Genomic DNA, 115,343 nt, shown 5'->3' on the forward strand with positions numbered 1-115,343 from the left:
TCTAGATCAAGTAAACCATCGTCAGTTTTCACTTTACCGTTACGACCTGCAAGCGCTTTAGCTGAAGTTTTGTATAGAGTTGTCATGTCATCTTCCTTTTATTTGGGTTGTGTGCAATTTAATTGCTTGCAATATTAGATCGAAAATTATCTGGAATGCAACTATATTGTGCGCAATTTAAATGTTTTTATTTGATAGGTGTCAAATGAGTAAGTGTCAGAATGTAGAAAACATGACGGATGAAGAGAAGCTATTGCTGGATAATCAGCTTTGTTTCCCACTTTACAGTGCGGCTAATGCGGTAATTCGTGCTTACCGACCTATGCTTGAACAGCTGGATCTTACCTACTCTCAATATTTGGTGATGATGTTGCTTTGGGAAAAAGATGGCGCCAGCGTAAAAGATTTGGGAACAAGGCTCCATCTTGATTCAGGCACATTGACCCCATTGCTGAAAAGGCTGGAAGTGAAAGGGTTTGTTGCCAGAGGCAGAAGCCAAGAGGATGAGCGTGTAAGAGTACTTAACCTGACCAATGCTGGTCAGGCGCTCAAGGATTCGGCGAAATCAGTGCCTAACGCGATGCGATGCAAAATTGATCTTGAGGTCGATGAACTGATTATGCTTAAACAACTATGCGAGAAGGTTCTGTCGAACCTAGTATGACTGTAACAGGAACGGTAGTTTTCAGGATTACTATAACCCTAACTACGTTCTAACTCTTTTAGCTATTTAGGGACTTGCATCGACGACTTGGGAGCGGCGAATTGCTGCTCATAACGATGCCGACTTGCTCTAGAAGTTCGGCTATTCCTTGCAGGTTGATCTCTAAGTTATAGATTTCGGAAAACACTTTTACTTTGGCGAACATGACGCAATTTGCTGACATTTTCTTAAAAAAATCTTCGTCTTTACGCAGGTAAATGAACGAGCCCAAATTGAGATACTTTCCTTTAGACAGGTTATAGCTTTGCTCATCACTGTCGAAAGTAATCGTTACATCACCTAGCTCAGTAATGTCTGTATATTTATTTTCACCCATGCCGATATGGGTGAGTTTGACGACATTAGAATTGGTCTCAAAGGTAAATAAAAGCGAACGTTTTTCCACTTGTTCCCAGTAGATATTGGCTGCTAAAGCTTTGGATGTTAGTGGGTCTTTGATGATCTCAAGATTAGGCGTTTCCAAAGTTGAAAAGTAGTGTAGCTCCGCTGCTTGAGATAGATGACTTACAACAAACAGCGTTATTATTAACATTGAAACTTTCACTAACACCACCACGAAGAACTTATTGATTACAACTTGTGAAGGTTAAGCTAATGATAGTTAAGTGCTCAATTGAGAAAATTCCTACGTACTAGCTATCGTTATGATTCGTCTCAGTATTTAAATTTTTGCAATCATAGATGTGCACTGCGGCGATGATTAAACTCGATTATCCCCTGAACTAAAGGCAATCGTCTGGCTGATGTGAGTCAGGCTGCGCCCACTTTGTTGCTGCCATTCTGCGAACGCCTTATTGGCAGCATCCAGAGAGCGTTTAGTGTCTCTGCCACCCTCAATTATTTTGCAGTTTCTTAGGTAGGCTTCGACGTCTCCAGACATAATGAAAGTGTCGACACCCATTTGGCGAAGGCTATATGGGCCGGTGTTGCCTCCCAGTCGATTGCCTTTCTTCTTTAGGAAACTCCATAATTCGGTAATGGTTTCGCTTGGCCATTCGGCGATCATTTTACCGAAAGAGCCATGTTCCAGAGACGCTTCATGAATCATCTGTGCGTTAGCATGTATGGACTTCACTTTAGCGTGATGGCGGATAATGCGTTTATCCGCGGCTTTGTTATCCCATTGCTCATCAGACAACATCAATAGTGGTTCGATCTTAAAACCGAAGAAGACCTCTTCAAAGTTAGGCCACTTGTTTCGAACCACACTCCATGAAATGCCACTTTGAAATACCTTCATACTGAATGCAGATAGCCAGCGATCGTTGGGAATGGTCGCGATTTCTTCTTTGCTCAGTGGGGTAGAAAGCAAGGCTTCCAGCTGGTCTTCGCCACCTTTACGCTCTGCTGCTCGTTGATAGATATGTTCAAACTTTTCAACTGTCATGTGTTGTGTCCTTTTATTTTTCACTATCATAACAGCCTGTTATGCCTTATCTCAATTGACCTTGTCGGCAATTGTTAAGGATGAAATCGGCAAAGGTCCTATTTTTCAAAGAGAGTCGCTTGCTCTTGTACAGCAAGTGGATAGGCTTGGGAGCAGGCACGTCTTGTTTGAGAATTTCCACTAGCTGACCATTGGCGAGATCATCTTCAACCAAAATGGTGGGCTGCAACATTACTCCAGCTCCTGATAAAGCTGCACTACGCAACACTTCACCATTGTTTGAGGCCAGCCGGGTTTGGCCACGCAGAAAAGCACTACTGGCCAGTTGTGTGGTTAAGCTCGCACTGCCTTCACTGTAACTAAAGCCGAGACATTGATGCTGAGTAAGATCAGACACTGACTGAATGGGGGCATTTTCCGTAAGGTAAGCCGGAGAAGCGCAAAAAATAAGTGTGTAGTTGCCAAGATAACGTGCGACCAGCGCTGAGTCTTCAAGGTTACCGATACGAATCATCATATCAGCATCGGTTAGGTGTGGGTCGATCAGTTCGTTACTGAGCTCCATCTCGACATTGATGTTTGGGTGTTGCGCGAGAAAGTCTGCAATGAGTGGAGCGAGTACTTTATTGCCGTAAGTGACCGGACAATTGATTTTCACCACTCCTTTTGGGCTGTTTTCTAAGGTTTGAATCAGATTCTCTGCATTGGCAAGATCTTCGAGAATTCGTTGGCACTCTTTGTAATAAAGCTGGCCTGACTCGGTCAAGGTTTGTTTGCGTGTAGTCCGATGGATCAGTTGAGTCGCCAGATGATTTTCCAAATGGCTAATGTGCTTGCTGATCATGGTCGGGGAAAGAGCAAAGTGGCTGGCGGCACTGCGAAAACTGCCATGTTCGACCACGTAAGCGAAGACCTTCATACTGGTGAATTTGTCCATTGAACACTCATGGTTTACAAATAATCAACTAAAGCTAAGTTTATCAATTGAACGGAGATAATTACATTATGAAGTCTGAATAATGAATAGAATGCCGATATGATTGAGATGATTTACGTGACCGCTGAGCTGAAAATAAAGCCTGAAGTGGAAATACAACATGCGCAAGATGCCATTGAGCAATTTTGTCGCGACATGGAAAGTGAAGCGGGCTGCTTACAAGCAAAAGCAACGTACGATCTTAAGGAGCCTAGCCGTGTCATTCTATGGGAAAGGTATCGGGATAGAGCGGCGATTGAAGCGCACTTTACCATGCCTCATACCCAAGCATTCATTGCCTTGGGTATAGCGGATTTAGTGCAAGTATTTGAATCGCAAAGTGGAGAGCTAGCAGGATGAAATGGGGTGTACTCGGAACCAGTTTTATATCAGGCGTGATGGCGGAAGCGATCAATAATGATGAAGGCAGCGAGCTGTACGCAGTAGCAGGGCGCTCTCAACAGCCTCTAGATGATTTTTTGGCGAACTATCGCCCAGAGAAAGCGTATTCGAACTACGATGAACTTTTGAATGATGACGCAATTGATATCGTCTACATTGCACTGCCTAACCATGTTCACCATGAGTACGTTGTCAAAGCGGCGCAAAAAGGCAAAGCGATACTGTGTGAGAAATCCCTGTCGGTGGATATGGAAAAGACGCAACAGGCATTAGATGCTGTTAAACAGAGTGGTGTCTTCTTTGCGGAAGGTTTGATGTACCTAAACCATCCGCTGGTCAACGCTATTCTTGAAGAGCTGAAAAAAGGCACTATCGGCGAAATTCGCTCTATTCAGGCCTCGTATATTGCGGCGATCTCACAGTTTACCAATCCGGGCAGTAAAGGTGCGTTGTACAACCTTGGCTGTTACCCAATGTCTCTGGTGCATTTGATTCTTCAATCGCAGTTTGGTGATCAAATATTCGATAACTACTCGATGCAGGCGTTAGGTCGCCTTGGTCAGGATGGGAATATTTGTGAATCTTCTGCGTTAATTCGCTTTAGTGATTTTCTCACAGTTCAAATTCACACAGCGGAAGATCACGGCCTTAAACATGGTTTCACGATTTTGGGAAGCAAAGGGGCGATCACGCTCGAATCAAACCCTTGGTTGGCAACCCAAAACAACCAATTCTGTGTGGAAGTGTATGAAACGTCACAGCGACAAGTAGAGGTAGAGGCGCAAGGGGACGGATTCTTCTATCAAGTGGCTAACATACGTAAAGCCATTGAAAATGGTAAGAAGAGCTTGAGCAGACCAAGTGCTACCCTTGAAGATTCATACCAGATAATGAAGTTGCTAACCGACTGGGAACAAGCGGCTTCAGTATAAAAAAAGCCAGAGCAATAGCTCTAATGTCGATCAGTTAAGAACTTAATCAGCAGATAAGTTGAATGATCCTACCAACATGTAACAATCCGATAGACCCTGTTTATCGGATTTTCTTATGCACGTTTCTCAAGCCCTCGACATCATCAATAACTACAAACCCAATCAAGTTGAAACACTCGCAGATCTCCTGCCAATTAATCTCATTAATGATGCTTACGAGCTTACTGATACTGTCACCCTTCGAAAACGAAAGCTGACGTTAGAGTCAATGGCTTGGCTATTAGTTGGAATGGCTATTTATAACGACAAATCCATGGCTGATATCGTCAATATGATCGACATCGTTGACCGAACAGGTAAGCCATTTGTGGCTCCAAGTGCATTAACACAGCGAAGAAAAAACCTCGGTGAACCAGCCGCCAAAGCTCTTTTTGAGTGTACGCAGAAACATTGGTTTCAGCATGCCAACTTACCGAATTGGAATGGACTGACATTGCTGGGCGTTGATGGTGTCCTATGGCGAACAGAAGACTCTAAGGATAACGCTGAGGCGTTTGCTAAGCCCACTAATCGGGATGGCAAAGAAACGCAGTACCCACAGGTACGCATGGTATGTCAGATGGAACTGAGCAGCCATTTAATCACCGGCAGCGCCTTTGACTGTTATAGCGTCAATGAAATGAAGTTAGCAGAGCAGCTTATAGAGACGACTCCCGATAACAGCTTAACGCTTTTCGACAAAGGCTTTTACTCTCTTGGTTTACTTCAAGCATGGAGCTCACAAGGCATCGACCGACATTGGCTTATCCCAATGAAAAAAGGGCTAACTTATGAAGTCGTTCAGTCTCTTGGTCGACAAGATAAACTGATAAAACTGAAGAGTAATGCGCAAGCACGTAAGAAATGGCCAGAGCTAGAACAAGAGGTTGTTGTACGTTTAATCACAAGAGTCAAAGACGGTAAACAATACGATGTTCTCACCTCAATGGTTGACCCAATGCTTTACCCAAAATCAGATATAGTCGGTTTATATGGATACCGTTGGGAGATTGAACTGGGTTACCGAGAGCAAAAGCAATACATGCTTGGTAACCGACTCACGCTTCGAAGTCGACTCCCTGAATTAGTGAAACAAGAGCTTTGGGGGATCCTTCTGACATATAACCTAGTCAGATATCAGATGGTGCAGATGTGTCATACATTGAATGGAGAGTACCTGCCATACCAACTTAGCTTCAACGGAGCATTAGCCCACATTATGCGCCTAATCGTAGGATTACCATGCTCATCACCAGGGGCTGTACCAAGACAACTTCAAAACTTTTATGCAATGAGTGAGAGTCTAATTCTGGAACCGCGGCGTGAAAGATCCTTCCCTAGAGTCGTGAAGAAAAAGCCCAGTCGATACCCTAGAAAAAACAATGCCGCTCACCTTAAGTGAACGGCATTAGAGCAGTAGCTCTGGCCTTTCTTGTTACAGAGTCAACAGGTAGTTGACCAGCTCATTATATTCTTCATATGAGCGAATCTTGTCGGCTTTAACAATGTATTTATCATTAACCAACACACCCGGTACACCTGTCAGCGTACTTTGCTTAAATTGCTTGTCGAAGTTCTTTTGCATCGAATTCACCACAAAGCTGTTATAAGCCGAGTCAAATTTCTTAGCATCAACACCATTATCGATAAAAATTTGGCGAAGTGCCTTTTCATCTTTAGGTGCACTACGGCGTTCGTGAATCTGCTTAAACATAGCCGGAACCAAACTCTTTTCTACATCCAGTGCTACCATGGTCGCGTAGGATTTGGCCATTGGAATCGCCATGTCGCTACCCATAAAGGCAACGTGCACTTTCTCGAATTGTGCGCCTTCTGGAAGCGATGTTTTAAGGCGATTGATCACAGGTTCAAAGTTATAACAATGTGGGCAGTAGAAAGAGAAGAACTCGGTGACCTTCGGAGTTTTCGACTTGTCCGTTTCGAGCACTTTGTAGTGGGTTCCTTCTTCGAACTTAGCGGCATTAGCGGCTAGTGCAAATACTAATGTGGCAAATAGGGCGAATAGTTTTTTCATTGAATAAATTCCTAATAGATACAGTTAGTTGCCGGAATATAACCGGAGTTGAACGTGAAAATTAAGAATTACGCAATCGGAGGGCGGAACAGAGTCTGAATTCGAGCCACTGCTTTTTCGGCCTTATCTTGATTGATAAGTGCCAGTGAAGTAGGGATGGCATCTGCTAATGTGAGTCCGGAGATATAAGGTACTTTCAGTAGGCAAACTGAGGCACAGCAGTGATGCGATGATTGAGTCTCACTGTGATTAGGCTTGGGGCATTCAATCGGGTGAACTTGAGAGAGGCGTTCTAGATTTAGAGTATTGTGGGTCAACTCAACTAATGCTTTTTCGCCAGCTTGTACGCCTACTGTTGCACTAGCAAAGAACAGTACGAAAGTGACAAGAAAAACAAGAGGTAATGAACGATTCTTTAGCAACACAATGAACCCAAAAGCGAATTGCGCCTAGCTTAACTGATTTGCCAGCGATGATAAATGTTCAGTTTTTCGTTTTGTTGGTCGAACTTTATTTATGCACTGGATGTCCTATCTAGCAAATTCTCCAACTCCATTCGTTTATGTTTAACTTCAAAGATGCTTTTCTCTTTTTGGCTTTGTTTGCGTCAACTGGGGTGTTCGCCGCACCGTCTCTGACGTATCAATTATCTGTTGATCCTGATGATTCTGATAAAGTCATCGTCACAGCAGACACGAGTGGTTTAGAGCAAGTAGAGATAATACCTGCTCGTGCTTTAGCCAGTGCGGTCCAGCCGTTGATATCGTGCCAATTGCCTTCGGGTAAGATCACGGCTTTAGATCAATCTAGTCCTCAGAAATGCCAGCAGATTCAATGGTCGTTGAAAATGGAACACACGTCTGAACAGGGTATGGATATCTCACAACAAATTGATAGCCGGAGTATTGATGAGGGGTGGTATTTCATTAGTGAGTGGAATTCGCTGCCGCGCGTGAAAGGGAGTAGCGAGATTCGCGTTTGTACCCCTGAGCGGAACTGCCAGACGATTCCTGAGTTATCAGAGCCACCATTGTTTGTTGTTTGGGGAATGGAAAGTACAGAACTAAACATTAATGATAAGAAAGTGACCGTTTTCAGCGATGCGCCTCAAGTGATGCTGCAAGTAGAGCAATGGAAACCGGTATTGGAAACATCGCTACGTTACTTGAACAGCGTATTCTCTAATACACAGCGGCAAGACTGGCAGATGGCGTTCTTCAAAAAGGACCGATCATCAGGGAGTTTAAGTGGAGCCGCAGGTCAGAACATGATTTTGATTAATGCCTGGCTAGAGCAAGGAAAACTCACACCAGTTTCACTGAAGATGCTTCTTAAGATTGCTGCGCATGAGTCGGTCCATGTTTTAGATTCTGCCAGCAGGCCGACTTGGGCTGCGGAAAGTCTTGCAGAGTATTACGCGATAAAATCATTGCAAACAACGCCTTATGCTGCGGATGAGCCAACTCGTTTCTGGCTTAGCTTTGCTCAAAAGTTTCCTTTCTCAAAAATAGGCTTGGTTGAAGCAAACCGCCTCTACAATGAACAAGGGGCAGGTCAATATTACCCGTTGTTTTACTTTAAAGGCTCTGCGTTTTGGTATGAATTGGATTCCGCTTTGAATCACACCGGCTCAAGTCTAGACAGTTTGATGAGTCAATTGAACTTTGAAACTGATGGACGCTTATCTCCAGAGTTTGTTAACGCAGTAAGTGAGAAAATAGGTGATAGGGAATGGACAGAGATCAGTCGTCGTTATCTGTGATTCTGGTCGGTACACACGGCAAATGGGAGCAACGCTCCCATTTGCTTACGTCACACAAAGGTTATTTATTGAAGTAATCAGACATAATTTGATTGGCATCGATCTTTTTCAATCCTTGGTCAACGATCGATTTCCATTTCTTGCCAGTTTCGTCATTGCCAAATGCGATGAATAGTTGTTTTTCTTCCAATAGTTTGGCGTTCATCTGTAACTTGTCCTTCGCTCCTTTGAGGCTCTTATCACTGGCCAATAAATAGCTGAGAACATTACTATCTATTACAGCGAGAGGGATACGTTGGCCTGAGACTTTTTTCAGGTTTTGACTGTCGCTGGTTACTGCTTCAGATTGAAGAGCGCCACTGGCAATCATGCTGTCGAGTTCTTCGGTGTTGACATAACCGCGAACCACGCCAATTTTGGTTGATTTTAAGTCCTGCAAGTTGCTCCATGATATCGGATTAGCTTTGTTTTCAACGAAGCCAAGAGGGCCTGTTCCTATCGGTTCTGAGAAGATTAGATCGGATGCCTCAAAATAGTACTCAGGAAAGTAACCAGCGTACTTGGCTTGATTCTTGGCAAGGTGAACGGCTCGTTCCCAAGGGTAAAATTCTACGGTCAGCTCATGCCCCATTGCTTCAACAGCCGCTTTGACAACGGCTACGGAAGCTCCTTGAGAATCGAGACTTCTTCCAGCGTATGGAGGCCATTCCAGAGAAGTGAGAGTGAGGACATCTCCACGGACTGGTAACGCTAATAACATCAGGCTAAAGAACATCAGTTTCAGATTGTGCATGGACTCTTCCTTATCTCAGTTGCTGCTTTAACAGCATAGACAATATTTACCTGAAGGCTGAAATGAAAGGGTATACATAGAAAAAACCTCAGACTTGTGTCTGAGGTTCTCGGTTCGGTAGGGGAAGGGTTAAATTTTGAAGAAGCCAACTTCCTGTTTGAGTTGGTTGGCGAGCTGATTGAGCTTTCTGCCAGCGTTTTCGTTACTCTCCATGGAGTTAACGGAGTCATCCGACATACTCGAAATTTGCTCCATAGCCGCTGCTATGTCTCTGACACCTTCTACCTGTTCATTGGTTGCTTGCACGACGTCACGGATATGGCTAAGCGTGTCCTCGGCCTGATTTTCAATATCAACCAGTAGCTGGCTGGCTTGAGAGGTTTTCTCTTTGCCTTTTTCTACTTGAGGCTGAGTATTTTCCATCGCGATTACGCTGGCAGCGGTTTGAGTTTGAACTTCGTTGATCATGGACTCAATCTGCGAGGTTGCATCATTGGTTCGTTGAGCAAGACTTCGGACTTCATCGGCAACAACCGCAAACCCACGACCGGACTCTCCAGCACGCGCTGCTTCAATGGCGGCATTCAGCGCCAGTAGGTTGGTTTGCTCGGAGATTTCACTGATCACGTTAACGATGCCACCAATGTCTTTGGTGCGAGCTTCCAACTGCTTAACTTGCTCTACAGTCGCAAAAATCGTCGCGGAGATATTTTCCATTTCTGCTGCGACATCAAACACCAATTCGCGGCCACTGCGAGCGTTGTCTGTCGTCATGACAGAGTTGTTTTCTGTCTGTGTTGTTACTTGGGCAATCTGGTCAATGCTGTGACGCATGTTGTCCAATTTGTCTACTGTCTCTTGAGTCAGGCTGGCTTGCTGCTGCGCAGAGCGCAAAACACGGCTTGAGCCATCCGCTACTTCATCGACTTGCTCAACCAACTGACCTGAAGCAGATACGATATTGCTGACTATTTGAGTGAGCTTCGTCGACATACCAGAGAGAGAGTTAAGAATACTGCCACTGACGCGTTCGCCGTAATTGTTAGTCAAATCGCCATCTGCCATTAAGCGAATGGCACTTTGCGCTTCATAGGGCTCTCCGCCCAGAGATTTGCGGAAGCTACGTTCGATAGCAATACCGACAACGACAGAAATCGCTAGCGCAATAGCGGTCAGTAGAAGCATCAAATCTTGGAAACCGCCAGCTTCGCCACGAGCCTCAGGAGTCAGGGTTTGGTTTAGGTTCTCTTGGTAATCAATAAACTGGTTAATGGTGTTAAGCCATTCAATAAAAGCGGGTCTTGCCTGATCGAGAACAACTTCTGTCATCACTTGAGCGTTTTTCTTATCAGCGATGATCTGGCGAACAAGAGGGAGGGTTTTGGCTTGGATTTGATCAATGTGGGCGAGAATCTTGCGCTCTTCAGCGGTAAACATCACCCCTTTAGCTATCATAGCCTGCATGTTCTGCTCGGACTCACGATAAAAATCTTCCAGTTCTTTGATCTCTTGTTCTAATGCGGAAATTTCCTGAGGGTTACGTGCGATGGCGATATCTCGAATCGCGATGGCTCTGTCGTGAACACTGCCACGGTAGTTGATGGCATAGCGTTGTTTTACCGAGTTAATGTCGGTCATTTCCGAAAGCACCATATCGATGAAATTTACTTTCTGAATACCCAGAACGGTTAGCGTCACCATCAAACTGACTAAGATGCCGAAGCCGATCCCTAGTCGTGTTTTCACTTTCAGTGTTGAGAGGTAATCCATTGCACTTTCTCCTGCTTGGATTTGATTAGATATGTTGAACTTGACCTAAGCCCAGGCTGTTATCTTATTGATTTTTTTAAGGCTGCGAAGCCACTAAGATATCAGTTTAGAAGATTTGGACAATTCATTTCATGAATATGACCGGAGTTAGAGGCAACTCTATTCATCAGGCTTCTGTTTGTATGGAGCTGTGACTCATTGCAGATGTCGAAAATATTCAATATTTCGCTTGGTGCAACAGATAGTCTATCGGTATCAAACAAGGAGATACTCATATGACACCAAGACTTAATTACTTCAACGCCGCACCTGAAGGCATCCAAATTCTGATGGAGCAGGAAAATTACCTTCGTACCCAGTTTGAGAAACAAAACACGCTATCGATAACAACGTGGGAGCTAGTTAAGCTTCGCGTATCGCTGATTAACCAGTGTGCGTTTTGTATTGATATGCACAGCAAAGATGCACTGAAGCAAGGAGAGTCATACTCTCGTCTGATCGGGCTTAATGCTTGGCGAGATATGCCCGAATATAGCGATGAGGAAAAAGTTGCGCTACATTGGGCTGAATGTATCACAAAAGGTGGCGATGTCGACGAAAGTGCGTATCAGGCAACACTGAACATGTTTGGTGAACAGGGATTGGTTATCCTCACGCTGACTATAAATGCAATTAACAGCTGGAATCGCATTGCCAAAACGTTCAAACCTGAAATAGGCAGTCTGTCGGCAGAATAACGACAGGAGCATTGCTCAACAAATGGATTTTGAAATAGTCAATCCAGACGGCCTGCTAGCCGACCATGTTCAGGCAATATGGTCGGCTAAAGTGTCTTGTGGGCAAGCTGTCTCCAAACCTCTCTATTGTGATGGAGGTTCTGGGGTGATGTTTGTATTACAAGGGCAGGTGGGTTTAGAAGGCAGAACATATGGTGAAAGCGTGATGTATCAGCCGTACAGCAGAGTCACCAAGAACATCACGATTTCCTGTGAGGCCCAGCTTTGTGGCGTCCGTTTTCACCCAGGTATGCAGTTTTCATTCTTGGAAAAGCTCGTTGAAGCAAATAGAGAAAGCCATCAAGACGTGGTTTGTTTCGAACCTTCAGAGTCTTTGGTTAAGCAACTATCCGAGCACCAGAGTCATACCAAGCGAATAGCGTTTCTGATGGATTGGTGCTCAAAAGCCGTATCTCAAATAGCTATGGATGAAGAGAGAGCTAAACTGATTCATCTTGCGCAGGATGGCAAGATAGGCGAAAGCTTTGGAGAAAACCAAAGGCAGGTCGAACGTAAATTCAAACATTGGGTGGGTATGAGCCCAAAGCATTTCCAACGTCTTCGTCGAGTCCACGCCAGCATTCAAGAGCTGAGAGACAACCCAGAACTCTCATTAGCCGAACTGGCCGCCTATCAAGGTTTTTCCGATCAAGCGCATATGACGAGAGAGTTCAAAAATTTCGCCTTGACTACTCCGGGGCAATTTAGTCGCAGGTTAAAACAAAAATAACTCGAGCTCTTAGGTTATTCGCCATCATTTGACGTGTTGAATAGCATCCGATGGTGTTTTATTTGTATACAAAACACCATCGCATTAACGGTGGCCAATTTCTAAATATTACAAGCTAGTTTATGCCAAACCTTCCTAAGCAAGTGAAGAAGTCAGCGATACCTGCAACTCCCTTTGAAGTCGCAAACATATCCAGTAAATCACATGAACTGTCTTCTTCTTTTACTGCTGAATCACCGCCTGTGGGAGCTACGGCTCCTGCGTAATCAAATGATGAAAGCGTGTCAAAAGGCTCATAATAAGTTATGGACCTAGCATTATTCACACTGCGGTTATTAGACATTTTTGTAAAGAACTCTTCTTCGAGCTCAAATAATTCTTTGTCGGAGTTAAAAACATACATCGAAAATTGGCCGATATCGTCTTTGCCTTCATAATCGAATCCTGGTGCCCCTACAAACAATACGCTGTTACCTGTTGATGGAGAACTCGCTATGGCCATCGCTGTCCCAAAGGCATCTCCAGCATTAACTGATTTGGGTTTAAGAATGTTCCAGCGAGTATCCCCTTCAATGTTTATGCTATAAACCGTTCCTGAGTTCATCATATTGTTGTCTTTGAGCATGTTTATCATTACATCTCCTCCCTGACTTATAAATGATGAAAGCGAGCATGAAACATTCTCTTCGCTGTACGAAAGACATGAATCTTCCCCAGGAGCGCTGATAATCAATTCCCCATTTTTATCTTTCGTAGCAACTACCGCTGAACCAAACATATCTCCGCTGTCTGGGGCTGGAGATTTAATATAGGCCCATGGAGTCAACCCATAAAAGGCATATACAGCACCAGAATCTTCCAAGGCATTATTGTTTGGTCCTAAATTCGCGTTAGTGCCGCAAACATTTTGACCTCCTAATCTGGTGTTGATATTGGATGTTTCACCCCCTACATCTGCCCCACAACCGTCTTCACCAGGAGCGCCGATAAAGATAAAGTCCTCATAATATGCAAAGGTAATAGACGAACCGAACTTGTCTCCGGCATCTGTATTTATTGCTTTTATGTAGCTCTCAAAATGCCACTTTCCGTTTCTTTTTCTATAAAGATATGCAGCACCTGAGTCTAGGGAATTGTTATCCCATAGCCCAAGTTGAGGCGAAGACCCGCAAACCGGATTGGCACCTAATCGTTGATTTGGGTTTGGATCTAATCCTCCAATACCTGTACCACAACCATCTTCACCTGGAGCACCAACAATTAACGTTTTACCATTTGCTGATAAAGTAAATGAAGAACCAAACAAATCTCCTGCATCAGTATTTGGTGATTTAATGTACGCATCTAGTTCCCATTTCCCGGAAGCTTTGGTGTATATATACATTGCACCTGAGTTTAGAGCTTCATTATTACTAAGCCCTTCAGTCACATTGCCATAACCGCATACGTGGTTACCACCTAATCGGCGATTATTATTTTTTCCTTTGCCATCCACACCTGTGCCGCAATTGTCTTCGAAGGGTGCGCTAATGGCCAATGTTAGACCATCCGAGCTCAGTCTCACTCCTGAACCAAACCCGTCATACATGTCAATGTTGGGTGATTTAATGTAAGTAGGAGTATTGGAAAGTAGGATACTTGAGCCTTGTATAACAGAGTCTTGAGAAGAAAATCGGCCATTACCCGAGTACACGTACACTGCTCCAGAGTCGTCAAATCCGTTGGTGAGCATCAAATTGCTTCGATCGAAACATGTAACGGTATTGGAATATTGAAGACCTTCTGAACCATCGACTCCTGCGTAGCATCCGTCTTCTTTTGGAGCGCCAACCGCAAGAGTTTTGTAATCAGATGAAAAGCTCGATGTCTTTCCAAAATTATCTTCTTCATCGGGGTTTGGTGCCTTGATAAAGACTCTGTTTTTTCGCTCACCGTACTTCCAGTCAACAATTAAGGCTCCTGAATTAGGTAGAGAGTTGTTTTCTGGACCCGGGTTAAAGCATGACGCAGGCAAATTCGAGCTTGGGTTGGGTGCTTCGCCGCCAATCCCAGAACCGCAACTATCTTCACTTGGTAAGCCAATGGCAATAGGTGTGAAATCTGGGTAAACCGCCTGCTCAGCGACATTAGCAACTGATGATGCAGATGTTGCTGCGAGTGAGCTGGTGCTGACAAACAATAGTGAACTTAAAAGCCACAGTTTTATTGTTTTCATAATTAGACTCCTTGGCAAAAAAATCTAGCTGGTTAAATATTAACCACGCCTGTGTCTTTAGTGCACGAGGAATTGGTGTGAGATTATTCCTACACTTCATTGATGGGAAGATCGATCAAAGGTCAGCTTGATACGAGTTGTGAATCGGGAAGCCGACAATTGTAGGCTCAGCAATGGCTCATTATTTTGTACGAAAAGAAGGCTGCATTATCGATAAACAGGCAGCGCTCAAGCGGTGTGTGATGTTAATGGAGCAGTCAAATCAATACCTACTTCTTAAATCTAAGCGGTGAAATAGCAAAAGGAAAGTGAGTCGAGAATAGCCGCTTTTGGGTTGTTTTCATGTAGATTTAAGAAGGTATCGTTGCAAAGGTTTGTTTTAAAGCTAAAGTCGCGTAGCTTATCATTATAATTGTTTTTACAAATGAGTTACGCCATGAATAGCGCCAAACAAATTTGGGAGATAGTGAAGCCATTCACTGAGAGGTTAGAAGTCAATAAGAAACGCACTCTTATTCATGAAGGAACCCTTTGTGAGACTGTCTATTTCATTGAAAGTGGGTGTGTTCGATCTTGGTTTAATCAAGATGGTAAAGACGTTTCTTTTCAGTTTTTCATGAGTGATACCATCATCACCGCATGTGACAGCTTTTTATTTGGTGAGCCAAGCTCTTTCACTTACGAAACTTTAACGCCTTCCATAGTCCACTCCATTCAAGCTTCTGAGCTCAAGGATATTATGGATAACAATGTTAGTTTAAAAGACATTGCCTTTACTCTCCTTAGCGAAAGGTTGAGACACTATCAACGCCTGTTTCTTTCTCGTATTAAAGATACTCCTCAACAAAGGTATGAGGAACTGGTCAAACAATCTCCGGAGTTAATCCGGGCAATTCCTCAACACTATATTGCATCTTATCTGGGTATTACCTCGGTATCTTTGAGCAGAATCAGGTGTAGAAATTATCCACATTGATAACAAATGTTATCGTTCGAAATTTGAATATGACCATATGATTGGCATTCCTATCGTTTTACTGGAATCCAATCATGCGTGTACTTGTCGTATTCAATCATCCATATGAGGGTAGCTACTGCAATGCTATCCTTAATTCAGTCACTCGTTCACTTAGTCAATCAGGTCACGATGTTGATTTAATTCACCTAGATAACGAAGAGTTTGATCCGGTAATAAGAGCTCAGGAACTCAAGGCTTTTGCGCTGGCGAGAAAAGCGCCCCAAGAAGCACAGCAGCTTTTGAGTGGCCAAGTCATGCAGTATAAAGAAAGGTTAGAAGAAGCCGAGCACATCGTATTTATTTTCCCTATCTGGTGGGAGCTCATGCCTGCCATGACAAAAGGTTTTATCGATAAGCTTATCTTTCCAAGCATTGCCTATAACTACAAAGGCGAGTCTTCTTCCATGTATTGCACGCTCTCTAAACTAACAGGTGTCACCATGATTACCACCATGAATACGCCATCACTCATATATCGTTTTCTATTTGGTAATGCGATTAAGAAAGCGATGCTTATGGGAACGTTCTGGAAAATAGGAGTGAAGAAAAGAAACTGGATTAACTTCGCCAGCGTGAAGTCAGTTTCGCAAGAAAAGCGTAAGTCCTGGCTGGATGATATAGAAAAAAATTTTGCTTCTAGGCTGTAACATGAGTAGCGAGACTATAGAGCCTCAACAGTTTGAGGACTGCCCTTTTTGTGGTAGTTCTCTTTTAACAACGGAGTGGATAGTGCCTCCTTGGGGAGCCGCCTCTCCTGAGCTACTGGTTGTTTGTAATGATTGTGCAGCGTCGGCACCTAGCTACGTATGGAACTCAAGGTTTTCTAACAACAAATTCGAGTCTAATTAGAATTAAGCGTCATCGCTTGGCGGAGAAAAAATGCGGAGAAATCGCTCTTTGTAGCTCAGTTGTTTGTTGTTCAGTATTTGGCCAACTTCACCCCATTCCTTAAATGTAACTACCAGAGGATTGAAGCTCTCTACGGGTTTTGTAACACCGTAGCGTACAGTTTCAACTTCATGCTCAAAGGTACCGAACATTTTGTCCCAGATAATCAGTACACCTGCGTAGTTTTTGTCGATGTACTGAGGGTTACGACCATGGTGCACTCGGTGATGAGAAGGGGTGTTAAACAGATATTCCAATGGTCCAAGAGTGTGAATCCATTGTGTGTGGACGAAGAACTGCAAACCTAAGTTTAATAATACGGCAAAAATGACCCATTTAGGTTCGAAGCCGATGATCACAAGAGGAACCCAGAAAAGCCACATTCCCGCAATGGGGTACATTAAGCTTTGGCGAAAAGCAGTGCTGAAGTTCATGCGTTCAGAGCTGTGGTGCGCAACGTGCGCAGCCCACATCCAGCGAGTGCGATGACTGGCGCGATGAAACCAGTAATAGAAGAAATCTTGCAGTATGAGCAGAACAATAAAGCTCACAACGCCCATTTCTATGTCCATCAGTCGCCAGCCAAATATCCACATATAGAGTTGAACGATCAGAAGCCCGGTTAGTAAATCCGCCAATTGGTGCATACCCGCGAGAGCAAAGTTACATAATACTTCAGGAAGAAAATAGGCAGAGTTTTCTGGAAGATGACCTCGCTTTTGCCCGATGAAGTACTCAGCCAACATCAAACCAATGAAAAGAGGTGCTAATAGCATCAGAAGCCATTCAGGGTTATCGATAAGAGTACTGAAATCCATATAAAGCTCCCAAAATATTACCAGCGAGCGAAGTGGTCTTCGGTTAAACCAAGTTGCTGTTCTAATGTGTGAAGTACGCCGTTTTCATCTTTGATAAAGCCAGAAAAGTAGCCGATAAACTGGCGGAAGTTGCTCTGCAAAACCCACAAGTTAAGTTTTTCACTTCTGTTGTTGAGTGGAGTAAAAGTCAATTCCACGCGACCATCATCAGAGAAAATACGCCATTTCTTTTGTGTTGCTTGGCGATCAAAGTGGAAGTGGACAGCCCCTAGTAAGTGCCGCTCTTCATTAACCCACAAAGCATTCTCATGACTGCCCGTTTCGTTAACTCCAGCGGCCAAGTTGAGACCAAGTTTGCCTTTGTCACTGCATCCATTGATGCTTGCCCATCGCCAACTCGTCTCGCGTTGCATATAGCCCGCTGAAAAGTCATAGCCACCCAACGCTAGAGAAGTATCGATCTGGTTTCCACCTACCGTAATATTTCCCTTAACGGCCAGCGCGTTGTGCTTTTTGGTATAGGTCCAGCCGTTATAGCCAGTAGGCGTGCACAGTGAGAGCGGCAAGCTGCTGCTTGGCGGTTGGAGGGAAACATCGAGTTGTAACAGCTCGGTGTTGGCTTTGACCTGCCAATTGGGGTAAGTAATCTCAAACGCTAGTTTTTTGGCCGCGATATGACTGTAGCCTTTGTGTGGAGATGGCGACATTTGCTTGTCGATATTCAGAGGCCTTAACCAGTTTTGCTCGACCAAAGTATCTGTCTGGACGTCGTAAACATAGCAAAACGCAGAGCCCACATAGCGAATATCTGCAATGGCCAGGCCAATTACATAGCGTGGTGTCATGATGCTGACAAATTGAAACTGCTTGTAGTGAAAGTACTTTTTCAGCTTACCGACTTTGCGATCCATGTTATTACGGTATTCGAAGCGGTGGATTCCCAATTGCTTTGGCACACCATCGAAATGACCAAAACACGGCTTTCCATTTGAATGGATAAGGTATTCAGGAGCAGTTTGGCTAAGTATCATGATAAGTTCACAATCCAATAACATTTCAATCAGTGTTACGTGTTTGAGTGTTATTAAACAGGTCATTTTCGGTCATAAAGTGAATCACTATCACGATTGGAGAGGGTAAACTCCGTTATCCTGAATGTTGGATTACACGAGGAATAGACATGGAAGTCATCGCAGAATATCTGCCCGTTGATCATCGATATCAGTTGGGGATCTTAGATATCTCTTTACTGCTTATTGCTGTGGAGGAGTATGGCCTAGATGCGGATAGCTTACTAAACCATGCTGGCTTAAGTGATATAGATTGGCATAGCCAAGAAAGCCATATCAGTTATTCGGATAAGCTTTTGCTATTCCACTATGTACAGAAGTATTTCCCCAATATTGGTCTAGGCTTGTTGCTTGGCGAGCGGGCGACATTGAGCCATTTTGGTATTCTCGGTTACGCGGTTTTGAGTAGTCGAACCGTCTTTGAGGCGATAAAAGCGGGGTTTAAATATCTGGATCTCAATGGCCCTATTTTTTCTGTAAGAGTATCCCGCGACGATGACACCGCATCAATCGAGATTGAAAATGACTTGGAGATTGGTGAGCTACTTCCTTTTTGTACAGAGTATTTTTTCAGTTCTATTACCTCTTTGTTTTTTGAACTGACTGGGCAGTGGTTGGTGTTACAGAAGCTGGAACTGCCATACCCCAAACCTGACTACGCAACGCACTACACAGACCGCTTCCGTTGTAATGTAATATTCGATCAACCTCGGTGCGTGCTAACTTTTGAAGCGAATGTTATGGATTTGCAACTGGCTTCCCATAATTCAGACTTGCTCAGTACCTATCTCCATTCTTGTGAATCTGTGATAGCGGTATTGCAATCACCTACACGATTAAGTAATCGGATCAAAGCCATTCTCTATCAGAGTGTTGGTATGTTCCCTTCTATTGATGACATTGCCGTCCAACATGGATGCTCGGTTAGGACTTTAAGAAGGTTGCTCACTGAGGAGCAAACCAGTTATCGAGAGCTTGTTGATGAAGTTCGCTTTGAGCTCTCTAAAGAATTTTTGGTAAGAACACATTTGACGATAGAAGAAATTGCTTTTCGGCTTGGATATAGTGACAGCGCCAATTTCAGGCGAAGTTTCAAGCGCTGGTCCGGAAAGGCACCGAGTTGCTTTAGAGCGCTGTGATCTAGGGGCTATTTAACTCAGAAGCCAGGAACCCCTTCAATCATTTAGATTGCAACTACACTTAATATTGTTTTATTGATAGTTGTGTTTTTATGAATTTTATCGGGCTTATCTCTCTACTCATTTCACTGTGTGTATTCTCAGCGTTTGCCAGTGATAAGACGGTTCGGTTTGCGGTGGGAGACTGGGAACCATACACCAGCTCTCTCTCTAACCCAGAATTGAAGATCTCAGAAACTTTGGTGCGAAGAGCGTTTGAAATTCGCGGATATGCTGTCGAGTTAGAGTACTACCCTTGGGTTCGGTCTTATCAATATGCGATTCGCGGTGAATTTGATGGCTCGTTCCCTTGGATGAAAAACGAAGACAGAATCAAGGATTTTATCTATTCAGAGCCGTTTTTCAGTCAACGCGTACAATTCTTTTATCACTCAGACATACTGTTTTCTTGGCAAGAAGCCAAAGATCTAAATAAGTATCAAATTGGCGCTACGCAAGGGTATCACGCGACCTATTTTATGGAGCAGCTTGGTATCGACGTAAACATTAACAACTCAGAAGAAACCAATTTTCAAAAAATTGCTAAGGGGCGATTAGACGCTTATCCAACAGGCGTTGAGAGGGGCTTGTATCTCATTAAACACTATGTACCTGAAGAGCTAAGGCCATACATAAAATTAGATTCCAAACCTCTACTTGAAGATGACATGTTTGTGATATTCAGTCGATTTGATAGTGAACGCAGTCAATTACTGGTTAGTGAATTCAATGCAGGTTTAAAGCAACTTATCGAAACGGGTGAGTACAAGGAAATCATGCAGTCAGAAGCCGAGTTTCTACAAACGATACAAAGCAGCGACTAATTCGTCTGTTGGACATAGGTTAGGGGACTCAAAATGTTTAATTTACTTACGGCCTATAACCTAGCATGGGCGTAGTTATGCATAAATACATCAAGACAATCCTAATCACTATGGCTGTTCCGACACATGCATTCGCCACCATTAATATGGCTGAAGTTAACGCTTATGCATATGAAGGGCTCGCGGAAATATGTGCTAACTCGAGACACATTCTCGGGCCAGAACTAAAAGAAATAAAGGTTCTTTATCTTAATAAGAAACGTTTGAGACAGGCGATGTTTCCGGCGGACCCGAATTTTTCCCATTACGCAGCAAAGCAGCTATGGGACATCGGAACAGGCGACAACCCCTCATTTGATGAATGCGTAACACTACTCAGTAAGTAGTTATTGCTAACTCATCAGTTTCGCTGCTTTTTTTGCCAGCTTATTTACCTTATCAATGGCATCGGTTATCGAACCAAGAACTTCTGTCGTATTATCCAGTGAGTCGGCTTTGTCATTGCAGCGTTGCGCAAGCCGACTAAGGCTCTGTAATGCCGCGTCAAACTCAGCAGAGGTACCACTTAGCTGGTTTTGAATGATGTGAGCCAATCTCAGGTGAAGCTCAGCACTGGCATTGTTTAGGTTGAGCGCAAGCTGATCATTCATTTCTAACTCATAGCGCTTATCGAGTTCGAGAATGGTCGACAAGATATCGGCCTTCAAGCGGCGATTGGTTTCAGGAAGTTCTGCCATATTCGGTTCCTTTCAAAATATCAGGGTTTGCAGGCCACAACTTGAGAGCGAGGGTCATCCCCTGTTAGCTCGTAGCCCTTCTCACAACTGGTGACAACGTCCCGGAAGTCATCGTATCGCTCCCACTGATTTTTCAGTTCGCCGACGATGGCGATAATGCCTTTGCTGTTAAACCTGTCCGCCTGAACTTCTTGGGTGATGCCATTGTGTGCTTTCTTGACGGCTTTGATAGCTTGTCGGGTTTGGTGCAGTGAGAGCTTGGTCTGGGACATGATGGTGTACAGCTCGTACAGTGCCTGAGTCTCGTTGTAGCTTTGTTCGAATGTCATCGGTTGTTTGGAAGATCGTTTACTATAGTCCCTAAGGGCGTGTTTTAGGTGGGTACTTCTGCTCGAAATTAACAGCTCTTCCATACCTGAATCCGCTAATTGAATGACTAACTCATCTGTAATGAGGTTCACTTTTTCATCAGCTTGAGTAATGACAGATTTCAAGGATTCCTGACGTTGTTTTTCAACGATGGAGGTTCCTAATGCAGCAACAGCGCTTGCCACAATCGACATATCTTTGGGTTGAAACAGATCGTCGTTGTTGGTGAGGAGAGTGTAGCTGGTATTCATCCCGTTCATTGCGCTGGCTAGCTCAGCGGCAGCAATATCGATATCAGCCTGATTAACTGCACCGCTTAATGCCTGTAGCCCTTTAGCGTAGCGATTCAAAGCGTGATTGGCACGATAGATAGCCATTTGTTTTTGGGCTGATTGATCAAAGAGTGGAGTGACTGACTGCAATGTCTCTCTAGTCAATGGTTCTCGACCACTACCATGTTGCGTGGCGATATCCATGAGTTGTTTGTTGATATGACTTTGGTTAATTTCGACGATGACCTCATCGACTTGCAAGGTAATTTCTTGTGTTGCTTGAGCAAAAGCCCCGATTTCGTTGTGTGGTGTAGACTGACAAGCTGAGAGCAAAAATGCTGAAGCAATGATCAACCAAATCCTTATCATTTCATTCTCCTAAGACCAAGCAAGGTGGAGATCCTGAGATAAGCCAGACAACACAACAAGGTTTATACGTCAGAACTGAACATACGGTAGCGAAACTGATGTATAAGTTAGCATTAGATTCATCAATGAATTGTGACTTAAATTCCATCAATTTTATAAATTGGTGTTGTTATTGAGAAAAATGAAAAGGAGCCTGTACGACTCCTTTGTTTTATTCCGAAACTCAGCCTTTATCTAGATATTCGGTCGTGTCGTTTCGTTACTTGATGGTGGCAGGTAGGGCAGCGTCACCTGTGGCTGTTCACCGGTGAGTGATTTCAGGAACTCAGTGATTTTTCCAGATTCGTCACTGGTGAGCTTTTGACCCAATTGAATGTCAGCCATGATTTCTACCGCCTGTTTTAAATCCCAAACGGAACCGTCGTGGAAGTACGGGTAAGTCAACTCGATGTTTCTCAGCGTTGGCACCTTGAATACGTACTTATCAAACTCTTTACCTGTAATGGCTTTGCGTCCGATGTCTGGATTGCTCGTTTCATAAGGTTTAACCAGCCCCATTTTTTGATACATCTGTCCACCAGCAAGCGGGCCACTATGGCAAGCGGTACAGCCTTTGGCTTTAAACAAGGCATAGCCTTCAATCTGTGCCGCTGAGAGAGCGGAATCATCGCCTTTCAGCCATAAATCAAATGGGGCGTTAGGTGTTCTTAGCGTTTTTTCAAATGTGGCAATAGCATCCGTCACTTCGGTGATGGTTATGGTGTCGGCGTTGTAGGCTTGTTTAAACCAATCGCGATATTGCGGTATGGATTGTAGAGTGTCTACCGCGAGCTGGTGGCTAAACGCCATTTCCAGAGGGTTTTCAATAGGCCCAGCAGCCTGCTCCTGAAGATCTTTTGCACGTCCATTCCAGAACTGAACAAAGTTCAAATCAGAGTTAAAAACCGTCGGTGAGTTTATCGGACCAATGGACCATTTATGGCCAATTGAGCTCGGCAAATTGTCTACGCCTCCTTTGGCTAAGTTGTGGCATGAGTTACATGAGATGGTATTAGAGGCGGATAAACGAGGCTCAAACCATAGGGCTTTTCCTAGCTCCACTTTTTGACTGTCTAACCCTGTTGCGGGCTCAATCACTTTGATTGGTTCGTTGTTCTGACGTTGAGCGTGTGCGTTGAAAGTTAAGACTGACAATATGCTCACTGCTAATAGTGTTTTCATTATGAATTCCTTTTGATGTGATGGTTTACTCTCACCAGATCGGCACGCTTCTGACGGGTCGTGCTCGGAACTCAACATAAAGAAATAGTAGCTATCGATGAAACGCAAAATATCGATAGATTTTATGGTAAAAATCGATGTTAAAATGAACAATAAGCTTAAGGGCGTTGATGCATAAGGCTTTGGCAGAGTGGCAGTAACTTTTTGTTTACAAATCAATAAATAAACTAAAGGCTCTATTGTTGATGTAGGTCAAAAAAGCGCCAATACCAAACTTAGGGGAAAGAGGAAGGAGTTTATTCATTAATCGCCTCCGAATGCTCTTATTTCAGAGGCGAAGATGGACATGCTAGGTTTACGAATTTGCTCTGTTTTCGGATAACTCAGAGAGGTAGCGAGCCGCTTCCGTTTCATCAGCAAACCAAGGGAACAGGTCTTTAGGATCGTCAAATGCATTGGTAATACGATCCGCCAGCGATTGATGTTGACTCGCTGAACCTAGAATATTGAGCACAAAAGGCGGTGGAGGTGACAGCATCATATTGGTCCACTGAGTGACCCATTGTGCCTGCTCCCAGTACTGCTCAAACGTTGCCGTCATCCACTCTTCATCAAACGGCTTATCTCCTTGCTCAATGATACTGTGCAGGTAGACTTGTGCCGCTTTTGCGGCGTTGTTCGAACCTTGCCCTGTGATAGGGTCATTAAGGCAAATAGCGTCAGCTAGACCTAATACCGCTGCCCCGGAAGGTAATGTAGCAACAGGGTTTCTGACTACGGGGGTAAAACGGCCAGTGAGTGCGGCTTTATCGTCGGTTAAGGTCACTTGGTCTATGCGTTCAAGTTCCCATGGAAGGTAGGTATGGAGTAGCTCTCTGGCTTTATTGAAGCGTTCTTGAGGGGAAGAATTAGGATCAAAGCAATCCATTGGCCCACCTGGAATCGCTTCAAATAGCATCGCTTCACAAGGGCCAGAGCTGCTGAGTACTGGCATCACAAAGTACTCACCAATGCCAGGAATCACGTTGAATTTAACTTTATCTAGCTGGCTTCCAGATTGCGGGTGAGAAATGTAGAACAGAGAAAGGTGTCTTTGTGGCTGTGTGAAGGCGGAGCGCTGTTCGTCTCGTGTGAACATCTCACCGATGTTGCCTTTTCCAGTAGCTGCGATGACCATATCACTGGTTGATGCGTAGTGTTCGAGATCTTGTTCTGAAAGCGTTTTGAATTCCAGAGTTCCACCTAACTCCTCAAATCGTGACATCCAAGCTGGAAATTTGATGCGCTGATCGACGGACTGGGCATGGTTGTCGAGTTGTCCTTGCCACTCGATAGCGATATGACCTGGGTTATCTGGCGCTGTGATGCACAAGTTAATTGCTTCGATTTTAGGGCAATCATCTTGCCAGAAATCCAGACCGAGTTTGCGTTCTGACTCCAGCGCAGTATGGAACATACACTGAGTCGACATTACGTAGCCATGCTCAATGTCTTGCGGTTGTCGGTCGGTGACAAGTCGGACTTGGTAGCCCTGTTGTTGTAGGCCAATCGCCAGCTGTAAGCCTGCCTGCCCAGCACCCAGAATAGTAATATTTCTCATGGCTATCCCTTGCTTAATAGTATTTGTCTTGATGATTTATTGTTCGATTTTTAAGGTCGAGAGCAGTATGTGATGAACATTCTGTATATGCAACTAGGCGGTTCAGAGGAGTGTGGGTTTTTCCGCATGAAATGCTAAAAGTGCTACAGAGAGCGAGTAAAGGGAGTAAGAGAGTAGGAAAACTGTGTCAGCGTTGCATTGATCGGCGTAATAAAAAAATCTGCCAGCAAATGGCTGGCAGATTGGTAATAACGTTTTAGTTATGAACGAGAGTGAGGCCGCTTGGCAGTGCATCACCAAAGACGCGCTTCGATTCGCTCTCAGATAGCTCTTTGACTTCTTCAACCAGCGAGACCCAAGATTCTGGAACCTTACTTTGGTTTAGCTTAGTTAGAACTTGTTCGCGGTAGTCATCAGAAATATCGAATAAACGGTCACCTGTCTTACGACAAATCATCACGGCGGCAAACGCAATCATCGGCTCCTTGAGCCAGTTTTGTTCGAGCAATTTAGGCAGCCACTGTTCAGCTTGTTCACGAGGAATCACACTATGCTGGCTACCGTACAAAGGTGTTCGTGACGCTAGGCGGCCCAACGCCCACCAATGAGCTTGTTCAAATTGATTGTAGTTGATGGCTTTGCTTAAGAACCAGCTGGCTAACAGCACCTTATCTTCCACTTCAAGATGCTCAAGTGATGCAGAAAGTCTAACCATCGACTCGTAACCCATATCTTGTGCCGCTTTGGCTGACTGAGGATTCTTCATCGCACCGGGGTGTAAGTATTTGGCAATATCAGCCAACAGTGTTTCTTGTTGCTCCTGACTTAACCCGCCCGCGATGCGACGCCAGAACACCCACCAGTCTGTCCAGCCTTGGTGGTTTTTGAACTGAATACCTTGTTGGTAAAGACCCCACACTTGTTCGATTCGCCAAGAGTCGGTGGCATCGCCAAAGCCAGGTCGCAGTGAGAACCCAGCCAAGCGAAGCCAGTTTTTTTCATGAGCTTCTGAGCGGCGACGGCGTTTACGGCCTTGTGCAAAAGCATCGAACAGGTGACGTAAGGTCGTGAAATCCCAGTCGTCTCGTTTACCTAGCTTTCTTTCTAAGTCTTTTGCGAGTGTCTTGATTTCTTTTGCGTCGGCGCTTTTCTTGTTGCCGCTGTAGAGGCGGGAGATGAGCTCTTTAGATTCTGTCAGGCGTGGGTGCAGTTGCTCTTGCTCTGTTTCGTCCGCTTTTTGATTGCGAACTTCGAATTCCAGCTCCCAGCGTTTGTTGTCATTTTCAACGCTGACACATTCCATTTTTAGCGTGCCAACTTCAGTTAGCTGGCAGGCCAGTTGTACTTCAACACGTTCTTTCTGGTTAGCTTGAAGATCAGTCCCTTCACTTTCCAGAGTTGAAATATAGGGAGGAAGAGGCGAGAAGATATCTGGGTCCACTTCGACCATCACACCGTTTTGAATTTCGGTGTTGTGAGTCAGAGTGTCGTGGGTTGACGTCAGCAGGTTAAAGCGAACTGGCTCACCCAGTGTTAAGGAGAATCGACGTCCACTTAAGCGAATCTCATGCCCTTCGTCCGTGCCTTTCGCCAGAAGGCAAAGTGCTTTGCCCATCTTATTTTTTTCCTGTAAATGCAGGAAGTAAGAACGTGCGGCACCGCCACCAATCTTGAGCTGAGCGCCACGGCGAGCCTTACCAAATGCGACGGCACCAAGAGCGACTGACCAATCAGGATGTGGGTTATCGAGTACTGTCACGGGAGCGCCGCGCCAGTTGCCAAGTAGGGTTGTGACTCGCTCGGTAACCAGCTCGCTATTAAATACACCACCGTTTAGTAGCAGGCCGACCGGAACGGCAGGCGTTGATGTGTCTTCCTGTCCCAGTGCGGAATAAGAGACTTGTTGATGCTGATTAAGAAACTCTGCTACGTGCTTACTGACCGCTGGATCTGCAACATACGGTAATCCAAACTCGACCATCGCGCTGCGGCGTTTGTCTGGCACTTCACTGAAATCAGAAAGTGGGAAAAAACCATCCAGAGCAATTTGATGTACTTCTTGCTTGCTGAGGCCAATACTCTTTGTCCCGCCAAGTAGCTTAGACCCACTGCCCAGCATGGTGATTTTTACTTCGTCAGGCGCGCTCACTGACAGCAAATCTTCTTTTGCTTTACGAGTTTGTTGAATCAGTTTAGTTAGGCTTGCTGCGGTGAGCTTCTTACTTTGATTGAAGCGGCTTTCCGCGAGGTGTGCTAATGCTAAGTCGAGGTTATCACCACCAAGCATTAGGTGTTCGCCAACACCAATTCGAGCCAATGCTAACTCATCGTTGTGATACTTTGCTTCTATCAAACTTAAGTCGGTGGTACCGCCACCGACATCGCAGACAAGAATTAGCGGCAACTCTTTGAGCTCGTCGGCAGCCGTTTGCTGGTGTCGTGCATACCAGTCGTAACACACCGCTTGTGGCTCTTCGAGTAGGACGATTTTCTTCAAACCCGCCAGTTCAGCGGCTTCCAGAGTGAGCTTACGCGCCGTCTCATCAAACGAAGCAGGAACAGTTACGACGACGTCTTGATCTTCTAGCTTGTTGCTTGGGTGACGATAGTTCCACGCCTGGCGAATGTGGTTGAGGTAACTTGCGCTGGCAATGACAGGCGAGACTTTGTCAACGTCTTGTGCTCCAGCCCAAGGAAGGATATCTGAGCTACGATCTACCGCTTGGTGCGATAGCCAGCTTTTGGCACTGGAAACTTGTCGGCCTTCTACCTTCGCGCCTAATTCACGCGCCCATTCACCGACGATGACATTACTAATATCGCCAGAAACGGGTTCGTTTTCCCAAGGAAGTGTCAGGTCAGAAGGAGAGATTTGACCAACGGCTGGGTGGTAGCGGAAAGAGGGCAGCAGTGGCTTACGAACCACTTCACCCGGACCAATCAATTGGTCGATATCAAACAGGGATACTTCGGATTGTTCAAGGTTGTCGGTGATTTCACAGTATGCGACCACAGTGTTTGTGGTGCCAAGGTCAATACCAACAAGAAAACGAGGAGATGCCATACAAACCTTCGTGTATTTAAAAACGGCACCCGATTGGATGCCGTTTGATTTTTATTTATTCTTCTTCGTTTGAGTCGTTTTTCGCGTCTTCGCGTACATCAAACTCAACATGCCATTTTTGACCGTTATCTGCAGCAATGGCTTCTAAGTAAAGTGTACCAAGCTCTGTCACGCGAGAGGCTAGGGTGACTGGCACTACTTCACCTTCACGGCGACCTTCAGAGACAGGTAGAGTAACTTGAATCTCTGGTAGCTCTTCCAGCTCATCAGGGCCCCAGTGGTCAAGGTGTGTACCTGCGTCGTCTTCACGACGAACTGTCGAACCAAAGAACTGGAAGTTTACTGGTTGGCCGATGACGAGACCGAATTCCTGACTTGGTACTTCAACCGCAGAGCCTTCTTCCATACCAAATGGTGCTACACATAGAGCTTCCATTGGTGGGGCCATGCCCGGAATCGCTGGCATAGCACTCTCGATGCCAACATAGTAGCTCGATGCAATTCCGCCGCGAATTCGCACGCCTTGGCCGCGACGTACGGAGCCATAGTAAGAAGCGCCACTTGCAACAGCCAGATCCAAATCCACGCCAGTTAAACGTTGAGCCATCTCAGCATCAGCGTCGATCAACCACTCATTGATGGTTTCTTCAAGGCGATTCGCCAGCAGGTCTGATTTTAAAACGCCACCATTGAACAAAATGGCTGTTGGCTTGATAAAGTCAGCTGAAGGTGCTTCAGCGCCGCCCATACCTGGCATTCCAGCAAATGGATTGAACTCGGTTGAAGCGCTTTCTCCACCTTGAGCATTAGCCTGCTTTGAAAGGAAAGCCGCGATGTGTCGTGTAATCCCTGCATCTTGCGCATACGGGAGACCCATTTGAGTCAGGGCGCCGCGATTACGCTGAACTGGATGCTCAGTAACGGCAACTTTCGGGAAGAAACCGTCCACTAGTGTTTGCTGAACTTCTTCTTGCGTCAGTTCCGTCTTCAAGGTTGCGCCAAGCAGTTTAGAGCCACGACTTGGTACTACGATAGGCACTGACTGAAGCTCGCTGTCGTTCAATAGTGCTTCTTTAGCGTCACGACAGGCGTGCGTCATCGCTTGAACTTGCCATGGTTGTAGCTCTTTACCATCTTGCGCTAGCTTCATCTTCAAGCGGTACGCAAGGGCAAGGTCCATGTTGTCACCGCCGAGTAGGATGTGTTCACCTACCGCGATACGGTTTAGCGTCAAGTTGCCTTCATCTTCGGTGACTTCAACCAGAGAAAGGTCAGTGGTACCACCACCGATATCGACAACCAGCACGATGTCGCCAACTTCGACTTCATCACGCCATTTGTCATTGCTGTTGTCGATCCAGTTGTATAGAGCCGCCTGAGGTTCTTCTAACAGTGTCAAGTGAGTTAAGCCAACATTGCGTGCTGCTTCAGCGGTTAAATCACGAGCCGCCGGATCAAATGATGCAGGCACGGTAATCGTCACATCTTGCTCTGCAAGCGGGTCGTTAGGATGAGTGTGGTTCCATGCATCTTTGAGATGCTCAAGGTACAGCTCCGTTGCGCGAAGCGGAGAGACTTTCTCTACTTCTTCCGGGCTGCCAGCAGGAAGGAACGCTTCACGTCGGTTGACACCAGCGTGACAAAGCCAAGATTTTGCACTTGCTACAAGGCGAATCGGCGTTTTTGAACCAAGGTTACGAGCGATTGCACCCACTAGGGCTTTAGGCTCAGATGACCAAGGCAATACACGAGCTGAAGGGTTCATCTCGTGCTCGTGTGGTTGATACAGGAACGAGCCTAGCTGGTTGCGAGTTTCTACGGTGCCCGGTGCGGTCAGCTGAGAAATCGACATGACTTCAACACGCGCGTCTTCGCTCGATGTATCCACATAAGACAGTACGCAGTGAGTAGTACCTAAGTCGATACCCACGCTAAACTTTGGCGTTTCAGCCTGCATGGTGTTCAGGTTTTCCATTACAGCTCAACCTCAGCAGGAGCAATAACAGAAGCATCGTAGTTTTCAGCCAGTTTTGGAAGGTTCATTTCGCGTGCTTTCCAGCCTTTATGAACCAGAGTGCCGCTGAATGGCGCACTGCCTGTCACGTTACCCGTTAAGCGAACCTGTTGTGGGTTAAAGCCTTCTTCAATAGTAACGCGCGTTTCTTCATCTTCATTACGGATGTGTTCAAGCGTCACGTAGTCGTTCAGTACTTTCTGGCCGCCAGAGTGAATAACACGCGCTGCAGCGCCGACATCTTCGTCTGAGAACGATGTCAGGTCTTCTTTCAGGAAGTCAATCAGGCGAGCTTCCTGCTGCATGATAGATAGTAGCTGCATGGCAGAGTCGGTAGAAGCTGTAGCAAGTTTTGATTCCACTTCCACGACTTTCTCAATCACTTTTTCAACTTCGACCACTTTTTCTACTTCAACGATCTTTTCGACAGGCTTTTCAACTTCGACGATTTTCTCAACTGGTTTCTCAACCACTTTTTCGACGACTTTAGATTTGCGCGAAACCGCAATCAGAAGTAAAAGGACGCTTGAAGCCGTCAGGCCAGCGTGCAGCATATCGAACGTTTGAGGGATCATTTGTAAATCGAACGTCATGACATTTCTCTTAATTGATGGAAGAAATAGGAGTCACACTTTGACTGCTATTGTCGTAATTATTGGGTTAAATTGGGGCAAATATTATCACATTCAAGTCTACAGGCCTTCAGAAAAGAGGCGGTAACAGGCCTGATTGATTTGTTTTTAGTCATTTTTAGTCACACTATAGGTAAGTTGACCAAAATGACTGGGCAGTTCGACAGAAGATTGCAGAAGATCTGCTCAATCAATTCGGTGGCATTCGAGTTTTGACCTCAACTGAGGTAGAATTCGGCGCTTTATCAGAATACTAAACATAGGCGAGCAATGAACCATAACCGTATAGTTTGTTTCGATCTGGAAATGTGCTGTTGGAATGAAAACGGTGTCGGTACTACGGGTGAAATCATCGAAGTCGGGCTGGCAGAAATCGATCTTGTGAAAGGCGAGATCGTTAAGCGTGCTCAGTACTATGTCAAACCCGAACAGGATGAAGTCTCGCTGTTTTGTTCGCAGCTCACCGGCATTACGCCACGCAAAATTGAAAAGCAGGGCCGCCCGCTTGAAGAAGTATTGAAGTCGATGATCAAGAACTTTGGCGGCGCGAATAAGATCTACGCATCGTGGGGTCGTGATGATCGTATTTTGGCGCAAGAATGCCAAGACAAAGGCATTGAGATGCCGTTTAAAGAATTCATCAACTTAGCCACTTTGTATCGCGTTCAACACCGCCTCAAAGATAAACGCATTGGTCACAAAGCTGCTCAGGAAGCGCAAAATATTGAGTGGGTAGGGCGGCAGCATTCCGGGTATGTGGACGCGTATAACCTCGCCAAATTAGCATTGACGATGCTGTGATAAAAGAGAGATGTAAAAAGGGAGCTTAGGCTCCCTTTTTGGGTTTTAGAGGCCTAAAAAGTAATATAAAGAGAGGTAAAAACCGCAATATCTCTTTGATTATTATAAATTAATTTTTAATTCATATTAAAAATGCCGCGTCTTCCTTACCTCGCTATGACTCCTTGTTAGTATCTCGACTGTTCGTTGACCAGAACAACAATTCAATGAGGAAAAAAATGGAATTCAATTTTAGAGCCTTTCTGATGGCAGCATTAGTGAGCGTGCCAATACAGGTTAATGCCGCTTCCTATGGAGTCTCAATTGCTTGGAAAACCGAAGACTCACAGGCAATTTTCGATAATATGCCTTCACAAAAAAAAGCGTTTGCGAATTTGATTGATGCCGGATACATCAAAGATATGTTCGTGTCTTCCAGTCAGGTTGGAGGGCAAGACTTTCCAATCATCCGCTTTGTGATGGAGGCTGATAGTGAGCAACAGGTTCGAGATCGCGTTGGCAATTTGCCTTTCTACCGACAAGAGTTAGTTGAGATAGAAGAGATTCGCGATCTGGGCAGTAAATGGCTCGACAGTGTCCCTGCTTTCGAAAATTACTCAGTAGAGTTGGAATGGAAAGAACCATCTGACGTGTTGCTCGTCGATAAAGTGTTGGCGTCAGATTTACAGAAAGTGGTCGAGTGGACTAACCAAGGCAAGGTGACGTCGGCATATTTGAAGAACGAAGGGGTGGCGGGCAGCGAGTTCGTCCGGCCTCTTTACTCAATTGCGGTACTGGCAAAAAGCGAACAGGATGCAAAGATCATTGCGGAGCAACTGGACGCAGTGAGAACGGGGTTAGCAGGAGTGTCTGTGACTAAGCTCGGTTTTAAGCTGGAACTGTAATGTTCCGAGAGAGTAAGTAGTAAGGCTTATTTGATTCGGATTTGGCTCCTTAAATCAAAGGCTACGCTTTATCACAAAGCGTAGCCTTTTCTTTTCATAGCCTGAATTAGAACGGAGAGCGGCTATTAACGATAGTGAACTGCTGATAGAGTTCTGCCACTTCTACGGGGTTGAACGCCTCGGTATACGTTAACTCACTCAGACGATGTGTGATGTTTTGCAATTCGTGAGAGCGCTGCTGTGCTCGCAGTTGATAACGTTCGAATGCCGCAGGAATATCGTAGAAGTTGGAAGCCAAGCTTTGCGCGAGGATAAACGCATTCTCAATGCCAAGGCTAAAACCAATTCCCATGGTTGGCAGTACCGCGCAGCAGGCATCACCCAGCAGTACCGTATTATCACGAGACCATTGCTCAAAGGGGGCAACGTCGACCAAAGGAGAGGGCAGGATCTGCTCTTCTGGGGTCTGCTCGATCATTTCCAGTAGGTATGGAGAGTAGTGGCTAAATTTATCGAGAATCTTGGCTTTGTCGAGTGTTTCGCCCGGCTCAACTTTACAAGCGGCGAACCAGTACTTGCCATGCGTTTCACGATCATAGGTGTAGGTCACGATGCGTGACTGCATACCCGCAAACACATAACACTCGTCGTCGCTAATTGCAGGGTTATGGTAATCAACCATGCCTCGGCAGCAGTAAACACCTGGTTGACGTAGGTTAACTTCTGGCGCAACAAACTTTCTCACCTGAGAGAAGACACCATCTACACCCACAATTACATCTGCAATCAACGGCTCACCATTGATCATAATGGTATCGTTTTCGACCGTACAATGTTGGCCAGTGCGAATGTTTTCTTCACCGTAGGTATCAAGCAGCAGTTGGTAGAGATCGCGGCGATGGAACAGGCCGACATCGGCGTTCACTTTGCTTCCTGCCTGACGCATTGAAAGCTGGTTCAGGATATCGGAGTTAAAGGTCGCTGTGGTGATAATATCGACAGTGTTGCCTAGTGTTTTGATCTTGGCCGCATCCGTTAACGCCGCGAGGACCTGCATTCCCTCGGGCCACATAATGATACCTGTGCCGTCGATCCGAGGTTTATCTGACTTTTCATAGATCGTAGCTTCGATGCCGAACGAGCGAAGCGATAACGCCAGCGCCAGACCGTTAAGTCCGGCCCCTACGATCGCTACTTTGAGAGACGCTTTGTTCATTTACTTTCACCATGTATTGTTAGTATTTTCCGTACGGTAACAGTAAGTTAGGCAACTGAATACATAAAAAGTAAACTTTTTGCTTAAAGATCGCAGATTCCCTTTTGAGGCGTGCTAACCGATACAATGGTTCAATTAATGGCGAATGATTATTGCCCGTCTTGCCCTTCAACTATCTGCAATTTGGCGCGAATAAATTCACTATGATCGACATACAATAGTTCTGCGGTTTTGCGAATGACGGCATCTTCCAGTGGGTCAATCTCGCCGTCGGCATGGGCAACTTCCCACATTGCTTTGATCAAATCGAAGCGTGTTTCCTGACTGAGTTCTCTCAACTGAGATGTAAACTCATAAAGGGAGGCAGATTCTTTACTTTTTACTTCTGCACGGTCGAGTAGCGCTATGGCTTCTTCGTTGCTTAGATCCAGCAATCTTGTCAGAAGTTGAAGTTTGGCTTCGGTCTCTGTCTGATTGATTTGATGATCCGCCCCCGCGACTTCGCACAGTAAACAAGCGATGGCGAGATTTGGATCGGTACCTGCGTGGTTTCCCAGATCCTGACCATCGATGAGTTGTTTAAATAGGGTCGTGATTGAATTCAACATGTGATGCGCCTCAAAATTTGTTCCTATTTCTATAGATAGTGATTATATGAGGCGAGCACAAGTGTCTTTACAAAAAGATTACTTTTCTTTTATCGGTGGGAAATCAATTTCCTTGCCGTCACCCGTCAATATCGAAATGCGTAGCGGCTTTCCGTGGTCGTCAAGTTTCAACTCGCCAATGGCACTGGTGTTGACCAAACGGCGAACGCCCTCGGTGTTAGGGTCGCGCTTTTTGATTTTTAATCTCTTTCGCTTGGTCAGAAAGTTCAGTAGCGAGCGAGGTGAGTAGAGTAGCCTGTCCATATGATCACACACCGCCAATAGCGGCTCTGGGAACTGGTTTTTAAATCCACTGGAAGTGATTTGGTAAATATTAGGGCTAGAGCGTCGAAAGCGCAGCTTAATGTCGTAAGCGAAAGAGTAGTGCACGTCGCCGGACAAGATAACAAAGTTGGTTGGTGTTTTGGTGTGGGTGAAAATACTCAGTAGCGTATTAGCGCTCCCTGGATGGGCCATCCAGTTCTCTGCGTCTATTACCAGTGGCTGGCCAAGGGTCGTCATGCCTTTTTGCAGCGCTTCAATGAATTTCACACCGAACATAGGCGCGGCAGAAACAACGATCACCTTGTCCTGATGCATCAGCTCTTGTTGAAACTCAATCAGAGCTTCCCAATCCATCAGGCCAGATGGTTTGTTCATTCGAGATTCGGAGCGCCATCTTCGAGTTCGAGTATCCAACACCACAACCTTAGGGGAGGTGTGGATAGTAAAGTGCCACCTTTCGAAGCTATAAAGATAACGAATGAAGTCATCTTGGTGTTGTTCTGTGGGGCTTTTTAAATATTTGAGAGCGACAGACAAAAACTCATCATTGAAGTTATCTGGCTCATTCCCCCAGCCTTGGCATAACCAGTAAGCGATTAACCCATTACCAATAATCCGGTTAGAGAACGGGTTGCTGTACGCCGCTTTTTCCCATCCCACCGTCAGATTCCAGTCATCTGTGACATCATGGTCATCAAAAATCATATAAGTCGGCACGTGAGCAAACAGCCTATGGACCTGAGGTAAGCCTTGAATGAAATCTTCCAGTATGTGCTTTTCTTCACGCCATTGCTGCTGCCATTTAGGCGACAGTGCTTTGCCATTGTTAGTGAATGTTTTGTCGAGCAAACGTGTCAGATTGAGGCATGGCCAAAGTGTCGGTGACCACACCAAAAGGTACATGGCGAAAAACTCAGCGAAGGTGATCAGATGGTTTTCATTCTCACGCGAGCTGAAGATCGGCACATGCCGTTTAGGGAAAAATTTGGTTAGTAAGGAGCCATCATCCACATAATGGGGCAGTATTTTATCCCGCCCGTAAAAGCAGTCTGGGTGCGCGTACAAAGCTTCTGCGGAATCAATCGGCGCGTCACTGAACGATTCAGAAGGTAAGCCAAGCATGTCGATGGTTTGCAGGATGACATCCAACATCGGCCCCGCAACATGATCGGCATAGATCTGGTCGCCACTCATGACCAACATGTCTGGTCGCTCGTCCAGTGATTGAGCGGCTAGTTTAGTGTCGATGCTGACTAACGCATCTTTGCTTGGGTGGTGTGGATTGCGACAGGAACCGTGCAGGACATAATCCGCTTTGGTTGAAATCTTAAACGTGAGTTTTTCTTCATCCTTGTACAGCAAATGTGGATTTAGCTCACTAAGCGGGCCTAGCTGAGTCTCAAATTCGTAACTGAGCGCGACATCGGTTGGAAAATGATGTTTGAAATGCGCCAAGGTGACAAAACAGTGAGTACCGACTTGAATTTGATGGCAGTGACTGAGGTTTTCCTGAAATACCACCCCATGATCAGGTTCATGATGAAGGACAAATTGGCCTTCAAGAGGGCGACTGGTGACCAGCCAGAAGACAAGCTCTTCTGCGGTGGATTTTCTTAATATCGGGCCGGCTAATAGGAAGGGTAATTCAGGCGTCGGTTTCATTGGTTCTCTGTTGGATCCTTAGGTACTTCAGGGTCTTCCATAATTTCGATGATCTCGGAGCTCGACATCTCATGACCCATAAGAAAGAGGGCCAGCATAGCATCTGCTTTGGTTTTTGTATCGGAGCTTTCGTCAAGAATTTGTTCGAATCGTTTACGAATCATGTCAACTTCATGCTCGACAAAACCGCGTCCTTCCTCTTCACCTTGAGCTTCTTCCGGTGCGTTATCAAACTCCAAAAACAGCATCTCATCGTCTAGGTGTGTATTGACCAGCCGTTCGGGCAGCCATTCTTCACCCGTGACAATGTTAGGGTTTTGGCCTTCAGGAAGGGAGTCGAGTAGTTTCTTTAAATCTGATGCTTTCACAATTATTGGATTTAGGCGAACATATACTCTTATATTAACGGTGAATTGAGCTTAAAGATAAGTATTAACTTTATCGATTGATGAGAATTTGAGTCGTTCAGTCAGTTTTGGACAAAAAATGATTAATATAAATAGACAGTTGGCACTGACGATGTTGGCCGCGAGTGCCATCAGTTTTTCTGCAACAGCCGAAGAAGAAACCAGCATCAGTGAACAGGATTGGGGTATTGCGGCTGTCTATCGTATGGCGTCTATCCCTTTTTACACGGGTAACAATGACCAGACGGTTGGTACGTTTGTACCGATGATGTATTTCGAGAACGAGCACGTGTTTGTCGAAGGCTTGCAGGGTGGAGCTTATCTTTATAAGCCAGAGGATGAAGCTTTTCAGTTAAGTGCATTGATGCGGCTGCGATTTGTTGATATTCCTTCATCAGAGCAAAACTCGAACGGAGGAGACGCCGTCGATTTTGGTGGCCAGCTACGCTATTTCCTCGATGACGATTGGTATCTTGATGCTGAATTGATGACGGATGATGAGTTTCGTTTTCACAGCAACTTGAGTATCTCAGGCGAGTTTGAATATGGGGACTGGGAACTTAAGCCACATGCGCGCCTGCGTTATAAAGACGCCGACTTCAATAGCCAGTATTACACCTTCTCAGATATCACCAAAGAAAAGGTCGGTGGTGGTGTGGATCTGAATGTGGGAATAGATGCACGTTATCATGTTTATTCCAATCTTTATTTGCTCGGTTCCACCAGCGTAACTCGCTTGGATAACAATGCGTATCACTCCAGTACAGTTGAAGACCGTTATCAGGGTGAGTTTTACATTGGTTTTGGTTTCTTCAACGACAAGTCAAAAGCGCCTAAGTCTGAGCTCAAGAACAAACGCTATTTCCGAATTGCGCACGGTTGGGCAACGCCGTCTAACATCGGCGATATCATGAAGCTCAATACAGAGAAAGACCCTTACAACAACCAGATGACCTCTTTCTTCTATGGACATCCACTGACAGATGAACTGTTTGGTGTACCGTTGGACATCTATTTTACGCCTGGTATTGTTCATCACTGGTCTTCAGATGTGCAATCTGCCAGTACTGAGTATATTGCGGCGATTAAGGCTTACTATACCTTTAATTGGCCAACTCAGTGGCGATTTGGCGTCGCCGAGGGTATGTCGTTCATTGATAGCATTACCTACATTGAGCAGACTGAAATGGACTCCAAGGGGTATAACGCGAGTAATCTATTGAACTATTTAGATTTCTCATTCGACATAAATGTGGGTGATCTGATCAATAATCGAGATTTGGACAATATGTGGGTAGGGTACTCGCTCCATCACCGCAGCGCGATATTTGAGCAAGCTTCTCAGTATGGCCGGATTAAAGGTGGCAGTAACTACAACACAATTTACGTTCAGTTCGATTTTTAACCGAAAGATAGGTAAAGCCGTTAGCGATGATTCGCTAACGGCTTTTTGCGTTTTAGAAGTGGAATTCAGCGCTCAATGCATAGCTGTTCTCAACCACTTTTGCTTCGTACTGTGTGTATTCAAGAGCAATACGTGCAGGGCCCAATTTTACACCGGCACCGACACCGTAATAGATGTCGTCGCTGTCTTTGATGTTGTTTTGGAAGTGACCCACACCTAAACGGCCGTAAATATCGAAAATAGTGATAGGTAGAGTCAACTTAGCGCTTGCAAGCCAAGCATTTGAGTAGATGTGCTCTAAGTCTTTGTTGGTATCAACAAAGTCAGCGTAACCCGCTTCCACAGAAAGCAGTGAGTTAATCGCGTAGCCTGCGTAAAGGTTGTAACCACTGTTTGTGTCGCCTAGATCCAGATCGTCGTTTTTAACTTGGTAATCTGAGTACAAAAAGCTCGCACCGATGTAAGGGTTTGCCATAACTTGACCGGCAAAAAGAAGCGCTGTGATAGGGAGGATGACGGTTTTCAATTTCATGATTAACTTTCTCTTAAATGTATCTAAATAAAGGTTTATTGGTGTAATTAGCTGAAGTTGTAAGGAAGCTCATTCCTTTCCAGACGATCCATGTTTAGCTGGAACTTCAGTTCTTCCAGCTGCTTGCGTTTATCAACGCTGATTGTATTGCGCTTTCTTCTGCGCCCCCTTGGCTGCAATGCCACAATACAGTCGAGTACATCTTGTGTTTCGTCGTTGAACATAAAATGCCTTTTTCGTAGTCAGACAGACGTTATAACTAAGGTCACGAGATGAACGTTCGTGACCTCATTTGGACGAGGCATAGAATGGAACAAGGCAGGGTATTAGACATAACAAGGCGATAAGCTTGTTATAAATCACGCTAAACTTAAATATATAAATTTCATAAAATACAGCGCATTAGCACCAAGTCTGGGGTTGATAACTAAATCTGTTGGCAGTTTTGGGCTTTGATTACAGCAAAATCAGGCTTGGCTCTGACGGAAAATTTGCTTTGCGCATTGAGACATTTGCCATAGCGACTGTGATACAATCCGCGACAGTTTTATGTAGTGAAAAGAATAGGTAACGCTTTGACTTCGTCACAGCCAGAAAAAAATCCCGCTTCTGAAGACAAAGGGCAGGCTAATAACGCCGCCTCTCTTCGCAAGGCATTGAATCAGTGCATGCTCAAAGACAGATTTCGTCTGAGCAAGCGCATTTCAGGCGCGAGTAAAATAAAGAAAGAAGCGTCTCGCCATGCGGTGTTTGACGAAATTGCATTGGATATCGCCAAATCCATGATGGATGTAGAGCAAAGAGCCAGCTATAAGCCCACCATTGAATATCCAGAAATACTGCCTGTTAGTCAGAAAAGAGATGACATTGCAGAGGCGATAGAAAACAACCAAGTGGTTATCGTTGCCGGTGAAACAGGCTCTGGTAAAACCACTCAGTTGCCAAAGATTTGTGCTGAACTTGGACGCGGTCAGTATGGCTTGATTGGTCATACTCAGCCAAGACGTCTTGCAGCTCGTTCGGTGGCGAATCGTATCGCTGAAGAAATGGAAACCAAGCTGGGTGAGTTTGTAGGTTATAAGGTTCGATTTAACGATCAGATCTCAGACAATACCCAAATCAAACTGATGACTGACGGTATCTTGCTGGCTGAAATTCAGCACGATCGCTTCTTAAATCAGTACGACACCATCATTATCGATGAGGCGCACGAGCGTAGTCTCAACATCGATTTTATTCTCGGCTATCTCAAAGAGCTTTTGCCGCGTCGCCCGGATCTGAAAGTGATCATCACCTCAGCGACCATTGACCCTGAGCGATTCTCGAAACACTTTAGCGACGCGCCTATCATTGAAGTGTCTGGCCGTACTTATCCGGTAGAAACACGTTACCGTCCGCTACGTGGTGACGATGACGTCGATCGCGATCAGTTAGAAGGTATTTTTGACGCAGTTGATGAGCTGTGTGATGAAGGATTGGGTGACATCCTGATCTTCATGAACGGTGAACGAGAAATTCGTGATACTGCTGACGCGCTAACAAAGCGCAATCTTAAAAGCACTGAAATTGTCCCCTTGTATGCGCGCCTTTCAGCGGGTGAACAGAACAAAATTTTCCAACCTCATGCAGGACGTCGAATCGTATTGGCGACCAACGTTGCTGAAACGTCTCTGACAGTACCGGGCATCAAGTATGTCATCGACCCGGGTACGGCGCGTATCAGTCGCTACAGCTATCGAACCAAGGTACAACGTCTGCCGATTGAACCTGTCTCTCAGGCGAGTGCGAATCAGCGTAAAGGTCGTTGTGGTCGTGTTGAGGAAGGCATCTGTATTCGTTTGTATTCGGAAGATGATTTTGAATCTCGCCCAGAATTTACGGATCCAGAAATTCTTCGCACCAACCTAGCCTCAGTTATTCTGCAGATGACAGCGCTGGGTTTAGGTGACATTCAAGCGTTCCCGTTCGTTGAAGCACCTGATAAGCGCAATATTCAAGATGGTGTGCGACTTCTGGAAGAGCTGGGTGCCATTAATGAAAATGCGAGAGATCCTAAAAAGCGTCTGACCTCGATTGGTCGCCAGTTAGCCCGTTTGCCGATTGACCCTCGTTTGGCTCGTATGGTTCTTGAAGCGCCAAAATATGGTGCATTGAAAGAAGTAATGGTTATTGCTTCAGCGCTGTCGATTCAGGATCCAAGAGAAAGGCCGAGCGACAAACAGCAATCGTCGGATGATAAACACAAGCGCTTCTTCCATGAAGAATCGGATTTCCTGACGTTTGTTAATTTATGGGATTACGTTCAGAAGCAGCAGAAGGCATTGACCGGGAACCAGTTCCGCAAACAATGTAAGCAAGATTACCTAAACTACTTGCGAGTGCGTGAGTGGCAGGATGTCTATTTCCAGATTCACCAGTCTATGCGTGAAATGGATTTCAAGCTCAATGATGAACCTGCTAGTTATCAAGGTACTCACAGCGCGATTTTGGTCGGGTTGCTCTCCCATGTTGGTATGAAAGACCAAGAGAAAAATGAGTACCAAGGTGCGCGTAACGCGAGATTCCATATTTTCCCTGGATCAGGTTTGTTTAAGAAACAGCCGAAATGGATTGTGTCAGCCGAGCTGGTGGAAACCTCGAAGCTATGGGGGCGCATTATTGCCAAGATACAACCTGAGTGGATTGAACCGCTGGCGAAGCACCTCATCAAGCGTAGTTACAGTGAACCACACTGGTCGAAAAAGCGTGCAGCTGTTATGGCGCACGAAAAAGTGATGCTATATGGCATCCCGATTGTGCCTAAGCGTCTGGTGAATTATGGCAGTATTGACGCGACGGTGAGCCGAGAAATCTTTATCCGCAGCGCCCTTGTTGAAGGTGAATGGGATACCAAGCACGCATTCTTCAAACAGAATCGTAAGCTGCTACAAGAAGTGGAAGAGCTGGAGCACAAGTCCCGTCGTCGTGACATTTTGGTCGATGATGATGAGTTGGCGGACTTTTATGATCAACGAGTCGGGACAGAAGTAGTCTCAGGCCGCCATTTTGACACTTGGTGGAAGAAAGCGTCTAAAGAGAACAGCGAGCTGCTGAACTTTGAAAAAGAGATGCTGTTTAAGGGTGACGCGAGCCACGTTACCGATCTGGATTACCCTAACTTCTGGCACCAAAATGGCCTCAAGCTCAAACTGAGTTACCAGTTTGAACCGGGTGAAGACAATGACGGTGTGACCGTTCATTTACCTCTGCCTATATTGAATCAGGTTGAACAAGCGGGGTTTGACTGGCAAATTCCGGGATTGCGCCATGAATTGGTCGTAAGCCTGATCAAGTCGTTGCCTAAGACGATTCGTAAGAACTTCGTACCTGCGCCGAACTACGCTGATGCGTTTTTAGCTCGTGCCACGCCAATGGAAGCCCCTTTACTTGATGCTCTGGAAAAAGAGCTACGTCGTATGACGGGCGTGGAAGTGTTGCGTGACGATTGGAACATGGACCAGGTTCAGGATCACCTTAAGGTGACATTCCGCGCAGTAGACCATAGAAACCGGAAGCTGAAAGAAAATCGCGATCTTCATGAGCTAAAAGAAAGCCTGAAAGACAAGGTTCAGGAAACCCTGTCAAAAGTTGCAGATGACGATATCGAGCAGCAAGGTCTTCATACTTGGAGCTTTGGTGAGCTGCCGAAAGTGTATCAACAGAAACGTGGTGGTTACGATGTTAAAGCGTATCCAGCGATTGTAGATAGCAAAGACAGTGTTGAAATAAAGCTCTACGAGACAGAGCAAGAGCAGGTTTCAGCGATGAGAGCGGGTCAGCGTCGTCTGATTTTGCTTAACGTACCATCTCCGATTAAATATCTGCACAGCAATTTGCCAAACAAGTCTAAGTTGGGTCTTTACTTTAACCCTTATGGAAAAGTACTCGATCTGATTGATGACTGTATCGCATGTGGTGTCGACAAGTTGATTGAAGAGAAGGGCGGCCTAGTTTGGCAGCCTGAGCAGTTCGAGCAGCTTAAAGAACACGTTCGAGCTGAGCTCGGTGATACTGTTGTCGAGATTGCGAAACAAGTTGAGACAATTTTGACGACCGCGTTCAGTATTAATAAGAAGCTAAAGGGTAAGATAGACTTCACAATGGCTTTTGCTTTGTCAGATATCAAAGCTCAGATTGAAGGACTGATCTTCAAAGGATTTGCAACGGAGTGTGGCTGGAAACGTCTTCCAGATATATTGCGTTACATGAAAGCGATTGAGCGTCGTATGGAAAAATTGCCGATCGATCCTAACAAGGACCGTCTGCATATGCTGAAGATTGAATCAGTAGCCAACGACTACAAAGAATTGCTCAACAAAATTCCTAAAGGAATGGCGGTACCAGACAACGTCAAAGAAGTACGTTGGATGCTTGAGGAACTGCGCGTCAGCTATTTTGCTCAGCAGTTAGGTACGCCGTATCCGGTATCGGACAAACGCGTGAAGAACGCGATTGACGATTGTTAGGTATATAAATTGCATAAAAATTTAAACATAACAAAATTTTGACTGAGATTGGCAGAGGATTGCCGCGGCAGCTTCTGCTAAGGGAAAATAAAGAAGGTTAATATGAAAAAGACACTACTCGCACTAGCATTATTGGGTGCATCAGCAACAGCATCAGCAGACTCATGGATCTACGGCAGTGCAAGTGTAGGTCAAGCAGACTTAGGTGGTGAGTCGACAACGTCTTACAACGTTCATGTCGGTACTGGTATTTTGCCTCTAATCGGCCTTGAAGCAGGTTACCAAAATTTAGGCGATTACGACCGTGTTGATTACGCTGGTATTAAAACTAACCTAACTGGTTCATCAATTTACTTTGCAGCCAAACCAAGTCTTGATTTTGGTCCACTGCATATTTACGCGAAAGGCGGCCTGCATTCATACGATCTTAAAGCTGATGGTGGCTTCAAAGAAGATGAGATCGACGTAATGTACGGTGTGGGTGCGGAATACTTTGTAATGGGCCCAATTTCTTTAGGTGCGAGCTACAGCGTATTCAACATGAAAGAAGACGATGTGAAAAACTTCTCGCTAAACGCGACCTTCCACTTCTTGTAATAGACACATCACGAAAAAGCCCGGCTATGTTACTAGCCGGGCTTTTTATTACCTGAAATCAGCGCTTAAGCTTGCTGCTTATGTAGTTCAGCTTCTTTCGCTTCTTCTTCAATCAGTGAATCAACAATCACAACACAAGCAGCGTCACCTGTGATGTTCAATGCAGTACGGATCATGTCGAAGATACGATCAAGAGCGAACAGTAGAGGTAAGCCCTCGATAGGGATACCTGCTGCCAGAAGAACGGCAACAAGGATGAAGGACTAGCAGCGCCCCAAAAATGATTGATGTAGTTCCACCTTTAGAAAGTGATGATTTAAGACAAGATTAGATAATTTATTTGAAGTACAGCAAGCGGTCAAAAGTGAACCAAACAAATGGGCTGAAATAGCGGAATCGGCATACCTTCCGGTTGGAACCCGGGCAATATTGTAATCGCTTATCTAGCGCAAACAATATGCGTACTTTTTCGATGAATCCCATTCTTAAATAAAGCTTTCATCTTGGTCGAGATATTTCAAGTAAGGAAGTGTTGCCCTAGAGTTAATGTTAGGCTTTGAAATTTATTAAGGGCATTGATTAGTAGAAATTTATATTATGCCGAGAGTCAAGCATCCATGTAAATAAATGAAATCTCAATTGCATAATTGTAATGCCAATGTGCAACTATCACCATTGCAATCTATTTCATTTGTATCGATTTGATAGGTGAGGTTTTATATCAATTTTGATAATAACTGGGTGATATAAATGAATAAAACACAGTATGGTCGGGTGCCACTAAATAGCCTTTTGTTAAAGCGATTAAGAAAAAAATGGATTGAGCCAAGAGAAATTAGCTGACAAGTGTAGAGAGCGTCGGCTAGCCGTATCGATTGGTTCAATAAAACGAGCGGAAGCTGGAAAGAACATTTTATATAGAACGGTTTCAAGCTTAGCTTGTTTTTTTAATGTGACGGTAGGAGAACTGCTTGATGACGTATCGCCTTCGCTTTTGGAATACACTGTTCAGAATTATCCTGAAGGGTTCCCTTGTGTCGGCCGTACCCATGAGCTGAGCCAACTTAGGTTTGTGCACCATTTAGCTGCAGAGCGAGGACAAAGTGCGTGTGTGTATGGAATGCAAGGGGTGGGGAAAACAAATTTAATCTCTCACTTTTTACGTAGCATTAATGTCGATAAAAAATGCAATTTATATATAAGTGTAACGAACGAATCTCAGCTCTTTGAGCAGTTGATTCGTGCGGTTTTGCACCTGCCACAAGAATTGGATAGCGACGTTATTCGATCAAACCTCAAAAAAGTCGTTAAGAGCCCTATAGTTTACTTTCATATGCTACGGCTGATGGGGTTGTATTTAAGTAGAGCAGAAACCGCCGCATTAGATGGACTATCAGACTACAGACGTAACGAAGTTGATGTACTGGTTTTAATGGTTCTTATTCAGCGCTTGAAGGAAACAGGAACTTCAATATTGGTCATTGACGGGCTACAGAGTCTTGGATCTCGTCAGGCCTTTGTCGTCCAGCTTTTAATAGAGCACACACAAAACCTCCCTATATTTATCGTTTTGGGAGTGACGTGCTCCTTACAATTTTCAACAGCCCCCTATCAATTACCAGGAACACACTTAATTCCGCTAACATTGTTAGATCACTCGAACCTAGTCGCCTTGGCAGATTCGATATTACTTAGTCAACCGAAAAAGGTTGCATCTCCTTCACACAAATCGATAGCGATTTCTCGTTCAGAAGGTAACCCTCGAATACTAAAAGCCCTACTTACATCCCAATGCTCCAATGAAACAGTGCCATTCGAATTGATTGAGTGGGTTCAAAGAATGATGGAGCTTCTCGATACGGTTGAAACCAAACTTCTCTACTTTTTAGTTGCTATTGGTTTAACCATCGAATTGGATGAGATTGAACAGTACTTAATGAGCTGTGAGGTAACCGGAATTCGGCAACTACACAAATTAGTGTCTGTTGGTTTTCTTTATCCACTCACCGATTCCTATAAGTTCCAACATAAAATTATATGGGAAGCACTCCAGACACACGTAACTAAAGAGAGGCAAGGTGAGTTCAATAGTCTCAGTCAGGTGTCGTAACTGATCCGAATGTGATCCGTTTTTAATCGTTCCACTTCGTTAATTTTTTCTTAGAGACGTAATGTAGTTGGTTTATTTAACGCCCAGGCAGAATAAACACGTATTGCTTCTCCAGTAACGAATACAGTGATGGAGAAATAACTATGAATGGAATGAAAGTAAAAACAGAAGAATACCAACCTCTCAATAGCTTATGGGTTGGTGATAGCGCATTTATACAGTTGACTAATCAGCGCATAGCATCAATGGCAGCAAGTCAAATACCAGTCCTTATACTTGGACAGAGTGGTACGGGAAAACGAATTGCTGCCAAAGCATTACACGAAAGTAGTGAGAGAAGATCTGCTCCATTTGTTTGTGTATGTTGTAAGTTATTAAATGATGAAAACCTCACCGACAAGTTAGACGAACAGATTAAACAAGCACAAGGGGGCAGTGTCTACATTGCCAATGTTGACGCGTTAAACAACGACAACGCCCGTGTATTAAAAGCTGTATGGCAGCGCTTTGATAGCTTAAATACCAATGTGCGTCTTATAGCGAGTACAACAGAATTACCTTTTTTAGAACAGGATAACGGAGGAAGAGAAAGTGACAGGAACGATAACTTATTACTGAGGTGGTTGCATTACCATTGTTTAAATATTCGATTGCCCACGCTGGCTGAAAGAGAGCAAGATATAGAAGCCTTGGTGCAATACTATCAACAATCTGATCCTCAAATTGAGCGCTTGTCTATTCAGGAGAGTGCATGGCAGGTTTTAAATAACTACGCCTGGCCAGGTAACGTAAAACAGTTAAAGCGATGTCTAGATAAATTAGCGATACAAGCTGAATCAACCATTATTAATCGTGAGGTATTACTCAACTGTTTTCCGACTATGGTTAACGATGAGCCGACAAGCGAAACTTCAACTATTGTTACTACCATAAATGGAAGAGCGCGTAAGCCTTATTTAAAAATTGATAATCAAGCCCGTATCAACGCGCAGGCACCACTTTTGACTGACAGTTCATTTAACGTAAATGAAAATACCAACGAAACTCAGCTTGAAGGGAGCCCCAAAAGCCACCCTGGCCTAAACAAAGCGATAAGCCACCTTTACCATAACTTCAAAACACCGCTAACAATGGAAGAGTTGGCAGGGCATGCCTGTATGAGCCCTTCGCACTTGTCATATCTGTTCAAAGTGTATTTAGGCATGTCGTTCAAGCAAGTGCTGCTTCGATTGCGAATAGTTAAGGCGATGGAAATTCTTTCAGAAAACCCCAATAGGCACGTAACCCAAGTATGTGACGACGTCGGATTTTCAGACCTTAGCTTTTTTGTGCGCAAGTTCAAAGCCACTGTAGGCGTGAGTCCCGGAGTCTACCGAGATCAGTTTCAGCATGACCAATCTAGCCCAGAGCTTTTAGCATTGGTGGACGATCTCTCGCATCCATTACTGCATACAGAAACGCGTTTAATCCCATAAAAATAGATTCTACCAATGGTTGAATGCTTGCTACCAAACGGAGCATAAGCTTGACCAATTTTATTTGTCATCGGGCGATTAACCTATTCATATCGTTTGAAATTACAGCGGCATTCAATTTCAAACGCGCAGTAAACACAGTGAAGATTGAACAAACAAAGCGAGGCAAACAATATGGCTTTTCCGACAGCGGTTAACGACCAAATCACAGACTCAGTCACACAGGCGAATGTGAAGGTATTAGGTGATGCACCAGCAATGTCGATGGGTAACCTTTTTCAGGCGACATCACAGGCATTAGGTAATGCGGCACACAATGCCACACTAGCTCAGCAACAATCTGGTATCACGTCGCAAGCGGCGACAACGATGGGTGTAACAACGCTCTACTCGATCGATACCGCCAGCACCGCAATGGGAACAAAAGCAATTCTTACTCCCCGTAAGAAACCCGTTGCCGGGCTAGGTTCTTAAACATCGTTCATTAGCGAACTAACAGCAACACCATTGAAAAGGATAGCACTATGGCATTCCCAACCGCAGTAAACGACCAAGTCACAGATTCGGTCACACAAGCAAACGTTAAAGTACTGGGCGACGCACCAGCCATGTCGATGGGCAATCTATTCCAAGCGACTTCACAGGCATTGGGTAACGCAGCTCACAACGCCACTATGGCGCAGCAGCAAGCAGCAATTACCGCACAAGCTGCAACCACAATGGGCGTCACAACCTTGTACTCCATTGATACGGCATCAACAGGCATAGCAACCAAAGACATCCTAGACAGCTTAAAGCAGAGTTAAGGGTAAGGAGATCTTAAATGGCGTTTCCAACAGCAGTTAATAGCCAGATCACCGATTCGGTAACTCAGGCGAATGTCGAAGTACTTGGTACAGCCCCAGCAACAGCAATGGGCAACTTGTTCCAAGCAACTTCACAAGCACTTGCTAATGCGGCACATAACGCAACGGCAGCGCAGCAACAAGCAAACATTACTGCGCAAGCAGTCACGACGGCAGGAGTAAATTTACTTTATACCGTCGACACCGCGTCCTCGGCTGTGGCGACGAAGAAACTATTAGGCGCTTGACGGAGCATCCCTGAAAGGTTCAACGACGCGATAGGCGGACAAACTTGTGGCTAGTCAGCCACATACTTTAAATCGTTAAAAAGGAAGATATTATGGCATTTCCAACGGCAGTAAACAGTCAGATCACAGACTCAATCTCACAAGTAAACACAAAAGTACTGGGTGATGCACCTGCAGTGGCAACAGGTAACTTTATGTTAGCGACAAGCCAAGCTCTATCTAATGCTGCGCACAATGCGACATCTGGCCAGCAAAACAATGGAGTAACAGCTCAAGCTGCTCTGGTTCAAGGCGTTAACACCATGTTTGCTATGGATGTTGCAGCGGCAGCTGTCGGCTCAGAGCGAATCTACCGCTAGGGCGATTCGTAATGGCGATATTGGCAATATACCTGTGCCAATATCGCCAATTAAAGGTGATAGATTGAATTTCTAGAAAGCCTTTCCCCAAGCACTAACCTGGCATGTCGGAAACGTGCCCACATGGGGGAATGAGATGGAAGAAGAGAGCATAGATTCGGCACCCGCATTTGCAATGGCCGTCACCGATGTCGTCATGGCGAACACCATTGGGCTATTGATGGAAAATGCAGTGCATAACGAAGCGCAATGCCAACTGATACAAAACGCAAGTGTCAATCAATGTTGCGCAATGATTCTCGCAGCGGCAGCGGGTAAGCCTCCAGCAGCAGGAAAGCCCTAGGCAGCAGAGTAGTCAAAATAAAGTCAAAAACTAGGAGAAGACAATGAGCTCAGTTAACGATCAAGTCACCGACTCGGTGAGCCAAATACATACCCTTTTAACGGGGGGCGCACCTTCACAGGCAATGGGCATGTTGGACGTAGCAGGAACTGAAACCCTTGGCATGACCATGTTTAATGCCGTGACGGCTCAACAAAACTCGCAAACATCGGCAGGTGCCGCACTTAACGCAAGCTGTGCCCGAATTCTGAAAACAGAAACCGTTGCGCCGCCACCTAAGACGAAAGAAGCGCTTGAACTAGAGCTAAAAACAATGCAACTCGCTGAGGAAAAGCTAAAAAACGAAGTGGAATTTGCATTGATTAAAGAACTAAGAATGTCCAACAAATCGATTACCAAAACCTTGATTGACGAAGCGTTGGTTAAAGCGGTGGAAGAAGTGGCAAAGAACATCGAAGCGAACGAAAAAGCACTACTTGAAAACATCGCAAAAGAGCTGAAAGCCAAGTTCGATAACTTGGTGTAATCAAACGTTAGGCGTTCGGTGCTCAGCATAAATCAACAAGAGCCATCAAATAGGATCCAAACAGGGGAATCACAATGAAAGATGAAAGTGTGAATACTCAAATTGTCGAAACGGTCAAACAGACCCAAGAGGCAACATTAACCGGCAACGTGATTAAAGCATCGGGCGCAGGTAAAGCGCTTCAATCCATATCGCAGTCTTCGGCCATAGCGGTGCAAGATGCCACAGACAACCTAAGAAACATCAACACCATGGCGACAACGGCTATGGGGGTGGCACTGTCTAAAATGCTCGCAACCGGAGAAACCACGCCCTATGCAGAGATTCTGACTCAGGTGAACACCATGGTAGAGCAAAGTACCACCAACTTTGCCAACGTCGGTGAAAAGGCCAGCAAGGTAATTCAAGATTTTTCAGACAGACTCTAGCCAAAGGACAGGAAGTGGGACATGACCATAAAAATCGAAGGGACAGAAATGCAGTCGTTTAGCCAGTTAACGCCACGCAATCAAGAGCTGGTTGGCATGCTTCCGAATGCACTACCCTGGATCAACATCAACATTGCTAACACAACGAATACTTTAGCCTTTGCCAATGAAGATGGGTTTATGGAGCAAATTGGACTAGGGCTGTCGGGTACCTCATATGTGGCGTTGCCTAATATTGACCTGACACTAGACATAAAAAAACTGCTCGATGTCGATGCACAAGACGTGCATACCCTGAGCACAGAAAACAAAGCGCATCAAGCGTCGGCCAGCCAAGTTAGTGACGTACTAAACCGCAACCATTTGGTGACCGACAGTGAGCTCACCAAAGTCGCTTCCTTGTTTGAACACGGTAAGTCGTCGGTGCCTTTTTCTTGGAATAGTGGATTGCAAGACAGCATTAACTGCTACAACAGTTTGATGTACATCGAACGATACATTCCGGCAAAACAGAGCATGAAAACGGAAGCCGCGAATTGGGCATTAACAGGTTCGCGAACACTGACAGGCTTTGGGTTGAACTACGCCGCCTACTTGCATGTCGCGACACATATCGACTCAAAGCACCACACGGTAGAAGACGCGCTCGCTACGCTCAATCAGATCGCCTTGAATAGGCTTGACTGCCCCCTGGTGACATTCGAATTGGATCAAACCAACTTGCAAAATGCGTTTGTTCAGTGGAGTGACGCGGGCAATACCTTGGGCTTTAGCAGTATTGCTTCTGGCGTGCTTAGCATAGTGTTAAACATTGATTGGCGAGCAAAAGGGACATTGGAAGACAAGGCTAATGCCTACATAACTCAGCTACAGGGAGTATTGTGCGAGCAATTGGCAACGGACAGTTATGTGAGCCAAGCGGGCCAGTATCGTCACTACCTGTACTCATTACCGGAACGAGAAATCATCGTCAACGTCGATGAAGTGGGCTGTTTAAGTGTGTATAGCGATTTGCCTATCCCCAAAATAAAAGCAGGCAAAGTGGGCATTGCAGACGAGCACACCACCAAACCGCACACGCTGTCAATCAATTGAGGTGAACCATGAACAATAACACCCAGCCACGCCCTTTTGGCCAATCATCCGCAGCAAACAAAACCCAAAACATTGGGAGTCGGGTGAATGAAACAAAGGGTAGCGACACGCTAAATGAGACATCAGCCTTTGATAGGTACGATGCAATGCGGAGGTTAGCTGAAATGTCATTGCCCGTGGATACCAACACGATAATGAAAAATGTCGACAACGTAATCGCAGACGCCATGCAAGCGATTAATCATTCGTTGAAACAGTCGTCGGATTACATCGACGGCGAACGGCAAAAATTGATGCAGCAGCCCCCGTCACTATCGCAAGCTTACCAGCAGCAAGATCAGGGCAATGATATTTCAGAGTTTGATCAAAGCCCTCAACCCACTCAACCCATATTGGGCGAAGAGGGAAAAGATGGAAAAGGGCGAGATAATGGGCAAGGTACACCTAGCTCGAACTTAAGCAGCTCAAACCCACTTAGCACGCTCAATAGCCAGGCAGCGGAAACAATGTCAAACATCGCACAGGGTTACGAAAGTAAGCTCATGGCAACACATCAAAACAAGCAGCAGCAAGTGATGAACAAACAAGCCTCGTTAACACAGGCCGCGTTCGACATGCAGCAGCAAATGATGGAAAAGCAGCAAACCTATCAGCAGCAATTATTGGGTATGGACGATCCTGCGTTGAATGTTTTAACCGCAGAAGCCAAGCCACACTCTATGAGTCAGCCAGAAGCTATGAATCAGCAAGAGCCAGTGGAGCAGCATCCCCCTCATGGGGTAAGTGAATAACCATTCTGCAAGGACAAAAATGGTCGAATAAGGCAAAAAGACAACCAAGTAGGCAACAGTATGATTAAATTAGACAAACTTAACGTTGAGTTAAGCGCTGATTTGAGCGTAAAACAGGCAGCTGCAAACAAGCAGATGAAAGAGCTGGTGGAGCGGCTGAGCCAAGCACCCAAATACCACACGCTAACGAAACAAGATCGTCAAGTGTTATCAAAAGAAGGGTACGCGCCCGATCTGGCAAATAACTTAGTTCTGATCACACAGCGTGATGGCAGTACTCGCTCTTCAGCGCAAGACACACTGCAAGTGGGCTTTACTTACGCAGCGTTTGATCCGGCACTATACGCTAGCCGTGATGTTCATACGGCGTTAGAGCGCTTATCACATTGCTGCTGCTGTTACTGCGAAAGCTTCTTAATGCCAACAGGGGCAGGGGAAGTTGGGCACTTTCGTCCCGTCACCTTGTTAGATACTGATGCCAGTCAAAGTAGTGACAAACGCCACTCTTGTTCACCTTACTACTTGCAAGCGTACGACCAATCAAACCTAGTTTATAGCTGCCCAGAATGTAACAGTGACCAAAAAGCAGGCCAGTTTCCAATTGTGGGTGAGCGCAACGCACAAGATGTCACCCAAGAGAAGCCACTACTGGTTAACCCCTATCAAGAAGATCCGCGTGATTATATCCGCTTTAATCCACATAACGGCCACGCTTACGCTTTTGATCAAGTGTGCCGCTTTTACCAAGCCAAACATCATCGAACGCCAGCGCAAGTGGAGGTACTGATGTGGCAAAAGCCCGCCAGTATTCCAAACCAGTTCACCACCAGTGGCGAGCTGCTTACCGACAGCCAAACGCAGCAGCAGTACGAAGATTGGCTAGCGCATAACGATAAACCCAGCAAAGGCGAGCAGACCATTCGCGTACTTGGGCTAAACCGACCGCCCTTAGTGCTGGCGCGGTTAGCAATGGCAAAATCGTTAATGGCAGGCTACAAAGCCCACCAACAAGCAGCGCCTGCAAAAACTGATGCCAAAGGGGCGAAAGCAGAGGTTGAACACGACAGCATTGCATACCGAAGCATGGCAATAGACATAATACAAACCTTAAACCAGGCGAGTTCAAGCTCATTGAACACAGAGCCATCGAAATCAGGCCGACAGAACACTGCGCCAGCAGGCAAGCCACATAGGAAAGTAACAAATCAACAAACAGCGAAACCAGATGCGGTAAACAAACAGTCAGTGAGTGAGGAAGGCGGGCAAGTAAAGGTTTCGAATGCGCTGGCATCTCAAGTACTAGCGTCTAAGGCCGTCAGCTCAAAAGAGCCTCAAACCATAGCAACTTGGCTGCGATCTTGTCTTAGTTACCTGGTATTAGAATCGGAACTGACGCAAACCAATAAACGACGATTAGTCTGCTTGTCGGCAGAAGACAAAGTATACGGTGGCACCGACACCGAAAAATGTGTGTTTTTGCCCATAGACTGGAAGCGAGATTTACATAACGTCATAAAGGTTAAATCGAACCGCAATATATGGGAAGCCAGCTTTTTAGAACTGGCACATTCACGGCCACACGAGCTTATAAACCTGTTCGCCAATAACGACGTATGGGTAGAGGGTGAATTTTCACCACTGGCTTAACCAAATAGAACATCGGTAGCCAACAAGCATTTTAAGGTTGTCTACCCATGTAAGGACTTGTAACACAAGGCAAGAAATAGCGAAATTAACCAAGGAGAAACATCATGAGCCAAAGAAAACAATCTGACAGCACACAAGAGTTCCATGCACAGCAAGAGGTGATCCATCAAGAGCAAGTCGCCAGCCATAGTGTTGCTTACACTGATGAGAGTGTCGCTAGGCAAATTTACGGAACCAATAATGTTGCCCAAGCCGTAAAAGAGGCCGAGCAACAAGCGCTAAGTGCAGTTGCTGCAACCGAATAGCCTGTAACGGCTAGCCAACGAGTCATCCGTACCCAGTGTATTGATGGCTCATTTCAACCGCCTCTTCACACCTCAGGGCAAGGCTATTTGTGAAGAGGTTTTTTTAACATTTGACAACTCACCCTAACCTTGACTTTACCAACGACGGCATCGGTTATACCAAGTCGCCAAGTAAAAACCAGCATAAAGTAAAGATATAGCAAAGTTAAAAAGGCAAGCAAGGACGGTAACGCCAATGAAAACGCAGCCATATTTAAAACGGACAAGCTTAAAACGGATAAACCCGCCACTGTTTGGCGTGAAGCACCACAAATGGTTAGCGCAGCGTGCGGCAAGTAATGCGGCTTCGCCATGCGTTAAAGTGGCAACGAAGCCTTTGCCTGTTAGCCTGCGCCAAGGCATGGAGCGTATATCGGGTGTAAATCTTCAACGGGTGCGCGTGCACTACAACTCACACAAGCCAGCCCAAGTTCAGGCTCACGCTTACGCACAAGGGGAAGACATCTACCTCGCTCCAGGGCAAGAAAGCCACCTACCGCATGAGCTTGGCCACGTAGTTCAACAAAAAATGGGCATGGTAGAGCCAACCATTGAAGTCAATGGTGTAGCAGTAAACGACGACCCAAGGCTAGAGCAGCATGCGACGGAGTTGGGGGAAATGGCGGTAAGGGTGGGGGGATAGAGCTCCTAATTGCACCCCTGGAAGAAATGGGGTGTGATGGTAAAAGGCCATGGCTCATTAACAGCCGGTTCATGGTGTTAAAGAGTCACTTTTAGTAAAGAGATAGTCTAATTAAAGTCCACGGTGGCTTCGCCACCATGTTGTAGGCAACTGAAAACAGCCTATAACAATCATTAAAGTCCAATTAAAAAGGTTTGAGATATGTATGCACAAGTAGAAAAGCCAAAAGAGAATAAGAGTAGGACGGTAGCTAATTCTATTGCTAAGAAGAAAGGTAATGGGAAGGGAGTTGTGCAGAAAACACGCTACAATGATTTGGACGGCTTGCTTGATAGTACGCCGTTCACTCTTAACCGAGATAAACTGTCCAATGTAGTAAAAAGCCATTTGTCAGAGGCACAAGAATTTATGCAATATGTTGATTTCAAACATTCAGACGAAGCTCAGATGGAAATAGACCCAAATATCATACGACAAGATGGATTAATTACAGTTAATTACGACAAAGACAATGCTAAGGGCTTGGAAGAAGATGTGTATGTCGGACAATTAATACACGAGTTGATTCACGTTGCTAACAGGAAGAGATATAAACCAAATAATGCGAGGATGGATGACACCTATATAAATCTGAATATATCACCTCATGACGGGAATAGTCGAATAAAGAAAGATCGAAATAATGAATATTACGGTTGGAATGGAACACAAATAAGTGATCATAAAAAGCAAACACTAACTCTAAAAAACAATATTGAGGAATTAGGGAACGCTTTAGAATGGGACAAGGATGAGATGAGTGAAGATCAATATCGCCATATATTATATAGGCTGGGTTATGCAAGTAGTAAACCACACCTAGAATACGATACAGTGCTTTTTGACATAGCTTATTACATGGAAAAACAAAACTTAAAAGACACTAATATGTATGAAGATGTCATACAGCTGCTGACGGAAGCACAAGACCGACGGCAGAAAGGTGGAGCTGCAACGGAAAGGACAAAAGCATGATACAAAATGAAATGATTAAGCGAGTGACCCTGTAATGTAGAAAAGACATGGGTCAATATAAATTCATGAGAGTTGATAAAGCCCATAACATCGAATAAAGACAATTAAAAAGGTTTGAGATATGTTTGCACAAGTAGAGAAGCCAAAAGAGAATAAAAGTAGGGCGATTGCTAATTGTGTTGCTCAGAAGAAAAGTAATGGGAAGCAAGGTTTTGGGTTATTGGATAATCGATCAATAGGGCAACGTCACCTTCAGAACCATAGAATTTTACAGAGGGCTGTAGATAAAGGTTTAAAAGTTGACACTCCTGTGATTCATAAAGGTAATACTGGGTATGTAATCGAAGAACTAACGACAGAGAAAGGAGTGCATGGGTATAAAGTTGAGTTTCCGATAGGTAAATATGTAGGCACATCATTGACTATATTTGTACCATCAGCAGTCCTAACCTTGGGCACCCAGGGAATTAACCAAAAGATAAAAAGACTCGACGCCAAACGACAGGAAAAAGATCTGGTTAAAAAAAGGCAACAGGAAGTCCAGAACGAAAGTCAACTTAATCAAATTTCGCAGGGTAACGAACCACAGATAAGCCAAATTCAAAATACCGTGCACGGAGAGATGTTATGGAACCCTCGGATAACTAATATAGATATGGACCACATCATGGAGGGGCACGGACAATATTCCACTGTACAGGGGAAAAGCAAATGGAATATGAACAAGGAACAGGTGGAGGAAACTATAAAGGAAATATTTAACGATAAAAAAGATAATATCGACAAGTTTACCATCGGGAATAAAAAAAATAGCAACCTAGAACAAGGATACCTTAAGAAAATAGGTACAACTGGGAGCGGGAAGGATAGTTATAGAGTAAAAGTCATGGTGGACGTGAGAAACATGACTGGCGAGTGCCATATCGTTAATGCTTATCCAATTTAATACCTTATACGAAAACACCTATGACTATAAAAACGAAACAACCTAATAGGACAGACACTCTAAGAAACGTCTTTCGATAACTAACTAACCAATCGATTACATCTAAAAAGTAGGGGACTCTTGAAACAGGAATGTGGGCTTTTCTAAGCTAATGGCGTGAACTAAAGTCAGCGTATGACAAGAAGGATCACGCATGACAACCGCACGTAGCCAACAAATTAGCTTAGAAGCCACACCCTATTATCATTGCGTATCTCGCTGTGTGAGACGCTCATTTTTGTGTGGCTATGATGCCACCACCCAAACTAACTACGAACACCGTAAAGGGTGGGTAGAAACTCGTATCAAAGCGGTAGCCAAGGCATTTTGCATCGATGTGTGCGCCTATGCAGTAATGAGTAATCATTACCATATTGTGCTGCATGTGAACCGTGGCAAAGCTCAAGCATTAACGCAGCAGGAAGTCATTGAACGATGGACATCCTTTCATTTGGCTCCCGTTATGGTTCAAAGAAAATTACGCGGAGAAAAACTGACCAAACCAGAATTGCGGGTGTATCAGGGCATCATCGAAACTTGGCGAGAGCGATTGTATTGTGTTAGTTGGTTTATGCGCCTAATCAATCAGTTTATTGCAAGCGAAGCCAACAAAGAAGACAGCTGCACGGGGCACTTTTGGGAAGGGCGATTTAAAAGCCAAGCGCTACTTGATGAAAAAGCCCTTGCCGCAGCCATGGCGTATGTCGATCTCAACCCAGTGCGAGCGGGAATTGCCGATACGCCAGAGAACTCAAGCCATACCTCGGTGCAGTTGCGCATCCAATCGGTTGGAGGTCATCGAGTTACGCCGCCCAACCTATTTCCATTTACGGGCTACCCGAGGAAAAACCGGCTCGAAGGTTTGCCGTTTCGGCTTATGGACTACTTAGAGTTGGTGGATTGGACGGGGCGGCACATTCGCAAAGGTAAAAAAGGGATGATCCCCAACGTTACGCCTCCCATACTGGAGCGGCTTGGGTTTAATTCCCACACTTGGCTGAAGAGTTGTTTCAATATTGAGCGCGGCCAAATGGTCGGTAGTGCGAGCAGTATTAGTACGGCGTTGCCAAAATTCAAGCGCCAGCGCGGAACTGGGGTAGTAATCCCCTAGAAAGCGGTCGGATAGGCATATTTTTTAAAAGCGTAGATTATACCAAGCGATTAATTGCACACTAATTAGACTGATACGTTCATCGACTTTAATCAACGAAAGGAACGGCTTATGTCTGAAACTAACCCCAACTTTGACGTCATGAGAGCCTACATATCAGAAAATGAGGGCTATCGACCCACAGTCTATAAAGATACGCAAAAGAATGAAACGATAGGGATTGGCTACAATCTTAACCAAGATGGAGCAAAAGATACTATCGAGGCCCTTGGCGTAAATTATCAGGATCTGTGTGACGGAGCAGTATCGCTAACCAATACACAAATCAATACCTTATTTGAACAAAGTATCACCACAGCGATTGAAGGCGCTCGGCAAACGGTAAGCAATTTCAGCGAGATTGATCCTACAAGGCAAATTGTAGTCGTCGATATGGTGTTCAATATGGGTCAACCAAGCTTTGCTGGGTTTAAGGAGATGATCGCGGCCGTTGAAAGCAGCAAATGGGAAGAAGCGGCCAAGCAAATGCAGGATTCTCTTTGGTATAAACAAGTGGGCGAAAGGGGAGTGCGGGATGTGCAAAGCATGCAACAGGGTGCGTTAGTGCCTATGCCGAATCGCTTAAGCTAAGTACGAGCAGCCTAAGTTTTACCTATCTAAAACGAAAAATGACCAAGACCAGCTCTTTGGGTTACGGCAGAGTAGAGAGAACTATGCCGCTGCCAGAGAGCTTTTTTATGACTAACGACAATATTATCGCCTATACAAATCAAAACCAACCGCATAACCCACCAAACGACAGGGCCTCCAGTACTGGAGGCTGGGCTAATCGCCCCCTCACAGAAGCACGCGGGAAGAAAAATAACGCTTCCTTACTTACCGAGTATGCCCAATGGTGCGAAACCCTAATACAAACGCGGCTGCAGCTCTATTTTGGACAAGAGTGCAGGTACTCATGCGTTCGCGATATACCCCCGCCAGAGTTGGCGAATCACAAAGGGACATTAGCCACGTTCGTTGCCAGCCATCAGCTGGATTTCGACGCGCAACTTTTATTGGCACTGGCACTGATGCCCACGGTAAAGCCGCAAGTGTTAGATGTGCTTATGATGCGTAACGACAACATAGAGCGCCCCTATACCGAATTTGGCGGTGCAGAAGCAAACGGGGCAGTGGTAGCCAACGGCGAAACCCTTGCATTTCTATTAGGGGGAGAGTGCATCGCCACTCGGCTAAAGGTGCAGCGTTGGCTAAGCCATGCTTTGACGGGGGATGTGAATGGCTTGAGTCAGGGGCAAGCTGCGGTTGCGGCTGAGTTAGAGCAGCCCGAATTTGCTCTAACCAACCCATTAAAACTGCCACTGGTGTTTAATGCCAATCACAACGCCCTGCTTACTTTAGGAACACCTGCCAAAGCGGCAAAGGGAGCAGGTTTTCCTGCCCAGTTGGTGGAGCCCAAGCACCACATTGAATCCTTAGTACTGCCCGATTCTGTTCTAAAACATTTGGACGACATTCACGCCTGGGCGCAGCATGGGCATACACTGGCCAATGAATGGGGTATGGAGCCACACATACGCCCCGGCTATCGCGCACTGTTTTATGGCCCATCGGGCACAGGGAAAACCATGACAGCAGGCTTACTTGGCCAGTTACTGGGTAAAGATGTGTATAAAGTGGATCTGTCACAAATTCACTCCAAATACATTGGCGAAACTGAAAAGAACTTAGCACGGGTGTTTGCCCTTGCCGAGCAAAATGACTGGGTACTGTTTTTTGATGAGGCGGATGCGGTGTTTGGTAAGCGTACCCAAACCAGCAGTTCAAACGATCAGTTCGCCAACCAAAATGTCGCCTATTTACTTCAACGCATTGAATGTTTTACTGGGCTAGTGATTTTGGCATCCAACTACAAAGACAACGTCGACGATGCCTTCTTTCGCCGCTTTGAAACCGTAGTGGCGTTCCCGAAACCGGAATCGGACCAGCGCCTAGCCATGTGGAAAAATGGATTCTCTGCCAAAGCTGAGCTGGCACCAGATGTCAATTTAAAGCAGATAGCCCTGCAATACCCCCTCTCGGGCGCATCGATTATGAATGTAATTCGTTATGTGTCGCTAAAGGCCATCGCTCAATCACGCAATGTGATCAGCTTAAGTGACTTGCTGGAAGGGATCGAAAAAGAGAACGGTTCAACCAATCAAACGCGCTGGTAATGTCGGTTATCAGCGCCTTCAATCATGCCTAATACCCTAAATACCCGAGTGATTTTACCAACGGTAAAAAGAAATCCACTCGCCGTAATAGGTTTTACCAACCTCCTCCGAATTAATCCCATTTAAGTGCCAACATCTGCCAAGTTGGTAGTTTCTACGCTGCATATAGTTAACTTAGCAAGCCAAGGTAAATACCTTGTTTAATTCGCAACAGTGTGGAAAACAACGACAGAGAGGAAAGGATTATGCCGGCTGATATATCAGTAAAAGGATTAACAACAGAAGAGCTATCAAAGGCTATTGCAGATGCAACCGTAGCAGCGACCACAGCAGTGGCAAAAGCGACTACGACCGCCAACGCCAGTTTAACGCTGAAAACGGAAAATGCATCGGCTAATGCAAACGGTTTTAAGGCTGATAGGGTGGTAACTGAAGGGTATTTACAAGCCAACTATGCCAAAGCTCATGACTATCTGTTTTGTTTAAGGGAAATAAGTTTTGAGGAGGATGACAACGATCTATCGGCATTTAGCGTCCAAGAGCTAACTTCAATATTAGATCCCAACGGTTGTGATTTAGCAATGATGCCGTTGATTAAATTTACCGAACATACAGAGAGTAAGTGGTTAGAAGCGATGGAGTCTTTAGCTAAAGCAATTATGGACGTAGTGATTATCGAGGGATGGAGTCACCTTACGAAACCAAAGACAGACAATGATATTAACACAACTAGTCTTCATGAGCATTTAAGCAACATAATATCCGATCATCAATGGGTATCAGGAATCTTAAGCTGGACCCTCGGTAGTGATGATCCAGTTTCAACTCTTTGTCAGCGTATTATTGAGGAGGGAAATAAGGTTAAAGGAAAGTTCACTAATAATTTCAGGCATGAAATAATGGCAATTCTGCATGATATCTTTCCTAACTATCGGCCACTAAAAGTGACTGCGGCCAATATAATGCACAGGCTCAAGTCTCTTGGCCTTCCGATAGATGTGACTATTTGGTTTGATAATGAAAACCTCAAACAGAGCGTGAGAGATACTAAGTTTATTAGCGAACTTACCGATGCAGGGTACTCAGTTGGCTACTTTGGCGGCGGCGATTGTGCTTGCCCACAAGGTAATGGCAACGTGCAAAATGGATCTATCGTGTTAGATAACGTTCAATGCGGCCCGAAAACGGAAGCCGGTGGTGGCATCCAAACCTTCACCATTGGCGATAACGGCGGTCCTTGCAAAATCCGCTGGATCAAGCCTCAATAACCCACTTCACTCGCAGGCCCAAGATTTGTCTCGCTCACTTGCGGCCTGCACCTTAGCGTTTTTCACCTCAGTGTTTGTCTTGGGTGTATTTACCCATTCTTACCTATCTTTACCTAGGTCTTACCTAACCAACCTTAGCTTCAACCAATTCAATTTGCCTTCTAATCGGTAGAGTAAAGCTATTCGTTATTTCGTGATGATTTGCCCATCGCCCCTTTTCTGGCGTCGTGTGGGTCATACAAAAGGGAGAAGCTAGGTATGTCACCTTCAGAACAACTTGAGCAATTAATACCAGCAGAAGACGCCTCGGTAACCGAAGGGTTCAACACAGCGGCGCATGCAGAACCAGAAGCGGAGCCAGCCGCAGATCTAAGTACTCAGGCGACAAACCAGCAAACCAATGGCAAAGAAATGCTTGAGCCAGTAGAAGGCCATGATCAATCGCAAGGCGATTTAGGATCATCACTTGTGCCTACCGCAGAGCAGAGTGTCAATTCCGATGAGCCCGAAGCGGTAATTCAACGCCAGTATCGTAGCCGTGACAACGACTATGTGTATGCGGTCGGGGTGCTAAAGCCTGAATTCCCAAATCAGGGCTTGCTTGAAGCCTTCTACAGCGCGGCTCAAAACCTTAATGTGAGTGAATACGACTATTACGCCGTGCTCAACCATGTTGAAGGTAACAACCATCGCCCATACTTCTACATTGCCGAGCAGATCAACTGGGTGCTCTCTATTCACGATAAAGAGACCTATCAGTTGCAGCCACGTTCAAAAGCGGAGTTAATGTGCTTTATTCAGGCTCTAAAACCGCCAGAGAACAGTTTACTTTCGGTGCTCTCGACTGTCGTTGGTGTGGTTGATGACAGCGCCAGCGCTACGGGCAGTGACAACGAGGAAACGGGTTTAACCAAAGTGGTGTGTAACCACCTGTTTAGCCAAACCTTAGACAGCCTGCACGATATGCTGCAAAAGCAAACAGGCGTTAACACATCCGTGATTCAAGATGTATTGAAGGGACTGGAGTATCAGCCTAATCAAGGCCGCAGTGATTTCAGTCGCGCCAAGAACTACCTTGCTTACCGCTACCCTGAGCTTTATCTGACCACTCATACCATGCAAAAAGACGAGGGTACCAGTGTCGCTGGCTACTTTTTGCAAGATGTTAACGCCAGTTACAGTGATTTGGCTTCGCCACATGTCATTGTGGATTTGACCTTCAGCTACAAAAACAAGGGCAGAGACAACGGTCACCCGCCAGAGGTCTATTTTCATTGCAGTGTGGATGTAACCCACCAATTTCCGTTTGTAAACACGCCACTGCAAAAGTATATGCCATTTACGTTAATGGCAGGCTAATGGCTAACAATTATTAAGGAGATACACATGGGTATGAATACCTTTAACCAAATTATGGGCGAGTCGTATGTGTACGCACTGGGATCGATTCGCCCCTACTTGTCCAGCCGCGACTTACAAAAAGAGTTTGACGCGGCTGCCAAAGCATTGGGCTTAGCTGACGACGACTATTATGGCGTATTCAGCTACAGTGAAACCACCAGTAACAACCAAAGTATCACTTTTCGCCCGTATGCCTACATCGCGGAAAAAGCCAGCTGGGTGTTTACGATAAATGACGTCGACACTTATATGGTTGTGCCAAAATACACCAACGAATTGGATGCCTTGATTGCGGCGTTAAATCATAGCGTGGTGGGGGACACGGTAGCGCTTATTGGGACTATGGTGAAAAGTACTAAGAATGAGGGAAAGCTAAAACCGTCAGACAGCGATCTACAGCTGCCAAGTGTGGTATGTAATCACGTTATCACCCAGTCTGCCAAGCAAACGCCGCCGATTGTTATTAAGCACAACGATGGGTTTAGTGCTTCTCGCCGCGCCTTGAACTATTTGGTGTTTAATTTTAATACGCTGATTAAAGGCAAACTCGATCTGTCTGGGCAACTTATTGAAATCCAGTATCAACCTTATACCAAGGATTCCAACCGTTTATTGATAGAGATGATCCTCACCTATAAGAGTCAGAACTTAGAAAGTTTCTATTCCTGCGGCATTGATGTGACAGATGGATACCCATTTGTTGATTTTCCACTAAGAAATTATGTGCCAAAAGCGGCCTAAAGGGGAGGGATATAACAATGCAAACCCAACACACCACAAGCAAACCGTTTGAACCCGTTAATTCTCAGAGTGTGAATGCCCAAAACGTGAATACCCAAAGCATAACGGCCCAGCGCGCTATTGGGACACTCGATGAGTCGAAAAGTACGGATGTCAGCCCACTAGAGCAAATCAATTACCCGCCCACGCAGGAGTATATTTATGTGGTGGGCCATGTGAACGCGCATTTTCCGAACTTAAGTGTCGAGAAAGAGTTCTATCAAGCTTGCGTATTGTCGCAAGTAGATGTATCGAGCATAAAATCCGTCGACGATGATGTAGCGCTTGCTAAGCTCAATCAAGATGCCGAACTCACTCCTCTACTATTTAAAGGGTTAGGGCTGCCTGAAAACGAATATGTGGCACGCGAGATGAATTGGCTACTCAGCAATGTGGATAACGATGAAGTGTATACCTTAATTACTGACTCAGATGATAGTATGCGCCAGTTTGTTGCAGCGCTTGGCTTAGAAACGCAACCTGTAATTTTGATTGGGCAAATGATGCAAGATGGTCGCGTATTAGTGAGTAACCTGATCCCTTGTAATTCTACTCCAGTAAATAAAGACCATTTAGAGTCTCAAAACACGAACATGAAAGAGCTGGTAGAAGAGATCCGTTCACTCAATAGTAACAACGGCATACGGAATGAAGACAGAGCGCTTAACTATACGTTGTATAACAACAGTAAGGTGTTCAGCGAGTCGTATAATTTATGTTACAACCCTAACCCAAGCGGCCCAAACCCTAATGGCTACCAGTTGGTGAATGTGGAAGTGGTGACCGATTGGAGCGGCGATAGGTTGGTGTCTAAGCTGATATTTAATTATCAGGGCATTAATACTGGCGCGAAGCAGAGCTGGTATTCAACGGTAGATGTAACTGGGGAGTATCCGTTTACCCTAACAGAATGGAAACGGTTTTTGCCTCGCTATTAGAGGGATTACATACAGAGTTTTTAGGCGAAGCCGAACTGTATGCTTGTCGTTCAAGAAAGGGCTACTTATAAGTAGCCCTTTCTTAGTTTTAAGCTTCTTGCTGATTCATTTCTTCTCTTGCTTCTTCTTCAATCAGTGAATCAACGATCACAGCACAAGCGGCGTCACCTGTGATGTTCAATGCAGTACGGATCATATCGAAGATACGGTCAAGAGCGAACAGTAGAGGTAGACCTTCGATAGGGATACCTGCTGCCAGAAGAACGGCAACCACTAGGAACGAAGGACCAGGTACACCTGCTTGGCCAACTGCACCAAGCGTCGAGGTAATAATGATGGCAATGTATGCGCCCATACCAAGATCGATGTTGAACAGTTGTGCGAAGAAGATCGCGACCAAACCGTAGTAAATTGCGTTACCTGACATGTTGATCGTTGCGCCTAGCGGGAGAACGAAAGACGCTGTCGAGTTTCTTACACCTAGCTCATGCTCACAGGTATCCATCGTGACTGGCAGAGTCGCCATTGATGAAGCGGTAGATAAAGCCACGGCTTGAGGCTTCTTCATCGCTGTCAGGAATTTCTTCGCAGAGGTCTTAGTGAAGATGTGAACCATAAGAGGGTAGGCCACGAAACCAAAGATAAGAATTGCAGCGATGTAGACAACAAACAGTTTGAATACCACCATTAAGGCGCCAAAACCGAATGTCCCGACTGCTTCTGCCATCAGGCCAAATACGCCTAGCGGAGCAATGATCATAACCTTGTTGATCATCCAAACCATTGCATCAACGATACAATTTACTCCGTTGATGATTGGGTCACGACGCTCTTTAGCTTGCTTAGAAATCGCAATGCCAAAGAACATGCAGAATACTAGGATTTGCAGTATGTTTGCTTCATTCAGTGACTGGAAAACGTTTGTTGGGATCATACCTGTGATGGTTGCCCAGAAAGAAGGTAGTTCACCTTTAGAAGCGTATTCAGAAGAGAACATGCCCTCGATGCCTGAAACATCGATACCCATGCCTGGTTTGAATACTTCACCCATAAACAGTGCTAGGGCAACAGCAAGTGCTGACGTTAAGCCAAAGTAACCTAAGGTGACCAAGCCCACTTTACCAGCAGATTGGCTATTACCTAAACCCGCAGCACCTGAGATCAAGGCTACGGCGACTAAAGGGATAACCAGCATTTTTATTAAATTGATAAAAATCGCACCTAATGGAGCGAAGATGGTAGCGCTGTCTCCCATGAAGGCACCCACGGCAGTACCTACAATCATAGCGACGACAACCTGAACGCCAATGTTGCTTAGCAAATTCTTTTCTTTTAACACTTCCATAACCTCTGTGCTAACAAAATTTAAATTCCCAGAATTACCATCTAAGTTAAATATTTTAATTAGATAATAATTTCGCCTCGCTTTTTACACGTTATTTTTACATTTAGCAATAAGGTGCAAAGTCAATCGAGCCAATTAAAAGCACTTTTATTGATGGGTGATAATTTTTTAATCAATGGCAAACGTTTGCTATTGGTTTGTAGGATGGATTTTGGCTTTGTAATACATTGTGTGATTAGGAGGTGGGGTGGAGGAGTTACACTGATATGTTAAAAAAAAGATCGGTTTCTCTAATGATTTAAGAAACCGATCTCATAGAAGTTTAGATGGCTAGCACTTTACTTTTGTGTTGCTGCCTTCATCGGTGAAACAAAACTAGCCAGCTGATTTAACATTTCTTGCGGAGACTCAACGTGTGATTCGATGATTTTGACGATAGCAGAGCCTGAAATCGCACCAGCAGCACCAGACTCAATGGCTTGCTTAACCTGTTCTGGTTGAGAGATGCCAAAGCCCAACAATGATGGTGGAGCATCGTATTTATTGAGTTTATCTAAAAGATCACTTACTGGCATGTTGGCCTTTGTTTCTGCACCGGTTACACCAGCACGCGAGAGTAGGTAGGTATAGCCGCCACCTAGTTCAGCAACTGATTTTAGTGTCTCTTCTGATGCCGTTGGAGGTGCAATGAAGATAGGCTCAATGCCGTGCTTCTTAGCCGCCTCAACAAACTCTTGGCTTTCATTGGTTGGTACGTCAGCAATCAACACAGAATCGATGCCGGCATTCGCACAACGCTGGTAAAAACTATCGATACCGCGCGCGTAAACAAGGTTTGCGTACATCAGAAGGCCGATTGGGAGTTCTGGGTATTTGGCGCGGATTTTTCCAATCAAATCAAAGCAGATATCTGGAGTTGCTCCCGAATCCAGTGCGCGAATGTTCGCTCCTTGAATAGTAGGGCCATCCGCAAGTGGATCCGAAAACGGAATACCCAGTTCAAGTGCATCGGCACCCGCTTCAACCAGTGTCTCCATAATTTTCAGGGACTGCTCCGGGTTTGGATCGCACACGGTTACGAAAGGAACAAATGCACCTTGGTTTTTCTCGTTCAGGCGCTCAAACATAGACTCATAACGGCTCATTAGATAACTCCTTTTTCTTCTAGAATGGCGTGAACAGTAAAGATGTCTTTGTCACCACGACCTGATAGGTTTACGACGAGAAGTTGTTCTTTGTCTGGGTTCTCACGAGCCATACGTAGTGCATGAGCTAGTGCGTGAGATGACTCTAGTGCAGGAATAATACCTTCACTGCGGGCAAGTTCTTGGAATGCTTCCAAAGCCTCATCATCGGTTACGTTGTCGTACTCCGCGCGGCCAATTGCATTTAAGTGAGCGTGCTGAGGTCCAACTGAAGGGAAATCAAGGCCTGCAGAAACAGAGTAAGATTCTTCAACTTGCCCGTTTACGTCTTGCATCAGTGGAGCTTTCATTCCAAAGAAGATGCCGGTTTTACCGTGCTTAAGAGGGGCGCCATGCTGGTCGGTATCGATACCCTTACCTGCAGGCTCAACACCGATCAGGCGAACCGTTTCCTCTTCAATAAAGTCAGCAAACATACCGATTGCATTTGAGCCACCACCCACACAAGCGATGACTGCATCAGGAAGGCGACCTTCACGAGCCAGAATCTGGTTTTTTGTTTCTTCGCCAATCATGCGTTGGAAATCACGCACGATGGTCGGGAATGGATGAGGACCAGCAGCGGTACCCAGCAAATAGTGAGCTTCTTCGTAGCTTGCTGACCAGTCGCGTAGTGCTTCATTACATGCATCTTTAAGAGTTGCGGAACCCGAGTGAACAGGAATGACTTCCGCGCCCATAAGTTTCATACGGAACACGTTCGGGCTTTGACGTTCTACGTCTTTTGCTCCCATGTACACGCGACATTTCAGACCAAGCAATGCACAAGCCAGTGCAGTTGCCACGCCGTGCTGACCTGCACCAGTTTCCGCAATGATCTCGTTTTTGCCCATACGCTTAGCTAACAGTGCCTGACCTAGCACTTGGTTAGTTTTGTGTGCGCCGCCGTGCAATAAATCTTCGCGCTTGAGGTACAGTTTGGTTTTAGTACCTTTGGTCAGATTGCGAGTCAGTGTTAGCGCCGTTGGGCGACCTGCGTACTCTTGCAACAGGGTCATAAACTCGCTGCGAAACTCTGGGTCTTCTTGCGCATCGATAAACGCTTGTTCTAGCTGTTCCAGTGCAGGAACGAGAATTTGTGGTACATACTGACCACCGTATTCGCCGAAGTAGGCATCAAGTTTTGCCATGGTTTTATTCCTTCAATTCAGTTTGGCATTGCTGTCTAGCACACCAAAAAATTTCTTTAATTATGAGTAATTGATCTTTAATAAATCTATTTAGTAGCTGCGAATCGCATCAAATGCCTGTTGCAACTTCTCTGCATCTTTCTTGCCGGGTGAAACTTCAACGCCTGAGTTTAAATCCAGACCTAGACAGCCTTGTTGGGCCGCTTTCTGAGCGTTGAAAGGTGAAATGCCACCCGCGAGCATCACTTTTGATCTATCACCAATCAATGACCAGTCGAAGACTAGGCCTGTACCACCCGTTTGAGAACCAACTTTGGTATCGAGTAAGTGGCGGCTGACTGGAGTGTCTAGCAGATCTGGTGAGCTGTCAGTGACACCGTAAGCTTTCCAGATTTCAACTTGATCACCTAGCTGCTCATGGATCGCAGTGACAAAGTTCTGGTCTTCATCTCCATGCAGCTGAACAGCGCAGAGGCCAAGTTCTTGCGCAATACCAACCACGGTGTCGACATCATGGTTTTGGAATACGCCCACATATTTCAAAGGAGCACCAGACATGGTTAGGCGAGCGGTTTCTAAATCCACGCAACGCTTCGACTTAGAGACAAAAATCAGCCCGCCAAATACTGCACCTGCTTGGTAAGCTTTCGCAGCATCGTCTGGGTGTGTCAGACCACAAACTTTATTTTCACCTAGTGTGACTTTGCGTACTGCCAGCTCTAAGTTTTCTTCTGCCATCAATGAGCTGCCGATTAGGAAACCATCAGCAAAATCTGCAAGATCTCGTACTTGCTGGTGTGTGTAGATGCCTGACTCCGAAATGATGGTTGCTTCTGGTGCCAGCTCACGTATTGTTGGTGCCAGCTCTTTGGTGCGGTTCAAATCTGTTGTTAGGTCACGTAAGTTGCGGTTATTAATACCAATAACTTTAGCGCCAAGTTTTACTGCGCGGTGTAACTCTTCCTCATTACTGACTTCGGTCAGAATGCCCATGTTGAGTGAGTGAGCTACTTCTTCCAGTGCTTTATACTCGGCATCATCAAGTACAGATAGCATCAGCAGAACTGCGTCAGCAGAATAATGGCGAGCTAGATAAACCTGATAAGTATCCACCATAAAGTCTTTACACAGAATCGGTTGAGATGTTTGCTTTCTCACTTGTGGCAGGAAATCGAAGTTTCCTTGAAAGTACTTTTCATCGGTGAGCACTGAAATCGCATCAGCGTGATTATTGTACACGGACGCAATGTAATCGAGGTCAAAGTCGTCACGAATCAGGCCCTTGGACGGAGACGCCTTCTTACATTCTGTGATGAAGGCAGTTTTTTTACTGCTTACAGCGTCATAGAAGCTACGATCAGACGGAGTTAGCGCCTCTTTAAACTGCTCCAAAGGTTGAGAGGCTTTACGTTCTTCCACCCAGCTGTATTTATCACGAACGATTTTTGCCAATACTTCTGCCATTTGCGCTTCTTTTAGGGACACGTGCTCTGAAAGTTTATCTTGCGTCTGAGTCATCTTTTGTTCCTTCCTTAAAGTACTTAGGCGTGAGCTGCTAGCTGATTAACCAGCTCAAACGCTTTACCAGAGTTCATAGCCTCAATAGCTTGCTGAGTGTTAGCCTTGAGATCTTCATGACCAAATAAACGCATGAGAAGCGCAACGTTAACCGCTACCGCACCCAGCTGCGCATCAGTACCTTTACCAGTGAGGATATTGGTAATAATGGCTTTGTTCTCTTCAGGATCACCGCCTTTAATCGCTTCAAGCGGATGCGCTGTTAGGCCAAAGTCTTCTGGAGTCAAAGTGTATTCAGTAATTTGCCCATCTTTGATTTCCGCCACTGTGGTGTTGCCATGAATAGCAACTTCATCTAGACCGCTACCGTGCACTACTGCCGCGCGCTTCATGCCCATCTTAAGCATGGTTTCAGCGATAGGACGGACTAACTCTTCGCTGTAAACACCCATAAGCTCAATATTTGGACGAGCAGGGTTAATCAGCGGGCCTAAGATGTTAAAAATGGTGCGGGTTTTCATGGTCTGACGAACAGGCATCGCATGGCGAACACCACTGTGGTATTGCGGCGCAAACAAGAAAGCAACGCCGAGTTTATCTACCGCAGTGCGAGTATCTTCAGCGCTCATGGCGAGGTTGATGCCAAATGAATCAAGCAAGTCAGAAGAGCCAGATTTGCTTGAAACACTGCGGTTACCGTGTTTTGCTACTTTCAAACCACATGCCGCAGCAACAAAGGCAGCTGTGGTCGAAATGTTGATGGTATTGTGGCCATCACCACCAGTGCCCACGATATCCGCGAAATCATAGTCAGGGCGAGGGAATGGATTTGCATTGGCAAGCAGTGCTTTTGCTGCGCCAGCGATCTCATCCGGTGTTTCACCTTTAATCTTGAGTGCTGTCAGCGCCGATGCCATAAGAATTGGATCAAGTTCACCGCGAATAATGATGTCAAAAAGCTGTTGGCTTTCTTCCTGAGTTAGCGGTTGTTGTTCATAGAGTTTATTGATGATCGTTTCCATTCTTATTTGCTCCTTATTGCTGCACTGACGTTAGATTTGATTCTTGTAAAGCCCACTCAATCGCATTGGCTAACAGCGTTGCGCCGTGAGTAGTCATGATGGATTCCGGGTGGAATTGAAAGCCACAAATTTTATCTTGCTCATGGACCACAGACATGACGAGTCCATCGACCTCTGAGGTTACGGTAAGTGTTTCAGGTACCTGTGTAGCCACTAACGAATGGTAACGTGCAATGGCAAGTGGTGAAGGTAGGTTGGAGTATGTCGGATGATTCTGGTGCTCCATCATCGACACTTTGCCATGGACAATTTCACCCGCGCCAGCAACGGTACCACCATAGGCTTCAACAATGGCTTGATGACCGAGACAGATACCGATCATCGGTACTTTGCCTTTCAGGCGCTGGATGACTTCCGGCATGGAGCCCGCTTCAGATGGCGCCCCTGGACCGGGAGACAATAACACAACCGGATTGTCTAGTTCGTTGACCGCGTTTTCAATCGCTTCCGCAGCAATGTGGTTGCGGTAGATTTTGACGTCGTGTCCGAGTGAGCGAAACTGATCCACTAAGTTATAAGTAAATGAGTCAAAGTTATCGATAAATACAATGTTAGCCATCTCTACGACTCCTTATGCGCTGACTGAATTGCAGAGATAACGGCTTGCGCCTTACCACGAGTTTCATCTGCTTCGGCTTGTGGTTCTGAATCAAACACAACGCCAGCGCCCGCTTGAACTTGAGCGATGCCATTCTCGACATAAGCAGAACGGATAACGATACAGGTGTCTAATGTACCTTCGCCAGTGAGGTAGCCAACGGCACCGCCATAGCTACCACGGCGTGCACCTTCGACATCTCTGATAAGTTGCATCGCACGAATTTTAGGTGCACCAGTCAGCGTCCCCATGTTCATGCAAGCTTGATAAGCGTGCAGAGCGTCCAGATCTTCACGAAGCTGACCAACCACTCGGGATACTAGGTGCATTACATGGCTGTAGCGGTCGACTTTAAGCAAATCTGCAACGTGGCGAGAACCCGCTTGGGAAATACGAGCAACGTCGTTACGCGCGAGATCCACCAACATCATGTGTTCGGCGTTCTCTTTCATATCAGTACGCAGTTCAAGTTCAATACGGCTATCTAGGTCGAAATCGATAGCGCCGTCTGGGCGTTTGCCACGTCGACGCGTGCCTGCGATTGGGTAAATCTCGACTTGGTTAGTATGAGTTTCGTATTTAAGCGCGCTTTCAGGTGATGCGCCAAACAGAGTGAACAGCTCATCTTGCATGTAGAACATGTAAGGACTTGGGTTACTCAGCTTTAGTTCTTTATACGCAGCGAGTGGTGACGGACAAGGCAGGGTGAAGCGGCGTGATGGAACAACCTGAAAGATATCGCCTCGCACTACGTATTGCTTTAGATCTCGAACGATTTGGCAGAAATCTTCATCTGAAACGCTTGGTTGTGGAGAAACGTCAGTTAATTTGGTCGCTTGCGGTAAATGTTTCAGGTTAGCACACTGTGACTGAATGCTATCAATGCGTGCTTCCAGCGTCGATTTTTCTTCGCTATTCGCAAACAATGTGGCTTGTAAATCACAAGACTCGCTCTGATGGTCAACGACGAGCAGAGTTTCTGCGACGTAAAAAACGTAGTCTGGGCATTGGTTTGATGCTTCTGCATCACCTAAAGGTTCAAAGTTCGCCACCATGTCGTATGCGAACAGACCACCAAGGAAAACCGCGTGTTGCTGATGTTCAGTAAGGTCAAAACTGTGCTGGACCAGACGCAACGCATCAAAAGAAGACGCTTCTCGTAAGCGAGAATCTTCATCGAGTGTATCGCAAGGCGCTTCAAACTCTAGTGTCAGCGTTTGACCATCAAATGAATGAGCCACATTGCTATGAATGTTGTGGGTCAAATGAGAAAGCAGGTGTTTACCGTTATTGGTCAGTGCTTGCATGGTCACAATGTGGCCGTTGCAAACGATGCGAACAGCGGAATCAACGATCAGCAGGCTCTTCAGATCCTGTTTTGAATCGATCTCTGCGGACTCCAATAACAGGCTGTCGGTTTTGTTTTCACACAGAGTATGAAACAGACGAGTAGGATCCTGCGTGTAAGGTGCAGATGCTTGGATAACTTCAAGGTTTCCCAGCTTTTTGATTTCAATGGCCTTGTTCACAAGACCTCCTTTTCATTTGTAATCTTTTTTACTTCCTGTCGTACATAGTCGCACAAAGAAAACGTTCACCCAATGTGGAATTTGCTCTATTTGATGAATGTTTGACCAGTTGAGTGCTGAGTATCCGACAAAACAAAAAGCCCGCTTTAGTAGCGGGCTTGGTAACATTAATTTGGTAAATTAAAAGTACACGTTAGCCCACCAAGAACTTGTCCAAGTGCGCCACCAAGCAAGGTCTGCAGAACTGTCACGTAGAGAGTCAGCTGCAAGATTCGCTTTCTGGTTTTGGTTAATTTCTTGTAACATAGTGAGCCTTAATTCAGGTACTTCGTATTTGTGTACTAGTTAACTAGTGCAGAGGTAAAAAGTCAACTAAAAAAACACATTTATGAGAATTGATTTACACAGCCATACCACGGCCTCTGACGGACGATTACCTGCTAACGAATTGATAGACAGAGCGCTCGGTTTTGATATCGATGTGCTGGCGATTACCGATCACGATACGGTAGATGGTTTAGAGATTGCGCATCAGTATGTTCAAGACAACCAGCTACCCATAACAATCATTAACGGTATTGAAATATCCACGGTGTGGCAAAACAAAGACATCCACATTGTTGGGTTGAATATAGACCCGCAGTCCGCCGAGTTGGCTCAGTTAATCGAACAGCAGAAAAAGCACCGTGAAGGGCGAGCAGAAATGATCGCTCATCGCCTGAGTAAAGCAACCCGAGAAGGGGTGCTCGAAGAGGTGCAAGCCATTGCTGGTGATGCACCTATCACGCGAGCGCATTTTGCAAAATGGCTGGTGGACAATGGCTACGCCAAAACCATGCAACAGGTATTTAAGAAATACCTGACTCGCAATAACCCAGGTTATGTACCACCGAGTTGGTGTTCGATGGCTGATGCCGTCAGTGCCATTCACAGTGCGGGTGGTCAAGCGGTGCTTGCGCATCCCGGGCGCTACGATCTCACCGCAAAATGGATTAAGCGACTGCTTGCCGCATTTGTTGAAGCGGGTGGGGATGCGATGGAAGTGGCCCAACCACAACAGGGCCAACAAGAAAGGCGCAACTTGGCGGATTATGCTATACAATACAAACTATTAGCGTCTCAAGGCAGTGACTTCCATTATCCGTCTCCTTGGATGGAGCTGGGCAGGAATTTGTGGCTGCCATCAGGTGTAGAACCTGTATGGAAAGATTGGGGTATTGAGCCTTCGCAAGCTGATTGACCATAGGTTGTGGCGATTAGTGACTTAGATTGCTATTAAATCAATACGTTACAAATATAGAGTCGAGAGACTCGATGATGAGGAATTACAATGAGCCAGTTTTTTTACGTTCACCCAGAAAACCCCCAGGCTCGCTTGATCAATCAGGCTGTGGCAATCATTCGTAATGGCGGTGTGGTTATCTATCCGACAGATTCCGGTTATGCACTGGGCTGTCAGCTAGAGAATAAACAGGCTTTGGAGCGAATTTGTAAGATTCGTCGATTGGACGAAAAGCACAACTTTACATTGCTTTGTCGCGATCTTTCAGAGCTGTCTCTTTATGCTCGCGTCGACAACACCGCGTTTCGCTTACTAAAGAACAATACGCCAGGGCCTTACACGTTTATCTTCAAAGGGACCAAAGAAGTACCGCGTCGTTTGATGAACTCTAAACGTAAGACGATTGGTATCCGTGTACCAGACAACCAGATTGCGCTGGATTTACTGGAAGCGCTTGGTGAACCTTTGATGTCGACGTCCTTAATTCTTCCGGGTAATGATGTTACTGAATCAGACCCAGAAGAGATTCGCGATAAACTTGAGCATGCGGTGGACTGTATCCTCAATGGTGGTTACCTTGGTGAGCAGCCAACGACTGTAGTCGATTTCAGTGATGATGAGCCTGTCATTGCCCGCGTTGGTTCAGGCGACCCAGCTGCATTCGAGTAGCAACTTCTCTTTCGCAAAAACTTCAATGAGCAGAGCATAGTGTGTTGATACCTATGCTCTTTCAACCCGCAAAAATCCCAAGTGACTGCTATGCTGATTGTTAAGTCTAATAAATCAGATATGCAATATGCGTCATTTGCTTCTTATTCTATTCTTGTTTCCCGCTATTTCTTCTGCTGCACCTCTCGAAGTGCGCGTTGTACAAAGTAATGGCAAACCAGTAAAAGATGCCGTGGTCTATGTTACCGCTTCCAACCTACCCGTTGAGGAAACGACAACTAACGAAACGTTAGTGACCGAAGTATCTCAAAACGGCCGTGCTTTTAAGCCTTATATTTCAGTAGTAAGAGTCAACCAGCCCGTCCTATTTACCAACAAAGACGACATCTCCCACCATATTTATTCCATTACGGGCCCTCTCGATTTTTCTTTTGTGATTCGTGCTTCTGAACAGGGGGTTGAGAAATCTTTTCCTAGTGAAGGCGTGGTCGCCATGGGATGTAACATTCATGACTGGATGAGCGGTTACATCAAGGTTGTCGATACTCCTTATTACACCATTACCGGTAAGTCAGGGGTTGCCAGAATAACGCTACCAGATGGGTTGGAAAATGTGACGTTAAGGGCTTGGCACCCACAGATGAACGAAACGCTGCAAACGGAAGTGGCGGGTGATCAAGAATTTGAACTGGCGTTAACCAAGAAAATGTCACCGATACCGAAGCAGAAAAATGCTCAGATGATTGATTTCTACGGGTCCTATAAATGAATCAATTTAAAAGTATCCAGACTCAAATACTGTTCTCTTTTCTCGCGGTGTTGATCGCTGTTCAATGCATTTTGTTTTACTCCATTTTCCAATCGAATGAAAAAGAAAGAGAAGAGCGAGCGCAAATACACCTCAGTACAGCAAAGGCGGTGTTTGAAAACCAGTTTGAACAACGTACGCGTAATTTAACCGGGTTTGCTCAGACCGTCGCAAAAGATTTTGGCCTTAAACAGGCTTTGAGAGAGGACGCGCGCAGTTTCTTAGTGGCGTTGAATAATCATCGCCAGCGGATTTCTGCCGACTTGGCGATTGCCGTTGATGAGAATGGTAATTTCATCGGTAAGCTGGTTTACGACAAAGGCAGTAATCGAACCCGCGCCGATACAGAGAACAACATGCTGACCATGGAGGAAACCGCTGCTCCAGATGAGGACCGCCCAATACTCTATGAGTATCAGGGTGCGGTGTTTCAATTAGTATTGGTTCCAGTCCAAAGTGGTGCTGAAACGGTCGCTTGGATAGGTTTTGGTTTTGCTATCGACAAGACTTTAGCGCAGCGACTCGCGCTACTGACAGGTATGAATGTCGATATCGGTTATCAGGAGAGCGGGCAATGGTCATTGCTTGCCAGCAGTGTAGAAGAGGCAGGCAATAGCTCTTCCGCGATAGAGCCTCAACAATCGGATGCACACACTATTGCGACTGAGGTGGCGATTGGCTTTAAAGACGAAAAAGATCTCATCGCATCCCTTTATCTCTCCAGAGCGGACTTATTCGCAACACTACAAAACCGATGGCTACAGATCATGTTGATCGTCTTAGTGACGTTTGGTTGTTCGATCGTCGCTGCCTTTTTACTATCAAAAAGCATCGCTAAGCCATTGCAGGGACTTGTTAGTAAAGCGAAGCAAATCGCTCAAGGGGAAAACAGCGAAGCCTTGGTGGTGAATCGTAAAGATGAGCTTGGCGTATTAGCCCATGAATTTAACCTAATGAATCAAGCCGTTAACGATCGACAGGCTGAGTTAAATTACCGTGCTTACCACTCTGATCTGACAAAAATGCCGAATAAGAAAAAGTTGTTTGAAGATATTGCCGATCTCATCAACAACTCATGCGATGGATTTTTACTCATTCGTTTCAGAGTCTTGGAATTTGAAGAATTAAATTACAGTCTCGGGTTAGACACTGGCGAAGAGCTTCAGGTTGCGGCGGCAAACCGGTTAATGGCTTTGGAAGAGAAAGCACAATTTTATCAACTCGAGTCCTCAGAATTTGCTTTGCTCTCCCAATGTAATGCCAAACAGTCGGATGAACACAGCGCCAATGTGGTTCTACAATGTTTGGCTGGAGCGTTCAGTTTACAACGTATTTCGGTGACGGTGCATACGGTGTCAGGGTACTGCCGCTATCCTAAGCATGGTGAAACTGCCCGTCAGTTGCTACACAACGCTGGTATTGCCTTACAACAAGCGATGAAGATGAGAGTTCCAAGTCTTGAATTTGCATCCAGTATGGCAGAAAGCGCAATCAATCGTGTGCGCTTAACCCATGAGCTAACGGAAGCCATTCAAGGTGACCAACTGATACTGCACTTCCAACCAAAACTGAACCTTAAGACTTCGCAGGTCGATAAAGTCGAAGCGTTAGTAAGATGGATTCATCCAGAACTGGGGATGATTCCACCGGATGAATTTATTGAAATTGCTGAAACCACTGGTCAGATAGATGCGTTGACTGACTGGGTCATGCGCAGTGCTTTGCAGCAACTACAAGTCTGGCGAGAGCTCGGATTCGAATTAGGTGTGGCGATCAACATCTCTGCGGTTAACCTCAAGCAGAAGAACTTTGACGACAAAATACTGACTTTCCTATCCCAGTCCGACTGCAGTGAAAACGAGGTTACAATTGAAGTCACAGAAAGTGCGCTGGCGGAAGACCCTGAATACGCTTTGTCGATACTCAGCCGACTGTCTGAGAGGGGGCTGTCTATTTCAATTGATGATTACGGCACGGGTTATTCGTCCTTGTCACAACTGAAACATTTACCCGCAACGGAACTGAAAATAGACAAATCTTTCATCCTCAATGTTGCCAGTGATCAGCAAGACCAGACGATTGCACAATCGACGATAAAGCTCGCCAAACGCTTTGGGCTTAAAACGGTCGCGGAAGGTGTCGAAGACCAAGCCTCGCTGGATTGGTTGGTCGCCAATGGCTGTGATCATGCGCAGGGGTATTTTATAAGTAGACCACAACCTGCTGACAAATTGACTAGCTGGCTGCAAATGCTGGAAGGTCAACGATGGGGGCAAGCTGAACCGGAAGCCAAAATAGTAGGATCGCCGCACTCAGGCCGCTAGTGGCGGCATTGACATGTATTTCATGGATATAAAACCTTACGATTATTCAATTTTTTGCCACCTTAGATTGGTGTCAAAAGTAAAAATAATGCATGCGTTTTTTTAGAGAATTTGCGATAATACGCGACCGCGATTTAGGGTCGCAAAATAGAATCGACGTCTGAGAAGACGACACAAAGGTAGATTGATGAACGAAAAATTACAGAAAGTATTAGCGCGAGCAGGCCATGGCTCACGACGCGAACTTGAAGCTTTGATCAAAGCGGGTCGCGTGAGTGTGAACGGCGTTGTTGCTAAGCTTGGTGAACGACTAGAAGACGAGAATGCGGTAGTTCGTATTGACGGCCACACTGTTTCTGCGAAGGCGCAGGAAGAAGTGGTTTGTCGTGTACTTGCATACTACAAACCTGAGGGTGAGCTGTGTACTCGTCATGACCCAGAAGGTCGTCGAACTGTATTTGACCGTCTGCCAAAAATCCGTGGTTCTCGTTGGATTTCTGTTGGTCGTCTGGATGCGAACACATCTGGCCTACTACTATTCACAACCGATGGTGAGCTTGCCAACCGTTTGATGCACCCAAGTCGTCAGGTTGAGCGTGAATACCTTGTACGTGTATTTGGTGACGTTGACGAGAAGAAAATCCGCAACCTAGTTGGTGGTGTAGCGCTTGAAGATGGCCTAGCGCGATTTGAAGACGTTGTTTACGCAGGCGGTGATGGTATGAACCACACTTTCTACGTTGTGATCAACGAAGGTCGTAACCGCGAAGTACGTCGTTTGTGGGAATCTCAAGACTGTACGGTTAGCCGCCTGAAGCGTGTTCGCTACGGTGATATCTTCCTGGATAAGAAACTGCCTCGTGGCGGATGGATGGAGCTAGACCTTAAAGAGGTGAACTACCTACGTGATTTGGTAGAGCTGCGTCCTGAAAAAGAGACCATGCTTGACGAAAACAAAGCCAATACGTCACGTAAGCGTGAGCGTTCTCGTAGCCAGAAAATTCGTCGCGCAGTTAAGCGTCATGAAGAGCGAATGAACAACGGTGGTGGACGTAGCAACAATCCAGCTCGTCGTAAACCGCGTAAAGGTGCAGGCGAGCAAGGTGCTCGTAATAAACAGCGCCAGCGTTAAAAATATGAATAAAAAAGCAGCCGCATAGGCTGCTTTTTTGTATCTAAAATCAGATAAATAGCGTGCCTTTAAGCGCAATTACTGCGCTACCAGAAAGCTTGACTCGCCCACCTTCCACTCGTTCGATATCCAGATAGCCGCCCCTTGAGGATGCTTGGTAGGCGGTGAGTACAGGCTTGTCGATTTTTCCTGCCCAGAACTCAGCCAGTGCACAGTGCGCTGAACCTGTCACCGGATCTTCATTCACGCCGACCCAAGGCGCAAAGTAGCGAGAGATGATATCGCTATTGGATTGAGTTGATTGAGCGGTGACAATGATCCCTCGCCCTGGTTGTCTAATCAATGAAGAAAAGTCTGGACTTAGGTCATGCACCGCTTGTTCGCTGTTAAGCTCAAATAGTTCTTTAGAATCAAACTGACAGTAGGAGACAACCTGTTGTTCAGATAACCCGAGTGCATTGAGTCTCGCTTCAGAGCAATGTTGGTCATACTCCAGTTCGGGCACTGGGAAGTCCAACTCATAAGTCGAACTTAACACCTTCACACTCAGCAAACCGGCAAGGGTATTAAAGGTAATGCTGTCGCCCGTTGCAATCTTTGCTTGTTGCTTTAGGACATGGGCAACAGCAAGCGTGCCGTGCCCGCACAGTTTGACTTCTACTTCGGGTGTGAACCAGCGCAATCGCATATCGTTTAAGGACAAAAACGCCGTTTCAGACACCGCCATTTCTGCGGCAATAGCAAACATCAATGACTCCTCAAGTGGCTGGTCCGTAATGCAGACACCCGCTGGATTGCCTTTGAAAGTTTTGGCGGTAAATGAGTCGACTTGATAGATATCCAATTCCATGTCTTGTATTCCGTTCCAATTAAGTGTGATTGCGCATACTAAGTTGCTTAATGTTTTCTCGCAACCAATTGATTTTCGGATTGTATGCGTTGCGCTTATGCCAAATTAACGTAAATGGAATCATCAACTTTTGCTTAAACTCATCTTCAACCGGTATAGGTAAACTAATGAGGTTGGAGTGTAACTGTTTGACGTAATGCTCGCAGTAATTTGGGGCAGTAGTGATGTACTCATGACCCGCTTGGGCTGCCATAAACAGAGATTGCTCAAAGCTTGCCATGGTTAATGTACTGGTTCGGCTCAGGCCTTGTTCTGCAAGGACGTTATCAAGCGCCCAAGTCTCACTCTTCTCCCAAAGGATATTAATGTGGGTGTAACGAAGAAAGGTATCTAGATTCCACTCTTGCTTAAGCGCTGGGTGGTCATCACGTAAATAGACTTTGGGTAGATCGGTAAACAGGACTTCGTAATCTACAAAGTAGGGGAGAAGGTCAAGTGACTCGTTAGAGCGAGGATGACTTTCTCGACCGGTAAAACCGATGTCCGCATCACCGCGGATGATGGCCTCAAGCGAGTCGTAATCCCAGTTGCTGGTTTTGACTTTGGCCTGTGGGTAGCGTTCATGTATCTGCTGAAGAAGCTCACCGAGTAAAGTCAGTAATAAAGGTGACTCTATCGCGAGATGAAACTGAATCCCTTTCGTGGACTCTTGAGTGCGCCTTTCTGCAATCTGAGCACTGATTTGCAACCAGTCATTGAGGTCTTGCTCCATACTGAGGGGCAGCGGTGTGGGTGCCAGTCCGGTGGGAGTTTTGACAAACAAAGGATCATCAAACCAATCGCGCAGCTTCCCCAGTGATTTACTGACGGTCGAAGGCGTAACATTGAGCTTTTTCGCTGCTCTGGAAACACTCAGCTCCTGAAGCAGAAGCTGCAATGTAAACAGTAAATTGAGATCAAGCCGTTCCAGAGATTTCTTCATAACGATGTAGTGGTGTCGGTTTTGGTATCCATAGTATTAGAGCAAAGCTGATTAGGCTACCTGCCGCCAGTATTATTATCAGCATGTTTAGAGCACTGATGCCCAAAATACCCGCTAACCATATGTAGAAGGCTGAGCTGCACACTTGTGAAATTCCCAATAAAGAGCTGGCAACGCCGGCACGTTTAGAAAAAGGGCTGAGTGCCTGGCTCATGGCCACGCCAAAGCCGAGAGAAAAGCCAGCACACAACAGCCCAAAGCCTATGAAGTAGCCGATGTGACTCAATTGAATAAAGTTAGTGATGAATAACGTAGTGGCGGAAGCCGCAAAAAACGTTTGGGATAACAGGCTCAAACTTCGCTGCTCAAATCGGGCCAGCAGGAGAGGCGCAGAGAAAGACGTGAGCATACTGATTAACGCAGTGAGCGCCATAACGGTCGAATAGCCGCCGCGATCGAAACCCATATCACTCATAATCAGCATTGGTGAAACATTAACGTATGTCAGGATCATGGTGACACTAAATGAAGTCACCATCAGACGACTCAAGAAGTAACTGTCTTTAAAAGATTCACTCTCTAAGTTAGCGGGCTCATTCAAAGGTTGCTTGGCGGTCTTAGGTCGGCTCTCTTTTAGAGCAAAGAGCGATAGAAGACAGACGATCACACCCATTCCGGACATGGTGGTGAAAAGCGCAGACCAAGGGTATTGAAGCATAATCAAATGGCCGATGACGGGGGCAATGACTGGCACGATGCAAGTGATGCCGTTAATCATTGATAGAACCTTGGCTCTTCGCTGATCGTCTAACACATCGCGCAAAATCGCAAATGCAACGACGTAACAGGAGCCAGCTCCGATACCCTGTGCAAATCTCGCGATGAGAAACTCAGTACTTTGGGTCGATGTAGCGCCCAGAATGGACGCTGCGACAAATATGGTGGCCCCGATAATTGCTACTGGCTTCCTACCTGAAGAATCCGCAATTCGACCTGCGACTAGCATAGTGGTCGCCATACCTGCCAGATAGATTGAAAAGGCAATGTGCAGCTCGGCTTCTGTTGCATTTAAATCCTGAGCGATTTGCGGTAAACCAACCAGATACAGGTCTATGGCCGTGGGATAGAGTAAAACAAGAGCAAAGCTACAAAGCAAAAATCGAATCGTGGAAACCTCGCGAATTCAGAAGCCTTGATACTAAATTGCGCTTGAGGGAACCGCGAGTGGGAAATACGACAACGGGTATTTCCAATTACGACAAACCCTGTATGAATGAGAGCGATTGGGAGGCTGGGACAAAAAAGGGGCAATCGATATTGCCCCTTGTGTTTATAGCGTTTGGTTGAGCGCGAAATATCGCCCTTGTTTTTCAAGCAGCGCCTGATGGCTGCCATGCTCAACTATCTGACCTTGCTCAATCAGACAAATGGAATCCATCTTATCAAGGTCGACTAAACGGTGAGTGATGAAGACGACCGTTTTGTCTTCAAAATGCTGTTCAAACAGCTGCATGATCTGTTGCTCAGTTTGCTTATCCAAGCCTTCGGTCGGCTCGTCTAATAACAAAATAGGGCCATTATGAAGCAGCGCTCTAGCGATACCGATGCGGCGTTTCTCACCTCCGGACAACTGACGACCACCGTCACCTAACCAAGTATCCAAGCCCTGATCATCGAGTAGTTTTTCAAGTCCTACTTTAGTCAGAGATTCGCTTAGTATTTCATCACTGGCATCAGGAGAGGCCATCAACACGTTGTCACGCAAAGTGCCATTCAAGATATCAACCCTTTGGCTGACCACGCTGATTGCCTGACGAAGCTGGCTTTCACTCCAATGACGAATGGATTGGCCTGCAATCTTAATGTCGCCTTGCTGCGTGTCCCAATAGCGATTCAGCAACTGCATTAATGTCGATTTACCGGAACCAGTCTGACCTACCACTGCGATGCGGTGCTTGGCAGGGATTTGCAGGCTAATGTCTTGCAGTGTATTTGAATCGCCATCCGGATAACGGAAAGTGACATTCTCATACTCAATTGAATATGCGTTGTCGTGCTGCGTGTTTTGCTCTGGGAACTGAACGTCGGGCTCGGACAAGATGATGTCGTTTAATCGACGTGCTGAAGTCAGTGTTTGACCCAAATGCTGGAAAGCGCCGGCTATTGGCATTAGAAGCTCGACACTGGCCATTGTGGCGAATACCACCAAGGCAACCATAGGATCGGGCATATTACCGCCGACGCCGTCTGCCGCTAGCCATAGCATAAGAACGATCGTCCAACCATTGGCAAGCATCAACAATGCTTGTGCTAAACCTGCAAAGTGAGCATTAAAATACTGATTCTTCAGCAAGCGTTCTTGCACATTTAAAATCGCATTGCGGTAACGCTCTTCGGCTCCAAACAGGGTGAGCTCGCTATAGCCTTGTAACCAATCCAATGTCGCAATACGCAGGTCGGCTTTGTTCTGTGTCAGCTCTGCGCCATTAGTTTTACCTAATTTGTAGAACAACACTGGCCAGATGAGCAGTAAAGCCATAAGAATGGCGCCAAGCGTTAAGCCGAGCTCCATGTCAAACCAGCAAATTAGCGCTGTTAAACCTAGGATGCCAAGTGTGCCTACGACCATAGGGCTGACAAGGCGCAGGTAGACGTGGTCCATCGCGTCGATGTCGGCAACTAGGCGGTTGAGCAAGTCCGCATCACGCAGGTTTGATACTCGACCCGGAATTAATGGTGCGAGCTTAGAGAAGAAGAAAATACGCAGGTCGGTCAGTAGCTTGAAGGTGGCGTTGTGGCTGACTACGCGCTCACCCCATCGACCAGCGGTACGTCCCATAGCAAAGCCACGGACAAAAGCCCCTGGCAGCATGTAGTTGAAGGTTTCTCGGGCGATAGTTAACCCGGCCACTGCAGCGGCAGATAGGAACCAACCTGACAAAGTAAGCAGGCCAATAGAAGCAAATAGAGTTAGGAAGGCCAGCAGCATTCCCAGCGATAGGCCGAACCAGTGCTTTTTATACAGTTTTAGGTAGGGAACTAAATCACGCATCGAGATTCCCCTTATTGGCTTGGTTCAGAGCGTAATTCGCCTGAAGCATATTTTGGAATAACCCCTCTTGATTAGAGAGTTCGTTGTAGTGACCACTTTGAACAATCTCGCCGTTTTCCATGACCAGAATCTGTTCAACGTTTTGTAGAGGACTAAGCTGGTGGGTGACCATCAGCGTTGTTTTACCTTCGACCTGACCAGCTAGCCCCTGCATGACCAAGCGCTCACTGCGTGCATCCAGACTTGCAGTTGGTTCATCAAGCAACCAGAACTGACCGTTTTGAACCATTGCCCTTGCCAAAGCAAGTCGTTGAGCCTGACCAACGGAAAGGCCACCAGAGCGGTCGGATACCGCGTAATCGAGCCCGTGTTGCTCAACGAATTCTGCGGAGAAAGACTCTTGCAATGCGGTTTGGATGGCGTCATCTGAAACGTTGTCTTTGCCCAACGTGATGTTGTCACGAATAGAACCATGCAACAGCAACGGGTTCTGGCCAACCCAGCTGATTTTTTCCCGCCAGCTTTCGAGATTCAGCGCTGTTCTCTCAATGCCATTGATGGTGAGTGACCCTTGATATGGGAGGAATCCGAGTATCGCATTGATTAAGCTGGTTTTGCCGGCGCCACTTGGGCCAACTAAAGCTGTTGTCTGAGCTGTCGATAGTTCAAAACTCACCGGACCAAGCAATTTAGTGCCTTCAGGTGAGAACACCTCTAAATCTTTTGCTTGGATGGAAATAGCGTCATTCGCGCTGAGCGTTTTGTCACCTGAACGAACAGCACTGACATCTGTATCAAGAAACTCAACAATGCTTTCAGCAGCCCCAACCGCTTGTTGCTTCGCGTGATAGAAAGTGCCTAAATCACGCAGCGGCTGATAAAACTCAGGAGCCAGCACCAGAATGAACAGGCCAGCCATCAAGGTTACACCCGCGCCATAGTCGCCAAAGTTAAGCTCGCCGATAAAGGCAAAACCGAAATATACGGCTGTCAGTGCAATGGAAATAGAGGTAAAGAATTCCAGAACGGCAGATGAAAGAAACGCAATCTTGAGTACATCCATTGTACGAGTTCGGAATACTTCAGAAGCCCCACGCATCACTTCAGTTTCCGCTTTGGTTCGGTCAAACAGACGAATGGTGGTCATTGACTGTAAACGGTCATAAAAGTGACCGGATAAACGCTGTAATGCTTTAAAGTTCTTGCGGTTTGCGTCGGCTGCTTTCATACCGACAAGAGCCATAAACATCGGCACTAACGGGGCGGTCAGCAAGAAGATTAGTCCGGCTGCCCAGTTCACCGGGAAGACAACAATAAGAATCACGAAAGGAACCAGCACAGACAAGGACATCTGTGGCAGGTAGCGAGCAAAGAAATCATGCATATCTTCTACTTGTTCAAGCAACAATGTTGCCCACGAACCAGCAGGTTTACCTTTGATGTAAGCAGGTCCTAATTCTCGGAGTTTGTCGAGAATTAGCTGACGTATATAGATACGAATTTGCTCGCCGCAGCGATAGCCTGCTATCTCTCGGCCCCACGAACATAGCGCTCGAACGCCAATGACGGCGGCTAAACCTAGGAAATAACGAACAAGTTCATATTTGTCGACCTGTTCAATGATCAATTGATGAAGAATGGTGGCGAGCAAGGCTGCTTGAGCTAACAAGAACACGCTTGAAAGTACGCCGAGGCCAACAGCAATCATCAGCCAGCGTTTCGCTAACTTACTTTGCTGCTTGAGCCATTTATTCAAGCTGCGCTGTTTCTTTTTGTCCATCGTGAAGGCTTAATGATAATTATTATGACTAGTCGAAGCTCGCGATTATACAAAAGAAAGCCTCGTGGGAATACCACGAGGCTTTAAGGATTTGAGTCAAAAATGAAAAATATTATTTACTGTCTGCAAGAGCGTCTAAATAACGTTCTGCATCCAGAGCGGCCATACAGCCTGTTCCAGCTGACGTGATCGCCTGACGGTAGTTGTGATCCATGACGTCACCAGCGGCGAAAACACCAGGAACACTAGTCTCAGTTGCATTACCTTCAAGACCCGACTGAACGATGATATAGCCGTCTTTCATCTCTAGCTGGCCTTCGAAAATGCCAGTATTAGGTTGGTGACCAATTGCGATGAAAGCACCCATCACTTCTAGCTCTTCAATAGAATCTGACTTGGTGTTTTTAATGCGAACGCCCGTCACACCCATATCGTCCCCAGTGACTTCTTCCAGAGTACGATCGGTATGCAGAATGATGTTGCCGTTTTCGACTTTATCCATCAAGCGTTTAACCAGAATCTTTTCAGCTCTGAAGCTGTCACGACGGTGAATCAGATGTACTTCTGAAGCAATGTTAGAGAGGTAAAGCGCCTCTTCAACAGCGGTGTTTCCGCCGCCCACAACCGCCACTTTTTGGTTACGGTAGAAGAAACCATCACAGGTTGCACATGCTGATACGCCACGACCTTTGAACGCTTCCTCGGATTCAAGACCAAGATACTTGGCAGAGGCACCGGTAGAGATGATCAACGCATCACACGTGTATTCGCCACTGTCGCCTTTCAATCGGAATGGGCGCTGGCTGAAATCAACTTCGTTGACATGATCAAACACGATTTCCGTCTCAAAGCGCTCGGCATGCTCTTTCATGCGATCCATCAATGCTGGTCCTGTTAGACCTTCAGGATCACCTGGCCAGTTCTCAACTTCAGTTGTCGTAGTTAACTGACCACCTTGTTGCATGCCAGTTACGAGTACTGGATTAAGATTAGCGCGTGCAGCGTAAACCGCTGCTGTATAGCCTGCAGGGCCAGAACCAAGAATAAGTAGCTTACTGTGTTTTACGTCGCTCATTTGTGCTCCATTAGCGGTGACGCTTATCAATTTCTTTCGATTGTATGGAATAGTGGGGGCTATTGAAAGCGTTAGCAAGTCGCGGAAATGTAATTAATGGTTATAGATTAGAACGCAAACGATGGCGCTTTCAAAGCCTAATTTTACTCTTAACCGATTGAGCTAAAAGATATATATCGCTGTTAATAGATAAGTCATCTGAATTTTGGAGTTGCGAAACTTGTAAACTGGTTCGTATAACTGAAATTTTATAAATTATTGGATTAAAGTTCTTAATTATTATTTTTGTTGGATGTAAGTGCTGATATTTGTTGATCTGGCGATATAAATGCGCAAATAATAATTGTGAATAAGATGTTAATCCTATATTTCAGTGTGAACATTCATTAAGGAGATGATGATGTTACATAACCGCGAAACAACTTTGCAGCTTACAAAGCTAAGTGACTCTGCTTTTGCACAGTTGGCGCCGTCTTTTACCAAGCTACCTAATACCGAGCATGCAGATGGAAAATTCCGTTTGCGCCGTTACTCTGTGATTCAGTTTAAAGATGGTCAGGTTATTGATCTTCAAAAAAATGAGTTCATGCAAACGGATGACATTAACCGTTTTCAGGGCAATGTCGTGCGTCAATTCGAGCCGATTGAAACACCGACTCTCCAAAGTGAAGGTATGCGTGAAATTTGTCAGCTTTTTGTAGATGCAAACAAGCTGGCGGACGGTCAGGAAATTGAAATTCACCAAATGCGAATCTCTGCGATTTTTGATGAGACGCAGGTCGCTCCTGAAGGCGTGCATCAGGATGGCTTTGAGCATATTGCTCTTATCGGGATGGGGCGCCACAACATCGAAGGTGGTGATGTGATGCTATACAGCAGCTTTAACGAGGCGCCTTTCTTCCGTAAAGTTCTGCAAAACGGTGAAGTCGCTATGTTGGCTGACAATAAGTTATGGCATAACGCGACGCCTATTCGCTCTGTGATTGAGGGAGAAGAAGGGTATATGGACGTATTTGTACTAACCGCGAAGGAAGCCGTGAATGAACTTCACTCCTAATTTGGTACGCGCACAGTTTCGTGCGCTACAGCAAAGTCACAATGATCTGCCGGTGATGTTTCTTGATGGGCCGGGTGGTTCACAGGTGCCAAATAGTGTACTTGAGGCGATGACCGCGTATCTTGGCTTTTTTAATTCGAATCTTGGTGGTCACTATTTTTCCAGTGCCCATACCACCGATTTGATGAAACAAGCGAGAGAGTCTGCACAAGCGCTAGTGAATGCAGAGTCAAGTGACAACATTGTCTTTGGCGCCAACATGACGTCTCTCACTTTCCAGCTTAGCCGAGCGATCAGTCGCAACTGGCGAGCGGGTGACGAAATCATTGTTACGTCTCTCGATCATTATTCTAATGTCTCTAGCTGGCAGCAAGCGGCCGATGATAAGCAAGCGAAAGTCCTTCAGGCTCGAGTTAACGAGCAAGACTGCTCACTAGACATAGAACATTTGCTATCGCTGATCAGTCCCCAGACTAAACTTGTTGCGCTGACTTACGCATCGAATACCACAGGATCGATTGTGGATGTGAAACGTGTAGTTGAAGCTGCGCACAACGTCGGGGCAATGGTTTACGTTGATGCAGTGCATTACGCGCCGCACCATCTGGTCGATGTTCAACAACTGGGTTGTGATTTCCTTGCTTGTTCTGCTTATAAGTTCTTTGGCCCGCACGTTGGGATTGCCTATGTTGCACCTAAGTGGCTGCAGGCTTTACAGCCATATAAAGTCGAGCCCGCAACCGATATCGGTCCGGGGAGATTTGAAACCGGAACTCAGAGCTTTGAAGGACTAGCAGGTGTTATTGCTGCAGTGAAGTATCTGGCTCAATGGGGCAACGATGGTGATGATGTTCGCACTCGACTGATCGACTCTTTCCAGCAGTTCAATCAGCATGAATCGGCGATCAGCGAACGTTTTCTTGCTCGTTTAGCGGAACTGGAAGGTGTGACTTTATTAGGTCGTGATGATGCCAACAGTGAAGTTAGAACACCAACTTTTGCTCTGACGTTTGACAACCATTCACCTGAAGAGATCGCTAAGAAACTTGGTAAGCGCAACATCTGTGTCTGGAACGGACACTTCTATGCACTTGGCTTGGTTCGCCAACTTGGTCTTGAGGAATCAGGTGGTGTTGTTCGAATTGGTTTCATGCACTACAACACATTGGAAGAAGTCGATATCTTGTTTGATGAATTGAAACTTATCTTAGGGCAATAGAGCGGTCCGAGATTTTTTATCTGGCTTTTGAGCCGTTATAAAGACCCTCATGTAGGGTCTTTTTTGATCGTGCGAAAGGAATTATTCTATCTGACGGTCTGATTTCTCTAAGCAGGATGTAATAAGGATAAGCCGTGAATCTAACACCGCTCTCAGAGCACATTGGCGCTTTAGTTGAAGGCGTTGATCTTTCTAATCTGAGTGAGCAAGAATTTGATGCTCTGTACCAAGCGTACCTCAAACATAAGGTATTGTTCTTTCGAGATCAGGGAATGACACCGCAGCAACAGATTAGGCTGGCAAAACGTTTTGGTGACTTGGAGCCGGTACACCCGTTTTTTCCTCACCTAGATGACGAAGAGCAAGTGGTTGTGATTGAGACTTCTCCCGGTAATCCCCCCGGTGAAAGCTTCTGGCATACAGATTTAACTTGGCAGGCTACGCCGTGTCGTTGCTCTATCCTGCAAGCACAGCATTGTCCTCCGCATGGAGGAGACACCATCTGGACTTCGATGGAAGCGGTATGGTCAAGCCTAACCAGTGATGAGCAACATGCTTTACAGGGGCTAACGGCGACGCATGGGCTGCACGCGTTCGAAGGCAGTCGTTATGACTCCGTTAATGAACAAGGAGAGAGCCACGTAGCGACAGTATCTCAAGGTTATCCACCTGTTAAACACCCTCTTGTCGTCCGTCATCCGGAAACAGGCAATCTGACCGCGTACGTTAATGAGCAGTTTACCCATCGTATTAACGAGCTCGAAGAGAGAGGAAGTCGAAAACGGCTCGACCAACTGTTTGCTTTAGCACGGCAACCTGAATATCAGGTACGGTTTTCATGGCAACCGGGTTCTGTTGCCATCTGGGATAATATCTGTACTCAGCATTTTGCTGTGACTGATTATGGTGATCAGCCGCGCCGACTTCATCGCGTAACGGTTCGTGGCTCCGACTTGCTTCCAGCCTAGACAGTGCTGAGCGTCCCTTAGTTTCTGCCGTATACACGTGGTCGCTCAAATCGATAGAAACCTTGTTGCTCTTCTCTTTCGAGCGTGGACGCTTGATCGCCGAAATAGTTGGTACGAAGTTGAGTTAGCTGATTGTCTAACTCTTCGCCGGATAGACTGGCTAACAGCGCCTGCCTTTCCCCCATATATTGGTAGCCAATTTGCCAGCGGAGCTCATTTTCTTCATCCTGCTTTGCCGCCTTTTCGATTTGTGATTCGCTATAGCCTAAATCTCTACGGATGCTGGCTAGCTGCTGTGCTCTTTCGTAGGGAGACATATTGCTCAAGTCATGTTGGACAGAATCAAGGCTGAAGAAAGTGCTCGCCATCATTGCAGGGCTAAGGATTTTTCCTCCAGCTTGTTCTGCAAAGTTGGTTTCAATGGTGGCTTTGAGTGTAAAAAGACGTTGATTGATTTCCATATCATAAGCGCTGTTGAGCAATTCAATCGACTTTTGCGTATCAGCGATTCTTTGCTCCCGCTCGGCAAGCTCTGCTGACCAAATGATATCGGCGTCGTCGCCAAACAGTTCACGTCGTTTTGCCCACACCGCTATTTGTTTCTCTTCAAATGTCATTGCGAGTAGAGGCTTCATTTCAGAGAGTAGCCATTGTTCATAATCCTCCATCAAAGCGATTTTCTCAAAGATGATGTCTGCGTATTCCGGAAAAGCTTGTTTGATCACCTCATGAAAAAGGGAAGGGGATTGGTCTGGGTATTTTTCTGCCAGATAGTTTCTAAAATCACGCAGTCCTACCTGAATTTCAATTTGGTTAATACGATCCTTGAGCTCATTTTGTAATTGAATCGCGAGGCTATTGACGATGTTGAATGCATTACGTTCTTCTTGGCCAGTGACTCGTTCAGACAACACTTCGGCAGAGTGATCCGTACTCTCCTCCGCAGACAAGATGACAGGAACACTGTTGATTGCGATAGGCGCAAACCAAACTCCCACCCCTGCAATGGCACAAACGGCTGAAGCCCACACCCACTTACTCATTCTTTTCTCCTTATCAGTTTTAAACAGTTCACCGGTGGTTGCCCACCGGCGATTGAATTTAAGCCGCTACAGTACGGCTTGTAGGTAAGGCCAGATTAGCTGAGCCAATTTTTGAGAGCCCGATGTGGTGGGATGAATATTGTCTGATAAGACATCTTCTGGTGCGATGTAGGGTCTAGGATCGACAAACTGACAAGAAACGGTGGTGTTTGTACACGCATCAGCCAGACGGTTATCGCCAAAGTCGATAGCCTGATGAAGGTTTTCCTTGTCACCAGTGGTGTAGTAATAGCCTAAGTAAATCACTTGCTGAACACCATTTTGATCCATTTCGTTTAGTAAGTTCACGGTCTCGACATATACATCGTCAACCAAGCTTTTACATTTACTGCTTAGTTCTGGACGATACCAAGTGGTTTTACATTTATGAGGGTCAAAGACAGCTGCGGGCAACAAGATGTCGTTACCGCCTCCATCCATCACTATGACATTAATGTTCGGGTCATCGCTCTGAGCATCTTGATATTGCTCAACAACAGGTTTGGCGACAACCCCTCCACTCAGCTTTGCGCCGCTTAAGGTGTAATCACGGAACGTGGTATTGGCCATTTCAGGCCCTTCAAGAAATTGCTGTAGTTCTCCTGAAAGGTCAAAAATGGAATCGCCCAGTGTAATCACATCGTTGCGTTCAGCTTCGGTCACGTACGGGTTACCTACGCATCCTGCTAGTAAAGCGAGCAGTGCCGTGCTTGTTGCCGCTTTAAGTAGAGGTGAAGAGCCAACGTTTCTGTTCTTTTGTATTGTTTTCATTTTTCTTCTCACTAATAGATTGACGTTAAGCACTAAAATCGTGCTCCAATTGAATTTAGTTGGCATATTGAAATGTTTCAAAATATTGAAATAAAACATGTTTAATGACAAAAGACTCAGATATTTAGTGAGAGCTATGCACTGAACGCGTGTTCGTTTGAAAAGTATTCATCTAGGGAAGAAAAGGGATGTTTGTAAGTAAATTCTCATTAAATTGACTATCGACATTGATACATTAGAAGTTATATTTCGGGTAAATATAAAAACAAAGAAGTTTGGCTATTATGAAGAAAGTCCTGATTTGGTTCGTTTTACTGCTGACCGGTTGTGCTCAGCAAAGTACGAGCATTCCTATTCAGCAAGATACTAACTGGACGTCTGGTCAGTTAGATAACGGGCTGAAATACCACATTTATCCGATTGATACTGAAGCGATATCTCTTCGCTTGTTTGTTCATGCTGGCTCTCTGGAAGAAAAGCCAGACCAACTTGGATACGCTCACTTTGTCGAGCATATGGCATTTAATGGCAGTGAAAACTTTACGCCAAATGAAGTCATTGAGTTGATGGAGAAAACTGGGGCGAGTGGACACGATGTCAACGCTTATACCTCGTATGAGGAAACGGTCTATACACTCAGTTTACCTAATCAAGATGAACTGGATAAAGCGATGCTTTGGCTAAGAGATGTCGCTAGTCGTGTCACATTTGCACCAGACGAAGTTGAGCGTGAAAAAGGCGTAGTTCTGGCTGAATATCGCCGTAGGGTACCTGAGCATCAGTCTTTCTACGACAAAGCCTATGAAAACATCGTGAAAGGGACACCTTATGAAGGAAAAGAAGCGATTGGTACGCCTGAGACTATCCAAAACGCGACTTCTCAATCACTTAAAGCGTTTTATGATACTTGGTATCAGCCTCAATCAAGTGAACTGATTATCGTAGGGGACATTAAGCGTAAAGATGCAAAGGCTTTGGTTGAGAAGATGTTTGCCGATTGGCAGCCGACCAGTGACCTACCACCGCCGGCTCGATCAAAAGCAGAGATTAATAAAGGCGATTTTGTGGCTCAAGTGGGTATTGATGAGCCGTCCTTGGCTGGGTTGATATTTTACCTTGGCAATGCTGAGGTTCTAACAAGAGAAGATCTTATCGAGTCTTGGAAGGATAGCATTGTTGCGCGATTAATATCGCATCGATTGGACGCTGTATACTCGGAGCATGCATTACCTTTGCGTGGCTTTAATTCCAGTATCTACACCAATGTTAATGAGCGTGTATACGATGCGTCTATTGCATTTTCTTCCCAAGACAGAGATACCGTCCAGCCTCTGTTTTTGAAGACTTTGGCGTCAATAAGGGATCACGGTGTGAGTCAGGAGGAATTAGACGTAGTAATGGCAGAGTATCGAAGCAGTCGTGAACATGCAGATGATGATTGGTTTCAGCGGGGAGCTGAAGATTTTGCTGAAGACCGAACGTTCCAATTGGCAGAAGGTGAACCTTCTCAGTCGTTAGCTGATTACAAACGCAGCCTCGATCAATTACTGCGGACAGCGGATATTGAGGTCATCAATCAACATGCACGAAATATGCTATCTTATTCATATGATATGTTCGTCGGTACTGATCGCACAGAATCGGTTGAGCAAGTGAAGCAAACTCTACCTGAGTGGAAAAGCATGTATGGAATGCCTGGTGTTGCCAGTAATCGTATCAGTACAGACGTAGATGGATTGATTGAAGTCGAGTCTATTAACCCTTTGCCTGACGCCATAAATGGCAATAATGGAGAAGCAACTTGGTCTTTGGATAATGGCATAGATGTGCTATTTGACCCTGAAAATGACAGCGATTTTGCTCACATTGTTTATATGTCGGCAGGTGGTAAAGCCGTATTGAACAGAGAGCTGTTACCCGCATCTCAGTTGCTTCTTGCAACAATTATAAAGAGTGGTGTTGGTCAGTTTAATGGTCCGCAGCTCAAGTCGTATGTTCGCAAGAATAATATTGATGTACAGATTTACATTAACGGAACAGAACATGGCTTCGAAATTAGTGTTCCTAAAGATCAGGTCAATGATGTCCTCAAGCTTCTGTACAACCTAATGGTGTATCCTAAGTTCAGTGAACAGCAGCTTGAGGTGTTAAAGAAGGAATACTCTGATGAACTGATGTCTTACCTTAGATCGCCACTCGGTCAATGGTATGACGCGATTGAAACTAATACCTACGCACAGCAAAGCGTCTATTTTCCTATCAAAGGTCATGAATTTGAAAACGTAACGGTAGATCAAGTTCAACAAGCATATGATGAGCTATTTAGGAAATCTCGTAATAGCAAATTGGTGATAGTGGCTGGGTTAGAATCTTCGCAGGTTGTACACGGTGTGAAGAATTATGTTGCGACTATTCCACTAGAAGCGGCAACAATGCCATCTTATCAAGTGAATTTTAATGATCGCTCCGATAGCAAAGTTAACCTGGCGATCAACAATGAACCAAACAGTCGTTATCTATTACGTGTCATCAATAAATCGGCGCGACCTCAGGATGCCAAACTGTCATTGGTTGATGAAGTTATTCAACGTATTTTAGTCAGACGATTAGATGCGTATGTGCGTGAAGAGCTGAGCTTAGATTATGCTCCTGATAGCTACTACTCTACCGACCACAATGAGCCGGCAACCGATTGGACACTCGAAGCGCAAGTTGCAGTGGAAGACCTGACTAAAGTCGAGCAGGCTATAGACAAGGTCATTCAAAAACTCATCGCAGCAGTGACCCAGGAGGAATTAACTATCGCTAAGGAACAGTTGGATGTGTACCTCGAAGACACGATTAACTACCCCTCAGACGTAGCTTGGTTCCGTGCGTTAACCTTGGTGAATGGTTTTGGTCAGGATTCTTTTACTCAGGCAAGAGATGTGGCAAAAACAATCACGTTAGATGACGTGAGAGTTCGTATTGTTGAATCATTTGGTCAAAGTGCAGAGAAGTATAAATACTTACTCAGCCCGCTAGACCAATAAGCCTCCGTATGACAAAAAGCCCTTTCATTTTTTAGTGAAAGGGCTTTTTAGTTATTTCAATGTATCTTTGAATTAAGCGCTGACTTCGACTTCGTAGGAAGTGAATTTGCGGATGTTGATAACACCAGTATCAAAAATCATATACTGACCTTTGATCCCCTGTAAGACACCAGTCACTTCAGGGTTCTTATCAAAGTTATGCGATGTGATTTTTGTCGGGTGCTGCAAAACTGGGTAGCTGATGGACGTGATATCAGCGTTGAGTATCTCAATCGCATCATCACCGAATTGCTGCTTGATCTCAGCGATTTTGTCCTCAACCAACGGCAATAGCTCTGCAAACTTCTCTTCAAGTGGCATTGGCTCGCCATCTTCTTTCAACAAAGTTCGCCAGTTGGTTTTATCTGCAATATGCTTCGCCAACTCAACTTCTATCAGCCCCGAGATCTGACGAGTCTTTACTTTGAATATTGGTAGACCTTGGGTTGCGCCTTGATCAATCCAACGTATCGGGATCTGTGTATGGCGGGTAATTCCGACTTTGAGGCTAGATGTATTCGAAAGATAGACGAAATGATCAACCATGCAGTTATCTTCGCCCCACTGCGGCTCGCGACATGTGCCTTGATCATAGTGACACGTTTCCGGTTTCATAATGCACATATCGCAGCTGGCGAGTTTTTTCATGCATACAAAACAGTGACCTTGGGAATAGCTCTTCTTAGTCTTTTTCCCACAAGAGCTACAAAAAATGTTGCCCGTGTGAGTCAAGGTGATGCTCTGGCCTATGAAAGGTTTGAGGTCGACGAGTTCTTCGCCAACCGGAAGACGATAGTGAACCTCACCATCTAAGGAAGCACGCATTTTACTCAGCGTACCTTTTGCGATTAAAGACATGACATTGCTCTTTTTTATATTTTACAGCTCTTATATGGATTGGTGTTTTAGTCGAGCTGTTTTACTCAGAGCTAGTGTAGCAGAGAAAGCGATTCGGCAATAATGCTACCTTCGCTACCATACAAAAGTGCTAGTTTTTATAAAGATAATTATGGAGTTGAGACGAGGCCAGAAGTTGGTGTTATCGGTACAACGGCAAGCACGGCAAAGCTTTATCTGGCATCTATTTAGATTTCGATTTTTTAAACAGAACAATGATAAAGCTGACGCGAGCAGATGAAGCTTTATACCAAGTGAAAACTAATGGGTGCAACCGAATTGAAATCAGTTAGTAATCGCTTCGTTTTCCATCACGCTTTCTTCAACCACGAGCTGCTCCGCTTCGTTTGTATTAATCGGCTCTTTAGGACCAAGGAACTTTGGTTTGGCTCGGGTGATATACAGGTCAAGCACGGCTTTAGCGCGGGCAAATACTTCTCTCAACCTTATTTGATAACCAGAGTGTGTTGATGGCCCCGGTACCGCGAAGCACTTAGCGTTGATATTGTGAAAATTGGCGATGAATAATGCTCGCTCGCAATGGAACTTTTGAGTGATGATCAAGAAGTTATCAGTGTCGAAAATCTCTTTTGCGCGAACAATAGAATCGAGGGTGCGGAATCCAGCGTAATCGAGATAGATATGATTCTCTGGCACTTCAGCCTTAAGCAAGTCACGCTTCATCGTCCAAGGTTCGTTGTAGGAACGATGAGCATTATCACCGCTTAACAGAAAGTTATCGACTTTGTCATTCTGGTATAAATCAATCGCGGCGTTAATACGATTGGTGTAGTAATCATTGAGGATCTTGCCTAGATATTTACTCGTCCCCAGCACAACGGCAACATCGAAATTGCCAATTTGCTCTGGGTTGGTATAGAGCTGATCTTTGGTCTGATAAGAGACCCAGCGGTCAATCAAGAACAGGGAAATAGCCGCGCAGATAAGCAAGAGTGGGATATAGCGAAGCCCCTTTAGCGCGTAGGCCAAATAATGGTCAGAGGGTTTAGGTCTGTGAAAGAGTCTTCGCACTAAATTTGTCGATTCCGTTGAGCCCATGAACCAATCAATATAAAGCTGACAATAATAATTGAGAACATGATGCCAGCGTCCATATCACGCAATGTCCGAGCGAGGTAAGGGGTTGCTTTAACAATGATTAAGCCGTAACCAAAGGCGTTAATCAAGACAAATACTACGGTTCTGAGTACAAAGTTGTGGTTTCGCAGCGTTCTTCTTAGCAAAGTGTTGATCTCGCCCCCTGCCATCACAAGGAAGCAAGCAATTAGAGCTGTTGATATTTCAGTTAAATATGGGAGTAAATATTTTCCCGCAGGGGAAAGGAATTCAAAAATCATCATAAACAAAAAAGCCCCTGTTACCAGGGGCTGAATCAATATAGAAATTAGAATGAAGTACGTTTGTAACGACGGTAAACCGGCTGCCAGAAGTGGTTTTCAATCGCTTCTTCTAGCGCTTCGTCAGTGATTTCAAGCGCGACACCTTGTTCAATGGCTTTCTTCGCTACTGCAAAGGCGATCTTCTTCGATACCGAGTGGATTGCTTCAAGAGGCGGCAATAGCGCACCTTGACCATTAATCGCTAAAGGTGAGCATGTCGCTAGCGCACGGCTTGATTCCATAAGCATTTCGTCAGTAACGCGCTTCGCCTGTACTGCAAGTACACCTAAACCAATGCCTGGGAAAATGTAGCTGTTGTTACATTGAGCGATTGGGAACGTCTTACCTTCGAATACAACCGGATCAAATGGGCTGCCTGTCGCGACCAAAGCTTCGCCATTTGTCCAACGCATAATATCATGCGGTGTAGCTTCGACGCGGCTGGTTGGGTTCGACAGTGGGAATACGATTGGGCGTGGGCAGTGTTTATGCATCTCCTTGATAACATCTTCACTGAACAAGCCAGGCGCGCCAGATACGCCGATAAGTACCGTTGGTTTTGCGTTGCGCATAACGTCAAGCAGTGAGTAACCATTACCTTCCGCTTCCCAGTCACCCGTGTTGCTGTGCTTTTGAACAAGGCGTTGTTGGAAGTCGAGTAGGTTAGGCATACCTTCCTGAAGTAGGCCCCAACGGTCAACCATGTATACCTGAGAGCGTGCTTGCTCATCAGAAATACCTTCAGATACCATTTGAGCGATGATCGCTTCTGCGATACCACAACCTGCAGAACCGGCACCAAGGAAAGTTACACGTTGTTCAGACAGTTGTGTGCCAGCCGCCTGACATGCTGCCAGTAGTGAGCCGACAGTAACAGCAGCTGTGCCCTGAATATCATCGTTAAAGCAACAAATACGATCTTTGTAGCGCTCTAGCAGAGGCATTGCATTTTTCTGTGCGAAGTCTTCGAACTGGATAAGGGCATCTGGCCAGCGGCGCTGAACAGCCTGAATAAACTCTTCAACGAATGCATCGTATTCAGAGCCAGTAATTCGTGGATGACGCCAGCCCATGTACATTGGGTCTGCAAGACGCTGAGGGTTATTAGTACCGACATCCAATACGATTGGTAGTGTGTAAGCCGGGCTGATACCACCACACGCTGTATATAGAGCTAGCTTACCGATAGGAATACCCATACCACCAATGCCTTGGTCACCAAGACCAAGAATACGCTCACCATCCGTTACAACGATGACTTTTACATTGTGGTTGGATGCATTGTTAAGTAGGTCATCGATGCGGTCGCGGTTAGCGTAAGAGACAAAAAGACCACGGCCACGGCGATAGATGTTAGAGAAGTTTTCACATGCCGCACCTACAGTTGGTGTGTAGATGATAGGCATCATTTCAGAAACGTGGTTCTGCACCAAGCGGTAGAACAAGGTTTCGTTAGTATCCTGAATATTACGTAGGTAGATGTGTTTATCCATATCGCTTTCGAAGTTGCGATACTGCTGGTAAGCACGTTCCACTTGTTCCTGAATTGTTTCAGTTGTTTCTGGTAGCAAGCCTTCCAGATTAAAAGATGCTCTCTCTTCCGCTGAGAATGCACTGCCTTTATTGAGAAGAGGCGTACTAAGAAGCGCTGGACCAGCGAAAGGAATATATAAGGGGCGTTTGTCGTTATTCATCACTTGCCTATTGTCGTAGGGTCTTAAGGAACGGGAACCAGAAAATGATAGGGATTAGTGATCATATTGTAAACCGAATATTCATGCATTCTGGCACAGATTAAGTATATACTTTCCGCCTTTTCCATGATCTCAACGCAAACGATGTTCAGCTTACCTATAGATACCCTCAAAACCGACTTTCTGAACCTTCTTTCTGCTCACCATATGATAGTAGAAGCGGAAACTGGCTCGGGCAAATCAACCCGATTACCACTATGGGCGGCGGAACAGGGGAAAGTGTTAGTAATTGAACCTCGGCGTATCGCCTGCACTTCATTAGCGCAGTTTCTCGCAGAGCAGAAAAATGAGCCGCTTGGCCGTTCAGTGGGGTATTCGATTAAGCTGGAAAACCGCTGTGATGAGAAGACGCAAATTGTCTTCGTGACTCCGGGTGTCGCACTACGTTGGTACTCTGAAAATCAACTCAACGACTTTAACACCATTATTGTTGATGAGTTTCATGAGCGCCGCTGGGACACCGACTTGCTGGTGGCATTATTGAATCAGCATAACCAACATCGCTTAGTGATTACCTCCGCGACCATTGAAGGTGAGAAACTTGCACGTTATGTCGGTGCCGAACGTCTGCAGGCAAAGGGGCGTAATTTTGAGGTAGCCATTGCTCATCGTGCTGGTGATTCAAGGCAACTGCCGGATAGCCGAAATCTGGAGCAAAAAGTCAGGGCAGAAGTGGAGAGCTTGCTTGATCTGGATGGTGATATTCTGGTCTTCCTGCCTGGGCGCAAAGAAATTACCCAATGTCAGAGCGTACTCGCGCATATTGAAGAGCTGATAGTAGCGCCGCTGCATGCCTCAGTCACCGATAAACAGCGAGAGATTGCTCTCAACCAGCAAGAGAAGCAGAAAGTGGTGCTCGCGACTAACGTTGCTGAAACCTCGCTGACCATACCGAATGTGGTTGCCGTTGTTGATTCTGGTTTGGAGCGACGTACTGAGCAAAGAAACGGCAAAACTACTCTGAGCCTAAAACATATTTCTAAAGCGAGCGCGAGACAACGTAGCGGCCGCGCGGGTAGGGTGATGGATGGCATCTGTATTCGCTTGTATGGCGAACATGCGGCGTTAGCGGACGTTACGCCACCAGAGCTTCATCGGGAAACACTCACCGAAGCCATGTTAGCGTCTGCCAGTTGTGGGTATTCTCTTTCTGAGCTGAGCTTTTTGGAACCATTGCCAGAAAAGTCGTTTGCTCAGGCAACAAACATTTTGCGTGGAATGGGGGCTATCGATGAATCCGGTCTAGCGACTGCGCACGGGCAACGTATTTACCCGCTTCCGATTGATGCTTTGTATGCTGATTTGGTGACTCGTATGCCGCAGCGAAAGCTGCAAGAGGCCATGGTGGATCTAACCGCAGTGCTGGCGACGCCAGCGTCTCTGTATCGTTTGTCTTCAAATGAAGAAGCACTAGAGCAGCTTGGTAAAGAAGAGCCTTTGGGGTGTGATGCAGAAATAGCTATTAAAGTAGTGCGTGGGGACGTGCTTTCTGGTGTGACCATTGATCAGGATGTGCTCAAAGAAGCACAGGTGCTTTGTCAGCAAATGCGGGCAGTATTCGAGCTACCTGAGCTTAGTGTTGCTTCTCGTTACTCTCACGATGAGTTGGTTGAAGCAATCGCATCTCTGCATCCTGAGCTGTTGTTTGTCAGAAGAGAGCGGCGCCGCGAAGCCCTAGGTAACGGTCAAATGGAAGTCACTTTGGGCCGTGCAAGTCGTTTGCCTGATAACATTGAGGCGGCACTGGTGCTGGATACCCACAGCTTACCGGGCCGTGGTGTTAAACAAACACTGACTCTTGCTACTGTGACGATGCCAGTCAGGCTTTCTCTTTTTGAAAAGTTAGAGATTGGTGATTGGGTGGAAGGCGATGTGGTCAGTGTGGACGACGTTCCCCATATAGAACTCCATATGATGTACGCTGGGCGAAAAGTGGCCTCGAAAAAAGCCCAAGCACAGGGCGAGCTTGCGATTAAACCACTACTTGAAGCCGTTAAGCGTGAAGAGCTGCTACCGGGATTTGCTAAACAGCGGCATCAACAGATCGAACACTGGAAATTGTATCAATCACTGGATAAATCCTCTGGCTCGCCGATTCAGGAATCGTTGACATTCGACTCTTGGTTTACTGAACAACTCGAAATATTGGAATTAACAGATATTTCGGAGCTAGAGATGTTTAGCGCAGACGATTTTCCTTTTGAAGGCATTCCTTACTGGGAGTATGAAGTTTTTGCTGCCATGTATCCGTTTGAACTCTACATTGGTGATCTGCAATTGAGCGTCGAATATCAACCGATGAAAAAGCTGGTGTACGTGGTGTATAAATCGGGTTTACGTAAAGGCGACCCGAAACGCTGGGAATTACCGCGATGGGCAGGTTGGCGTGTGCAATACAAAAAAGCGAGTCGAATTATAGATATCCGCTAGCCAGAATAACTATCCATTGGCTTAGGATAAATTTTGACCCTGAAATATTACGCAACTGATTACCCATGTCTCTATCTTGTGCATCTTTTGTTATCGGGTTGGTTTTGATATAGCTTTTTGACCAAAAAAATGGGTATAAAAGATGATTGTTTTATATCCTATTGCTATATGGCTAATGATAGACGATATTGAGGACACTGTGTTGCCTACCAGAGGAGATTGATATGGAACATCAGGGCAAGACAAGTGTTGTATTCGACTATACTTCTTTTCTTGGCGCGTCGTGCAGTAAGAAATGGACTTTCTTAGAAGCAATGAGTACCTTCGCACCTATTTTCAGCCTGGCTTGGAAAAGTACGATTAAAGAAACGGTATCGGCGGAAGATCGCTTGTGGGATCAGGCAATGAAATCCTTGTCAGCAAGCCGCAGTGATGAGTCCAATATTCTGACACTAATGCAACTGGCAAGAAGTGAAGGCATTGAAGAGCTGAAACTGGTTATGCCTTATGAATTAGAGCTAGAGCAAATCGAAAAACTGAGGACCCGCTCTAACACTCACATTGAAAGCCATCAGCAAGATGAGTTGATCATTACCTTCTAGGGCCCGAGAACGGGCCTTTCTCTTTTAAGATAATCCTATTTATCTCTCAATAACTTGCGTCAAACTGATCTATACTTTCAAATCCAGAACGGCAGTCATTTCTCATTATCGAGAATGCGTTCTCTCCCATAAATTAGCTTTATTCGTCTGTATTAAAGAGGTATTCATGGAAGTAAAACTGCCTTATCTCCTTACTCCAATGCTTTTGGCGGCGTCATTGTCTGCTTACGGGCAAAGTACGACTAACAACCTCAACTACAACTTTCTATACGCCGACTTAAGTGCGGGCTCGCTTGGTGAGAATTTAGGGGTGAACAGCAATGTGACTTCTTTAGCGGTGGGCGGCAACATGCTTATCGACAATCAATTTCTCGCTACATTGGATTACGAAGCGAGGTTCATCCATCCGCAAAACACCACTACAGAAATTTATACTTTACTGCCTGGTGCCGCATTTAGGTATCCATTAGAGGATAAGTGGGATTTGGTCGCAGGCGCGAAAGCTGGTTATATTTGGTCAACGCAAACTAATGATATTACAGATGCGAAGATTTCAAGCGACAATAAGTTCATGTGGGGCGGTGATTTGACGCTTAAATACGAGTTAAATAAGTCCTGGGAGCTGTCAGTGACAGGTGGGTTAAGACGGAGTGATATTCTAGATGAGGATATCTTTAATATGCGTGGGGATTATCAGGTGTCGACGAAATTGGTCTTCGGCGGTTTCTATACGCATCGAAACAATGGTTCAACGACGACCAATGAAGGTGGCGTTAGTATACGCTATCTGTTCTAGGTGCTATCACACAAAAAGAGCCAGCATTAGCTGGCTCTTTTTTATTGGATTCTGGTCGCTTATAGAACAGCTGCCAGTGCTTTACAAAGTGGTAGCATGTTCGAACGAGTCATACCTGCTACGCTGATGCGGCCTGAACCTACGATGTAGATGCCGAACTCATCTTTAAGGCGAGTCACCTGTTCTTTTGAAAGACCAGAGAATGAGAACATACCGTTTTGACGTTCAATGAAGCTAAAGTCAGCGTCAACGCCTTGCTCTTTCAGTGTCGCAACAAACAGCTCGCGCATGTCTTGAATACGGTCACGCATTTCTTTTACTTCCGCTTCCCATTCATTGCGCAGTTCAGCATTGTTAAGAATGTGCGTCACAACTGCGCTACCGTGTGCTGGTGGGTTAGAGTAGATAGAGCGGATGATCGCTTTCACTTGAGAGAATGCTGTGCCCGCTGTCTGCTCTGATTCCGCAACTAAGGTGAATGCACCTACACGCTCGTTGTAAAGGCCAAAGTTCTTAGAGAACGAGCTCGCGACTAAGATCTCTTTGTTGTATTTAGCAAAAATACGTAAACCTGCCGCATCTTCTTCAACGCCTTTCGCAAAACCTTGGTAAGCGAAGTCGAACAGAGGTAGCAGTTTTTTGTCTGCTATCAGTTTGGCTAGTGTTTCCCACTCTTCAAGTGTTGGGTCAATGCCCGTTGGGTTATGGCAGCAGCCATGAAGAAGTACAATATCACCTTCTGATGCTTGTTCAAGATCCGCTACCATTGCCGCGAAATCTTTATCTTTTGTTTCAGCGTTGTAGTAGCTGTACTGAGCAGTTTCGATACCTGCTGCAGTGAAGACACCATTGTGGTTAGCCCAAGTAGGGTTGCTGATCCAGATCTTCACATCACCCAACTGACGCTTGATGAATTCGCCTGCAACGCGCAATGCACCAGTACCGCCAGGAGCTTGAGCAGTTTTTGCTAGCTTGTTAACAACGATGTCAGAATCTGCACCAAACAGTAGTTTCTGCACCGCTAGACCGTACTCAGCTGTCCCTTCGATAGTTAGGTATGACTTGGTCTTTTCGCTTTCAATTAGTGCTGCTTCCGCTTTTTTAACGGTTGCAAGAACAGGGGTTTCACCTTGTTCATTTTTGTAAATACCAACGCCAAGGTTAATTTTGTCTGCGCGAGAGTCTTTTTTGAACTCTTCTGTCAGTCCAAGGATAGGATCTGCAGGTGCAGCAACTACTTTTTCAAACATAATTGTCATCCATGTTAGTCGAAGGGAGGATATAAATATTTCGGTTATTTATACCTTATCTGCGCTTGCTGAGACAACATCAACCAGTAAGAAAATTACAAAATAGGCACATTTTGTTATCACCCAACGCATAACCTGCATTTTTCCAATAAAAAGCAGGTCATAAGCGACTGAGTTAAGCAATTAGATGTGAAGTCGTTGGAAGGAATTTAGGCTGGCGCGTTGGCTTGAAGTTCTTCCAAAGCCATCGCATTTTCTTCGGCCTCTAAACTACGATATTTGTCTGCAATATCGACAAATTCCTGTTCTATAGTCAGAAAGGCGTCAACCAGTTCAGGATCAAAATGACTGCCTTTACCCTCAAGGATAATCGATTTGGCTTTTTCGTGGCTGAAGGCTTTTTTGTAAACACGCTCAGAGATTAGCGCGTCATACACATCAGCAAGCGCCATCAAACGGCCCGAGAGCGGTATCTCGTCTCCTTTTAGTCCCTTCGGGTAACCATTACCGTCCCACTTCTCATGGTGAGTCAGAGCGATCTCTTTCGCCAGCTGAAGGAAAGAATTACTGCCCAGATGCTTCTCTGCAATTGAGAGGGCTTTGGCGCCAATTTCAGGGTGACGCTTCATTGTCTTGAATTCTTCATCGGTGAGCTTACCGGGTTTGAGCAGGATATTGTCAGGTATACCCACTTTACCCACGTCGTGCAGTGGAGCAGATTTGTAAAGCAGTTCGATGTAGTTAGGTGTTAGAAGAGCTTTATGTTTATCAAATTTGCAAAGGTAGTTTGCCAAAGCGCGAATGTACTCTTGGGTACGCAAGATATGCGCGCCAGTTTCGTTATCTCGAGATTCAGCAAGAGCTGAGAGGGAAACTATCGCGACATCACGTGTGGTTTTAACTTCGTCTTGAGTTGATTGCAGGCTATCGAGCATCTTGTTGGTCAGAGAGGCCATCGAGCCTAGCTCATTGTGCTCAAAGATAGGTAAACGCTTGGAAATATTTCCCTGAGCGACTTCCAGCAAAGAACACTCTTGAGATAACAAAACTTTGCGCATCAGTTTGGTCCATAGGACGAGAATGGTTACTACATACGCGCCGAGTACTATAGACAAGTAGATAAACTCTTTAATGACACTAATGGTGCCACTGCCATCAAGAACGCGCTCAGGATTGTGTTCTAACCAGAATATGTCTTTTACCGCAACCATGGTGAGCATGGTCGTCAAGGTGATCAGCAACATGCAGATCATCATGATCATTTGTTTGACCATCGACTGACGTTCGCCACTGAGTTCAAAATGGTATTGTTCTGTCTGGGTCAGTTGATCAAATTTCTCAATCTTGGAGATTAATTGCAAAATTAAGCCGGAGAAGAAACCAAACAAGGTCATCCCAAATAAAACCTTGAGGTTACTGTCGAGCCCAAAATCGTATTGGACGTTATAGAAGATCGCGAGTGGAACGCTGCCCATAAAAAACAGGGTGGCATCGAGTCGGGCTTGACGCTGCTCTTCAAGTAAAGAATGGTTATTGAGCAAAAAATGTCGAACGAGAAACAGAGCGCCAAAGGTTACACCGACGTGGAATAAAATCTCTTGAGTTGTCAGTGTTTCTAGAAAGGGACAGACTCGCCCACCATAAGTACCAAAAACCACAGCCGCAATCGCATACAGTTTAAGTGTTAGAGGCGCGTCATAGTTGGAGTTAGCCATTTTCTAGCCCTTGTTCTTATAGCCGTACTCAGCTTCCGCCAAGCCAAGTTTCATATTCTTCATTTATAAAATGACCCGCGATATTATCGTTTAATTTCGAGTTTAGATACATTTTTGCAACTTTAGTAGTAGTGGTTGTACCAATTGAGAGAGATATCAATGGCCTGAAGGCTGCAAAAATAAAGTCACACACCGCGTCCGATGTGTGACTTAGTAGATGAAGTTATGGGATGGGCTCGAAAATAGTTACTTTAGCTTTTTCGCTGCCCAGTCATTTAAGTGTGAAAGAATTGCTTTTACCGCGTGTTTTTCGGTGGGTTTCTCGTTTTGCTCCACATCTATGTCTTTTTTAGGGTGTGAGCCAGTCGCGTCTTCAGCGATGTGTAGCCAGTCCGGATGCCAGTAATATGGCTGACCGTGTGGAGCAATCCAGCTATGAACACCGTTGCTTTCACCTTTGTATTCGATATGTGACTCATCGTATTTCTTCATTATTATCGGTCCTTACGTTAAGTTATTTGGATCACTAATACGTGATTAAATGTAACAGAGAAGTAAATATTTAATGTGATTAGTATCAACAAACAGAATGCGTTAAAAATTAACTAAATTGTTTTAGTTAGCTTAAGCCAGTGTGAATCAAATGTGTGATATCTTTTGTCTCCTGAATGAAAAGGTGAGGGAAGTATGAATCGCTATCAACAATTGGCTGAGCAGCTTAAGTTACAAATTGAGAATGGTATTTGGCGTGCAGGAGAGAAAGTACCTTCTGTCAGAATGACCAGTCGTAACTGTTCAGTCAGCGCTTCAACTGTCCTTCAGGCGTATCAACTTCTTGAATCTCAAGGGTGGTTACTCGCCAAACCACAGTCAGGTTATTTTGTTACTTCGATCATGGAACGGGTTCCAACTCCTGAGCCAGAAAGCAAAGTCGTTGCACCTGAATTTAACGATAAGCTGTATGAGTTCTTACAAAGTAACAGTAAAGCCGATATTGCCCTCGGTTCGGCTTTTCCTGACCCTCAATTATTTCCTCTTCAATCACTAAACCGTCATTTGGCAAGTGCGGGGCGTAAAATGCCGCTTAACAGCGTGTTTGACAACATGCCGCCCGGCAACGAGGCACTGCGTCGCCAAATTGCGCAGCGTTATCTCAAGCAAGGTATAACGGTTTCTCATACTGATATCGTCATTACCTCAGGCGCAATGGAAGCGCTGAATTTAGGGCTCCAGGTGGTAACCCAGCCAGGTGATACCGTGATCGTTGAAGCCCCAGCATTCTATGGCGCCATTCAGGCGATTGAGCGATTGAACCTAAAAGCCATCGAAGTCCCAGTTCATCCTGAAACTGGGTTATGTTTGGAGAAGTTTGAGCGAGCGCTTAAAAAACATAAGGTGACGGCGTGCTGGCTGATGCCAAACTTCCACAACCCGACCGGAGCCAGCCTATCGTCGGCTAACAGGCAAAAGGTTATTGAATTGGCGAACCAACATCAGCTTGCCATTGTGGAAGATGATGTTTATTCCGAACTCTATTTTGGCGATCGTAAACCGATGCCGCTTAAATACTGGGATCAAGAAGACAGGGTTCTGCTGTGTGGTTCATTGTCTAAATCCTTATGCCCGGGCTATCGGGTCGGCTGGGTTGTGAATGGTCAGTTTAATGAGCGTTTACAGAAGCTCCAGCTTGTGTCGACCTTGTCTGGCAGCGTCCCCGTTCAGGAAGGGGTTGCACATTTTCTTCAGTACGAAAGCCTCGATAATCACTTGAGAAAACTACGTAAGGAATTATCTGCCAGACAGCAGGCTTTTGTTGAGGTCGTAAAGCGCCATTTTCCTCAAGGGACGAAAGTCAGTCAGCCTCAAGGAGGGTATTTTATCTGGCTAGAGTTGAGTAAGAATGTTGACACATACCTGCTGTATCAAACATTGCAAAAGCGCGGCATTACCATTGCTTATGGACGCCTTTTTAGTTCCCGCGAACAGTTCCAAAACTGCGTCCGTCTGAATGCGTCTTATCCGATGACTAGTGAGCTGGAACAGACCGTGATAGAAATTGCTAACGCGATCACTGATTAAATACTGTTTGGCTTTTTTTCGCTTCAACTGTACTGCGCTAACTGATGAGGTCTGTGATGAAATACTCCAGAAATGTAAACAGTTAGCGAGGAAAGTATGGAAAAACAACGCTATAAGCAGGAATTTCGTTTGATTGCCATCGCGATTTTCAGCGCATTCTTATTGATTTTTGGTCACCTGATTCTTGCTAAGTCTTTTGCTGATATGGTGTGGACTGAATACACCGCAGCAGCCATTCCGTTTGTAATGTTTGGGCTTTGCCTGTTCGGTATCAAATACGCTTCAAAAGCGGAAGATTCCCAATAGTGAAAATAAACCTCCCTATGTAAGGGAGGTTTATTGCTGTGCACTACTCATCAGGATTTGCGGAGGTTGGGTGACTATTATCGGGATAGAGCCCCATCAAATCTTCCGCATTCTGCAACCAATCTGGATGCCAGTAATAGGGATGTGAACTGCTTGGATGATCCCATTCCATGGCATGCTCATGCCTTCCGTAGTACGACAAATCGTCCAATCGAAACACTCTCATTGTTTGACTCCTCACTACAAAGCCACTTAGTAATTATGAGCCATATTTGAGTGTTTTTCAGGGATCAAAAAAGCCTCCCGAAGGAGGCTTAGGAATTTTGCAGATTGGCTTCTAGTTTAGAAGTTTGCTGAGCGTGGTGTACGTGGGAATGGAATAACATCACGTACGTTACCCATACCTGTTACGTAAGAAACCAGACGTTCAAAGCCTAGGCCGAAACCTGAGTGAGGAACCGTGCCGTAGCGACGAAGGTCACGGTACCAATCCATGTGCTCTGGATCAATGCCGATATCGCGCATGCGGGCATCAAGAACGTCCAGACGCTCTTCACGCTGAGAACCACCGATGATTTCACCAATGCCCGGTGCAAGTACATCCATTGCTGCTACTGTTTTGCCATCTTCGTTGAGGCGCATGTAGAAGGCTTTGATGTCTTTCGGGTAGTTCTTAACGATTACCGGTGCTTTGAAGTGTTCTTCCGCTAGGTAACGCTCGTGCTCAGAAGACATATCGATACCCCATTCAACTGGGAATTCGAAGTCACGGCCAGAGTCGAGAAGAATCTGGATTGCATCAGTGTAATCAACCTGAGCGAAATCAGACTCAACAAATTTCTCTAGGCGAGTAATCGCTTCTTTGTCGATGCGCTGTGCAAAGAACTCAAGGTCATCACGACGCTCTTCTAGTACTGCTTTAAATACGTACTTCAGCATGTCTTCAGACAGTTTGGCGATATCTTCAAGATCAGCGAAAGCAACTTCAGGTTCAACCATCCAGAATTCCGCTAGGTGGCGGCTGGTGTTTGAGTTTTCTGCACGGAACGTAGGGCCGAATGTGTACACTTTGCTTAGCGCACAAGCGTAAGCTTCGCCGTTAAGCTGGCCAGATACCGTTAGGAACGTTTCTTTACCGAAGAAGTCTTCGTTGTAGTCCACTTTGCCTTCTTCTGTGCGCGGTAGGTTTTCCATGTCTAGCGTAGAGACACGGAACATTTCACCTGCACCTTCTGCATCAGAAGCGGTAATAAGTGGCGCAGATACCCAGAAGTAACCTTGCTCGTGGTAGAAACGATGAATTGCCTGAGACAAACAGTTACGTACACGTGCGACTGCACCAATTACGTTCGTACGTGGACGAAGGTGTGCCACTTCACGTAGGTATTCAATCGAGTGGCGAGTTTTCGCCATCGGGTAAGTATCAGCATCTTCAACCCAGCCAACGACTTTTACATCTGTCGCTGCAAGCTCAAAGTCCTGACCTTTCGCTGGAGACTCAACGATAGTACCTGTCACTTCTACAGAACAACCTGTTGTCAGTTTTAGAACTTCTTCGTTGTAATTATTTAGATTATTAGGGACCACGGCCTGAATCGGGTCGAAACAAGAGCCGTCGTAGATGGCAAGGAAAGAGATTCCAGCTTTGGAATCACGACGCGAGCGGATCCAGCCGCGGACAGTTACTTCACTGTCAACTGCTAGCTTACCGCTTAATACGTCTGATACAGGCGCGTAAGTCATGTTGTAAATATTCTCCATTGAGTAAAAAATCAACCCAATGTTTTTTGTGGGCGCACCGAATAAAAAGTGAGCAAACATTGGGTTGGACTGAATTTCATCTATTCAATGGAACATATTACCTTTCAAATTTTAGGCTTCAACCTTTATTCGCTAATAGTGGCGCAAAAAATGTCCAAATCGACTTAATTCTTCCGCGAAAGCGTAAACTGGTTGATTAAAGACTCCAAATGTTCTGAAAGTTGCTCTAGATTCATGCTGATGTCGCGCGTTTTTGCGGCAGATTGAGAGGTGTCATCGGCATGCTGGGTGATGATTTCGACTTTATGTTGCACCTGCTGACTAATGTGAGTGGTATTGCTGGTTTGCTGCTGAATGCTTTGCGCATGAGAGAGCGCTTGTTGCATTTCGGTCACCACTTCAGACATTGCTACAGACAGCGCTTCTATCTCATTAGAGCGTTCATGAGCGGTTTCACACACGGTATCAACGGAGGCCAGTGAGGTCTCACTGTCTTTTTGGAATTGAGAAATGATGTTTTCGATGCTTCCTGTTGCCTGCGAGGTTCGACTTGCGAGCTGGCGTACTTCATCCGCGACCACTGCAAAGCCGCGACCTTGTTCACCTGCGCGCGCGGCTTCAATAGCGGCGTTTAGTGCCAATAGATTGGTTTGCTCCGCAATCCCTTTGATCACTTCTAAAATGGTCGAGACTTCCGCAGTTTGATCGTTGAGCTCAACAATATTGACTTTCACTTGCTCAATATCGGTTACCAGACTCTTGATTTCAGTGCTAGCGTTGTGCGCCTGACCAGCACTTTGTTCAGCGATGCTGGTGGTGTGTTTGATCAAGCTAGAGGCATCATCAGTGGCTTGTTCAACTTGGACTTGCTGAGACTGCATTTGCTCGATGTTGGTCTGGACATCTGAGGTTTCGTTTTGCTGGTTGTGAGCGGCTTGATCGGTAACCTGAGCAACATCAGTGAGCCCCGCAGCCGAACTGGTGAGGTGATGAGAGGTTTCCTGCACTTTTTCTAAGCTGTGGCTAACCGTATCCATAAACGAATTGATCGCTACAGATAGCTGACCAATCTCATCCTTGTTCTTATGCTGAATACGCTTCGAGAGATCTTTACTTTCGCTTACGCTCTGCATGTAACGCGATGTCTTTTGAATCGGGCGAACAATGAATTTACGGATCAGGAACAGAGTCAGCAAAAAGCCGATGAAGCCAAATGTTGCCATTATGGTCACGGCGATAATCGTGCGCTGACTGATCATGCTGTTGACGTGAGATAAGTTGTATTCCAATCGAATGGCGCCGAGCACTTCACCTTCTGGTGCCATGTGACAAGAGACACAGTTGGTTCCGCGATAGTTTTCGCTTGCCTTCATAGGTAATGCGACAACTAAGCCTTTACCCCACTCAGCGGAGATGGGCTCGATGACTAGTTCACCATTGAGCGCACGTTGATCAATCTCGTCTTCAGGCGCTTGGTTTGGTTGGCCAGGCCCGTACAACTTACTGACTGCATCAGCACGAAGTACTTTTACTTGCTCAATACCATCTTGAGCTAGAGCTTTTTGGCGGAGTGTTTCTTTTTGTGCCATGGTTCCAGTCAGCATCATCATATTGAGGCTGTCGAAGTAGTTACTGGCTTTGTCGTGTAGTTGCTCACTGAGGACGGAATTCATCAGCTCTTTTTGTTGCCAATACTGATACGCGGTGGAGGAGGCGAGTACCAGAGAGAAAACCGTGACTAGGGTTGCCAGCAATTTGGTAGTAATGGTTGAGCTCATTTGCAAATGCTTAATTGTTAGAATTGGAATAGACGTCAAATATAATGACGCATATGCACATTCACTCAATGGATGAGCATAGTTATTGTGACCCTACACAATGTGTGGATTATGTAAATGTGATGTGGGGCTTATGTAATCAAAAGTTTGACGTAGTGACGTAATATCGACGTGCTTCGAGTGTGACGTGAATAGTTATTTCAAGACTAGGTGGTAGTGATGTTCAATCCGTTGATGAATACAGAAACTGAGATGACTAGTTTTCAAATGATCAACTACGGGCAAGATAACCGCGAGCCACTATTACGGTGGCTTTTTTTGTCCCAGAAAGAGGCTTATTATCTTTATAGATCAATAATCTCCCAATATGGGGCTTGTTGAGTGGATGAAACGTAATTCAGGTAAGGGTGACTCTATGGCAGCAAAGATTGGCTCGGCGATTCAATTGATATTGGCGCTCTCTATCTTCTATTTGGGATATACGATTCATAGTATGACCACCAAAGTGGGAGAGGTCATCGACACTTATCCTCGAATCATTGAGGACATCAGTACACTTTCCGAAAATCTGCAAGTCAGTGAATGGCTGGCAGTTGCCGATACACTAGAGCAGTTAGTACCAAGGACAATAAAAAGCATTGAAGATGTGACTGCGGCGGTGAATGAAACTAACAAAACCGCGGCATCCATTGACGCAAAAATTCCGTCCATTGTCGAAGAAGTGGCTCTATATCGCCAGTCGGTGATTCCTTTGGTGATTGGAGAGGCCAAACAGTATCGGACAACAGTGATACCAAAAGTATTGGTTGAGAGTGAAGGTTACAGAAAAGAAACCGTTCCTCTTGTCGTTAAAGAATCTCAAGCGTTGCGTGTTGAGATCCCGCCAATGTTGGCGAAGGCCGATGAGATTGTCGATCAAAGCCAGAGAATTGCTGAGCAGGCAACGTCTGGCGCGGTAAAAGGGGTGATAATGTCGCCTATCAATCTGATCAAAGATGCTGGAACCGAGTTGAAAGGAAAAATTATTCTTGAAGACGTGCCTCACTCGGAACAATAAGCGCACGGCTGGTCGCGTCCACAGGTATGAAACTGGACATTTTCTTAGGTACGGACATTGCAATCCAACCATCAATGATTAAGATGGATCTCCTCTTCACGTTGAAGAGCAGGTAGCAGAGGATTTGCTATTTTTGTTCTAAAGGACTGTCTAGTTTTATCGGACGCCTAAAATGATTTTCAAAATTACAACACCTATCATTGAACCGACTGAAGGTTCTCCCCACGCTTTGATCAATGCTTCAGCTTTTTCCCAAGTGTTTCGTCACATCTCTTTTCTACGTCACTCTTTTCTTAGCGTTTTCTTCTTTAAACATCGCTATTCGTATCGCTTCTGATTGTTAGCCATCGCGCTAGGCACGCGCACATCTCAATCTTTTTTTATAATCAAATCAGATACGAAAATTATGAATACAAAACTACTGGGTAGCTCCCTGATCATCTCCGGCACAGCACTGGGTGCTGGCATGCTTGCAATTCCTATGGTTCTGGCACAATTTGGCTTGTGGTACGGAACCTTATTAATGATTTTTATTTGCTTCGGCACAACATATGCTGCATTGCTATTGCTTGAAGCAACTTTGAAAGCGGGTGGAGGCTTAGGGCTTAACTCCATTGCGCGCCAAACGCTCGGCAAGGTTGGACAATTGGTTACCAACCTGCTGCTATACGCACTACTAATCTGCTTATTGATGGCGTATATCCTAGGTGCTGCCGATTTGGTAAGTCAGTTCACGGCTTCCATCGGTCTTGATTTAACGGAAAGTCAAAGCCAGATTCTCTTTACTCTCATTGCAGGCGCAGTGGTGGCTTGTGGTACAGGCGTTATTGACAAGCTAAATCGCAGTTTGTTCTTCATCATGATCGCGAGTTTATCTTTAAGTTTGTTCTTACTACTGCCAGATTTTCGACTGTCGAACCTGTCGCAAGTAATGAATCAAGACCAATTTGAGTTGATTAAAACCAGTGCTGTGCTGTTTACCAGTTTTGGGTTTATGGTGGTGATTCCATCATTGGTTTCTTATAACCATGAAGCCAGCGATCAACAGCTGCGAAACATGGTTATTCTTGGTTCGATCATTCCATTGATCTGTTATTTGTGTTGGTTGTTTGCGGTCGTTGGTAATCTCAGACCTGAACAGTTGGGCGAATTCTCTAATGTCTCCGAGTTGATAGTAGCTTTTGAGCATCACTCGCCATGGATTGGCACCGTGTTGTCTGTATTTACCGGTTTGGCGTTGTTGACCTCGTTTTTTGGCGTGGCGATGTCTTTATTCAACCAAAATACCGACATGTTGAGGAAGAACGGGGTCATTACGTACTTTGTTACCTTCATTCTACCTTTGGCGGGCGCTCTCATGGCAGCAGACAAGTTCCTTGCGGTGCTTAGCTACGCGGGAATCATTTTGGTGTTCCTCGCGGTCTTCGTACCGTTGGCAATGGTCTACAAAATTCGATTGGCGAACGTTGAACCTACTCGGTACACCGCAGAAGGTGGCAGCTTAATGCTGATATTTTCCTTGTTTTTTGGCGGATTTTTGCTGATTTCTCAGGTTATCTAAACAAAAAGGCGGGCTATCCCGCCTTTTTGCTTTCAGCTTAATGAGTAATAGAAACCCTGATGAATATGGGCGCCCAGTGTTGTTAAAAGGTGGGCGCAATCCGCACTTTCTACGCCTTCTACGATTACTTTACACTGATTTGCTTTTCCCATGGCAATCAACTGCCTTAATGTTTCGATGCGCTTGTTGTCCTTCTTGAGGCCAATAACAAACTCTCTATCAATCTTAAGGTAATCGGGCTTAATCTTGCTAATAAGTTCAACGTTGTTATTTCCTGTCCCAAAATCATCGATACTGATAGAGCAGCCGAGTGTTTTCAGTCTTGTAATATTCTGATAAATCTCATTCGTATAATACATGGACGCATTTTCAGTAATCTCAACGGTCAAGTAGCTGCAATCATATTGTTTAAGCTCTTCATAAAGTACAGAGAAGCGTTTACCTCTTAGCAGGGAAGGGCAAACGTTGATACTTAAAGGAGCAATCAGAGCCTTGCTAGTGCTAAAGATAATGCGGATAACCAATAGAGTGTGTAGCAACAGCAATTTGTTTGCGATCAGTGTTTCAATGAACTTCTGAGTGTTCGAAACACTAAAGCGAGATAGGGCTTCGTAGTGAATATTCTGATGACTGGTTGTATCGTAAATGGGCTCCAGTTTGAGATTAAATCGGCGAATTGCCCAAAAATATTGAATTAACGCGAGTAAGCGTTTGTAGCGAATGATGATAATCAGCATCGCAGTAAAGAGTAAAATATTCTTAATTGGATTTGAAACGTAGAAAAACTCTTTGAACCCATCTCCTTGCTCTTTAGAAACAAACACTTTTCCGTCAGTACTACCAATGTTAAACGAGTTTCCGGTGTTGGTGCATACTTTCATTCCTGCTAGAAACATGGTGGAAATATAGCTATCAATTGAGCGATATAGGTTAATGTTCCTCACCCGTACCGTCATTTTGGTGTTGTTCTTCTCCATTGAGTGCGTAGTGTAGCTGCTGTTTTTAAACCACTCATCGTACTGGACTCGGCTGACCGGCATAACAGAATCGGCAGTGATCAGGCAGTAGATATTGAACTTGTCGATCATCATGCTTGATTCAATAAGCTCGGCGTCATCGAAAAGTGACTTCAGTGTGTTCGGATCAGAAAAACAAGATTGCTCGGATAGTGCATCTGTAAAGTCTTCAACATCGCCAAAATACCCCTGATTCAAAATACTACTTATCGCGTAATAGCAAACGGCAAAAAAGATAAAGCTGGCGACAGCTAAAGTCAGCCCTAGGTCTGTATAGAGCTTTTTGTCC

General features: G+C 45.5%; 107 protein-coding genes, 1 pseudogene and 1 other annotated feature (2 of these 109 running past the window's edge). Of the genes and pseudogenes, 56 read left to right on the forward strand and 52 right to left on the reverse strand.

Annotated elements, in window-relative coordinates:
* On the reverse strand, positions 1 to 86 hold the beginning of the coding sequence (locus IX95_RS17325; RefSeq protein WP_019275685.1) for an organic hydroperoxide resistance protein. Its footprint begins 337 nt before the window's first position; 86 of the gene's 423 nt are visible here — the first part of the coding sequence; it begins with the start codon at positions 84 to 86; its stop codon lies off the left edge, out of view.
* Positions 87 to 205: 119 nt separating this feature from the next.
* On the opposite strand from IX95_RS17325, the gene IX95_RS17330 reads away from it, so the two are divergent.
* Positions 206 to 664, forward strand: coding sequence for a MarR family winged helix-turn-helix transcriptional regulator (locus IX95_RS17330; protein ID WP_038162325.1), 459 nt, complete (start codon positions 206 to 208; stop codon positions 662 to 664).
* A gap of 58 nt (positions 665 to 722) precedes the next feature.
* On the opposite strand, the gene IX95_RS17335 is transcribed toward IX95_RS17330, so the two are convergent.
* From IX95_RS17335 to IX95_RS17345, 3 genes are all read right to left on the reverse strand, one after another.
* Positions 723 to 1,256: a hypothetical protein gene (locus IX95_RS17335; RefSeq protein ID WP_038162328.1), complete on the reverse strand. Its 534-nt coding sequence runs from the start codon at positions 1,254 to 1,256 to the stop codon at positions 723 to 725.
* 168 nt (positions 1,257 to 1,424) lie between these two features.
* Entirely contained in the window at positions 1,425 to 2,111 is a 687-nt protein-coding gene (locus IX95_RS17340) for a DNA-3-methyladenine glycosylase I (RefSeq protein WP_038162331.1), read from the reverse strand.
* A 46-nt stretch (positions 2,112 to 2,157) separates the two neighbouring features.
* Positions 2,158 to 3,048, reverse strand: coding sequence for a LysR family transcriptional regulator (locus IX95_RS17345; protein ID WP_038162333.1), 891 nt, complete (start codon positions 3,046 to 3,048; stop codon positions 2,158 to 2,160).
* Between the two features lie 99 nt (positions 3,049 to 3,147).
* Here IX95_RS17345 and IX95_RS17350 point away from each other — a divergent pair, with 99 nt between their 5' ends.
* The 3 genes from IX95_RS17350 (at position 3,148) to IX95_RS17360 (ending at position 5,862) form a co-directional block, all read left to right on the forward strand.
* On the forward strand, positions 3,148 to 3,447 hold the full coding sequence (locus IX95_RS17350) for a putative quinol monooxygenase (RefSeq protein WP_038162336.1): 300 nt from the start codon (positions 3,148 to 3,150) through the stop codon (positions 3,445 to 3,447).
* A complete protein-coding gene (locus tag IX95_RS17355) occupies positions 3,444 to 4,421 on the forward strand; it encodes a Gfo/Idh/MocA family protein (protein WP_038162339.1) in 978 nt (325 codons plus the stop codon). The genes IX95_RS17350 and IX95_RS17355 overlap by 4 nt, the downstream gene beginning before the upstream one ends.
* Before the next feature lie 115 nt (positions 4,422 to 4,536).
* Positions 4,537 to 5,862 carry an IS4 family transposase gene (locus tag IX95_RS17360; RefSeq protein ID WP_038162341.1) on the forward strand — a complete coding sequence of 442 codons (1,326 nt, stop codon included), beginning with the start codon at positions 4,537 to 4,539 and terminating at the stop codon, positions 5,860 to 5,862.
* Between the two features lie 33 nt (positions 5,863 to 5,895).
* On the opposite strand, the gene IX95_RS17365 is transcribed toward IX95_RS17360, so the two are convergent.
* Together IX95_RS17365 and IX95_RS17370 are read right to left on the reverse strand one after the other, a co-directional pair.
* Positions 5,896 to 6,495 (reverse strand): thiol:disulfide interchange protein DsbA/DsbL, encoded by a 600-nt coding sequence (locus tag IX95_RS17365; protein ID WP_038162343.1) that lies wholly within the window; start codon positions 6,493 to 6,495, stop codon positions 5,896 to 5,898.
* Between the two features lie 68 nt (positions 6,496 to 6,563).
* On the reverse strand, positions 6,564 to 6,920 hold the full coding sequence (locus IX95_RS17370) for a hypothetical protein (protein WP_038162346.1): 357 nt from the start codon (positions 6,918 to 6,920) through the stop codon (positions 6,564 to 6,566).
* A 137-nt stretch (positions 6,921 to 7,057) separates the two neighbouring features.
* On the opposite strand from IX95_RS17370, the gene IX95_RS17375 reads away from it, so the two are divergent.
* Positions 7,058 to 8,257, forward strand: coding sequence for a hypothetical protein (locus IX95_RS17375; protein WP_038162348.1), 1,200 nt, complete (start codon positions 7,058 to 7,060; stop codon positions 8,255 to 8,257).
* 61 nt (positions 8,258 to 8,318) lie between these two features.
* Here IX95_RS17375 and IX95_RS17380 read toward each other — a convergent pair whose 3' ends face one another.
* Together IX95_RS17380 and IX95_RS17385 are read right to left on the reverse strand one after the other, a co-directional pair.
* Positions 8,319 to 9,050, reverse strand: coding sequence for a substrate-binding periplasmic protein (locus IX95_RS17380; RefSeq protein ID WP_038162350.1), 732 nt, complete (start codon positions 9,048 to 9,050; stop codon positions 8,319 to 8,321).
* A gap of 129 nt (positions 9,051 to 9,179) precedes the next feature.
* A complete protein-coding gene (locus tag IX95_RS17385; protein WP_038162353.1) occupies positions 9,180 to 10,820 on the reverse strand; it encodes a methyl-accepting chemotaxis protein in 1,641 nt (546 codons plus the stop codon).
* Between the two features lie 275 nt (positions 10,821 to 11,095).
* Here IX95_RS17385 and IX95_RS17390 point away from each other — a divergent pair, with 275 nt between their 5' ends.
* Positions 11,096 to 11,557, forward strand: a complete 462-nt coding sequence (locus tag IX95_RS17390; RefSeq protein ID WP_038162358.1) for a carboxymuconolactone decarboxylase family protein — start codon at positions 11,096 to 11,098, stop codon at positions 11,555 to 11,557.
* A 22-nt stretch (positions 11,558 to 11,579) separates the two neighbouring features.
* Entirely contained in the window at positions 11,580 to 12,326 is a 747-nt protein-coding gene (locus tag IX95_RS17395) for a helix-turn-helix domain-containing protein (protein WP_038162361.1), read from the forward strand.
* Positions 12,327 to 12,441: 115 nt separating this feature from the next.
* Here the strand turns inward: IX95_RS17395 and IX95_RS17400 are convergent, their stop codons facing one another.
* Positions 12,442 to 14,541 (reverse strand): hypothetical protein, encoded by a 2,100-nt coding sequence (locus tag IX95_RS17400; RefSeq protein ID WP_038162363.1) that lies wholly within the window; start codon positions 14,539 to 14,541, stop codon positions 12,442 to 12,444.
* A gap of 436 nt (positions 14,542 to 14,977) precedes the next feature.
* Between IX95_RS17400 and IX95_RS17405 the strand changes: the two genes are divergently transcribed.
* Together IX95_RS17405 and IX95_RS17410 are read left to right on the forward strand one after the other, a co-directional pair.
* Positions 14,978 to 15,517 (forward strand): Crp/Fnr family transcriptional regulator, encoded by a 540-nt coding sequence (locus tag IX95_RS17405; protein WP_038162365.1) that lies wholly within the window; start codon positions 14,978 to 14,980, stop codon positions 15,515 to 15,517.
* 74 nt (positions 15,518 to 15,591) lie between these two features.
* A complete protein-coding gene (locus IX95_RS17410) occupies positions 15,592 to 16,206 on the forward strand; it encodes an NAD(P)H-dependent oxidoreductase (protein ID WP_038162368.1) in 615 nt (204 codons plus the stop codon).
* Positions 16,207 to 16,410: 204 nt separating this feature from the next.
* Here the strand turns inward: IX95_RS17410 and IX95_RS17415 are convergent, their stop codons facing one another.
* Together IX95_RS17415 and IX95_RS17420 are read right to left on the reverse strand one after the other, a co-directional pair.
* On the reverse strand, positions 16,411 to 17,265 hold the full coding sequence (locus IX95_RS17415) for a sterol desaturase family protein (RefSeq protein ID WP_038162370.1): 855 nt from the start codon (positions 17,263 to 17,265) through the stop codon (positions 16,411 to 16,413).
* A 17-nt stretch (positions 17,266 to 17,282) separates the two neighbouring features.
* Complete coding sequence (locus tag IX95_RS17420; RefSeq protein ID WP_038162756.1) at positions 17,283 to 18,296, reverse strand: DUF2804 domain-containing protein; 1,014 nt, start codon at positions 18,294 to 18,296, stop codon at positions 17,283 to 17,285.
* Positions 18,297 to 18,445: 149 nt separating this feature from the next.
* On the opposite strand from IX95_RS17420, the gene IX95_RS17425 reads away from it, so the two are divergent.
* From IX95_RS17425 to IX95_RS17435, 3 genes are all read left to right on the forward strand, one after another.
* Entirely contained in the window at positions 18,446 to 19,474 is a 1,029-nt protein-coding gene (locus IX95_RS17425; RefSeq protein ID WP_038162373.1) for an AraC family transcriptional regulator, read from the forward strand.
* A 92-nt stretch (positions 19,475 to 19,566) separates the two neighbouring features.
* Positions 19,567 to 20,337: a substrate-binding periplasmic protein gene (locus IX95_RS17430; protein ID WP_051912596.1), complete on the forward strand. Its 771-nt coding sequence runs from the start codon at positions 19,567 to 19,569 to the stop codon at positions 20,335 to 20,337.
* 77 nt (positions 20,338 to 20,414) lie between these two features.
* The gene (locus tag IX95_RS17435; RefSeq protein ID WP_038162375.1) at positions 20,415 to 20,723 is read left to right on the forward strand and encodes a hypothetical protein; all 309 of its coding nucleotides are present in this window, start codon (positions 20,415 to 20,417) and stop codon (positions 20,721 to 20,723) included.
* A gap of 6 nt (positions 20,724 to 20,729) precedes the next feature.
* Here the strand turns inward: IX95_RS17435 and IX95_RS17440 are convergent, their stop codons facing one another.
* From IX95_RS17440 to IX95_RS17470, 7 genes are all read right to left on the reverse strand, one after another.
* A complete protein-coding gene (locus tag IX95_RS17440; protein WP_019276620.1) occupies positions 20,730 to 21,074 on the reverse strand; it encodes a hypothetical protein in 345 nt (114 codons plus the stop codon).
* Between the two features lie 20 nt (positions 21,075 to 21,094).
* Complete coding sequence (locus tag IX95_RS17445) at positions 21,095 to 22,084, reverse strand: hypothetical protein (RefSeq protein WP_038162377.1); 990 nt, start codon at positions 22,082 to 22,084, stop codon at positions 21,095 to 21,097.
* A gap of 234 nt (positions 22,085 to 22,318) precedes the next feature.
* Positions 22,319 to 23,305: a cytochrome-c peroxidase gene (locus IX95_RS17450; protein WP_038162379.1), complete on the reverse strand. Its 987-nt coding sequence runs from the start codon at positions 23,303 to 23,305 to the stop codon at positions 22,319 to 22,321.
* 355 nt (positions 23,306 to 23,660) lie between these two features.
* Entirely contained in the window at positions 23,661 to 24,905 is a 1,245-nt protein-coding gene (locus IX95_RS17455) for a styrene monooxygenase/indole monooxygenase family protein (protein ID WP_038162382.1), read from the reverse strand.
* A gap of 256 nt (positions 24,906 to 25,161) precedes the next feature.
* The gene (locus tag IX95_RS17460; protein WP_038162385.1) at positions 25,162 to 27,969 is read right to left on the reverse strand and encodes an Hsp70 family protein; all 2,808 of its coding nucleotides are present in this window, start codon (positions 27,967 to 27,969) and stop codon (positions 25,162 to 25,164) included.
* A gap of 55 nt (positions 27,970 to 28,024) precedes the next feature.
* Positions 28,025 to 29,944 carry an Hsp70 family protein gene (locus IX95_RS17465; RefSeq protein ID WP_038162388.1) on the reverse strand — a complete coding sequence of 640 codons (1,920 nt, stop codon included), beginning with the start codon at positions 29,942 to 29,944 and terminating at the stop codon, positions 28,025 to 28,027.
* Complete coding sequence (locus tag IX95_RS17470; protein ID WP_038162391.1) at positions 29,944 to 30,576, reverse strand: DUF2760 domain-containing protein; 633 nt, start codon at positions 30,574 to 30,576, stop codon at positions 29,944 to 29,946. Before IX95_RS17470 ends, IX95_RS17465 begins: the two co-directional genes overlap by 1 nt.
* A 309-nt stretch (positions 30,577 to 30,885) precedes the next feature.
* On the opposite strand from IX95_RS17470, the gene IX95_RS17475 reads away from it, so the two are divergent.
* A complete protein-coding gene (locus tag IX95_RS17475) occupies positions 30,886 to 31,416 on the forward strand; it encodes a 3'-5' exonuclease (RefSeq protein ID WP_038162394.1) in 531 nt (176 codons plus the stop codon).
* A 218-nt stretch (positions 31,417 to 31,634) separates the two neighbouring features.
* A complete protein-coding gene (locus tag IX95_RS17480; RefSeq protein WP_038162397.1) occupies positions 31,635 to 32,300 on the forward strand; it encodes a hypothetical protein in 666 nt (221 codons plus the stop codon).
* A gap of 106 nt (positions 32,301 to 32,406) precedes the next feature.
* Here the strand turns inward: IX95_RS17480 and IX95_RS17485 are convergent, their stop codons facing one another.
* The 4 genes from IX95_RS17485 to IX95_RS17500 form a co-directional block, all read right to left on the reverse strand.
* The gene (locus IX95_RS17485; protein WP_038162399.1) at positions 32,407 to 33,516 is read right to left on the reverse strand and encodes an FAD-dependent monooxygenase; all 1,110 of its coding nucleotides are present in this window, start codon (positions 33,514 to 33,516) and stop codon (positions 32,407 to 32,409) included.
* 149 nt (positions 33,517 to 33,665) lie between these two features.
* The gene (locus IX95_RS17490) at positions 33,666 to 34,124 is read right to left on the reverse strand and encodes a tellurite resistance TerB family protein (protein ID WP_021456630.1); all 459 of its coding nucleotides are present in this window, start codon (positions 34,122 to 34,124) and stop codon (positions 33,666 to 33,668) included.
* Positions 34,125 to 34,202: 78 nt separating this feature from the next.
* A complete protein-coding gene (locus IX95_RS17495) occupies positions 34,203 to 36,110 on the reverse strand; it encodes a hypothetical protein (RefSeq protein ID WP_038162403.1) in 1,908 nt (635 codons plus the stop codon).
* Entirely contained in the window at positions 36,107 to 36,478 is a 372-nt protein-coding gene (locus IX95_RS17500; RefSeq protein WP_019275911.1) for a hypothetical protein, read from the reverse strand. Before IX95_RS17500 ends, IX95_RS17495 begins: the two co-directional genes overlap by 4 nt.
* A 151-nt stretch (positions 36,479 to 36,629) precedes the next feature.
* Between IX95_RS17500 and IX95_RS17505 the strand changes: the two genes are divergently transcribed.
* Positions 36,630 to 37,922 (forward strand): MipA/OmpV family protein, encoded by a 1,293-nt coding sequence (locus IX95_RS17505; RefSeq protein ID WP_171354691.1) that lies wholly within the window; start codon positions 36,630 to 36,632, stop codon positions 37,920 to 37,922.
* A gap of 52 nt (positions 37,923 to 37,974) precedes the next feature.
* Here the strand turns inward: IX95_RS17505 and IX95_RS17510 are convergent, their stop codons facing one another.
* Positions 37,975 to 38,454, reverse strand: a complete 480-nt coding sequence (locus IX95_RS17510) for a porin (protein ID WP_038162408.1) — start codon at positions 38,452 to 38,454, stop codon at positions 37,975 to 37,977.
* 47 nt (positions 38,455 to 38,501) lie between these two features.
* A complete protein-coding gene (locus IX95_RS26545; protein WP_006958948.1) occupies positions 38,502 to 38,678 on the reverse strand; it encodes a hypothetical protein in 177 nt (58 codons plus the stop codon).
* Between the two features lie 351 nt (positions 38,679 to 39,029).
* Between IX95_RS26545 and hrpA the strand changes: the two genes are divergently transcribed.
* Positions 39,030 to 42,959 (forward strand): ATP-dependent RNA helicase HrpA, encoded by a 3,930-nt coding sequence (gene hrpA, locus IX95_RS17515; RefSeq protein WP_038162410.1) that lies wholly within the window; start codon positions 39,030 to 39,032, stop codon positions 42,957 to 42,959.
* A 102-nt stretch (positions 42,960 to 43,061) separates the two neighbouring features.
* Positions 43,062 to 43,556, forward strand: a complete 495-nt coding sequence (locus IX95_RS17520; protein ID WP_038162414.1) for an outer membrane beta-barrel protein — start codon at positions 43,062 to 43,064, stop codon at positions 43,554 to 43,556.
* Between the two features lie 65 nt (positions 43,557 to 43,621).
* Here the strand turns inward: IX95_RS17520 and IX95_RS25950 are convergent.
* Positions 43,622 to 43,819, reverse strand: a pseudogene (locus tag IX95_RS25950) (cation:dicarboxylate symporter family transporter); the annotation flags it as partial.
* Positions 43,820 to 44,376: 557 nt separating this feature from the next.
* Here IX95_RS25950 and IX95_RS26685 point away from each other — a divergent pair.
* The 23 genes from IX95_RS26685 to IX95_RS17635 all read left to right on the forward strand — a co-directional run bounded on the left by IX95_RS26685 (position 44,377) and on the right by IX95_RS17635 (position 64,123).
* Positions 44,377 to 45,666 carry an ATP-binding protein gene (locus tag IX95_RS26685; RefSeq protein WP_200876942.1) on the forward strand — a complete coding sequence of 430 codons (1,290 nt, stop codon included), beginning with the start codon at positions 44,377 to 44,379 and terminating at the stop codon, positions 45,664 to 45,666.
* A gap of 143 nt (positions 45,667 to 45,809) precedes the next feature.
* Positions 45,810 to 47,141, forward strand: a complete 1,332-nt coding sequence (locus tag IX95_RS17530; RefSeq protein WP_038162416.1) for a helix-turn-helix domain-containing protein — start codon at positions 45,810 to 45,812, stop codon at positions 47,139 to 47,141.
* 174 nt (positions 47,142 to 47,315) lie between these two features.
* Positions 47,316 to 47,615, forward strand: coding sequence for a RebB family R body protein (locus tag IX95_RS17535; protein WP_038162418.1), 300 nt, complete (start codon positions 47,316 to 47,318; stop codon positions 47,613 to 47,615).
* A 50-nt stretch (positions 47,616 to 47,665) separates the two neighbouring features.
* The gene (locus IX95_RS17540; RefSeq protein ID WP_038162420.1) at positions 47,666 to 47,947 is read left to right on the forward strand and encodes a RebB family R body protein; all 282 of its coding nucleotides are present in this window, start codon (positions 47,666 to 47,668) and stop codon (positions 47,945 to 47,947) included.
* A gap of 17 nt (positions 47,948 to 47,964) precedes the next feature.
* Positions 47,965 to 48,234 (forward strand): RebB family R body protein, encoded by a 270-nt coding sequence (locus IX95_RS17545; RefSeq protein WP_038162421.1) that lies wholly within the window; start codon positions 47,965 to 47,967, stop codon positions 48,232 to 48,234.
* A gap of 92 nt (positions 48,235 to 48,326) precedes the next feature.
* A complete protein-coding gene (locus tag IX95_RS17550; RefSeq protein ID WP_038162424.1) occupies positions 48,327 to 48,593 on the forward strand; it encodes a RebB family R body protein in 267 nt (88 codons plus the stop codon).
* A gap of 136 nt (positions 48,594 to 48,729) precedes the next feature.
* Positions 48,730 to 48,936 carry a RebB family R body protein gene (locus IX95_RS17555; protein WP_038162427.1) on the forward strand — a complete coding sequence of 69 codons (207 nt, stop codon included), beginning with the start codon at positions 48,730 to 48,732 and terminating at the stop codon, positions 48,934 to 48,936.
* 43 nt (positions 48,937 to 48,979) lie between these two features.
* Positions 48,980 to 49,462: a RebB family R body protein gene (locus tag IX95_RS17560; RefSeq protein WP_038162429.1), complete on the forward strand. Its 483-nt coding sequence runs from the start codon at positions 48,980 to 48,982 to the stop codon at positions 49,460 to 49,462.
* Positions 49,463 to 49,536: 74 nt separating this feature from the next.
* A complete protein-coding gene (locus IX95_RS17565) occupies positions 49,537 to 49,890 on the forward strand; it encodes a hypothetical protein (protein ID WP_038162432.1) in 354 nt (117 codons plus the stop codon).
* Positions 49,891 to 49,911: 21 nt separating this feature from the next.
* Positions 49,912 to 50,985, forward strand: coding sequence for a hypothetical protein (locus tag IX95_RS17570; protein ID WP_038162434.1), 1,074 nt, complete (start codon positions 49,912 to 49,914; stop codon positions 50,983 to 50,985).
* Between the two features lie 8 nt (positions 50,986 to 50,993).
* Complete coding sequence (locus IX95_RS17575; RefSeq protein ID WP_038162436.1) at positions 50,994 to 51,776, forward strand: hypothetical protein; 783 nt, start codon at positions 50,994 to 50,996, stop codon at positions 51,774 to 51,776.
* Positions 51,777 to 51,836: 60 nt separating this feature from the next.
* On the forward strand, positions 51,837 to 53,423 hold the full coding sequence (locus IX95_RS17580; protein WP_038162439.1) for a hypothetical protein: 1,587 nt from the start codon (positions 51,837 to 51,839) through the stop codon (positions 53,421 to 53,423).
* Between the two features lie 104 nt (positions 53,424 to 53,527).
* Positions 53,528 to 53,728, forward strand: a complete 201-nt coding sequence (locus tag IX95_RS17585) for a hypothetical protein (protein ID WP_038162442.1) — start codon at positions 53,528 to 53,530, stop codon at positions 53,726 to 53,728.
* 235 nt (positions 53,729 to 53,963) lie between these two features.
* Entirely contained in the window at positions 53,964 to 54,410 is a 447-nt protein-coding gene (locus IX95_RS17590; RefSeq protein WP_081885446.1) for an eCIS core domain-containing protein, read from the forward strand.
* 201 nt (positions 54,411 to 54,611) lie between these two features.
* Positions 54,612 to 55,424: a hypothetical protein gene (locus IX95_RS17595; protein ID WP_038162444.1), complete on the forward strand. Its 813-nt coding sequence runs from the start codon at positions 54,612 to 54,614 to the stop codon at positions 55,422 to 55,424.
* Between the two features lie 121 nt (positions 55,425 to 55,545).
* On the forward strand, positions 55,546 to 56,370 hold the full coding sequence (locus IX95_RS17600) for a hypothetical protein (protein ID WP_038162446.1): 825 nt from the start codon (positions 55,546 to 55,548) through the stop codon (positions 56,368 to 56,370).
* A 193-nt stretch (positions 56,371 to 56,563) separates the two neighbouring features.
* A complete protein-coding gene (locus IX95_RS17605; protein ID WP_038162449.1) occupies positions 56,564 to 57,520 on the forward strand; it encodes a transposase in 957 nt (318 codons plus the stop codon).
* A gap of 111 nt (positions 57,521 to 57,631) precedes the next feature.
* A complete protein-coding gene (locus IX95_RS17610; RefSeq protein WP_038162451.1) occupies positions 57,632 to 58,150 on the forward strand; it encodes a glycoside hydrolase family protein in 519 nt (172 codons plus the stop codon).
* 107 nt (positions 58,151 to 58,257) lie between these two features.
* Positions 58,258 to 59,736: an ATP-binding protein gene (locus IX95_RS17615; protein WP_081885457.1), complete on the forward strand. Its 1,479-nt coding sequence runs from the start codon at positions 58,258 to 58,260 to the stop codon at positions 59,734 to 59,736.
* Positions 59,737 to 59,981: 245 nt separating this feature from the next.
* Positions 59,982 to 61,004, forward strand: a complete 1,023-nt coding sequence (locus IX95_RS17620) for a hypothetical protein (protein ID WP_038162453.1) — start codon at positions 59,982 to 59,984, stop codon at positions 61,002 to 61,004.
* Positions 61,005 to 61,262: 258 nt separating this feature from the next.
* Positions 61,263 to 62,363, forward strand: coding sequence for a hypothetical protein (locus tag IX95_RS17625; protein ID WP_051912598.1), 1,101 nt, complete (start codon positions 61,263 to 61,265; stop codon positions 62,361 to 62,363).
* A gap of 27 nt (positions 62,364 to 62,390) precedes the next feature.
* Positions 62,391 to 63,146 carry a hypothetical protein gene (locus tag IX95_RS17630; RefSeq protein WP_051912599.1) on the forward strand — a complete coding sequence of 252 codons (756 nt, stop codon included), beginning with the start codon at positions 62,391 to 62,393 and terminating at the stop codon, positions 63,144 to 63,146.
* A 17-nt stretch (positions 63,147 to 63,163) separates the two neighbouring features.
* Positions 63,164 to 64,123, forward strand: coding sequence for a hypothetical protein (locus IX95_RS17635; protein WP_051912601.1), 960 nt, complete (start codon positions 63,164 to 63,166; stop codon positions 64,121 to 64,123).
* Between the two features lie 88 nt (positions 64,124 to 64,211).
* Here IX95_RS17635 and IX95_RS17640 read toward each other — a convergent pair whose 3' ends face one another.
* The 8 genes from IX95_RS17640 to IX95_RS17675 form a co-directional block, all read right to left on the reverse strand.
* Positions 64,212 to 65,468: a dicarboxylate/amino acid:cation symporter gene (locus IX95_RS17640; RefSeq protein WP_038162454.1), complete on the reverse strand. Its 1,257-nt coding sequence runs from the start codon at positions 65,466 to 65,468 to the stop codon at positions 64,212 to 64,214.
* A gap of 338 nt (positions 65,469 to 65,806) precedes the next feature.
* Positions 65,807 to 66,613: a tryptophan synthase subunit alpha gene (gene trpA / locus IX95_RS17645; protein ID WP_006958943.1), complete on the reverse strand. Its 807-nt coding sequence runs from the start codon at positions 66,611 to 66,613 to the stop codon at positions 65,807 to 65,809.
* Positions 66,613 to 67,803 (reverse strand): tryptophan synthase subunit beta, encoded by a 1,191-nt coding sequence (gene trpB, locus IX95_RS17650; RefSeq protein ID WP_006958942.1) that lies wholly within the window; start codon positions 67,801 to 67,803, stop codon positions 66,613 to 66,615. Before trpB ends, trpA begins: the two co-directional genes overlap by 1 nt.
* A gap of 90 nt (positions 67,804 to 67,893) precedes the next feature.
* Complete coding sequence (gene trpCF, locus IX95_RS17655; RefSeq protein WP_038162456.1) at positions 67,894 to 69,321, reverse strand: bifunctional indole-3-glycerol-phosphate synthase TrpC/phosphoribosylanthranilate isomerase TrpF; 1,428 nt, start codon at positions 69,319 to 69,321, stop codon at positions 67,894 to 67,896.
* Positions 69,322 to 69,344: 23 nt separating this feature from the next.
* Entirely contained in the window at positions 69,345 to 70,343 is a 999-nt protein-coding gene (gene trpD / locus IX95_RS17660) for an anthranilate phosphoribosyltransferase (RefSeq protein WP_038162459.1), read from the reverse strand.
* 13 nt (positions 70,344 to 70,356) lie between these two features.
* Positions 70,357 to 70,962 carry an aminodeoxychorismate/anthranilate synthase component II gene (locus IX95_RS17665; RefSeq protein ID WP_038162461.1) on the reverse strand — a complete coding sequence of 202 codons (606 nt, stop codon included), beginning with the start codon at positions 70,960 to 70,962 and terminating at the stop codon, positions 70,357 to 70,359.
* A gap of 2 nt (positions 70,963 to 70,964) precedes the next feature.
* Positions 70,965 to 72,530 (reverse strand): anthranilate synthase component 1, encoded by a 1,566-nt coding sequence (locus tag IX95_RS17670; protein WP_038162463.1) that lies wholly within the window; start codon positions 72,528 to 72,530, stop codon positions 70,965 to 70,967.
* A 131-nt stretch (positions 72,531 to 72,661) separates the two neighbouring features.
* Positions 72,662 to 72,764 (reverse strand) — a sequence feature (Trp leader region).
* Complete coding sequence (locus tag IX95_RS17675; protein ID WP_019275902.1) at positions 72,711 to 72,836, reverse strand: trp operon leader peptide; 126 nt, start codon at positions 72,834 to 72,836, stop codon at positions 72,711 to 72,713. (Overlaps the previous feature by 54 nt.)
* Before the next feature lie 82 nt (positions 72,837 to 72,918).
* On the opposite strand from IX95_RS17675, the gene rnm reads away from it, so the two are divergent.
* The 5 genes from rnm to rluB all read left to right on the forward strand — a co-directional run bounded on the left by rnm (position 72,919) and on the right by rluB (position 78,745).
* Entirely contained in the window at positions 72,919 to 73,770 is an 852-nt protein-coding gene (gene rnm, locus IX95_RS17680) for an RNase RNM (protein WP_038162467.1), read from the forward strand.
* A 90-nt stretch (positions 73,771 to 73,860) separates the two neighbouring features.
* Positions 73,861 to 74,481 (forward strand): L-threonylcarbamoyladenylate synthase, encoded by a 621-nt coding sequence (locus IX95_RS17685; RefSeq protein ID WP_006958936.1) that lies wholly within the window; start codon positions 73,861 to 73,863, stop codon positions 74,479 to 74,481.
* Between the two features lie 127 nt (positions 74,482 to 74,608).
* The gene (locus IX95_RS17690; RefSeq protein ID WP_038162469.1) at positions 74,609 to 75,250 is read left to right on the forward strand and encodes a hypothetical protein; all 642 of its coding nucleotides are present in this window, start codon (positions 74,609 to 74,611) and stop codon (positions 75,248 to 75,250) included.
* Positions 75,247 to 77,613 (forward strand): putative bifunctional diguanylate cyclase/phosphodiesterase, encoded by a 2,367-nt coding sequence (locus IX95_RS17695; RefSeq protein WP_038162471.1) that lies wholly within the window; start codon positions 75,247 to 75,249, stop codon positions 77,611 to 77,613. The genes IX95_RS17690 and IX95_RS17695 overlap by 4 nt, the downstream gene beginning before the upstream one ends.
* Positions 77,614 to 77,800: 187 nt before the next feature.
* Entirely contained in the window at positions 77,801 to 78,745 is a 945-nt protein-coding gene (gene rluB / locus IX95_RS17700; protein ID WP_038162472.1) for a 23S rRNA pseudouridine(2605) synthase RluB, read from the forward strand.
* A gap of 49 nt (positions 78,746 to 78,794) precedes the next feature.
* Here rluB and IX95_RS17705 read toward each other — a convergent pair whose 3' ends face one another.
* From IX95_RS17705 to trxB, 6 genes are all read right to left on the reverse strand, one after another.
* Positions 78,795 to 79,595, reverse strand: coding sequence for a PhzF family phenazine biosynthesis protein (locus tag IX95_RS17705; RefSeq protein WP_038162473.1), 801 nt, complete (start codon positions 79,593 to 79,595; stop codon positions 78,795 to 78,797).
* A gap of 19 nt (positions 79,596 to 79,614) precedes the next feature.
* Complete coding sequence (yidZ, locus tag IX95_RS17710) at positions 79,615 to 80,577, reverse strand: HTH-type transcriptional regulator YidZ (protein WP_038162474.1); 963 nt, start codon at positions 80,575 to 80,577, stop codon at positions 79,615 to 79,617.
* The gene (locus IX95_RS17715) at positions 80,552 to 81,742 is read right to left on the reverse strand and encodes an MFS transporter (RefSeq protein ID WP_038162477.1); all 1,191 of its coding nucleotides are present in this window, start codon (positions 81,740 to 81,742) and stop codon (positions 80,552 to 80,554) included. The genes yidZ and IX95_RS17715 overlap by 26 nt, the downstream gene beginning before the upstream one ends.
* A gap of 165 nt (positions 81,743 to 81,907) precedes the next feature.
* Positions 81,908 to 83,629: a heme ABC transporter ATP-binding protein/permease CydC gene (cydC, locus tag IX95_RS17720; protein WP_038162480.1), complete on the reverse strand. Its 1,722-nt coding sequence runs from the start codon at positions 83,627 to 83,629 to the stop codon at positions 81,908 to 81,910.
* On the reverse strand, positions 83,622 to 85,409 hold the full coding sequence (cydD, locus tag IX95_RS17725) for a heme ABC transporter permease/ATP-binding protein CydD (protein ID WP_038162483.1): 1,788 nt from the start codon (positions 85,407 to 85,409) through the stop codon (positions 83,622 to 83,624). Before cydD ends, cydC begins: the two co-directional genes overlap by 8 nt.
* Before the next feature lie 112 nt (positions 85,410 to 85,521).
* Positions 85,522 to 86,484 carry a thioredoxin-disulfide reductase gene (trxB, locus tag IX95_RS17730; RefSeq protein ID WP_038162486.1) on the reverse strand — a complete coding sequence of 321 codons (963 nt, stop codon included), beginning with the start codon at positions 86,482 to 86,484 and terminating at the stop codon, positions 85,522 to 85,524.
* 397 nt (positions 86,485 to 86,881) lie between these two features.
* Between trxB and IX95_RS17735 the strand changes: the two genes are divergently transcribed.
* From IX95_RS17735 to IX95_RS17745, 3 genes are all read left to right on the forward strand, one after another.
* The gene (locus IX95_RS17735; protein ID WP_031343163.1) at positions 86,882 to 87,541 is read left to right on the forward strand and encodes a 2OG-Fe dioxygenase family protein; all 660 of its coding nucleotides are present in this window, start codon (positions 86,882 to 86,884) and stop codon (positions 87,539 to 87,541) included.
* Complete coding sequence (locus tag IX95_RS17740; protein ID WP_038162488.1) at positions 87,525 to 88,760, forward strand: cysteine desulfurase-like protein; 1,236 nt, start codon at positions 87,525 to 87,527, stop codon at positions 88,758 to 88,760. The genes IX95_RS17735 and IX95_RS17740 overlap by 17 nt, the downstream gene beginning before the upstream one ends.
* 134 nt (positions 88,761 to 88,894) lie before the next feature.
* Positions 88,895 to 89,728 (forward strand): TauD/TfdA family dioxygenase, encoded by an 834-nt coding sequence (locus IX95_RS17745; protein WP_038162491.1) that lies wholly within the window; start codon positions 88,895 to 88,897, stop codon positions 89,726 to 89,728.
* Positions 89,729 to 89,745: 17 nt separating this feature from the next.
* Here the strand turns inward: IX95_RS17745 and IX95_RS17750 are convergent, their stop codons facing one another.
* The gene (locus tag IX95_RS17750; protein ID WP_038162493.1) at positions 89,746 to 90,771 is read right to left on the reverse strand and encodes a hypothetical protein; all 1,026 of its coding nucleotides are present in this window, start codon (positions 90,769 to 90,771) and stop codon (positions 89,746 to 89,748) included.
* 66 nt (positions 90,772 to 90,837) lie between these two features.
* Positions 90,838 to 91,581 carry an SGNH/GDSL hydrolase family protein gene (locus tag IX95_RS17755; RefSeq protein ID WP_038162496.1) on the reverse strand — a complete coding sequence of 248 codons (744 nt, stop codon included), beginning with the start codon at positions 91,579 to 91,581 and terminating at the stop codon, positions 90,838 to 90,840.
* Between the two features lie 284 nt (positions 91,582 to 91,865).
* Between IX95_RS17755 and IX95_RS17760 the strand changes: the two genes are divergently transcribed.
* Complete coding sequence (locus IX95_RS17760; protein ID WP_038162499.1) at positions 91,866 to 94,613, forward strand: M16 family metallopeptidase; 2,748 nt, start codon at positions 91,866 to 91,868, stop codon at positions 94,611 to 94,613.
* 72 nt (positions 94,614 to 94,685) lie between these two features.
* Here the strand turns inward: IX95_RS17760 and IX95_RS17765 are convergent, their stop codons facing one another.
* The 4 genes from IX95_RS17765 to IX95_RS17780 form a co-directional block, all read right to left on the reverse strand.
* Positions 94,686 to 95,510: a DUF2797 domain-containing protein gene (locus IX95_RS17765; RefSeq protein WP_038162502.1), complete on the reverse strand. Its 825-nt coding sequence runs from the start codon at positions 95,508 to 95,510 to the stop codon at positions 94,686 to 94,688.
* 324 nt (positions 95,511 to 95,834) lie between these two features.
* Entirely contained in the window at positions 95,835 to 96,581 is a 747-nt protein-coding gene (locus IX95_RS17770) for a SanA/YdcF family protein (protein WP_019276088.1), read from the reverse strand.
* Positions 96,581 to 96,910 carry a DUF3392 domain-containing protein gene (locus IX95_RS17775; protein WP_019276089.1) on the reverse strand — a complete coding sequence of 110 codons (330 nt, stop codon included), beginning with the start codon at positions 96,908 to 96,910 and terminating at the stop codon, positions 96,581 to 96,583. Before IX95_RS17775 ends, IX95_RS17770 begins: the two co-directional genes overlap by 1 nt.
* A 44-nt stretch (positions 96,911 to 96,954) precedes the next feature.
* Positions 96,955 to 98,643 (reverse strand): NAD-dependent malic enzyme, encoded by a 1,689-nt coding sequence (locus tag IX95_RS17780; RefSeq protein WP_006958916.1) that lies wholly within the window; start codon positions 98,641 to 98,643, stop codon positions 96,955 to 96,957.
* A 144-nt stretch (positions 98,644 to 98,787) separates the two neighbouring features.
* Between IX95_RS17780 and IX95_RS17785 the strand changes: the two genes are divergently transcribed.
* From IX95_RS17785 to IX95_RS17795, 3 genes are all read left to right on the forward strand, one after another.
* Complete coding sequence (locus IX95_RS17785; protein WP_038162773.1) at positions 98,788 to 101,133, forward strand: helicase-related protein; 2,346 nt, start codon at positions 98,788 to 98,790, stop codon at positions 101,131 to 101,133.
* A 224-nt stretch (positions 101,134 to 101,357) separates the two neighbouring features.
* Positions 101,358 to 101,735, forward strand: coding sequence for a hypothetical protein (locus IX95_RS17790; protein ID WP_006958914.1), 378 nt, complete (start codon positions 101,358 to 101,360; stop codon positions 101,733 to 101,735).
* Between the two features lie 166 nt (positions 101,736 to 101,901).
* Positions 101,902 to 102,531: a membrane protein gene (locus IX95_RS17795; protein ID WP_038162505.1), complete on the forward strand. Its 630-nt coding sequence runs from the start codon at positions 101,902 to 101,904 to the stop codon at positions 102,529 to 102,531.
* A 59-nt stretch (positions 102,532 to 102,590) separates the two neighbouring features.
* Here IX95_RS17795 and IX95_RS17800 read toward each other — a convergent pair whose 3' ends face one another.
* The 3 genes from IX95_RS17800 to IX95_RS17810 form a co-directional block, all read right to left on the reverse strand.
* Entirely contained in the window at positions 102,591 to 103,781 is a 1,191-nt protein-coding gene (locus tag IX95_RS17800) for an amino acid aminotransferase (RefSeq protein ID WP_038162509.1), read from the reverse strand.
* Between the two features lie 209 nt (positions 103,782 to 103,990).
* Positions 103,991 to 105,496 carry an HD domain-containing phosphohydrolase gene (locus tag IX95_RS17805; RefSeq protein ID WP_038162512.1) on the reverse strand — a complete coding sequence of 502 codons (1,506 nt, stop codon included), beginning with the start codon at positions 105,494 to 105,496 and terminating at the stop codon, positions 103,991 to 103,993.
* 246 nt (positions 105,497 to 105,742) lie between these two features.
* On the reverse strand, positions 105,743 to 105,988 hold the full coding sequence (locus IX95_RS17810; RefSeq protein WP_038162515.1) for a hypothetical protein: 246 nt from the start codon (positions 105,986 to 105,988) through the stop codon (positions 105,743 to 105,745).
* 195 nt (positions 105,989 to 106,183) lie between these two features.
* Between IX95_RS17810 and IX95_RS17815 the strand changes: the two genes are divergently transcribed.
* Positions 106,184 to 107,575 carry an aminotransferase-like domain-containing protein gene (locus IX95_RS17815; protein WP_006958909.1) on the forward strand — a complete coding sequence of 464 codons (1,392 nt, stop codon included), beginning with the start codon at positions 106,184 to 106,186 and terminating at the stop codon, positions 107,573 to 107,575.
* A 96-nt stretch (positions 107,576 to 107,671) separates the two neighbouring features.
* Positions 107,672 to 107,881, forward strand: coding sequence for a hypothetical protein (locus IX95_RS17820; RefSeq protein ID WP_006958908.1), 210 nt, complete (start codon positions 107,672 to 107,674; stop codon positions 107,879 to 107,881).
* Positions 107,882 to 107,924: 43 nt separating this feature from the next.
* Here the strand turns inward: IX95_RS17820 and IX95_RS26335 are convergent, their stop codons facing one another.
* The 3 genes from IX95_RS26335 to IX95_RS17830 all read right to left on the reverse strand — a co-directional run bounded on the left by IX95_RS26335 (position 107,925) and on the right by IX95_RS17830 (position 111,420).
* A complete protein-coding gene (locus IX95_RS26335) occupies positions 107,925 to 108,107 on the reverse strand; it encodes a hypothetical protein (protein ID WP_129542181.1) in 183 nt (60 codons plus the stop codon).
* 116 nt (positions 108,108 to 108,223) lie between these two features.
* The gene (asnS, locus tag IX95_RS17825) at positions 108,224 to 109,624 is read right to left on the reverse strand and encodes an asparagine--tRNA ligase (RefSeq protein WP_029236143.1); all 1,401 of its coding nucleotides are present in this window, start codon (positions 109,622 to 109,624) and stop codon (positions 108,224 to 108,226) included.
* 182 nt (positions 109,625 to 109,806) lie between these two features.
* On the reverse strand, positions 109,807 to 111,420 hold the full coding sequence (locus IX95_RS17830) for a methyl-accepting chemotaxis protein (RefSeq protein ID WP_006958905.1): 1,614 nt from the start codon (positions 111,418 to 111,420) through the stop codon (positions 109,807 to 109,809).
* A gap of 415 nt (positions 111,421 to 111,835) precedes the next feature.
* Between IX95_RS17830 and IX95_RS17835 the strand changes: the two genes are divergently transcribed.
* Entirely contained in the window at positions 111,836 to 112,477 is a 642-nt protein-coding gene (locus IX95_RS17835; RefSeq protein ID WP_038162775.1) for a hypothetical protein, read from the forward strand.
* Between the two features lie 406 nt (positions 112,478 to 112,883).
* Positions 112,884 to 114,038 (forward strand): amino acid permease, encoded by a 1,155-nt coding sequence (locus IX95_RS17840; RefSeq protein ID WP_038162518.1) that lies wholly within the window; start codon positions 112,884 to 112,886, stop codon positions 114,036 to 114,038.
* Between the two features lie 32 nt (positions 114,039 to 114,070).
* On the opposite strand, the gene tpdA is transcribed toward IX95_RS17840, so the two are convergent.
* Positions 114,071 to 115,343, reverse strand: partial view of a cyclic di-GMP phosphodiesterase TpdA gene (gene tpdA, locus IX95_RS17845; RefSeq protein WP_038162521.1) — the 3' portion only. It continues 440 nt past the right edge of the window; only the last 1,273 of its 1,713 coding nucleotides appear in the window; the start codon falls outside the window, past its right edge; its stop codon occupies positions 114,071 to 114,073.

It is taken from the genome of Vibrio sp. B183 (assembly GCF_000740665.1).
Classification (GTDB): domain Bacteria; phylum Pseudomonadota; class Gammaproteobacteria; order Enterobacterales; family Vibrionaceae; genus Vibrio; species Vibrio coralliilyticus.

Coding starts and splice junctions, on each gene's coding strand:
- IX95_RS17330 (WP_038162325.1), top strand. CDS start 206: ATGAGTAAGTGTCAGAATGTAGAAAACATGACGGATGAAGAGAAGCTA.
- IX95_RS17335 (WP_038162328.1), bottom strand. CDS start 1,256: ATGTTAATAATAACGCTGTTTGTTGTAAGTCATCTATCTCAAGCAGCG.
- IX95_RS17340 (WP_038162331.1), bottom strand. CDS start 2,111: ATGACAGTTGAAAAGTTTGAACATATCTATCAACGAGCAGCAGAGCGT.
- IX95_RS17345 (WP_038162333.1), bottom strand. CDS start 3,048: ATGGACAAATTCACCAGTATGAAGGTCTTCGCTTACGTGGTCGAACAT.
- IX95_RS17350 (WP_038162336.1), top strand. CDS start 3,148: ATGATTGAGATGATTTACGTGACCGCTGAGCTGAAAATAAAGCCTGAA.
- IX95_RS17355 (WP_038162339.1), top strand. CDS start 3,444: ATGAAATGGGGTGTACTCGGAACCAGTTTTATATCAGGCGTGATGGCG.
- IX95_RS17360 (WP_038162341.1), top strand. CDS start 4,537: ATGCACGTTTCTCAAGCCCTCGACATCATCAATAACTACAAACCCAAT.
- IX95_RS17365 (WP_038162343.1), bottom strand. CDS start 6,495: ATGAAAAAACTATTCGCCCTATTTGCCACATTAGTATTTGCACTAGCC.
- IX95_RS17375 (WP_038162348.1), top strand. CDS start 7,058: ATGTTTAACTTCAAAGATGCTTTTCTCTTTTTGGCTTTGTTTGCGTCA.
- IX95_RS17380 (WP_038162350.1), bottom strand. CDS start 9,050: ATGCACAATCTGAAACTGATGTTCTTTAGCCTGATGTTATTAGCGTTA.
- IX95_RS17385 (WP_038162353.1), bottom strand. CDS start 10,820: ATGGATTACCTCTCAACACTGAAAGTGAAAACACGACTAGGGATCGGC.
- IX95_RS17390 (WP_038162358.1), top strand. CDS start 11,096: ATGACACCAAGACTTAATTACTTCAACGCCGCACCTGAAGGCATCCAA.
- IX95_RS17395 (WP_038162361.1), top strand. CDS start 11,580: ATGGATTTTGAAATAGTCAATCCAGACGGCCTGCTAGCCGACCATGTT.
- IX95_RS17400 (WP_038162363.1), bottom strand. CDS start 14,541: ATGAAAACAATAAAACTGTGGCTTTTAAGTTCACTATTGTTTGTCAGC.
- IX95_RS17405 (WP_038162365.1), top strand. CDS start 14,978: ATGAATAGCGCCAAACAAATTTGGGAGATAGTGAAGCCATTCACTGAG.
- IX95_RS17410 (WP_038162368.1), top strand. CDS start 15,592: ATGCGTGTACTTGTCGTATTCAATCATCCATATGAGGGTAGCTACTGC.
- IX95_RS17415 (WP_038162370.1), bottom strand. CDS start 17,265: ATGGATTTCAGTACTCTTATCGATAACCCTGAATGGCTTCTGATGCTA.
- IX95_RS17420 (WP_038162756.1), bottom strand. CDS start 18,296: ATGATACTTAGCCAAACTGCTCCTGAATACCTTATCCATTCAAATGGA.
- IX95_RS17425 (WP_038162373.1), top strand. CDS start 18,446: ATGGAAGTCATCGCAGAATATCTGCCCGTTGATCATCGATATCAGTTG.
- IX95_RS17430 (WP_051912596.1), top strand. CDS start 19,567: ATGAATTTTATCGGGCTTATCTCTCTACTCATTTCACTGTGTGTATTC.
- IX95_RS17435 (WP_038162375.1), top strand. CDS start 20,415: ATGCATAAATACATCAAGACAATCCTAATCACTATGGCTGTTCCGACA.
- IX95_RS17440 (WP_019276620.1), bottom strand. CDS start 21,074: ATGGCAGAACTTCCTGAAACCAATCGCCGCTTGAAGGCCGATATCTTG.
- IX95_RS17445 (WP_038162377.1), bottom strand. CDS start 22,084: ATGATAAGGATTTGGTTGATCATTGCTTCAGCATTTTTGCTCTCAGCT.
- IX95_RS17450 (WP_038162379.1), bottom strand. CDS start 23,305: ATGAAAACACTATTAGCAGTGAGCATATTGTCAGTCTTAACTTTCAAC.
- IX95_RS17455 (WP_038162382.1), bottom strand. CDS start 24,905: ATGAGAAATATTACTATTCTGGGTGCTGGGCAGGCAGGCTTACAGCTG.
- IX95_RS17460 (WP_038162385.1), bottom strand. CDS start 27,969: ATGGCATCTCCTCGTTTTCTTGTTGGTATTGACCTTGGCACCACAAAC.
- IX95_RS17465 (WP_038162388.1), bottom strand. CDS start 29,944: ATGGAAAACCTGAACACCATGCAGGCTGAAACGCCAAAGTTTAGCGTG.
- IX95_RS17470 (WP_038162391.1), bottom strand. CDS start 30,576: ATGACGTTCGATTTACAAATGATCCCTCAAACGTTCGATATGCTGCAC.
- IX95_RS17475 (WP_038162394.1), top strand. CDS start 30,886: ATGAACCATAACCGTATAGTTTGTTTCGATCTGGAAATGTGCTGTTGG.
- IX95_RS17480 (WP_038162397.1), top strand. CDS start 31,635: ATGGAATTCAATTTTAGAGCCTTTCTGATGGCAGCATTAGTGAGCGTG.
- IX95_RS17485 (WP_038162399.1), bottom strand. CDS start 33,516: ATGAACAAAGCGTCTCTCAAAGTAGCGATCGTAGGGGCCGGACTTAAC.
- IX95_RS17490 (WP_021456630.1), bottom strand. CDS start 34,124: ATGTTGAATTCAATCACGACCCTATTTAAACAACTCATCGATGGTCAG.
- IX95_RS17495 (WP_038162403.1), bottom strand. CDS start 36,110: ATGAAACCGACGCCTGAATTACCCTTCCTATTAGCCGGCCCGATATTA.
- IX95_RS17505 (WP_171354691.1), top strand. CDS start 36,630: ATGTTGGCCGCGAGTGCCATCAGTTTTTCTGCAACAGCCGAAGAAGAA.
- IX95_RS17510 (WP_038162408.1), bottom strand. CDS start 38,454: ATGAAATTGAAAACCGTCATCCTCCCTATCACAGCGCTTCTTTTTGCC.
- IX95_RS26545 (WP_006958948.1), bottom strand. CDS start 38,678: ATGTTCAACGACGAAACACAAGATGTACTCGACTGTATTGTGGCATTG.
- IX95_RS17520 (WP_038162414.1), top strand. CDS start 43,062: ATGAAAAAGACACTACTCGCACTAGCATTATTGGGTGCATCAGCAACA.
- IX95_RS17530 (WP_038162416.1), top strand. CDS start 45,810: ATGAATGGAATGAAAGTAAAAACAGAAGAATACCAACCTCTCAATAGC.
- IX95_RS17535 (WP_038162418.1), top strand. CDS start 47,316: ATGGCTTTTCCGACAGCGGTTAACGACCAAATCACAGACTCAGTCACA.
- IX95_RS17540 (WP_038162420.1), top strand. CDS start 47,666: ATGGCATTCCCAACCGCAGTAAACGACCAAGTCACAGATTCGGTCACA.
- IX95_RS17545 (WP_038162421.1), top strand. CDS start 47,965: ATGGCGTTTCCAACAGCAGTTAATAGCCAGATCACCGATTCGGTAACT.
- IX95_RS17550 (WP_038162424.1), top strand. CDS start 48,327: ATGGCATTTCCAACGGCAGTAAACAGTCAGATCACAGACTCAATCTCA.
- IX95_RS17555 (WP_038162427.1), top strand. CDS start 48,730: ATGGAAGAAGAGAGCATAGATTCGGCACCCGCATTTGCAATGGCCGTC.
- IX95_RS17560 (WP_038162429.1), top strand. CDS start 48,980: ATGAGCTCAGTTAACGATCAAGTCACCGACTCGGTGAGCCAAATACAT.
- IX95_RS17565 (WP_038162432.1), top strand. CDS start 49,537: ATGAAAGATGAAAGTGTGAATACTCAAATTGTCGAAACGGTCAAACAG.
- IX95_RS17570 (WP_038162434.1), top strand. CDS start 49,912: ATGACCATAAAAATCGAAGGGACAGAAATGCAGTCGTTTAGCCAGTTA.
- IX95_RS17575 (WP_038162436.1), top strand. CDS start 50,994: ATGAACAATAACACCCAGCCACGCCCTTTTGGCCAATCATCCGCAGCA.
- IX95_RS17580 (WP_038162439.1), top strand. CDS start 51,837: ATGATTAAATTAGACAAACTTAACGTTGAGTTAAGCGCTGATTTGAGC.
- IX95_RS17585 (WP_038162442.1), top strand. CDS start 53,528: ATGAGCCAAAGAAAACAATCTGACAGCACACAAGAGTTCCATGCACAG.
- IX95_RS17590 (WP_081885446.1), top strand. CDS start 53,964: ATGAAAACGCAGCCATATTTAAAACGGACAAGCTTAAAACGGATAAAC.
- IX95_RS17595 (WP_038162444.1), top strand. CDS start 54,612: ATGTATGCACAAGTAGAAAAGCCAAAAGAGAATAAGAGTAGGACGGTA.
- IX95_RS17600 (WP_038162446.1), top strand. CDS start 55,546: ATGTTTGCACAAGTAGAGAAGCCAAAAGAGAATAAAAGTAGGGCGATT.
- IX95_RS17605 (WP_038162449.1), top strand. CDS start 56,564: ATGACAACCGCACGTAGCCAACAAATTAGCTTAGAAGCCACACCCTAT.
- IX95_RS17610 (WP_038162451.1), top strand. CDS start 57,632: ATGTCTGAAACTAACCCCAACTTTGACGTCATGAGAGCCTACATATCA.
- IX95_RS17615 (WP_081885457.1), top strand. CDS start 58,258: ATGACTAACGACAATATTATCGCCTATACAAATCAAAACCAACCGCAT.
- IX95_RS17620 (WP_038162453.1), top strand. CDS start 59,982: ATGCCGGCTGATATATCAGTAAAAGGATTAACAACAGAAGAGCTATCA.
- IX95_RS17625 (WP_051912598.1), top strand. CDS start 61,263: ATGTCACCTTCAGAACAACTTGAGCAATTAATACCAGCAGAAGACGCC.
- IX95_RS17630 (WP_051912599.1), top strand. CDS start 62,391: ATGGGTATGAATACCTTTAACCAAATTATGGGCGAGTCGTATGTGTAC.
- IX95_RS17635 (WP_051912601.1), top strand. CDS start 63,164: ATGCAAACCCAACACACCACAAGCAAACCGTTTGAACCCGTTAATTCT.
- IX95_RS17640 (WP_038162454.1), bottom strand. CDS start 65,468: ATGGAAGTGTTAAAAGAAAAGAATTTGCTAAGCAACATTGGCGTTCAG.
- trpA (WP_006958943.1), bottom strand. CDS start 66,613: ATGAGCCGTTATGAGTCTATGTTTGAGCGCCTGAACGAGAAAAACCAA.
- trpB (WP_006958942.1), bottom strand. CDS start 67,803: ATGGCAAAACTTGATGCCTACTTCGGCGAATACGGTGGTCAGTATGTA.
- trpCF (WP_038162456.1), bottom strand. CDS start 69,321: ATGACTCAGACGCAAGATAAACTTTCAGAGCACGTGTCCCTAAAAGAA.
- trpD (WP_038162459.1), bottom strand. CDS start 70,343: ATGGAAACGATCATCAATAAACTCTATGAACAACAACCGCTAACTCAG.
- IX95_RS17665 (WP_038162461.1), bottom strand. CDS start 70,962: ATGGCTAACATTGTATTTATCGATAACTTTGACTCATTTACTTATAAC.
- IX95_RS17675 (WP_019275902.1), bottom strand. CDS start 72,836: ATGTTACAAGAAATTAACCAAAACCAGAAAGCGAATCTTGCAGCTGAC.
- rnm (WP_038162467.1), top strand. CDS start 72,919: ATGAGAATTGATTTACACAGCCATACCACGGCCTCTGACGGACGATTA.
- IX95_RS17685 (WP_006958936.1), top strand. CDS start 73,861: ATGAGCCAGTTTTTTTACGTTCACCCAGAAAACCCCCAGGCTCGCTTG.
- IX95_RS17690 (WP_038162469.1), top strand. CDS start 74,609: ATGCGTCATTTGCTTCTTATTCTATTCTTGTTTCCCGCTATTTCTTCT.
- IX95_RS17695 (WP_038162471.1), top strand. CDS start 75,247: ATGAATCAATTTAAAAGTATCCAGACTCAAATACTGTTCTCTTTTCTC.
- rluB (WP_038162472.1), top strand. CDS start 77,801: ATGAACGAAAAATTACAGAAAGTATTAGCGCGAGCAGGCCATGGCTCA.
- IX95_RS17705 (WP_038162473.1), bottom strand. CDS start 79,595: ATGGAATTGGATATCTATCAAGTCGACTCATTTACCGCCAAAACTTTC.
- yidZ (WP_038162474.1), bottom strand. CDS start 80,577: ATGAAGAAATCTCTGGAACGGCTTGATCTCAATTTACTGTTTACATTG.
- cydC (WP_038162480.1), bottom strand. CDS start 83,629: ATGCGTGATTTAGTTCCCTACCTAAAACTGTATAAAAAGCACTGGTTC.
- cydD (WP_038162483.1), bottom strand. CDS start 85,409: ATGGACAAAAAGAAACAGCGCAGCTTGAATAAATGGCTCAAGCAGCAA.
- trxB (WP_038162486.1), bottom strand. CDS start 86,484: ATGAGCGACGTAAAACACAGTAAGCTACTTATTCTTGGTTCTGGCCCT.
- IX95_RS17735 (WP_031343163.1), top strand. CDS start 86,882: ATGATGTTACATAACCGCGAAACAACTTTGCAGCTTACAAAGCTAAGT.
- IX95_RS17740 (WP_038162488.1), top strand. CDS start 87,525: ATGAACTTCACTCCTAATTTGGTACGCGCACAGTTTCGTGCGCTACAG.
- IX95_RS17750 (WP_038162493.1), bottom strand. CDS start 90,771: ATGAGTAAGTGGGTGTGGGCTTCAGCCGTTTGTGCCATTGCAGGGGTG.
- IX95_RS17755 (WP_038162496.1), bottom strand. CDS start 91,581: ATGAAAACAATACAAAAGAACAGAAACGTTGGCTCTTCACCTCTACTT.
- IX95_RS17760 (WP_038162499.1), top strand. CDS start 91,866: ATGAAGAAAGTCCTGATTTGGTTCGTTTTACTGCTGACCGGTTGTGCT.
- IX95_RS17765 (WP_038162502.1), bottom strand. CDS start 95,510: ATGTCTTTAATCGCAAAAGGTACGCTGAGTAAAATGCGTGCTTCCTTA.
- IX95_RS17775 (WP_019276089.1), bottom strand. CDS start 96,910: ATGATGATTTTTGAATTCCTTTCCCCTGCGGGAAAATATTTACTCCCA.
- IX95_RS17780 (WP_006958916.1), bottom strand. CDS start 98,643: ATGAATAACGACAAACGCCCCTTATATATTCCTTTCGCTGGTCCAGCG.
- IX95_RS17785 (WP_038162773.1), top strand. CDS start 98,788: ATGTTCAGCTTACCTATAGATACCCTCAAAACCGACTTTCTGAACCTT.
- IX95_RS17790 (WP_006958914.1), top strand. CDS start 101,358: ATGGAACATCAGGGCAAGACAAGTGTTGTATTCGACTATACTTCTTTT.
- IX95_RS17795 (WP_038162505.1), top strand. CDS start 101,902: ATGGAAGTAAAACTGCCTTATCTCCTTACTCCAATGCTTTTGGCGGCG.
- IX95_RS17800 (WP_038162509.1), bottom strand. CDS start 103,781: ATGTTTGAAAAAGTAGTTGCTGCACCTGCAGATCCTATCCTTGGACTG.
- IX95_RS17805 (WP_038162512.1), bottom strand. CDS start 105,496: ATGGCTAACTCCAACTATGACGCGCCTCTAACACTTAAACTGTATGCG.
- IX95_RS17810 (WP_038162515.1), bottom strand. CDS start 105,988: ATGAAGAAATACGATGAGTCACATATCGAATACAAAGGTGAAAGCAAC.
- IX95_RS17815 (WP_006958909.1), top strand. CDS start 106,184: ATGAATCGCTATCAACAATTGGCTGAGCAGCTTAAGTTACAAATTGAG.
- IX95_RS17820 (WP_006958908.1), top strand. CDS start 107,672: ATGGAAAAACAACGCTATAAGCAGGAATTTCGTTTGATTGCCATCGCG.
- IX95_RS26335 (WP_129542181.1), bottom strand. CDS start 108,107: ATGAGAGTGTTTCGATTGGACGATTTGTCGTACTACGGAAGGCATGAG.
- asnS (WP_029236143.1), bottom strand. CDS start 109,624: ATGACTTACGCGCCTGTATCAGACGTATTAAGCGGTAAGCTAGCAGTT.
- IX95_RS17830 (WP_006958905.1), bottom strand. CDS start 111,420: ATGAGCTCAACCATTACTACCAAATTGCTGGCAACCCTAGTCACGGTT.
- IX95_RS17835 (WP_038162775.1), top strand. CDS start 111,836: ATGGCAGCAAAGATTGGCTCGGCGATTCAATTGATATTGGCGCTCTCT.
- IX95_RS17840 (WP_038162518.1), top strand. CDS start 112,884: ATGAATACAAAACTACTGGGTAGCTCCCTGATCATCTCCGGCACAGCA.